The 104,862-nt window shown below is 60.8% G+C and carries 86 protein-coding genes, 2 tRNA genes, 1 rRNA gene and 1 pseudogene; 20 read left to right on the top strand and 70 right to left on the bottom strand.

Annotated features, from left to right (window positions below):
* Nucleotides 1–421: 421 nt before the first annotated feature.
* Both tyrS and Q0D52_RS05480 read right to left on the bottom strand, forming a co-directional pair.
* Complete coding sequence (gene tyrS, locus Q0D52_RS05485; protein ID WP_294380727.1) at nucleotides 422–1,633, bottom strand: tyrosine--tRNA ligase; 1,212 nt, start codon at nucleotides 1,631–1,633, stop codon at nucleotides 422–424.
* Nucleotides 1,634–1,681: 48 nt separating this feature from the next.
* Nucleotides 1,682–4,198 (bottom strand): U32 family peptidase, encoded by a 2,517-nt coding sequence (locus Q0D52_RS05480; RefSeq protein ID WP_294380726.1) that lies wholly within the window; start codon nucleotides 4,196–4,198, stop codon nucleotides 1,682–1,684.
* 142 nt (nucleotides 4,199–4,340) lie between these two features.
* Between Q0D52_RS05480 and Q0D52_RS05475 the strand changes: the two genes are divergently transcribed.
* Nucleotides 4,341–6,542 (top strand): penicillin-binding protein, encoded by a 2,202-nt coding sequence (locus Q0D52_RS05475; RefSeq protein ID WP_294380724.1) that lies wholly within the window; start codon nucleotides 4,341–4,343, stop codon nucleotides 6,540–6,542.
* A 167-nt stretch (nucleotides 6,543–6,709) separates the two neighbouring features.
* On the opposite strand, the gene Q0D52_RS05470 is transcribed toward Q0D52_RS05475, so the two are convergent.
* From Q0D52_RS05470 to Q0D52_RS05425, 10 genes are all read right to left on the bottom strand, one after another.
* Nucleotides 6,710–7,219 carry a hypothetical protein gene (locus Q0D52_RS05470; protein ID WP_294380722.1) on the bottom strand — a complete coding sequence of 170 codons (510 nt, stop codon included), beginning with the start codon at nucleotides 7,217–7,219 and terminating at the stop codon, nucleotides 6,710–6,712.
* A 35-nt stretch (nucleotides 7,220–7,254) separates the two neighbouring features.
* Nucleotides 7,255–9,405 (bottom strand): transglycosylase domain-containing protein, encoded by a 2,151-nt coding sequence (locus Q0D52_RS05465; RefSeq protein ID WP_294380720.1) that lies wholly within the window; start codon nucleotides 9,403–9,405, stop codon nucleotides 7,255–7,257.
* 271 nt (nucleotides 9,406–9,676) lie between these two features.
* Nucleotides 9,677–11,065: an argininosuccinate lyase gene (gene argH, locus Q0D52_RS05460; RefSeq protein ID WP_294361504.1), complete on the bottom strand. Its 1,389-nt coding sequence runs from the start codon at nucleotides 11,063–11,065 to the stop codon at nucleotides 9,677–9,679.
* Nucleotides 11,066–11,068: 3 nt separating this feature from the next.
* Nucleotides 11,069–12,403, bottom strand: a complete 1,335-nt coding sequence (locus tag Q0D52_RS05455; protein WP_294380718.1) for an argininosuccinate synthase — start codon at nucleotides 12,401–12,403, stop codon at nucleotides 11,069–11,071.
* A gap of 259 nt (nucleotides 12,404–12,662) precedes the next feature.
* On the bottom strand, nucleotides 12,663–13,091 hold the full coding sequence (locus Q0D52_RS05450) for an arginine repressor (protein WP_042436819.1): 429 nt from the start codon (nucleotides 13,089–13,091) through the stop codon (nucleotides 12,663–12,665).
* Between the two features lie 263 nt (nucleotides 13,092–13,354).
* Nucleotides 13,355–14,620 (bottom strand): acetylornithine/succinylornithine family transaminase, encoded by a 1,266-nt coding sequence (locus Q0D52_RS05445; protein ID WP_294361502.1) that lies wholly within the window; start codon nucleotides 14,618–14,620, stop codon nucleotides 13,355–13,357.
* A gap of 33 nt (nucleotides 14,621–14,653) precedes the next feature.
* Entirely contained in the window at nucleotides 14,654–15,652 is a 999-nt protein-coding gene (argB, locus tag Q0D52_RS05440; protein ID WP_294361501.1) for an acetylglutamate kinase, read from the bottom strand.
* Nucleotides 15,649–16,974 (bottom strand): bifunctional glutamate N-acetyltransferase/amino-acid acetyltransferase ArgJ, encoded by a 1,326-nt coding sequence (gene argJ, locus Q0D52_RS05435; RefSeq protein ID WP_294380716.1) that lies wholly within the window; start codon nucleotides 16,972–16,974, stop codon nucleotides 15,649–15,651. Before argJ ends, argB begins: the two co-directional genes overlap by 4 nt.
* Before the next feature lie 46 nt (nucleotides 16,975–17,020).
* Entirely contained in the window at nucleotides 17,021–18,085 is a 1,065-nt protein-coding gene (gene argC, locus Q0D52_RS05430; protein WP_294361496.1) for an N-acetyl-gamma-glutamyl-phosphate reductase, read from the bottom strand.
* The gene (locus tag Q0D52_RS05425) at nucleotides 18,082–19,830 is read right to left on the bottom strand and encodes a nucleoside-diphosphate sugar epimerase/dehydratase (RefSeq protein WP_294380714.1); all 1,749 of its coding nucleotides are present in this window, start codon (nucleotides 19,828–19,830) and stop codon (nucleotides 18,082–18,084) included. The genes argC and Q0D52_RS05425 overlap by 4 nt, the downstream gene beginning before the upstream one ends.
* 242 nt (nucleotides 19,831–20,072) lie before the next feature.
* Between Q0D52_RS05425 and Q0D52_RS05420 the strand changes: the two genes are divergently transcribed.
* Both Q0D52_RS05420 and Q0D52_RS05415 read left to right on the top strand, forming a co-directional pair.
* A complete protein-coding gene (locus tag Q0D52_RS05420; RefSeq protein ID WP_294380712.1) occupies nucleotides 20,073–21,383 on the top strand; it encodes a glutamate-cysteine ligase family protein in 1,311 nt (436 codons plus the stop codon).
* A gap of 110 nt (nucleotides 21,384–21,493) precedes the next feature.
* Nucleotides 21,494–21,922, top strand: a complete 429-nt coding sequence (locus Q0D52_RS05415) for a peptidylprolyl isomerase (RefSeq protein WP_294361476.1) — start codon at nucleotides 21,494–21,496, stop codon at nucleotides 21,920–21,922.
* Nucleotides 21,923–21,987: 65 nt separating this feature from the next.
* Here Q0D52_RS05415 and Q0D52_RS05410 read toward each other — a convergent pair whose 3' ends face one another.
* The 5 genes from Q0D52_RS05410 to pheS form a co-directional block, all read right to left on the bottom strand.
* Nucleotides 21,988–22,611 (bottom strand): hypothetical protein, encoded by a 624-nt coding sequence (locus tag Q0D52_RS05410; protein ID WP_294380710.1) that lies wholly within the window; start codon nucleotides 22,609–22,611, stop codon nucleotides 21,988–21,990.
* A gap of 184 nt (nucleotides 22,612–22,795) precedes the next feature.
* A complete protein-coding gene (locus Q0D52_RS05405) occupies nucleotides 22,796–23,182 on the bottom strand; it encodes a hypothetical protein (protein ID WP_294361474.1) in 387 nt (128 codons plus the stop codon).
* A gap of 149 nt (nucleotides 23,183–23,331) precedes the next feature.
* Entirely contained in the window at nucleotides 23,332–24,216 is an 885-nt protein-coding gene (locus tag Q0D52_RS05400; RefSeq protein WP_294380708.1) for a methionyl aminopeptidase, read from the bottom strand.
* Nucleotides 24,217–24,343: 127 nt separating this feature from the next.
* Nucleotides 24,344–26,839 (bottom strand): phenylalanine--tRNA ligase subunit beta, encoded by a 2,496-nt coding sequence (gene pheT / locus Q0D52_RS05395; protein ID WP_294380706.1) that lies wholly within the window; start codon nucleotides 26,837–26,839, stop codon nucleotides 24,344–24,346.
* Nucleotides 26,840–26,983: 144 nt separating this feature from the next.
* Nucleotides 26,984–28,066 carry a phenylalanine--tRNA ligase subunit alpha gene (pheS, locus tag Q0D52_RS05390; RefSeq protein WP_294361468.1) on the bottom strand — a complete coding sequence of 361 codons (1,083 nt, stop codon included), beginning with the start codon at nucleotides 28,064–28,066 and terminating at the stop codon, nucleotides 26,984–26,986.
* A gap of 623 nt (nucleotides 28,067–28,689) precedes the next feature.
* On the opposite strand from pheS, the gene Q0D52_RS05385 reads away from it, so the two are divergent.
* From Q0D52_RS05385 to Q0D52_RS05365, 5 genes are all read left to right on the top strand, one after another.
* Entirely contained in the window at nucleotides 28,690–29,850 is a 1,161-nt protein-coding gene (locus Q0D52_RS05385; RefSeq protein WP_294380686.1) for an iron ABC transporter permease, read from the top strand.
* A complete protein-coding gene (locus tag Q0D52_RS05380) occupies nucleotides 29,850–30,671 on the top strand; it encodes an ABC transporter ATP-binding protein (protein ID WP_294380684.1) in 822 nt (273 codons plus the stop codon). The genes Q0D52_RS05385 and Q0D52_RS05380 overlap by 1 nt, the downstream gene beginning before the upstream one ends.
* A gap of 117 nt (nucleotides 30,672–30,788) precedes the next feature.
* The gene (locus Q0D52_RS05375; RefSeq protein WP_294380682.1) at nucleotides 30,789–31,910 is read left to right on the top strand and encodes an ABC transporter substrate-binding protein; all 1,122 of its coding nucleotides are present in this window, start codon (nucleotides 30,789–30,791) and stop codon (nucleotides 31,908–31,910) included.
* A gap of 90 nt (nucleotides 31,911–32,000) precedes the next feature.
* Nucleotides 32,001–32,603, top strand: coding sequence for a GNAT family N-acetyltransferase (locus tag Q0D52_RS05370; RefSeq protein ID WP_294380681.1), 603 nt, complete (start codon nucleotides 32,001–32,003; stop codon nucleotides 32,601–32,603).
* 215 nt (nucleotides 32,604–32,818) lie between these two features.
* Nucleotides 32,819–33,235 carry a hypothetical protein gene (locus Q0D52_RS05365; RefSeq protein WP_294380679.1) on the top strand — a complete coding sequence of 139 codons (417 nt, stop codon included), beginning with the start codon at nucleotides 32,819–32,821 and terminating at the stop codon, nucleotides 33,233–33,235.
* Nucleotides 33,236–33,412: 177 nt separating this feature from the next.
* On the opposite strand, the gene Q0D52_RS05360 is transcribed toward Q0D52_RS05365, so the two are convergent.
* Together Q0D52_RS05360 and Q0D52_RS05355 are read right to left on the bottom strand one after the other, a co-directional pair.
* Entirely contained in the window at nucleotides 33,413–35,068 is a 1,656-nt protein-coding gene (locus tag Q0D52_RS05360; protein ID WP_294361455.1) for a lipopolysaccharide core heptose(II) kinase RfaY, read from the bottom strand.
* Between the two features lie 15 nt (nucleotides 35,069–35,083).
* The gene (locus tag Q0D52_RS05355; RefSeq protein ID WP_294380676.1) at nucleotides 35,084–35,446 is read right to left on the bottom strand and encodes a hypothetical protein; all 363 of its coding nucleotides are present in this window, start codon (nucleotides 35,444–35,446) and stop codon (nucleotides 35,084–35,086) included.
* 380 nt (nucleotides 35,447–35,826) lie between these two features.
* Between Q0D52_RS05355 and Q0D52_RS05350 the strand changes: the two genes are divergently transcribed.
* Nucleotides 35,827–36,714, top strand: coding sequence for a LysR family transcriptional regulator (locus tag Q0D52_RS05350; protein WP_294361451.1), 888 nt, complete (start codon nucleotides 35,827–35,829; stop codon nucleotides 36,712–36,714).
* Nucleotides 36,715–36,809: 95 nt separating this feature from the next.
* Here Q0D52_RS05350 and Q0D52_RS05345 read toward each other — a convergent pair whose 3' ends face one another.
* The 11 genes from Q0D52_RS05345 to Q0D52_RS05295 form a co-directional block, all read right to left on the bottom strand.
* Nucleotides 36,810–38,579, bottom strand: a complete 1,770-nt coding sequence (locus Q0D52_RS05345; protein WP_294380674.1) for a proline--tRNA ligase — start codon at nucleotides 38,577–38,579, stop codon at nucleotides 36,810–36,812.
* Entirely contained in the window at nucleotides 38,580–39,635 is a 1,056-nt protein-coding gene (gene ispG, locus Q0D52_RS05340; protein ID WP_294380730.1) for a flavodoxin-dependent (E)-4-hydroxy-3-methylbut-2-enyl-diphosphate synthase, read from the bottom strand.
* 207 nt (nucleotides 39,636–39,842) lie between these two features.
* Nucleotides 39,843–40,958, bottom strand: a complete 1,116-nt coding sequence (locus Q0D52_RS05335; protein ID WP_294380671.1) for a site-2 protease family protein — start codon at nucleotides 40,956–40,958, stop codon at nucleotides 39,843–39,845.
* A gap of 175 nt (nucleotides 40,959–41,133) precedes the next feature.
* On the bottom strand, nucleotides 41,134–42,348 hold the full coding sequence (gene dxr / locus Q0D52_RS05330; RefSeq protein WP_294380669.1) for a 1-deoxy-D-xylulose-5-phosphate reductoisomerase: 1,215 nt from the start codon (nucleotides 42,346–42,348) through the stop codon (nucleotides 41,134–41,136).
* A gap of 66 nt (nucleotides 42,349–42,414) precedes the next feature.
* Nucleotides 42,415–43,341: a phosphatidate cytidylyltransferase gene (locus tag Q0D52_RS05325; RefSeq protein WP_294380667.1), complete on the bottom strand. Its 927-nt coding sequence runs from the start codon at nucleotides 43,339–43,341 to the stop codon at nucleotides 42,415–42,417.
* Nucleotides 43,342–44,124 carry an isoprenyl transferase gene (locus Q0D52_RS05320; protein ID WP_294380665.1) on the bottom strand — a complete coding sequence of 261 codons (783 nt, stop codon included), beginning with the start codon at nucleotides 44,122–44,124 and terminating at the stop codon, nucleotides 43,342–43,344. It abuts the gene before it with no gap.
* Between the two features lie 146 nt (nucleotides 44,125–44,270).
* Entirely contained in the window at nucleotides 44,271–44,828 is a 558-nt protein-coding gene (gene frr / locus Q0D52_RS05315; RefSeq protein WP_365368461.1) for a ribosome recycling factor, read from the bottom strand.
* Between the two features lie 52 nt (nucleotides 44,829–44,880).
* A complete protein-coding gene (gene pyrH / locus Q0D52_RS05310) occupies nucleotides 44,881–45,597 on the bottom strand; it encodes a UMP kinase (RefSeq protein WP_294361439.1) in 717 nt (238 codons plus the stop codon).
* Nucleotides 45,598–45,719: 122 nt separating this feature from the next.
* A complete protein-coding gene (locus Q0D52_RS05305; RefSeq protein WP_294380663.1) occupies nucleotides 45,720–47,132 on the bottom strand; it encodes a cation:dicarboxylase symporter family transporter in 1,413 nt (470 codons plus the stop codon).
* Nucleotides 47,133–47,580: 448 nt separating this feature from the next.
* Nucleotides 47,581–49,002, bottom strand: a complete 1,422-nt coding sequence (locus tag Q0D52_RS05300) for a trypsin-like peptidase domain-containing protein (protein ID WP_294380662.1) — start codon at nucleotides 49,000–49,002, stop codon at nucleotides 47,581–47,583.
* Nucleotides 49,003–49,272: 270 nt separating this feature from the next.
* Nucleotides 49,273–49,782 carry a prolyl-tRNA synthetase associated domain-containing protein gene (locus Q0D52_RS05295; RefSeq protein ID WP_294361434.1) on the bottom strand — a complete coding sequence of 170 codons (510 nt, stop codon included), beginning with the start codon at nucleotides 49,780–49,782 and terminating at the stop codon, nucleotides 49,273–49,275.
* A 209-nt stretch (nucleotides 49,783–49,991) separates the two neighbouring features.
* On the opposite strand from Q0D52_RS05295, the gene Q0D52_RS05290 reads away from it, so the two are divergent.
* Nucleotides 49,992–50,834 carry a protein-ADP-ribose hydrolase gene (locus Q0D52_RS05290; RefSeq protein WP_294380660.1) on the top strand — a complete coding sequence of 281 codons (843 nt, stop codon included), beginning with the start codon at nucleotides 49,992–49,994 and terminating at the stop codon, nucleotides 50,832–50,834.
* A 37-nt stretch (nucleotides 50,835–50,871) separates the two neighbouring features.
* On the opposite strand, the gene Q0D52_RS05285 is transcribed toward Q0D52_RS05290, so the two are convergent.
* From Q0D52_RS05285 to Q0D52_RS05270, 4 genes are read right to left on the bottom strand one after another with little or no spacing between them, the layout of a single operon-like run.
* Nucleotides 50,872–51,639: an energy-coupling factor transporter transmembrane protein EcfT gene (locus tag Q0D52_RS05285; protein ID WP_294380658.1), complete on the bottom strand. Its 768-nt coding sequence runs from the start codon at nucleotides 51,637–51,639 to the stop codon at nucleotides 50,872–50,874.
* Nucleotides 51,636–52,484 (bottom strand): ABC transporter ATP-binding protein, encoded by an 849-nt coding sequence (locus Q0D52_RS05280; protein ID WP_294380656.1) that lies wholly within the window; start codon nucleotides 52,482–52,484, stop codon nucleotides 51,636–51,638. The genes Q0D52_RS05285 and Q0D52_RS05280 overlap by 4 nt, the downstream gene beginning before the upstream one ends.
* A complete protein-coding gene (locus Q0D52_RS05275) occupies nucleotides 52,481–53,338 on the bottom strand; it encodes an ATP-binding cassette domain-containing protein (RefSeq protein ID WP_294380654.1) in 858 nt (285 codons plus the stop codon). Before Q0D52_RS05275 ends, Q0D52_RS05280 begins: the two co-directional genes overlap by 4 nt.
* Before the next feature lie 46 nt (nucleotides 53,339–53,384).
* Nucleotides 53,385–53,972 (bottom strand): tryptophan transporter, encoded by a 588-nt coding sequence (locus Q0D52_RS05270; RefSeq protein WP_294361424.1) that lies wholly within the window; start codon nucleotides 53,970–53,972, stop codon nucleotides 53,385–53,387.
* A gap of 868 nt (nucleotides 53,973–54,840) precedes the next feature.
* On the opposite strand from Q0D52_RS05270, the gene Q0D52_RS05265 reads away from it, so the two are divergent.
* Complete coding sequence (locus Q0D52_RS05265) at nucleotides 54,841–56,748, top strand: MDR family MFS transporter (protein WP_294380652.1); 1,908 nt, start codon at nucleotides 54,841–54,843, stop codon at nucleotides 56,746–56,748.
* 124 nt (nucleotides 56,749–56,872) lie between these two features.
* Here the strand turns inward: Q0D52_RS05265 and Q0D52_RS05260 are convergent, their stop codons facing one another.
* The 5 genes from Q0D52_RS05260 to Q0D52_RS05240 form a co-directional block, all read right to left on the bottom strand.
* Nucleotides 56,873–57,790 carry a DmsC/YnfH family molybdoenzyme membrane anchor subunit gene (locus Q0D52_RS05260; protein WP_294380651.1) on the bottom strand — a complete coding sequence of 306 codons (918 nt, stop codon included), beginning with the start codon at nucleotides 57,788–57,790 and terminating at the stop codon, nucleotides 56,873–56,875.
* Between the two features lie 109 nt (nucleotides 57,791–57,899).
* On the bottom strand, nucleotides 57,900–58,571 hold the full coding sequence (gene dmsD, locus Q0D52_RS05255; RefSeq protein ID WP_294380649.1) for a Tat proofreading chaperone DmsD: 672 nt from the start codon (nucleotides 58,569–58,571) through the stop codon (nucleotides 57,900–57,902).
* 94 nt (nucleotides 58,572–58,665) lie between these two features.
* Nucleotides 58,666–59,523 carry a DmsC/YnfH family molybdoenzyme membrane anchor subunit gene (locus Q0D52_RS05250; RefSeq protein ID WP_294380647.1) on the bottom strand — a complete coding sequence of 286 codons (858 nt, stop codon included), beginning with the start codon at nucleotides 59,521–59,523 and terminating at the stop codon, nucleotides 58,666–58,668.
* A gap of 1 nt (nucleotide 59,524) precedes the next feature.
* On the bottom strand, nucleotides 59,525–60,145 hold the full coding sequence (locus Q0D52_RS05245) for a 4Fe-4S dicluster domain-containing protein (RefSeq protein ID WP_294380645.1): 621 nt from the start codon (nucleotides 60,143–60,145) through the stop codon (nucleotides 59,525–59,527).
* A 27-nt stretch (nucleotides 60,146–60,172) separates the two neighbouring features.
* A complete protein-coding gene (locus tag Q0D52_RS05240) occupies nucleotides 60,173–62,593 on the bottom strand; it encodes a DMSO/selenate family reductase complex A subunit (protein ID WP_294380643.1) in 2,421 nt (806 codons plus the stop codon).
* Between the two features lie 407 nt (nucleotides 62,594–63,000).
* On the opposite strand from Q0D52_RS05240, the gene Q0D52_RS05235 reads away from it, so the two are divergent.
* A complete protein-coding gene (locus Q0D52_RS05235) occupies nucleotides 63,001–64,767 on the top strand; it encodes a helix-turn-helix transcriptional regulator (protein WP_294380641.1) in 1,767 nt (588 codons plus the stop codon).
* Nucleotides 64,768–64,812: 45 nt separating this feature from the next.
* On the opposite strand, the gene Q0D52_RS05230 is transcribed toward Q0D52_RS05235, so the two are convergent.
* The 13 genes from Q0D52_RS05230 to Q0D52_RS05170 all read right to left on the bottom strand — a co-directional run bounded on the left by Q0D52_RS05230 (nucleotide 64,813) and on the right by Q0D52_RS05170 (nucleotide 74,861).
* The gene (locus tag Q0D52_RS05230) at nucleotides 64,813–65,448 is read right to left on the bottom strand and encodes an ElyC/SanA/YdcF family protein (RefSeq protein WP_294380728.1); all 636 of its coding nucleotides are present in this window, start codon (nucleotides 65,446–65,448) and stop codon (nucleotides 64,813–64,815) included.
* 189 nt (nucleotides 65,449–65,637) lie between these two features.
* Nucleotides 65,638–68,211, bottom strand: coding sequence for a leucine--tRNA ligase (gene leuS, locus Q0D52_RS05225; RefSeq protein ID WP_294380639.1), 2,574 nt, complete (start codon nucleotides 68,209–68,211; stop codon nucleotides 65,638–65,640).
* 312 nt (nucleotides 68,212–68,523) lie between these two features.
* A complete protein-coding gene (eno, locus tag Q0D52_RS05220; protein ID WP_042436916.1) occupies nucleotides 68,524–69,816 on the bottom strand; it encodes a phosphopyruvate hydratase in 1,293 nt (430 codons plus the stop codon).
* 225 nt (nucleotides 69,817–70,041) lie between these two features.
* Complete coding sequence (locus Q0D52_RS05215; RefSeq protein WP_294380638.1) at nucleotides 70,042–70,809, bottom strand: energy-coupling factor transporter transmembrane protein EcfT; 768 nt, start codon at nucleotides 70,807–70,809, stop codon at nucleotides 70,042–70,044.
* A 154-nt stretch (nucleotides 70,810–70,963) separates the two neighbouring features.
* The gene (gene rplQ / locus Q0D52_RS05210) at nucleotides 70,964–71,452 is read right to left on the bottom strand and encodes a 50S ribosomal protein L17 (protein ID WP_042436918.1); all 489 of its coding nucleotides are present in this window, start codon (nucleotides 71,450–71,452) and stop codon (nucleotides 70,964–70,966) included.
* A 12-nt stretch (nucleotides 71,453–71,464) separates the two neighbouring features.
* The gene (locus Q0D52_RS05205) at nucleotides 71,465–72,415 is read right to left on the bottom strand and encodes a DNA-directed RNA polymerase subunit alpha (RefSeq protein ID WP_042436921.1); all 951 of its coding nucleotides are present in this window, start codon (nucleotides 72,413–72,415) and stop codon (nucleotides 71,465–71,467) included.
* Between the two features lie 27 nt (nucleotides 72,416–72,442).
* On the bottom strand, nucleotides 72,443–73,039 hold the full coding sequence (rpsD, locus tag Q0D52_RS05200) for a 30S ribosomal protein S4 (RefSeq protein ID WP_042436924.1): 597 nt from the start codon (nucleotides 73,037–73,039) through the stop codon (nucleotides 72,443–72,445).
* Nucleotides 73,040–73,058: 19 nt separating this feature from the next.
* Nucleotides 73,059–73,457: a 30S ribosomal protein S11 gene (rpsK, locus tag Q0D52_RS05195; protein WP_042436927.1), complete on the bottom strand. Its 399-nt coding sequence runs from the start codon at nucleotides 73,455–73,457 to the stop codon at nucleotides 73,059–73,061.
* 16 nt (nucleotides 73,458–73,473) lie between these two features.
* On the bottom strand, nucleotides 73,474–73,842 hold the full coding sequence (gene rpsM / locus Q0D52_RS05190; protein ID WP_042436929.1) for a 30S ribosomal protein S13: 369 nt from the start codon (nucleotides 73,840–73,842) through the stop codon (nucleotides 73,474–73,476).
* Nucleotides 73,843–73,863: 21 nt separating this feature from the next.
* Complete coding sequence (gene rpmJ, locus Q0D52_RS05185; RefSeq protein WP_006363204.1) at nucleotides 73,864–73,977, bottom strand: 50S ribosomal protein L36; 114 nt, start codon at nucleotides 73,975–73,977, stop codon at nucleotides 73,864–73,866.
* Nucleotides 73,978–74,077: 100 nt separating this feature from the next.
* Nucleotides 74,078–74,296, bottom strand: coding sequence for a translation initiation factor IF-1 (gene infA / locus Q0D52_RS05180; protein WP_042436934.1), 219 nt, complete (start codon nucleotides 74,294–74,296; stop codon nucleotides 74,078–74,080).
* 378 nt (nucleotides 74,297–74,674) lie between these two features.
* A tRNA-Gln gene (locus Q0D52_RS05175) sits at nucleotides 74,675–74,748 on the bottom strand.
* A 37-nt stretch (nucleotides 74,749–74,785) separates the two neighbouring features.
* Nucleotides 74,786–74,861: transfer RNA gene (locus Q0D52_RS05170), tRNA-Lys, on the bottom strand.
* A 143-nt stretch (nucleotides 74,862–75,004) separates the two neighbouring features.
* On the opposite strand from Q0D52_RS05170, the gene Q0D52_RS05165 reads away from it, so the two are divergent.
* Nucleotides 75,005–75,925 (top strand): LysR family transcriptional regulator, encoded by a 921-nt coding sequence (locus tag Q0D52_RS05165; RefSeq protein WP_294162169.1) that lies wholly within the window; start codon nucleotides 75,005–75,007, stop codon nucleotides 75,923–75,925.
* Nucleotides 75,926–76,247: 322 nt separating this feature from the next.
* Here Q0D52_RS05165 and Q0D52_RS05160 read toward each other — a convergent pair whose 3' ends face one another.
* The 5 genes from Q0D52_RS05160 to Q0D52_RS05140 form a co-directional block, all read right to left on the bottom strand.
* On the bottom strand, nucleotides 76,248–77,765 hold the full coding sequence (locus tag Q0D52_RS05160) for an IMP dehydrogenase (RefSeq protein WP_294162171.1): 1,518 nt from the start codon (nucleotides 77,763–77,765) through the stop codon (nucleotides 76,248–76,250).
* Between the two features lie 198 nt (nucleotides 77,766–77,963).
* The gene (locus Q0D52_RS05155) at nucleotides 77,964–79,370 is read right to left on the bottom strand and encodes a sodium-dependent transporter (protein WP_294361409.1); all 1,407 of its coding nucleotides are present in this window, start codon (nucleotides 79,368–79,370) and stop codon (nucleotides 77,964–77,966) included.
* A 139-nt stretch (nucleotides 79,371–79,509) separates the two neighbouring features.
* Nucleotides 79,510–82,824 (bottom strand): ABC transporter ATP-binding protein/permease, encoded by a 3,315-nt coding sequence (locus Q0D52_RS05150; protein ID WP_294380636.1) that lies wholly within the window; start codon nucleotides 82,822–82,824, stop codon nucleotides 79,510–79,512.
* A 290-nt stretch (nucleotides 82,825–83,114) separates the two neighbouring features.
* The gene (locus Q0D52_RS05145) at nucleotides 83,115–83,960 is read right to left on the bottom strand and encodes a serine hydrolase (RefSeq protein ID WP_294380635.1); all 846 of its coding nucleotides are present in this window, start codon (nucleotides 83,958–83,960) and stop codon (nucleotides 83,115–83,117) included.
* Between the two features lie 107 nt (nucleotides 83,961–84,067).
* Nucleotides 84,068–85,270, bottom strand: a complete 1,203-nt coding sequence (locus Q0D52_RS05140; protein WP_294380634.1) for a DUF6273 domain-containing protein — start codon at nucleotides 85,268–85,270, stop codon at nucleotides 84,068–84,070.
* Nucleotides 85,271–85,526: 256 nt separating this feature from the next.
* Between Q0D52_RS05140 and Q0D52_RS05135 the strand changes: the two genes are divergently transcribed.
* The 4 genes and pseudogenes from Q0D52_RS05135 (at nucleotide 85,527) to Q0D52_RS05125 (ending at nucleotide 88,992) form a co-directional block, all read left to right on the top strand.
* Nucleotides 85,527–86,198: a DUF4282 domain-containing protein gene (locus Q0D52_RS05135; protein WP_294380632.1), complete on the top strand. Its 672-nt coding sequence runs from the start codon at nucleotides 85,527–85,529 to the stop codon at nucleotides 86,196–86,198.
* 121 nt (nucleotides 86,199–86,319) lie between these two features.
* Nucleotides 86,320–86,382: pseudogene (locus Q0D52_RS10100) on the top strand (zinc-ribbon domain-containing protein); the annotation flags it as partial.
* A gap of 111 nt (nucleotides 86,383–86,493) precedes the next feature.
* Nucleotides 86,494–87,363 (top strand): hypothetical protein, encoded by an 870-nt coding sequence (locus Q0D52_RS05130; RefSeq protein WP_294380630.1) that lies wholly within the window; start codon nucleotides 86,494–86,496, stop codon nucleotides 87,361–87,363.
* Nucleotides 87,364–87,585: 222 nt separating this feature from the next.
* On the top strand, nucleotides 87,586–88,992 hold the full coding sequence (locus tag Q0D52_RS05125; RefSeq protein ID WP_294380627.1) for an aminopeptidase: 1,407 nt from the start codon (nucleotides 87,586–87,588) through the stop codon (nucleotides 88,990–88,992).
* A 143-nt stretch (nucleotides 88,993–89,135) separates the two neighbouring features.
* Here the strand turns inward: Q0D52_RS05125 and purB are convergent, their stop codons facing one another.
* Nucleotides 89,136–90,479 carry an adenylosuccinate lyase gene (purB, locus tag Q0D52_RS05120; protein WP_294380626.1) on the bottom strand — a complete coding sequence of 448 codons (1,344 nt, stop codon included), beginning with the start codon at nucleotides 90,477–90,479 and terminating at the stop codon, nucleotides 89,136–89,138.
* Nucleotides 90,480–90,797: 318 nt separating this feature from the next.
* Here purB and Q0D52_RS05115 point away from each other — a divergent pair, with 318 nt between their 5' ends.
* Nucleotides 90,798–91,442 (top strand): MOSC domain-containing protein, encoded by a 645-nt coding sequence (locus Q0D52_RS05115; RefSeq protein WP_294380624.1) that lies wholly within the window; start codon nucleotides 90,798–90,800, stop codon nucleotides 91,440–91,442.
* Nucleotides 91,443–91,627: 185 nt separating this feature from the next.
* Here Q0D52_RS05115 and Q0D52_RS05110 read toward each other — a convergent pair whose 3' ends face one another.
* The 6 genes from Q0D52_RS05110 to Q0D52_RS05085 all read right to left on the bottom strand — a co-directional run bounded on the left by Q0D52_RS05110 (nucleotide 91,628) and on the right by Q0D52_RS05085 (nucleotide 96,873).
* A complete protein-coding gene (locus Q0D52_RS05110) occupies nucleotides 91,628–92,299 on the bottom strand; it encodes a TrkA family potassium uptake protein (protein WP_294380623.1) in 672 nt (223 codons plus the stop codon).
* Nucleotides 92,300–92,344: 45 nt separating this feature from the next.
* Nucleotides 92,345–93,004, bottom strand: a complete 660-nt coding sequence (locus Q0D52_RS05105) for a TrkA family potassium uptake protein (RefSeq protein ID WP_042436957.1) — start codon at nucleotides 93,002–93,004, stop codon at nucleotides 92,345–92,347.
* A gap of 67 nt (nucleotides 93,005–93,071) precedes the next feature.
* Nucleotides 93,072–93,881, bottom strand: a complete 810-nt coding sequence (locus tag Q0D52_RS05100) for a hypothetical protein (RefSeq protein WP_294361388.1) — start codon at nucleotides 93,879–93,881, stop codon at nucleotides 93,072–93,074.
* 332 nt (nucleotides 93,882–94,213) lie between these two features.
* Nucleotides 94,214–95,146, bottom strand: coding sequence for a PspC domain-containing protein (locus Q0D52_RS05095; protein WP_294380621.1), 933 nt, complete (start codon nucleotides 95,144–95,146; stop codon nucleotides 94,214–94,216).
* On the bottom strand, nucleotides 95,143–96,024 hold the full coding sequence (locus Q0D52_RS05090; RefSeq protein ID WP_294361383.1) for a hemolysin family protein: 882 nt from the start codon (nucleotides 96,022–96,024) through the stop codon (nucleotides 95,143–95,145). The genes Q0D52_RS05095 and Q0D52_RS05090 overlap by 4 nt, the downstream gene beginning before the upstream one ends.
* 42 nt (nucleotides 96,025–96,066) lie before the next feature.
* Nucleotides 96,067–96,873: a hemolysin III family protein gene (locus Q0D52_RS05085; protein ID WP_294380618.1), complete on the bottom strand. Its 807-nt coding sequence runs from the start codon at nucleotides 96,871–96,873 to the stop codon at nucleotides 96,067–96,069.
* A 175-nt stretch (nucleotides 96,874–97,048) separates the two neighbouring features.
* Here Q0D52_RS05085 and Q0D52_RS05080 point away from each other — a divergent pair, with 175 nt between their 5' ends.
* Nucleotides 97,049–97,492, top strand: a complete 444-nt coding sequence (locus tag Q0D52_RS05080; protein ID WP_294361379.1) for a GatB/YqeY domain-containing protein — start codon at nucleotides 97,049–97,051, stop codon at nucleotides 97,490–97,492.
* 274 nt (nucleotides 97,493–97,766) lie between these two features.
* On the opposite strand, the gene Q0D52_RS05075 is transcribed toward Q0D52_RS05080, so the two are convergent.
* The 4 genes from Q0D52_RS05075 to mazG all read right to left on the bottom strand — a co-directional run bounded on the left by Q0D52_RS05075 (nucleotide 97,767) and on the right by mazG (nucleotide 102,316).
* On the bottom strand, nucleotides 97,767–98,894 hold the full coding sequence (locus tag Q0D52_RS05075) for an aldo/keto reductase (RefSeq protein WP_294380616.1): 1,128 nt from the start codon (nucleotides 98,892–98,894) through the stop codon (nucleotides 97,767–97,769).
* Between the two features lie 99 nt (nucleotides 98,895–98,993).
* Nucleotides 98,994–100,421: a glycoside hydrolase family 30 beta sandwich domain-containing protein gene (locus tag Q0D52_RS05070; protein WP_294380614.1), complete on the bottom strand. Its 1,428-nt coding sequence runs from the start codon at nucleotides 100,419–100,421 to the stop codon at nucleotides 98,994–98,996.
* Nucleotides 100,422–100,426: 5 nt separating this feature from the next.
* Nucleotides 100,427–101,203: a GTP pyrophosphokinase family protein gene (locus Q0D52_RS05065; protein WP_294361373.1), complete on the bottom strand. Its 777-nt coding sequence runs from the start codon at nucleotides 101,201–101,203 to the stop codon at nucleotides 100,427–100,429.
* A 210-nt stretch (nucleotides 101,204–101,413) separates the two neighbouring features.
* Nucleotides 101,414–102,316 carry a nucleoside triphosphate pyrophosphohydrolase gene (gene mazG / locus Q0D52_RS05060; RefSeq protein ID WP_294380612.1) on the bottom strand — a complete coding sequence of 301 codons (903 nt, stop codon included), beginning with the start codon at nucleotides 102,314–102,316 and terminating at the stop codon, nucleotides 101,414–101,416.
* A gap of 582 nt (nucleotides 102,317–102,898) precedes the next feature.
* On the opposite strand from mazG, the gene Q0D52_RS05055 reads away from it, so the two are divergent.
* Nucleotides 102,899–103,750, top strand: coding sequence for an RNA methyltransferase (locus Q0D52_RS05055; protein WP_294380610.1), 852 nt, complete (start codon nucleotides 102,899–102,901; stop codon nucleotides 103,748–103,750).
* A gap of 168 nt (nucleotides 103,751–103,918) precedes the next feature.
* On the opposite strand, the gene Q0D52_RS05050 is transcribed toward Q0D52_RS05055, so the two are convergent.
* Both Q0D52_RS05050 and rrf read right to left on the bottom strand, forming a co-directional pair.
* Nucleotides 103,919–104,350, bottom strand: coding sequence for a universal stress protein (locus tag Q0D52_RS05050; RefSeq protein ID WP_294380608.1), 432 nt, complete (start codon nucleotides 104,348–104,350; stop codon nucleotides 103,919–103,921).
* Between the two features lie 404 nt (nucleotides 104,351–104,754).
* Nucleotides 104,755–104,862 (bottom strand): 5S ribosomal RNA (gene rrf / locus Q0D52_RS05045); the annotation flags it as partial.

Below are 104,862 nucleotides of genomic sequence, written 5' to 3'. Positions count from 1 at the left end.
AGCGCTTTCGTGCTTGGCGCAAGATTGAATAATACGCTCCTCCCCGGGCCGTGTCCAGAACTATTTCGCATCGGGCGTTATCTTCACATTCTGAACACATATGGGGTTTGGGAAGGGGCTTGGGGGCGCGTTGCGGCCCCTTGGGGCTATAAGGGGATTCGGGCGCTTTGCGCCCTTCCCTGCATATTGACGGGGAGCGCCCCGAGGCGGGGTGCGCCGCTCGGCATAGCGGCAATCTCAACTACCGAGGGCAGAGCGCTGGGCGACGCGGGGCGAATCCAGGCGGGTGCCGTTTATATTCGCCAGAATAATGAGGCCAACACATCGTGGGCGTCTCATCCCTATACGCAAACGGAGAGGGCCGATCTTCGACCCCCTCCGTTCGATTCGCTATATATACTTACAACTTCTAGCGTTGCAGCTAGACCAGGCGCAGGAACTTCTTCTTGCCGACCTGGATCTGCGCGCCTTCGAGGCGAGCGGGCTCCAGGTTATAAGACTTGGGCTCGAGCGCCTCGCCGTTAACCTTGACGCCGCCGCCGTCGATGAGGCGTCGTGCGTCGGATACGCTTTGCGCCGCACCGGCGTTCACCAGCAGCTTGGCAAAGTACACGGTGCCATCCTCGCCCGGGGTGAGATCCGCCTGGAAGGTGGGTGCATCCTCCGGGAAACCGTGGTCCTTGAACTTCAGGTCGAAGTCGGCTTCCGCCTGCTCGGCCGCAGCCTCATCGTGATAGGCGGCGACGATGTTGCGGGCCAGCGCACGCTTAACCTTGTTGGGATGCAGCTTGTCTGCCTTCAGGTCGGCCTCGAGCTGATCGATTTCGGCGACGGGCAGCGTGGATGCCAGGCGATAGTACTTGATCATGAGCTCATCGGGGATGGACATGACCTTGCCGAACATATCGTTAGCGTCATCGGTGAGGCCCACGTAGTTGCCGTAGCTTTTCGACATCTTGCGCACGCCGTCGGTGCCCTCGAGCAGCGGCATGGTAAGCGCGATCTGCGGCTCCATGTCCATCTTCTCCATGAGGTCGCGGCCGGCCAGAAGGTTGAACAGCTGGTCGGTGCCGCCCATTTCGACGTCCGCCTTCACCATGACCGAGTCATATGCCTGCATGATGGGATACAGGAACTCATGCATGGCGATGGGCGTTTGGGACTGGTAGCGCTTCGTGAAGTCATCGCGCTCGAGGATGCGGGCGACGGTGAACTTGCTCATAAGACCGAGGAGGTCCTTGAGATTCAGCGACAGAATCCAATCGGCGTTGTAGACGATCTTCGTTCTCTCGGGGTCCAGGATCTTCATAGCCTGGGCGACGTAGGTTTCGGCGTTGGCCTGCACCTGCTCCTGGGAGAGCTGCGGGCGGGTGGTGTTCTTGCCCGAAGGGTCGCCGATGAGCGCCGTGCCATTGCCGATGATGAGCGTGACGTTGTGGCCCAGGTCCTGGAACTGACGCATCTTGCGTAGCGGAACCGCATGGCCCAGATGCAGATCGGGACTGGTGGGGTCGACGCCGAGCTTGATGTTGAGCGGCTTACCGCGCTTGAGCTTCTCGAGCAGGCCGCTTTCGGGCACGATTTGCGCAGCGCCCGATGCGATGATATGCAGTTGTTCTTCTGCGGACAGCATGATCTCCTCTTTCTAAACGCGTATCTTCGGGATTCTAGCACATGCGGCTTATTGCACGCCGCGGAACAGGTGTCCGCTGGTGCAGCCGGGTTCTTTCGGCAGCGCCGCGCCCTGCGCGTGCGCCACGTTGCGGGCGCGCACGACGCGCTGAACCGCTTGCGTGGTTTCTTGCACGTTCATGAGCGTGCTGTCCACCAGAAGCCAGGTGATGCCAGCCTGAACGATATCGGGGACGGCATGCGCGACATCAAGCTGCACGCTGTTGTAAAGATGGCTGCGACCGAGCTGATCAGATACCACCGGGAAGTCGTAACCCTTGCGATCCTTCAGGAAATGCGGGCTTTTGCGGCGCACACACGTTGCGCACTCCTGAGCGCAGGGGCCCTGGCTCATGAGCATGCAATGCTCCGTGGTCATGAGCTCCTGACGTCCGATGACGGTAAGGCCGAGCTCGACGGGGCTTTCCTTCGCCAAATCGGAGATTTGGGCCAGGTTGAGCTCGGGAGAGAGCCAGACTCGCTTCGCGCCAAGACGCGCCGCGGTTTGCAGGGCGAGCGCATTGGTGATGGGCAGGTGCGGACCCACCTCTACGCAGGCGCCCATATCGTGAGCACGGACGAGCTGCCCAAGGCTTTCGGCCATGACCGGCTGATCAGCGTGAACGCTGCGCCAGGCGTCGAAGCCGCATGCATGCTCGCGCGTGAGCTCGCAATCATCATGGTCGGCGACAGGCAGCACGACGGTGCATGCCTTCGGATAGCTTGCCTGCTCGGCGGTTTCCGAGAGCTGGCCGGCGATGGTGGCCTGGCCATGCGCCAGGTTGACCGCCGGAACGTACACCTCATCGGCGCCGGCGCGCTTTGCCGCACGAGCGCAGGCCGGATTGGTGGCCAACACCGCGATATGGACGCCGCCGGCGTGTGCCGGAAGCATACGGTCCCCCGCCTCCACGCGCGGCAGCGGGCGCTGGGAAGCGCCCTCAAGCAAAGCTTGCTCAAGGGAGTCGAGCGCCTCTGCGCGCACATGATGCAGCTGCGAGAAGCCGATTCCCACGCCCTCGTCCATGTCGATATTGAGGTTCACCAGGGAAAATGGAGTCTGCCCCAACCTGTCGATATGAGCACGGACGTCATCTTCGCTAACCGCCTTGGTGCGTGCGAGCCCGATCTGCTGGCCCTCGGCAGCCCCAACGGGCAGCGCGTCCTCGGCAAAGCGCTTGCGGGCGGCGCGCAGAGCGCGCGGGTCGGCGGGGTTGTCAGCCAGGCAAAACTCGATGCGAAGCGGCTGCCCGATGCGCAGACGCGCGCGACCCTGCACCTGGATGCGCGGCAGGCGGTCGTCATCGACGAACGCCGCCTCGGCACTGCGCACACGGAACACGCGATCGCCCTTCCCCACCGCACGCTCCGGCGCAAGCAGCAGATTGCCGTTGCGATCGGTATCCACCTGGGAAACGGTGTAGGCGAAATGGCCTTTGTTCGTCCAAAACTCGAGCACGTCGCCCGCAACGATGGGGCGCTCGCATGCCACGGCGGCCTTTCCGTTCTTGACAGACGCCACACGTCCGACGAACACGCCGCGGTTGTTCGGACGGCCGTAGCTCATGATCTCGTTTCCGCGTTTGCCCTCCAGGTATGCGGTAGTGAAGCCACGGGAGAACGCCTCGGCAAGCTGGGCGTGCTCCTGCTCCGTTCCTCCCGGAGCGGCCCAATCCTGCGCACCGCTTTCGCGCGCGGCGTCGCGCGCCACGAGAACGCGGTCGAGCGCGGCGCGATAAGCGCTGGTTACAGCATAGACATATTCGGGCGACTTCATGCGGCCTTCGATTTTCAGGGACGCCACACCGGCGCGTACCAAATCAGGAAGCAGGTCGATGCTGCACAGATCCTGCGGAGACAGCAGGTGGTCGCCCGGTGCCGGGAGCGGCTTGCTCTTCGCCACGTTATGCAATGCGTACGGCAGGCGGCACGCTTGCGCGCACAAGCCGCGATTGGCCGAGCGCCCGCCGATGAGCGAGGATATGAAGCACTGGCCCGAATAGCACACACACAACGCACCGTGGGCGAACGTCTCGATTTCCAGGCCCAGCTCATCGCCGACCTTCGCCAAATGCTCGATCTCGGGCAGCGACAGCTCGCGCGCGAGCGTCACGCGCGCTGCCCCGAGCTGGACAGCGGCTTGCATACCCGCCTCGTTGTGCGTGTTCATTTGCGTGGAGATATGCAAGCGCGCCTGCGGCAACGTTCGCGAAAGCTCGGAGGCGATGCCGATATCTTGCACGATGAACGCATCGGCGCCGGCGCGATATGCCTGGCGCGCCGTTTCCATGGCGCTGTCGACCTCGCCGGGCAGAATGGCCGTGTTGAGCGTAACGTAGACGTTCACGCCGCGCAGATGCGCGAAAGCGCAAGCATCGGCGAACGTGTCGATGGTGAAATTGTCGGCGCCACGTCGCGCGTTGAACGATTGAAGGCCCAGGTAAACCGCGTCGGCGCCACCACGCACAGCGGCATGGAAGGCAGCGATGCCGCCAGCCGGCGCCAAAAGCTCCACTTCTTGATCCATATATCCAACCCCCATTGAGTAGAGAAGACAGCTGCAAGTTCCACGCGGCAAAAGCCGCCTTGTTAATTCCAGTTGCAACAGCATAAGAAAAAAGCCACGGTAGTATAATCGAACAATGAAACTCAGACGAAAACAGCGCGAAATGCGCACCCATGCCGCCGCCTGGCTTTTGCTGGTTATCGTTGTATGCCTGTGCTTCACGGGCTACTGGGGCGTCAAGGGCGCCTTGCGGGTAATGGACGGTTGGTGCGACGACCTTCCGCCCATCGAGGACACCGACTTCACCAACCACGCACGGGAATCGGTGATGTATGCCGCCGACGGCTCCACGGTGCTGGCGGAATTCCAGCTGGAAAAGCGCGATCCTGTTGAATCAGACCAGGTCAGCAACCTAGTGAAACAAGCCACAGTGGACACCGAGGACGTGCGTTTCTACCAACATGGAGGAGTTGACCTCCCGGGCATTGCGCGCGCATTCGTCAACAACCTTGCCGGAGGCAGCCTGGAAGGCGCATCCACCATCACGCAGCAGCTTGTGCGCAATACGGTGCTCACCCAAGAGGCAAACGAAATATCGATCGAACGCAAGGTGCGCGAAGCGCAGCTGGCCATGGATCTTGAGAAGCAGTACAGCAAAGACGAGCTGCTTATGATGTACCTGAATACCGTGAACTACGGCGATGGCTGCTACGGCATACAGGCGGCTGCGCAAAACTATTTCCAAACCGATGCTGCCGATTTGAGCCTCACGCAAGCGGCCACCTTGGCCGGCATTCCGCAGTCGCCGACGTTCCTGAACCCGAAAATGTATCCCGACGCAGCCCTGGAGCGCCGCAACCTTGTTCTCGAGCGAATGCTGTCCGCCGGCGACATAACCCAGGAGCAGTGCGAGGCCGCGCAAGCTGAGCCGTTGAACCTTGACCCCGCTCCGGAGGTTCCAGAGGACGGCATTTACGCATACCCGTATTTCACCAGCTACGTGCGCAACCTTCTTATGGAAGAGAACAACCCCTTCGGATGCTCGTATGCCAGCCTGTTCGAAGGCGGGCTGACCATCCGAACCACCTTAAACCCCTCCTTGCAAGACAACGCGGAGGCGGCATGTGCCGCGCAGCGAGCCCGCATGAGCGGAGACCTTGACGCATCTCTTGTTGCCATCGACCCCGCAACGGGCTATGTCGAAGCCATGGTCGGGGGCGGCGACTATGACGTCAGCCAGGTGAACATCGCCACGGGAACGGGCGGCGGAGGCCGTCAAGCGGGGTCGACGTTCAAGGCGTTCACGCTTGCCGCAGCTATAGAGAAGGGAATCTCGCCTCAAACGCGCATCGACTGCTCCTCCCCTATGACCAAGGAGATCGACGGCAGGGAGCAGACGTTCGAGAATTTCGACAACATCGATTACAGGGTGCGCACCATCCAAAGCGCCACCGCTGTTTCGGCGAATACGGGATACCTGCGCCTATCCGAGGAAATCGGGCAAGCGGCGACAACGGAGATGGCCGAACGTCTGGGCGTCGAATCGCCGATGAGCACGGTGTACACCACGACGCTAGGCGTTGCCAGCGTCACGCCGCTCGATATGGCCAGCGCCTACGCAACGCTTGCAAGCGGCGGGACCAAGCGCAACCCGGTTGTGATCACTGAGATCGAGGACAAAGACGGCAACATCATCTACGAGGCCGCCGACACCTCGAAACGCGTGATAAGCGAAGAAGTTGCCGGAGCAACCACCAACGTGCTTCGACAGGTCTTCGAAGCATCTGACGGCACGGCGCAAAACGCGAAACTTGACAATGGCCAGCCTGTCGCAGGTAAAACGGGAACTTCGACCGATTTCGCCGATCATTGGCTGGTTGGATACACTCCGTCGCTTTCCGTGGCCACCTGGATCGGCAATCCCGCCGGTAGCATAGCTACCGACACGCAGCTGAACTGCAACGCCTTGTGGAAGGACTTCATGGATCGCGCGTGCGCAGGCAAGGCAGTCGAGCAATTCCCCGAAACCAAAGCCCCTAGCTACAACAATGCCTTCAACGAAAAGCAGAAGGCGGCTCTTGGCGCCGAAGAAGAGAAATCAACCGACAAGCAAACGCCTACGGCGATAACCTCAGGCTCGCAAACCGCAACCACATCACAAGCTGGCGGCACCGCAAGCGCGAAAACGCCGCCAGATGCTACGGGCAAAACGCTTGCAGAGGCAAAAGAGCTGCTGAAAGACTGGAAGGCCGGCTCGGTGACGGAATACTCGAGCACCATACCGAAAGACAGCGTGATCAGACAATACATTGCCAGCGATGGCATGGTGGTGGTCGTGCTGTCTACCGGGCCGAAAACCAACTAGCAAGTCGATTCGATGTTCTTGGCGCAAGGTTCGGAGCGGACTGCCGATGCCACAACCGCCAAACCAAAACCAGCCCCGCGATACCATCTCGCGGGGCTGGTTTTGGTTTTCACGTAATTCGCCACACGCCTTTGCGACCGGGCAAAGGCTCTTTCCCTGAGAAGACCTTACTGCGGCAAATCGGCAGCGATCTTATCGCCCTCTTGCAGCTTCTCGATGCCGCTGTTGTAAGCGGACTGGATATCGGCAAGACGCTGGTCGTATGTAGACCAATCGAAGGGCTGAGCATCCGTCGCGCTGTCGATTTCCGTATACAGCTGGATGTAGTCGTTCAAGGCGTTTTCCAACTGCTGGCTGCCATCGACGTAGCACTGCTTCACATCTTTGAGGGCATCGGGCGCTTCCTGACCCTCGAATTCATCAAGGGCTTTGAAGGCATTATCCGCCTGCGTGCGCATCGTGACCACATCGCCGCGAGATACGGCATCCGAAAAACCATCCAAACGGGTATGCAGCGTTTCCATGGTTTGATTGACTTGCGTCATATAGGCGCGGTTATCCGACTGCGCCTGCGAAGCCGTCGAGGTTTGCTGCTGAGAGGTGCAGCCCCCCAACACGGCAACGCTCAACGCCGCTGCGCAAACCGTTGCCGTCAGTTTTACCATCGTATGAGCCATTTTCGGTCCTGTTCTACCTGTTGCTAAACCATATATTACTGGGTTGTCGCGCCACCACCGGCAGCCGATCCTCCGGAAACCGCGCCCCCTCCGCTCGCGGAGCCACCACCGGTAGCACCACCAGTTGCCGATCCGGTGCCACCGCCAGTCGTCGTGTCGCCGCCGGTTCCGGCGCCGCCACTTGACTCCGCACCGCTTGAAGCGTTTCCACCTGTGTTGCCAGTGCCGGCACCATAGGAGTTGCCGTTGCTGTTCACGGTGCCGTACTGGCTATTGCTCGAGCCAGTGGAGCTGCCGTTCTGGTTGCTCGTCGAGCTTCCAGAGGAATTCGTGCTGTTCGAAGACGAGCTGGAGGACGTTGTCCCAACATGGTATGTGGCATTCGAAAACGCCTTGTACGTGGGGTTCGCCGCCTGAGGGAACGTTTCCGTTGATTTCCCGTACAGCACCGCCGTCATGAACTTCTTGAACACGTCTGCCGCGCTGACGTCGGTGGGTATGGTTTCCTGATTCGACGGGTCGCCGAACCAGATGGCGACGGACAGCTGCGGCGTGATTCCGCAGAATGTGATGTCATGATACTCGCTGGAGGTGCCCGTCTTCGCCGCCACCTCTTGGCCGTTATCGAGCTTAGCCAGCGTACCGGTACCTTCGGAGGTGTTCACGACGCCCTTCATAACCTCGGTTGCCGCATGGGCGACTTCTGCGGAAATGACCTGCGTTCCCGAAGGATGGCTGTTGTCCACGATAAGGTTGTTGTTCTTGTCGTAAATCTTGAGGATGGGCTGCGCATCATATTTCGTGCCGCCATTGGCGATGCAGGCATACGCATCCGCCATGTCGAGCATGGTGACGTTGGACTGGCCGAGCGTCAGCGACGGGTTCGCGTTGAGCGTGGAGGTGATCCCCATCTTTTTCGCCGCATCAATGACCTTTTGGGTTCCCAAAGCCATTTGCAGACGCACAAAACCGGTGTTGGACGACACGGCGAAGGCACGCGCGATGCTGCGGGTTCCATAGTTGATGTTATTGATGTTCTGCAACGGATTGGAGCTATCGTATCCGGTGTCAGGAATCACCGACGGCGACGAACAATCCACCATGGTTTGCGGATCGATGCCCTCTTCCAACGCCGCGATCAACGTGAACGTCTTGAAGGACGAACCGCAAGGACGACCGCCGTTGGTTCCTTCGCCGGTTGCCAAGTTGGTCTTTTGCGTATCCCAATCCTTACCGCCGACCAATGCGCGGATGAAACCCGTGGAAGGATCGATTGCCACAAGCGAACCGCTGATCGCATCGCTCAGGCCCTCTTCCTTCGCGCGGATGGCTTCTTCTGCAGCCTCTTGGGTATCGACGTCAAGCGTGGTGACGACGGTCAATCCGCCCTTGAACACATCGAGCTGGGAATACTCGTCAGACAGCACGTTTTTGACGTAGCTCGTGAAGTAAGGGTACTTCTCGATGCCATCCATAGAAGGAACGGAAGGATTGAGCACAAGCTCCTGGGCTTTTGCGGAATCATGCTCTTCCTGGGTGATGTAGCCGTTCGTCAGCATGCGATCGAGAACCAGATTTCGACGCGCATAGCAATTATCCGGATAATCGATAGGGTTGTTATACGTAGGCGATTGAGGGATGCCGACGAGCGTTGCCGCTTCCACCAGCGTCAAATCAGCTGCGTCTTTGGAGAAATATCGCTGCGATGCCGCCTGGATCCCGTATGCGCCAGAACCGTAATTGACGGTGTTCAGGTACATGAGCAGGATATCGTTTTTCGAGTACATCTCCTCGATTTTGACGGACAGGTACATCTCGCGGACCTTGCGCTTGAGCGAAATGTCGTTCATCTCGTCAGCAAGCACCGTATTGCGTACGAACTGCTGAGTAATGGTCGAGGCGCCCTCGCGGCCCGATCCGGTAAGCGTGACCAATGCAGCTCGGGCAATGCCGACCAGGTCGAAGCCGCCATGATCGTAGAATCGCTCATCCTCCGTTGCCACCGTGCCCTGCATCACATACTTGCTGATGCCGCTTAGCTCTACCGGCTCGCGGTTCTCAACCTGGAAGCGCGCAAGCTGCGTTGTTTCGTCGGATGCGAGCACCGTAGTCGGCGCAGACGAATTCAGCTCGGATACCTCCGAGACATCATAGGTTTTCAGGTCGCCGATCCAGGAATTACCCAAAACGACGATTCCTATGCAACCGGCCACGCAAATTGCCGCAATAATGCTGAGAAATGCTAGCAGGCCGACAAAGGGATGCTTTTTCTTAATGCTGGGCCTGTTTTTTATCGATCGAGAAGCCACGAACCACCTCCAAGAAACTTCGGTAATTGTACCATCGGCGGAAATGGGGTTTCCAAAGCACACAAGTTCGTAGCAAAAAAGTCAAGGGCGGTCAGGGAATCGACCGCCCATCCCCTGACCGCCCTTTTTACTTTTTGAAACGCAACGCCTATAGCGAAGATTCATCCGCGGTAAGTGCCGCTTTAGCCTTCTCCATCTGCTGCGCAACGACCGCCTGGCCCGTTCCCCCCTCCGTGGTTCTGGCCGCCACAATACTGGAGAGATCGAGCGCCTTGACGATATCCTCTTCAAACAGCGGGCTTGCCGCCTTGAAATCATCGAACGACAGGTCATCGAGATTGCAACCGCGCTGCTCGCACAGCAGCACCAAATGACCTACCACCTCGTGCGCGCGACGGAACGGAAGCCCCTTCTTCGCCAGATAGTCGGCCACATCCGTTGCCGCCAAATGACCGAGTTTCGCCTGCTTGAGCATGTTCTCCGGCTTTATGCGCATGGTTTCTATCATGCCAGCGGCGCATTGCAGGCAATCTTCCAGCGTTTTCGCCGAATCGATTGCCCCATATTTATCTTCCTGAAGGTCCTTGTTGTAAGCAAGGGGCAGCGCCTTCATGGTTACCAGCAGGGAAACCAGATTGCCGATCACTCGACCGGTTTTGCCGCGGATCAGCTCGGCGAAATCGGGGTTTTTCTTTTGAGGCATGATGGATGAACCCGTGGAAAACGAATCGGACAATTCGACAAAGCCGAATTCCGACGAAGACCACAGCACCAGCTCCTCACACAAGCGCGACAAGTGCATACAGGAGACGGCGCAAGCGTAATCCAAGTCAAGAAGGAAATCGCGATCCGACACGGCATCAAGCGAATTCGGGATAACCGAAGCGAACCCCAATTCCCTTGCCGTCATCTGCCGATCAAGCGGATACGTTGTTCCAGCCAACGCAGCTGCACCCAGCGGACAGGCATCCGCTGCATCTCGTGCAGCCTGCAGCCGCCGATAATCGCGCGCAAGCATCCATACATATGCCAACATATGATGCGAGAACAGAACCGGTTGCGCATGCTGCATGTGGGTATAACCAGGCAGAATGACATCGAAGTTCGCCTCGGCCTGACCTATGAGCGCATACCGCAACGCAACGTTGGCGCGCATTAAATCAGTTGCACGCTGCTTGGCGTACAGGCGCGTATCCGTCGCAACCTGATCGTTGCGGCTACGACCCGTATGCAAGCGCGCTCCCGCATCGCCGATGTCGGCGGTTAGCGCCTTTTCCACCGACATATGGATGTCCTCGTCGTTGATGTCGAAGGAGAAATCACCCGACTCGATATCGGCTTTTACGCGATCAAGCCCTGCTACGATCTGCTGAGCATCCTCTTCGGAGATCACGCCGACCTTCGCCAGCATATTCGCATGAGCCTTCGACCCTGCGATATCCTGCGCATACAGGGCCTTATCTACAGGCAGCGAAGCGCCGAAGCGTTGCGTGAACTCGCTAACGTTTTCCGTGAACCTGCCCGACCAGAGAGCCATAGGTTACTCCGTTTCCTTGTGCGTTTCAGCAGCGGGTTCTTGACGGGTCAACGGCGTGACCGCCTCATAACGCCCGAGCTTGAGCGGGCCCTTTTCATTTTGGGCATCGAACAGCTCGGCCGGAGCCCCTTCCTGGCGACGATTAACCGCCCAGGTTTTCGTGGACAACGTCTGAATCTCGATGAAGCCCTTCGCCGCGTCTCGATTGAAGGTGTCTCCCTTGTCATACGTTGCCAGGCCCTGATCGTAGAGCGAGTATGCGGACTTGCGGCCGACGACCGTGCACGAGCCCTTGAAGAATTTCAAGCGGATGGTGCCGTACAGGCAGCGCTGCGTAGAAGCCATGAACGCATCGATGGCCTCTTTAAGCGGAGAGAACCATTGGCCGTTGTAGACGCAATTAGCCCAGGTCTGCTCAAGCGCAAGCTTGTGATGCAGCACCTCACGCTCCAGCACCAGGTCCTCAAGCGCCTTATGCGCTTCGATCAACGCCATTCCCGCAGGCGCTTCATAGCACTCACGGCTTTTAACTCCCACCAAGCGGTTCTCGATCATATCGATACGACCGTAACCATGCTTGCCTGCGATTTCGTTGAGCTCGTAAATGATTCCCAGATAGCTCTTCTGATTGCCGTTGATTGCATATGGCACTCCGCGAGCGAAGGTGAGCTCAACATATTCGGGCTGATCAGGCGCCTGCATGGGGTCGACGGTCATGGTGTAGATGTCCGCAGGCGGTTCGATCCAGGGATCTTCCAGAACGCCGCACTCGATTGCGCGACCCCACAGGTTGTCATCGATGGAGTACGGGGAATCCTTCGTAGCCCCGACCTCTACGCCGTGAGCCTGAGCCCATTCGATCTCATCGGGACGGGTAAGCAGATTCCACTCGCGAACCGGGGCCAATATCTTCAGCGACGGATCGAGCATGGTGATGCTAGACTCGAAGCGCACCTGATCATTGCCTTTGCCCGTGCATCCGTGGGCAATATACTTCGCACCGAACTTATGCGCAGCATCCACAAGGTGCTTCGAGATCAGAGGGCGGGAAAGCGCCGACACCAGCGGATACTTGTTCTCGTACATGGCATTTGCCGCAAGCGCCTTTGTGAGGTAATCCTGCGCGAACATCTGGCGCATATCCACCACGATGCACTCAAGGGCACCGACGCGCAATGCCTTTTCCTTGACCTTCTCAAGGCCATCGTGCTCTTGACCCACATCACCGACTACGGCGATAACGTCGAGATTCATTTCATCCTGCAACCATTTTATGCAGCAAGATGTATCAAGACCACCGGAATATGCGAGTACGACTTTGTCTTTCTGTTCTGCCATGATAATCGGCCCTTTCGTCTGCGATTTGTTTTGCAACAAGGTGAGCTGGGTCCACGAGTGCCACAAGATACAGGTATGCCCCGTACTGCCTGGTTACATGATAGTTTCCCTAGTGAAATTTCTTGAAACTACAGTAATCCCTTAGGAATTATACGTTTGCATTGCACTGACGTTTGAGCGCAAGGCAAGGATGTAACAACTTGTAAATACAGCGTGGAATATGCAAAGATAACCGTCTTTGCAACGGAAAATCAGACGATTATCGTCGTCGCAGACGGTCGATGGCTCGCTCGACCTCCACCGCAGCCTCGGGGCTTTCTGCTGCGATCATAATGGTGTTATCGCCGGCAACAGTGCCGAGCGCTCCACGAAGACTGGCCTTGTCAAGGGCTGCAGAGACGCCGGCTGCACCGCCGGAGAACGTCTTCACGACAACCAGATTACCAGCGACGTGCACCTCTTCAACTAATTCGGAAACCATGCGCTGAAGACGCATTTCCTCGGGGAGGACATAGTAACCCTCGCGAGATTTTACGAGACCCATGTCCATGATATCGCGGGAAATGGTTGCTTGAGTGCATTCGTAACCGGCAGACTGCAGCTGATTTGCAAGATCACGCTGCGTCTTGACATTACGATCGCGAATAATGTCGCGAATCACGTCATGTCTTTGTTGCCGTTTCCTCATGCCCCGTTGCTTCCCGCCCCAGATGGGGCATTGTACCCGGTTTCCTCCAATGATTCTTGATGCATATGCAAAATAGTGTAACTGCCATCAAGAATATGCAATTCATGATACCGCAAGATTTAGCGATCAGCGAGATGAAATTTAAATTTGCGGAGAATATGCCGCATCTCTTACATCAGTGTATCGCTACTTTGAAATCGTACCCGCACAGATGCCAAGGGTCCGCGTTGCAACGTGGACCCTTGGCAGGCGCCATGAAGCCGCTAGGCTTCGATCATCTGATTAAGACGCTCGACCATTACATCGATATCGCCCTTCTCGCACACCAACGGCGGGAGGAAACGCAGGGTATGGGCGCCCGTTGCATTGAGCAGAAGCCCCTTGCTCAGAGCCTTCTGAACCAAGGCAGGCGCATCGACCGATTCGTCAAGGTCGATGGCGTTCATAAGGCCGACGCCGCGAACCTCTTTGACCTTGGACACGCCGGCAAGCTGCTGACGCATATACTCGCCGGTTTCCTGCACATGCTGCTGAAAACCATCTGAGAGCGTGTTGAGCGTAGCCGTTGCTGCTGCAATGGCCAAGCAGCTACCGCCGAACGTGGTACCGTGGTCACCGGGCTGATACGCCATTGCGATATGGGCCGGCGCGGCACAGGCGCCCATAGGCATTCCGCTGGCGATACCCTTCGCCATGGTCACGATGTCGGGAGTAACCCCGAAATGCTGGAAGCCGAACGGAGTGCCGCAACGGAAGATTCCTGTTTGCACCTCGTCGCACACCATAAGGGCATTATGTTCCTTGGTGAGGTTGCGTACAGCCTCCATGAACTCCTTCGTGCATGGATGCACGCCGCTTTCGCCCTGGATGCACTCGAGCATAACGGCGCAGATATCCTGGCCCTGCTGCTCAAACAGGCGGGCAAGAGCCTCGACATCGTTGATGGGCGTGCTCACGAAACCACCGGGCAGCGGCTGGAACGCCTCCTGCTTCGCAGGCTGAGCAGTAGCTGCAAGCGTTGCAAGCGTTCGACCATGGAAGCTGCGGTCAAGAACCACGATGGTTCGCGGGGCGCTATCGAACGCCTGCTTGATTCGGGCATCATCCGCACCCGCGGCACGAGCGGCTTCTTCGGCGTTCTTGCGCGCATACAAGCGGGCAAGTTTGATGGCGCACTCGTTTGCCTCAGCTCCGGAGTTTGCGTAAAACGTCTGCCACGGCTCGGGGCTTGCCGGATCCCCGCCATTGAGCAGCTCGGAGATTTTACGGGAGAGCTCGCCGCGACCCTCGATGTAGTAGTAGTTGCTGACATGGATCAGACGCTCGGACTGATCTTGCAGGGCCTTGGTGATAGCAGGATGGCAATGGCCAAGGCTGCACACGCCGATACCCGCGATGAAATCGAGGTATGTATTGCCCTCGGCATCCTCGACCTCCATACCCTTGCCCGAAACGAGCTCGACAGGCTTGCGGGCAAAAGTATGCATAACGTACTGCGATTCCAGTTCCTGTTGTTGTTCTAGCGACATGCTATCAACTTCCTTCGTAAGGTAACGGTTGCTTTAATGCGCGGAAGAAGCTTGAAGAGAAGCCTTCTGAGCAGCTTCGACCTCTTCACGGTTCACCAGCAGCTTCGAAGCGAATTTACCCAGGGGGTGGCTGTCGAAGCGGTACGCTTCCTCAGTGGAATGCATGGTCGTACCGACGCCGGTGCTGGTAAGCATCTCAAGAAGCAGGGCGTGGGGTGTGGTTCCATTGATGATATGCGCGCGTTGCACACCGTTTTCCAGCGCATGGATGCACGACTTCAGCTTCGGGATCATGCCCGTGGACACTACGTTGTTCTCAACCATGTAGCGCGCCTCGAAAACGGTAAGGTTGGAAATAAGCGTGCCCTTGTCCTCGAAGTTCTCGTACAAACCATCGACATCGGTGAGGAACACCGCTTTGTGAGCGCCGATCGCCGCAGCGATATGGCCAGCGACCATGTCGGCGTTCACGTTATAGAAGCCGCCGTCCTCGCCGATGGCGACCGATGCGATGACCGGGATATAGTCAGATGCCACCAAATCATCGAGCAGAGGACGATTGATGCGCGTGATGTGCCCGACGCGCCCAAGGTCAGGGCTTGCCTGCTCGGCTACGATAACTCCGCCATCGGCACCGGAGACGCCCACGGCGAAATTTCCGTGCTGGTTCAGCGCCTCGACCAGCTCCTGGTTGACCTCGCCCATAAGGACGGTGCGAACCAGGTTCATGGCCTCAGGCGTGGTGACGCGCTGTCCGTCCTTGAACTCGACCGGGATCTCCATGAGGTCCATCGCCCTGGTGATAGCCTTACCGCCACCATGGACGATGACGGGGTTCACGCCGACGATTTTAAGCAGCACGATGTCGCTCATGACATCCGCGCGCAGCTTCTCGTCGACCATAGCCGATCCACCATATTTGATGACGACGGTTTTACCGGTAATGTTCTTAATCCACGGCAGCGCCTCTACGAGGATCTTAGCTGCCTCCGTTGATGCGCCATCGGGGCGCGTGTCCTTTGCGTACTTCATGAGCGGTAATCTCCATTGATAGTGACGTATTCGTGCGAAAAATCGCATGTCCACATAGTTGTCGAGCAGTTCCCTGCGCCAAGATCGACATCTATGACGACTTCGGGCTCCTCAAAGCGGCGAAGCGCCTCGTCCTCATCGAATTCAACGGTGAGGCCCTTTCGGCACACCGGAAGCCCCATGATATCGATGGCCACATCGCCTTGGGAAAAAGCCGCGCCGGACCTGCCGAGCGCTGCGGCGATGCGACCCCAATTCGCATCGTGCCCGTAAACCGCCGTTTTGACCAACGGCGAATTAGCGACGGTGCGGGCCGCTTTGTCTGCATCATCCGCATCTGCAGCCCCTGCCACGTTTACGGTGATGAGACGCGTAGCACCTTCGCCATCAACCGCCATCTCGCGGGCAAGCGCAATGCAGACGGTGCGCAGCGCGTTTTCGAATGCATCGAAAGCAGGCGTGCCGGGCTGCATGCACGCAGCGCCTTGCGGTGCCGCGGCACCGCTTGCCATGAGGAAGCATGAATCGTTCGTAGAGGTATCGGAATCGACAGTGACTTTGTTGAAGCTGATTCCAACCGCCTTCGAAAGAGCCTCGTGCAGATGATTCGAGGCAACGGGCGCATCAGTGGTGATGACGCTGATCATAGTGGCCATATTGGGCATGATCATGCCCGAACCCTTTGCCATGCCGCCCACCGTGAACACGCATCCGTCATAACCCAAGCCGTTACCGCTAAACGTCACAGCGAATTCCTTCGGCTTGGTATCCGTCGTCATGATGGCTCGAGCCGCATCGGCGCCTCCTGCGACGGACAATGCCGAGACGGCCGACGGCGCACCGCTTTCAAACGGCTCCATTTGCAGGTGCTGGCCGATAACGCCCGTCGAAGCCACCAAAACCTCTTGCACCGGACAGCCGAGCACGTCGGCGACGATGCCGGACGACTGGCGCGCCGTCTCAAGGCCCTTATCGCCGGTAGCCGCATTGGCGATGCCCGAATTAATTGCCACCGCACGTGCGGTGCCATACCCCACACCATCAAGATGCTCTTTAGACACCGTGACCGGAGCAGAGCAAAACACGTTTGTGGTGAACACCGCGGCGCACGCCGCCGGTTGATCGGCAGCAACTAACGCGAAGTCCAAACGTTTTGGGTCAGCGCGGAATCCCGCATGGATACCGCAAGCCTTGAAGCCCTTCGCCGAGGCAACGCCACCCGCCGGCAAAAACGGCAGATCCGCGTAGGAGTCGGCGGCGCTTGCGTTATGCAGGGGCTTCACCGCGTCCCCCTTAGACGCGGCGGAAACTGCATGAGTCATTTACGCCCTCCTTCTGAAACGCCCGCCGAAACGGCGGGCGGATTTGCTATACGGGAACCGCCACCTTATCAAGACCAAGGTCCTCCGGCAGCCCGAATACGATGTTAGCGCACTGAACGGCTTGATTAGCAGCGCCTTTGCAAAGATTGTCAATTGCCCCAACGGCGATGAGCATGCCAACCCGCTCGTTAACGGCAAGCCCGATATGGGCGCAATTCGTGCCCACGACAGAAGAGGTCTTAGGCATAACCCCTTGGTCGAGCACCGTTACGAACGCGCTGTTTTGGTAGAACTCCTTATAGCTCTCGATGATTTTCGCCACATCACGCGTTGCCCCGGTAGCCAAAGGCAGATTCACCGTAGACAAAAGACCTCGGTTCAGGGGCGCCAAGTGAGGAGTAAACACCAAGCGGTCGGAAACGCCCAGGATTTGCTCGATTTCAGGCGTATGGCGATGCGTTGCCACACCGTAAGCCTCGAGATTCTCATTAGCAAAGCAGAAATGGGTACGCGCCGTAGCCTTCTTGCCTGCGCCCGTGACGCCCGAAATGGCATCTACGACGATAGGGGCCTTATCATCGACAAGGCCAAGGCGCACGGCGGGCGCTGCGGCAAGCGTAGTTGCCGTAGGATAGCAACCGGCGCAACCGACGACGGCCCCCTTGCCTTCCTTGCGCTGCTGCGCCGCGGCGGCAAGCTCTTCGGGGAACAGCTCAGGCAAGCCGAAGGCAGCACGCTTAAGCAGCTCGGTTTGAGTATGAGGAACTTTGTACCACTGCTCGTAAACCGCAGGGTCTTTCAAGCGGAAGTCGGCGGAGAGATCGACCACCACGCCTCCGCGATCGACGATGCGAGGGGCCATTGCCATTGCCGCGGTATGGGGCACGGCCAGGAACACGACATCGCACTGATCGAGAACGGGATCATCGTGCCTGGAGAAAGCAAGCTCGGTAGCTCCCGTAAAGCAAGGGTATTCCTTAGCCACGGGGGTTCCGGCAAGCTCATTGGAGGTAACAGCGACCAATTCGAACTCGGGATGCCGCAGCGCAACTCGGACCAGCTCTATACCAGCAAAGCCGGCTGCACCGACAATACCGCATTTGATGCTCATACTATGCCCTTCCCATTCGAGGTGTAATGGTACGTTGGGACCGCCTGTTCAAGCATGCGAATAGCTTCCCCATCGGTTGCCGAAAGCGCGTTTTCCAACTCATCGAGCTTCGAGGCAACCTGATCATAGCTGATTTCCTGGCCCGTGGAGATCATGATGGACTGGTTATCGGTGGGAAGCGTGCTCTCCTCGTCCATGAGCAGTTCCTCATACATCTTCTCACCTTCACGCAGACCCGTAAACTCTATTTTGATATCCACGTCCGGCGTAAGGCCTTGCAGTTGGATAAGGCCCTTTGCCAAATCGACGATTTTAACGGGTTCGCCCATATCCAAAATAAAGATCTCGCCGCCATGGGCCATGCCACCCGCTTGGATAACCAACCGCGACGCCTCGGGGATGGTCATGAAGAAACGCTCGATATCCGGATGCGTGACGGTAACGGGTCCGCCAGCGGCGATTTGACGCCGGAAGACGGGGATCACGCTGCCATTCGAGCCGAGCACGTTGCCGAAACGAACCGCAGTGAAAATTGTTTTGGAGGTACGCGCATAATACTGCACGATCATTTCGCCCATGCGCTTGGTGGCGCCCATGACGCTGGTGGGATTAACCGCCTTGTCTGTGGAAATGAAAATGAATCGTGCGGCACCGTAAGCATCGGCGGCGCGAACGGCGTTCAACGTGCCGAACACGTTGTTGTGAACCGCCTCACGCGGGCAATGCTCCATAAGGGGCACGTGCTTATGGGCGGCCGCATGAAACACTGCACCCGGACGATACTTTGCGAATACCTCGTTAACGCGCTCTTTGTCGCACACGTTGCCGATCTCGATAACGATATCGATGTCGTCGTATTCGGACAGAAGTTCGTTGCGAAGCATATACGCATCGTTTTCGTATATGTCGAAGATGACGATGCGAGCAGGCGCCACCGTGCACAACTGACGACACAGCTCGCTTCCAATGGAGCCGCCGCCACCGGTAACCAATACGGTTTCACCCGCGATATAGCCGGAAACTGCGCGAGTGTTCAACACGATCTCCTCGCGACCAAGCAGGTCGGCCACATCAACGTCTCGCAAGCTTACATCCCCGATTTCGTCGAGAGACAGGGCGCGAACATTAGGCAACGTACGCAAACGGCAATCTGTTTTCGTGCATTCACCGTAAATGCGCTTGCGCTCCTCAGGCGTGGACGAGGGGATGGCGACGACGATCTGCTCGATATCGTAACGATCTACCAAATCGACGATATCAGAGGTTCCGCCAGAGACCTTCACGCCATGGATGCGCTGGCCGCGCTTGGCGGGATCGTCGTCGGTGGCAACGATGGGGATACCGGGCATGAGCGGGTCTTTCGATGCCATACGCCCGATTGCCAGCGAGCCCGTCTCACCCGCGCCGACCACCAGCGTACGCGGTCGGTCGCACGTGCGTTGCGACGAAGCGATGGCCCTTCCCTTCTGACGCATGAAGCGGAACACGAAGCGGATGCCGCCCATAAAGAAGATCAGAAGGAAGCAGGAAACGACGAATACCCTGATGGGAAGCCGAGTACCGATGATCCACAGAAACACGGCGCCGCCCAGCGTGCCGAGCACGGTTGCGCCGACGATTTGAATAACCTCATCGATGCTGGCGTATTCCCATAAGTTGTTGTACAGACGAAACGTTGCCAATACCACAACGTTGATAAACGCGAGAATGCCCAAAACGAAGTAAATCTCGTTATTGACGAACACTTCTCCCTTAACGTTGGTGAGGATTGATGCAAGCCAATACGACAGATACGTGGCAATGATGTCGAGCAGCAACAAAAGCGCTGTTCTTTTTGTGATATGCACGTCCAAACCCGGCCCCGTCTTCATCTTCAAATAGAACAGTTCATAGTGTCAGATTACCTACAAAGGCTGCCGACTGAAGGCCTATTGTAGCCAAACTGGCGTATGATTGCAGCGATATTACCGGCCAAGGAGCTTGTTACATGAATATTCCAGCCCCCGAAAACCATACGGACGTCGCCGGCGGCGACGCTTCCCAACCTGCCCGCAAACGCAATATCGAAGCGTTGACCGCCTTTTTCCGAAGCGGCATCAAGCCTGCTGGATCGCACGGGAAACTGGGCATCGAGCTGGAGCAGACCATCGTATGCTCTGACGGATCCCCCGTTTCGTACAGCGAGGAAAACGGCGTTGCGCACCTGCTTGAACAGCTACGCGAGTTCTATCCGCAAGCAACCGTGGACGAGGAAGGCGACCTTCTTGGCGTAGCTCGCCCGGGAGAGGCGATCACCATCGAGCCTGCCGCTCAAATCGAATTGTCGGCAGGTCCGTTCGATGACTTGCAAAAGGCAGCGAAGACATTTGCCGCATACCGGCAGATGCTTGACGACATGCTTGCCCCCAAAGGCATGCACGTGGTGGCGCAAGGCTACCACCCCACCGCTACGGCACGTAGCTTGGATTTGATACCCAAGCGCCGTTACGCGTTCATGAACCGATACCTTAGCGCCAAGGATATCTACGGCCCCTGCATGATGCGAGGCAGCGCGTCGACGCAGATTTCCATCGACTACACAAGCGAGCAGGATTGCCTCCGTAAAATGAGGATCGCCTATGCGCTTACCCCGATTCTAAGTCTGATCTGCGACAATTCGCCGGTATTCGAAGGCAAGCCCCGGCCCCATAAGCTCATGAGAACCGACATTTGGCGTCACACCGACAACGACCGTTGCGGCCTTGTGCCCGGCGCGCTTTCAAGCGGCTTCAAGTTCGAAGATTACGCAAAGTACGTGTTGGACACGCCCGCCATAGTGGCTCCAGACGAAAACGAGGGTTGGCGCTACTGCGAACAGACCTTCGGACAGCTGTACGCCGACAAGCCGATGACCCAAAAGCAGGTCGAGCACGCGGTTTCCATGCAATTCCCTGACGTGCGACTGAAAACATACTTGGAGATTCGCCCGGCAGATTCTATGCCCATCCCCTATGTAATCGCCTACGCCGCCCTTATCAAAGGCTTGTTCTACAACGAAGGCTGTCTACAGCAGCTTGAAGCCCTTTTCGCCGATGTGGACGCCAACGCATTCGAGATGGCAAAAGATGCCTTGATGGAACACGGCTACGACGCTCATGTTTACGGGATGCCGGTGGCCGACCTGTGCGATCGCGTTATCAAGCTGGCTGAAAGCAGCCTGAATCCCGATGACCGTGCACTTCTCGAACCTCTTTCCAGCCTTGTGGAACAACAGACCACGCTTGCGGACCTGGCGGAGAAAGGCGCCGGACGGGCATAAAGCAACGGCACGGGAACTTTTCGCGGTTCCCGTGGCATTGCCGAGCCCGGCTTCAGGTTTGTCGGGTAGACTTAACCGAGCAAAACACCCATACGACAGGAGACGTTTCGATGAGCAACAAAGGCAAAAAGGTCAAGGTTCATTACACCGGCACGCTGGATGACGGCACGAAGTTCGACTCTTCCCTGGATCGCGGCGAGCCCCTGGAGTTCACGTGCATGGCTGGGCAGATGATTCCCGGCTTCGATGCAGCCGTCGAGCTTATGGAGCAAGGCGAGACCAAAACCGTGCACATCCCCGCCGCCGACGCATACGGCGAGCGCAACGAAGAGCTGGTGCAGCGCATCCCCTTGGATCAGATTCCCAACGGCGACGAGCTTCCCGTCGGTCAGACGGTGTACATGCAAAGCGGCGATGGCCAGGTCTTCCCCGTCTTCGTGCAGTCGATCGAGGATGGCGTGGTGACTTTCGACATGAACCATGAGCTGGCTGGCAAGGACCTTAACTTCGAGATCACGCTGGTTGAGATCGAAGGCTAGTCGACAGTTTCGTTTTCAAGGTACCTGGGGCCGCTCATTCGAGCGGCCCTTTTCGTTGCGGGCGCCTATGCCGCCCGCAACCGGCTCATCAGGTTTTCAACCCTGTTGAGAAAATCCCCCTCGCAAGTCTGATTAAGCCTTTCAACCCTGGCGATGAGGCGTTCTTGACATGCTTCCTCCAAGGCATCCGGAACATACAAACCCATGGACGCGGCGCGCACCGCCGCAAGCCTGCTAACGGAATCAGCCGAAGGAAAGGCGTCTTCGCAGCTTGCAAATGAGCAATCGCAGCGGGGCAGAGATTGCGCACACGCCTTAGAAGGAGAGCTTTTCGAGGAGGCATCAAAAGCCCCGAAACCTGATTCTTCTTGCCGAGATACCGGCGCTTGATGCGTCAGATGCCAGAACGCGTTTGCAAGGACCATGTAGCGCTCGCAGCAATCCCAAGGACCCTCAAGCCATACGCGATACGAAAGAGCCTGCGACCAGGGGACGCAGCCGAACGGATGCGCACCTCCCGCGGCCTCTTGCCGCGCCGCGCCCGCAGACAGATCGACCACGCGCGCTTGCACCATACGCTCGATGCTCGCTCGACCCCGCCTTGCGTGCACGACGAAACGCTCTTCGGGGAATATGCACAGGGTTTTCCCGGCTTTTCGTTTCACCGCGCAATCGAGCATGACGTCCAAAGCACGGGCCATGCGCTTACGGGCAACGCGCCGTTGCTGCGGAGCCGCCTGGCCCCACCCCGGCAAACGGCACGCATAACCCTGTTCAACCATGGAAAGCAGCGTTTCCCTGTCGCAGCACAGCAAGGCATCCTGCAACGTTGGCACCTGCTTTCGAGACACCGACTGCGCATCCCAGAGCAGATCAGAACACAACATGGCCAACCTCCTGCACGAGAGATACGGCATCGGCGCAATCCATGACGCATGCGCATCGGAGGGGAAACGCACCCGGCAAAACCTGATCGAGGGCAGACTCGTACTCGCTTCGATCGAATTCCGACCAACCAGCGACGTTATCGACATCGTATCGCCCCCGAAAAACGCCCTGTTCAAACAATTGATATTCCACTGATTCGAGCGCATCCCGCAGCTGACAGAGCGGAAGCGCCGCCAAAACGACCAATGCACCTGGTTGCGCGCAGCAAGACATAGACCCGTTACCGGACATGGCAAACACCTTCTTCGATTGTTCCAAATACGGAGAGGATCTTGCAAGCGTGGAACGGGCAGCGAGGAACACCGCTGCCATCTACGGACGACCTTGGAAGGAGGCGCTTGCACTGGCTCTAATGTGTTGACGGGAGTATAGCACAGTTTCGTACACATGTTCGTTATTTAGTCGAAAAAAATCCCGGCAGGAGGGGCGTGATCGCCCGATTCCCCTACCGGGATGAAGGATTACCAGCTCAGAAGCTCATAACCGGTTTCAGTGACCACCAGCTGCACTTCCCACTGCGCAGAGGGCTTGCGATCGGCGGTGCGCACGGTCCACCCATTGGGATCGGCCATGTCGATTTTGTGGCCTCCCATATTGATCATGGGCTCGATGGTGAAGCAGCAACCCGGCGCCAGCACCATGCCCGTTCCGGGTTCGGACACGTGGCTGACGAAGGGGTCTTCATGGAACTCCAGGCCGATACCGTGACCGCCGAACTCGCGCACCACCGAGAAGCCTTGCGCATGCGCGTATTCATGCACCGCAGCACCCACATCGCCGAGCAGGCCCCACGGCTTCACCGCGGCAAGACCGGCCTCCAACGCTTTCTTGGTCTCTTCCACCAGACGGCGCTTCTCATCGGACACCTCGCCGATGCAGAACATGCGCGAGGAGTCGGAGTAATAGCCGTCAAGGATGGTGGAGCAGTCGACGTTGACGATATCGCCGTCTTTCAGCACGTCATCGGGCGACGGGATGCCGTGGCAGACCACCTCGTTGATGGACGTGCAGACGCTTTTCGGATAACCCTCATAATCAAGGTCGGCCGGGATACCGCCATGCTCGACGGTGTAATCGTAGATCCACTTGTCGATTTCCTCAGTAGTGACGCCTGCGCCGATGCGCTCGGCCACAAGGTCCAGCACGCCGATGTTGATGGCGGCGCTTTTCTTGATGCCCTCGATCTCCTCCGGCGTTTTCAGCAGGCTGCGCTGCGGGACCTCGAAGCCCTGCTCGTAAAGGCTTTGCAAGCGCTCGTCGAAATCGAGGTGGCACTTCTTGTATTTCCGCCCGCTGCCGCACCAGCATTCGTCGTTGCGACCGGGGCTTTTCAGATTATCGTACATACCGCATCCTTTCGTTTGCGCCCTATTGTAGCGCTGTTAGCCTTGGCTAAGTCACAGAATCCGCCCGAAACAAGGAAACCGCCGGGCATGGACTCGGCGGCTTCCTTTGACGCGTAGGCTGATCGTTTTACGCGCGGACCTCGGCGCCGGTGGCGCCGCAAACCTTCTTCACCAGCTTTGCGTGGGCCTTATCAACCTCTTCGCTGGTAAGCGTGCGATCGGCGGCGCGATACGTCAGCGCGTACGCCATGGACTTCTTGCCCTGGCCGATACGCTCGGAATCGCGATACACGTCGAACAGGCGAACCTCGGCCAGCAGCTTACCGCCCGCAGACGACATGCACTGCTCCAGACGCTCGTGCGTCACGTCCTCGTCGACCACGAACGCCTGGTCGATGGAAACAGCCGGGAACGTGGGCACGTCGACGTAGTCGCGCGCGGGGCGGCAGGCCTTGGCGAGCGCCTCGACGTCCAGCTCGAAGGCGACCACGGGCGCCTGCGCATCGTAAGCGGCGCAAGCCAACGGATGCAGCTCGCCCACCCAGCCGAGCACCGTGCCGCCGGAGAGCACCTGGGCGGCGCGGCCGGGCTGCAGATGCGGGGCTTCCTGCGCGGCCAGCGCCTTGCAGCGGACCTTCGGGATGGCCAGCTCGCGCATCAGGTTCTCCACAACGCCCTTGCCATCGAAGAAGTCGAACGCCGCAGGCTGCACGTTCCAGGCCGCATCGCCGAACGCGCCCGCCATGACGCCGGCCAGACGGCGGCGCTCCTTGGGCTGCTTCTTGCCTTCGTGGGCAAAGAACACCATGCCCTGCTCGTAGAGCTGGATGTTCTTCACGCCGCGAGCCTGGTTGTGCGCCACCGAGCGCAAAAGACCCGGGATGATGCTCTGGCGCATGACCGACTGGTCGGAGTTCATGGGGTTGATAAGCTCCACGGGGTCACCCAACCCCTCGACGGGCATGCGCAGACGCTCGAGCTCGGTGGGCTCGGCGAAGGAGTACGTCATGGTCTCGTTCAGGCCCGATGCGGTCATGGTGCAGTTGACGGTATCCAGCACGTGCTCCATATGGGAACGCACGCCAAAGCGGCCGCGGCCGCCGGGAAGCGTCTCGGGGATGAGGTCCATGCCGTACAGGCGCAGCACCTCCTCGTACAGGTCGATCTCGCGCGGCAAGTCGGGGCGGAACGTGGGGGAAACCACGTCCAGCACGTCCTCGTCGGCGGTGTTCTCGACCTTGCAGCCCAAACGCTCAAGGATCTCGACGATGAACTCGCGCGGGATTTGGGCGCCCATCATGGAACGGAAGCGCGGGATGCGGAACTTCAGCTGCGCGGCGGTGCTGGGCTCGGGCCAGACATCGATGATGCCTTGGTCGTTGGCAGCGGCGGCGCTCACGGTGCCGCCGGCGACCTCCACGATGAGCGCGGCAGCGGCAGCGGAACGCGCCTCGATGCCGTAATCATCGACGCCGCGCTCGTAGCGCATGGAGCTTTCGCTGATAAGCCCGAGGTTGCGGCTGGTGCGGCTGGTGCGGCCCGCCTCGAACGTGGCGGCTTCCAGCAGGATGTTCACCGTATCGTCGGTCACCTCGGTGTCAAGGCCGCCCATGACGCCCGCCAGGGCCACCGCGCCCTGCTCGGGGGTGGAGATGACGGTCATGTCGCTGGTAAGGGTGCGCTTCTCGCCGTCGAGCGTGGTCAGCGGCTCGCCGTCCTGCGCGGCACGCACCACGATGTGCGCACGGCCATCGGCGTTCTTCAGCTTGTCCAGGTCGAACGCGTGCAGCGGCTGGCCGAACTGGAACAGGATGTAGTTCGTGACGTCCACGATATTGTTGACGGAGCGCTGGCCGATGGCCGCAAGGCGCTCGACCATCCAGTCGGGGCTGGGGCCCACCTTGCAGCCGCGGATGACGCGCGCCGTGTAGCGCGGGCAGCGCTTGGCATCCTCGACCGTGATCTGGACCTCTTCGTCGACAGGGGTTGCGGAGGCGTCGAGCTGGAGCTTGGCGGCCATTTCCGCCAGCGGGTCGTTCCAGTCGCGACGATACATCGCGCCCACCTCGCGGGCCAGACCGGCGATGGAGAGGCTGTCGGGGCGGTTCGGGGTGATCTCCAGGTCGAGCACGGTGTCGGTCAGGCCGGCGTATTCGGCGAACGGCACGCCCACCGGTGCATCTTCGGGCAAGATCATGATGCCGTCGTGGTCGCCGCTTAAGCCGAGCTCGCGCGCGGAGCAGTTCATGCCGAAGCTGGCGACGCCGCGAAGCTTGGACTTCTTGATCTTCACGTCGCCGGGCAGCTCCGCGCCCACCATAGCGGTGACGATATGGTCGCCCTCGTTGAAGTTCTGAGCGCCGCAGACGATCTGCAGCGGCTCGGGGTTGCCTTCCTTGTCGACGTTGAGCCCGCCCACGTCGACCGAGCACACCCACATATGATCGGAATCGGGATGGTGCTCCTTTTTGAGCACCTTGGCGGTTACAACGTGGTCGAACGCGGCGCCGAGCGTCTCAACGCCCTCCACGCCCGTTCCCGTAAGGTCGAGCTTGTCGCAGAACGCCTTGATGTCCGTAGGGACCTCAACGTATTCGTTCAGCCATTTCAGCGATACTTTCATGACATTCTCTTTCTATGACATCGGCCAAAGCCGATGAAAGTCAGTGGGACGGCCGAGCTTGCCGGGGTCGGCCTGGATGACGAAGCGCGCCGTATCGACCGCCTGCGCCCCCGAGCGGCTTCGGCCGCCGTCGAGCAGACGGGGCTAGAACTGGCGAAGGAAGCGCATATCGCCCTCGAGCAGCATGCGCAGGTCGGGGACGTTGTACTTCAAGCACGCAACGCGCTCGACGCCCACGCCGAACGCGAAACCCGAATACTCCTCCGGATCGATGCCCGACATGCTGAGCACGTTGGGGTCGACCATGCCGCAACCCAAGATCTCCAGCCAGCCCGTGCCCTTGCACATGCGGCAGCGCTCGCCGTCGTGCAGATGACCCGTGCCGCCGCACACGCCGCAGCTGACGTCGGCCTCGGCGGAAGGCTCGGTGAACGGGAAGTAATGGGCGCGGAAGCGCGTCTTGCGATCGGGACCGAACATCTGCTTGCAGAAGTAGTCCAGCGTGCCCTTCAGATCGCCGAACGAGATGCCCTTGTCGATGACCAGGCCCTCGATCTGCGTGAACTGCGGCAGATGACTGGGGTCGGCGACGTCGCGACGATACACCTTACCCGGGGCGATGATGTAGATAGGCGGCTTCTGCTGCTCCATGACGTGTACCTGCACGCCGGAGGTCTGCGTGCGCAGCAGCACCTTGGACTCGCCGCGCACCGCGGACTCCTCGCCGGAGCGGTCGACCACGTAGAAGGTGTCCTGCATGCTGCGGCTAGGATGGTCGGCCGGAGCGTTGAGCGCCTCGAAGTTATAGTAGTCGGTTTCCACCTCGGGACCTTGGGCCACGGTATAGCCCAAGCCCAGGAAGATCTCGGAGATCTGGTCGGTGATGGCGTTGATGAGATGGCGCGTGCCCACCTGCTGGCCGCGGCCCGGCAGCGTGACGTCGACGGCCGCCGCGTCGATGGCAGCCTCGAGCTCCTTGGCGGCAAGCGCACGCTTGCGCTCCTCGAGCGCCGCCTCCACGGCGCCGCGCACCTCGTTCACCGTTTTGCCCACGGCAGCGCGCTCCTCCTTCGCCACCTGGCCCATGCCGCGCAGGTAACCCGTCAGCGTGCCGGCCTTGCCCAGCACCGCCACGCGCACCTCCTCGAGCGCGGAAGTGTCCGCAGCCTGTTCGATGGCGGCCAGCGTGCTCGTGCGCAACGCCGACAGCTCGTCCACGATTGCCATGTGTCCGATCCTTTCCACATTTGCCGATGGCCGCCGGATGCGGCCAATAAAAAAGAGCCCTCTTCGCCTATGGCCTGGGATGACCCAGCCCAAGGACGAGAGAAGGCTCTCGCGGTACCACCTTGGTTGACGAACGCGCACCTGCGCGAACCGCCCGCTTCATTCGCCCCGATAACGGAAGGCCGCCGCCATGGCCTACTAAAACGTCCGCGCTTGCCGCGCCCCGCTTTCAGCCATGATGCTCGGAAGGGAATCAGCGCGCTTGCCGTCCGGGTCCTTTCAGCCGATGAGACCCGTCTCTGCCGACCGCGATAATGCGCGCCGCTGTCTTCGTCCATGCATGTGCTTACGGAGTATACCGCAAAGCGCACGGAAACAGCGCCAACTTCACACCCCGCGCATGCGCAGCTTGTGCAAGGAGCGTCCAGCCGGAGCGCTCGCCCATCGCCTCGTCGCCGCCATCGGCCAGCTCCCGCTCGCCCGCAAATCCAAACCGGTCGTCTATATGTTGACATCTTGTTATTTATCCTTGCATGAGGTTATTTGCATATTGCAATAATTATTCATAGTCCTACACTTCGGTATTCGTTCAAGGCTATCTGGAAGCGAATAGAGGTGAAGCCATGACGATGCAGTTATCCGATGGCTTCTTCGAGGTCGAATCATCATCGGCCTCGAAGAAGCCATCCGAAAGCGTTGCGGAACCGAGCGCCTGCGAGGCAGCGCCGGCAAAAGACCCGCGAAACGGCCTGACGGCATACGCCGCGCGGGGAAGGCGAAACGCCGCGGCTGCAGCCATCTGCTGCGCCGCACTCCTTGCGCTGCTCATCGCAGCGCTTGGCGCCGGGCGCGCCGGCGTGGCTCCCGGCGACGTGGTGGGCATCCTGGCCGACCGGTTCCTTGGCGTGAACGGCCATTTCTCCGACATGGCGACCAACATCGTGCTGAACGTGCGACTGCCGCGCGTCACGGCCGCGCTTCTCATCGGCGCGGCGCTGGCCATATCGGGCGCAAGCTACCAAGGCGTGTTCAAGAACCCCATGGTCTCGCCCGACATCTTGGGCGCATCCGCGGGTGCTTCGTTCGGCGCGGCATTGGCACTGCTATGGAGCTTCGACAACCGCGCCGTGCAGATCATGGCGTTCGCCATGGGCTTCGTGGCCGTGGCGCTGACGTACTTCAGCGCGCGCAGCATCGGCCGCGGAGCGAACCAGATCTTGTTGCTGGTGCTATGCGGCCTGATCGTGGGCACGCTGTTCCAGGCGTTCGTCTCCGCCATCAAATACACCGCCGACCCCGATTCGAAGCTGCCCGAGATCACTTACTGGCTGATGGGCAGCATAGCGAAGATCACCTGGGACGACCTAAAGCTGTTCCTTATCCCCTTCGTGCTAGGCAGCATTCCTTTGCTCGCCTTGCGATGGCAGCTGAACGCGCTATCGTTCGGCGACGAGGAGGCACAGGCCATGGGCGTGAACACCTCGCTTCTGCGCGGCGTCTGCATCGCATGCGCAACGCTGCTCACCTCGGCGGTCGTCGCCGTTGCCGGCGTCGTCGGATGGGTCGGGCTCATCATCCCGCACATTGTGCGATTCCTGGTCGGCCCCGATAACCGCATCGTCTTGCCGCTGTCGCTTGTCGTGGGAGCCGCGTTCATGATCGCCGTCGACACCGCCTGCCGCACGTTCATGGCCTCCGAGATCCCGCTCGGCATCCTCACCTCCATCATCGGCGCGCCGTTCTTCTTCGCCATCCTGCTGAAAACGCGGAAGGGGGTCCGCTGATGGCCCAATCCGGATGCACCTGCACGCCAGGCGAGCGCCACGTTCTTGAAGCTATCAACCTGACCTGCGGATATAAGGGAAAGCCCGTGCTCGAGCATGTTTCGCTCTCCGCGGAAAGCGGGCGGGTGACCTGTCTGCTCGGCCCGAACGGCGTAGGCAAGACCACGTTGTTCAAAACGCTGCTCGGCCTGCTTCCTCCCCTGTCGGGCGAAGTGCGCATCGACGGCATCCCGCGCAACAGCCTTTCGCGCAAGCAGTTCGCGCGCAAGGTCACCTATGTGCCGCAAACCCATGAGCCGCCGTTTTCCTACCCGGTGCTCGACATGGTCCTGACCGGCTGCATTTCGCACCTAGGACCGCTTGAATCCCCGAGCCGTGAAGACCTTGCCCGCGCCGCCGAGGCGCTTCGCACCCTTGGCATCGAGCACCTGGCGAACCGCTCCTACACCGAGATCTCGGGCGGAGAGCAGCAGATGGCGCTCATCGCCCGCGCGCTCATGCAGAATGCGCGCATCCTCATGATGGACGAGCCCACCGCCGCGCTCGATTTCGGCAACCAGGTCGCCGTGCTGCAGTGCATCAAGGGCATGGCGGGACGCGGGCACGGCATCATCATGACCTCGCACAACCCCGATCACGCTTTCTTGTGCTGCTCGGACGCCATATTGATCACCCCCGACGGCACGGTGTCGTCGGGCGCGGTGGACGACGTGGTGACCGAGGCGAACCTGCGGCGCGCCTACGGCATCGACGTGCGCATCGCCGAAGCCCCCGGCGCCGACGGCGGACCGGTGAAAACCTGTGTGCCCACGCTGACGTAGCGTCCGCGAAGCGCTTCCGGATGCGCACGCATCGACCGAGCACGACCAGCCTATTCGGCATCATCCGTTCACGCGGTATGCATATATGTTCAAGAAGGGAAAGAAGGTTTGACGGACATGAACGATTCGTACCAGGAAAACGCAGTGCGCGCCATTTCGCGCAGGAACTTCCTCAAGCTGATGGGTATCGCCGGCGTCACCGCCGCCATGGGCGGAGCATTCACCGGATGCAGCTCGAACGGCGCAGATTCCAAGGAATCGGAAAGCAGTTCCAAGGCCGATGAGCCTAAGACCCAAACCGTCACCGACATGGCGGGCAACCAGGTGGAAGTCCCGGTCAACCCCACGAAATACGCTGACGGCTGGTTTGCGCACAACGAGATCACCATCATGCTTACCGGCGCCGAGGGCCTGGTCGCGACGCACTGCGCGCCAAAGGACTACCAGTGGATGTACAAGGTGTGCCCGAACATGAGCCAGGCAACCGCGACCTTCGGCAAGGACTTCGATTTCGAGGACCTGGCCGCCCTTGAGCCGCAGGTCATCTTCGATTCCGCCGACGATCTGCGCGACAAGGCCGCCGAAGTGGGCATCCCGCTGGTCAACTGCATGTTCAAGACGTTCAACGAGATGAAGAAGTCCATCGAGCTGACCGCCCAGGTGTTCGGCGGCGACGCCCCCGAGATCGCGAAGAAGTACAACGCCGAGCTTGAGCAGGTGCTTGCCGACGCCAAGGCCAAGACCGACAAGTTGGCCGATTCCGAGCGCGTGAGCGTCATGCACGGCAACAGCGTATACACGCTGACCATCGACGGCACCGACACCATCATCGACGACTGGATCAAGGCCGCCGGCGGCAAGAACGCCGTCACCGAGTCCACGAAGGGCAACGCATCCGCGAAGTTCACGCTGGAGCAGGTGGTCGCCTGGAACCCCGACGTGATCATCACCGGCAAGGCCGACGAGGTCGACCAGATCCTCAACGACCAGAACTGGGCCTCCATCAACGCGGTGAAGAACAAGAAGGTCTTCGTCAACCCCAAGGGCGTGTTCGGCTGGGACCGCTACGGCGTCGAGGAGCTGCTGCAGATCCAGTGGGCCGCCGCCACGCTGCACCCCGAGCTGTTCAGCGACCTGGACATCAACGCGAAGGTGAAGGACTTCTACAAGACGTACCTGAACTACGAGTTGACCGATAGCGACGTCGAGCTGATTCTGGCGGCGAAAAACCCGGCGTAGGGACCGAACGCGGGGCTTGACCGTCACGTAACCCCCGCAAAGCAGTAGTACCATGGGCTCCTGATCGAAACACGAGAAGGAGCCCTTTTCATGACCACTCCCGTTATCCGCCTTGCGACCAGCGCCGATTCCGACGCCATTTTGGGAATCTATGCGCCCTATATAGACACATCCATAACGTTCGAGGAGGAGGTTCCCACGCGCGAGGCGTTCCAAGCCCGCACGGACGGGGTGCTTGCCGCCCACCCTTACCTGGTTGCCGAGCTTGACGGCAAGGTGGTGGGCTACGCTTACGCCCACGAGCTGCGCGAACGCGGCGCCTACCGATGGAACTCCGAGCTTTCCGTGTATCTTGCGCCTGCCGCGCAGGGTCATGGGTTGGGTGCCGTGCTGTACCGCGCGCTCATCGCCCTATGCGCCGCACAGGGCATCAAAGCGGTATATGGCATCGTCACCAGCCCGAACGACCCCAGCCAACGCCTGCACGAAAGCCTTGGCTTCGAAGTGATGGGGCATCAGCGGCATGCCGGCTTCAAAAGCGGTCGATGGCATGATGTCACCTGGTACGTGAAGTTCCTGACCGATCGGTTCGAGGACGAACCCGCTTCCCCGATGCCCTTCCCGCTGCTGTGCGACCAGCAGCCGCAGGCAGTGAAGGATATTCTGGATCGAGCGAACTCGTCCCTGCGATAAGCGGCGGCTTGACCGAGACCGGCGACGGACACAGCCACGACGATTCGCCCCCTATTCGCAAAGCCGTGCGGAGAACGAGAAACCGTTAGGTAACGCCCGCCAGCACGCGCCTCACCTGCAAGCAAAGAGCAATACAGTGGATATCGCGCCCCGCAAGGCAGCAAACTCACCTTGCGGGGCGCGATACGCCGCACCATCGAAACGTTAGGCATTTCATGAAAAACTTCTTCCAGCGATTAGTTCAACGCACCGCCGTATGGATGCAGGGCCGCTACGGCAACGACGACCTTGGAAACGCGCTGGTGGCGCTGGGCATCATCACCATGCTGGCTTCCATCCTGCCGCATTGCGGGTGGCTTTCCTATGTCGCACTTGCAGCGATGGCGCTGGCCATTTGGCGCACCTGCTCGAAAAACATCGGGAAACGCCGCCAGGAAAACCAGAAGTACTTGCGCCTGTCCGCCAAACCGCGTCGCAGCTACGAGCTTGCGAAGAAGAAGTGGTCCAACCGCAAGACCACGAAGTATTTCCGCTGCAAACACTGCGGGCAGGAGCTCTCCGTGCCCCGCAGAAAGGGCACGATGCGCGTAGTGTGCCCGAAGTGCAAAACGGAAACGAAGATGAAATCGTAGCCGACGCGTCAACCTGTCGAAAGAAAGCAAAGCTCGCAAAGGAAAAGCGCCCCTGAAGGGCGCTTTTCCATATCATAGCATTTGAGCATCCAGCAAGCTTCCCAACACGCAGGCCGACGAGTCGGCGATGCGCCGCAAGAAGCCGCGCATCGCACGCAGGCCCTTATCGCACGGACATCATCTTCGCCTTCGCAGGATGTCCGTGACGACCAAGACGGACAGCACGAACGCACCCAAGTACCCAAAGAAGGACAGCACGGGAACCCCGAGGACGCGCGGCTCCATGGTAGACAGGGCGACCATGGAAGAACCTATGAACAGACCGGCTATGATGATGCCCAGCGACAACCTGTTGATGATGATCGAAAGGCTTCGCATGGGCGCTTCGGAGCCCAAAACCTCCATGTTCACCTTCACCTGCCCGCGCGTGAGCATATGCAGCGCCTGACCTGCATATTTCGCCGTATCCAGCGTACCCGACCCTGCGGTGCGCAACGCAAGCGCCAGCTCCTGCATGGCGCTTATCAGCTCGGCCTTCGTATCCTTCGTGCGCTGGATATGCGCATTGATGATGGACACCATGTTCTCATTGGGGATGAGCGGCATAACGGTGCCCTCAAGGGTGACGATACCGCGCGATACGCTGGTGATGGACGGCGGCAGCGTGACCTTGCATTGACGCGTGAGGTTCAGGATATCCGAGAGCAGCTGGCCGACGTCGATGGCGCTGACGTCGCATGAACCGTAGTCTTTCAGCAGCAAGTCCAGATCTGCCAGGAAGCGTGTATGGTCGATGGCGTTGTTATCGCGCTGAATGGCGAACGCCAGCAGCGCATCTTTAAGCTCCGAGGCGCTCTGCATCCCCACGGCGTTGATGATGGCGCCGAACCCCGCGCGATCGCGCGGGGACAAGCGCCCCATCATGCCAAGGTCGATATAGACGATCTTCCCATCGCGCACGAGCATGTTGCCCGGATGCGGGTCGGCGTGGAAGAAGCCGAAATCCAGCACCTGCGTGGCATAGTTGTCCAGAATCTTCTCGCCGATCTCCTGCAGATCGTATCCTGCGGCACGCAGCTTCTCGAAGTCGTCGATGGGGATGCCGTCGACATACTCCATGACCAGGATATTCTCACGGCACAGCTCCGGATACACCTTCGGGCATGCGATGAAAGCCACATCCTTGTTCAACTGCGCGAATTCCTGCAGATTCGCCGCTTCGCGTTTGAAATCCGTTTCCTCGAGAAACGTTGCCCACAGCTCCTCGACCACGTCGCGCAAGTCGAGCATCTGCCCATCTTTGATGAACCGCGACGCCTGCCGGGCCACGATGCGCATGATGTCGATATCCTGCGCCATGGTGGCGCGCACTCCTGGCCGCTGAATCTTCACCGCCACCACGCTGCCATCGGCTAGACGCGCCTTGTGCACCTGCGCCAAGGAAGCGCTTCCGAGCGGCTTGGGATCGATCTCGGCGAACAGCTTTTCGCGTTCATCCCCGTAGATGGAGTCCATGGCCGCAAGCATCTCATCAAACGGGAGCGGTTTCGACCTTGCCTGCAGCTTTTTGAGCTCATCGCAATAGGCCTTGGGCAAAATCTCCGAACGGGTGGAAAGCGTCTGCCCGATTTTCACGAAGCTAGGGCCCAGGCCCTCCAGCATGCTGCGGAAGGATTCAGGCGTGAACCCCTTCGTGAAATGATGCTTCTGCATGATGGTGTATATCTCGCGCAGCCGTTGCGTGCGCGATTTGCGCGTAAGGTTGAACTGCCCCTCGGGGTCCACCTCGGAACCCGACGAGAAGAAGTATTTCAACAGCGTGTTGTCGGCCATGAAAGCACGCGACCCCTATTGCTCGGCGGATGCTTCGGCTTGCTCGGAAGAGTCCTGAGAGTCCTCGGCCTGCGGCTGCTCCTGTACAGGCTGCGCCGCCGGACGCGCCGCGATTTCGGCGGCCTTCGCGGCGAAGGCCTCTCGCTCCTCGGGGGTCATGACCGACATGCGTGCCTCAAGCGCGTCGAAGCGCACGGACTCGGCGGCGTTCGCCGCCTTGTGCGCAAGCTCGGTGTTGATCTGCTTTCCCTGCTCAACGGTAAGCTCGCCTTTCGCGATAAGCGTGCTCACCAGATTCGTCGCCTTCTCACCCGTGATGGCCATAGCCCCCACGCCAGCCAGGAAGATGTCCTTGAAACCATCGCCGATCGTTGCCATATCAGATCCCCTTTCGATACGCTCGCACATTCGGCAAGCCCCTTACGGTACCTATAATGCTACACGCCCGACCGCACAGGCCACCTCAAATGCGAAGTTGAAGCCGAAACGATACCTTACGCGGCTCGGCGGTCATAGCGGCGAAGCGGCGCTATGCCGGTCCCCGCGCAAAAAGGAGCTTCGCGGCCTTCCCTCTTGCCTTGCCGGATGCAACATGTGCCCTTACGACTACAATGCTCACTTGCTGGGGGGCCTCCCCCATACGCCCCATAGGCCCGACTGGGCGCACTTGCGCATGCGGATGACCCGTCCGCATCGTCGCGGCGCGAGACCATCGCCGCCGCTCGCAGCAACAACCGCATCCCACAAAGGAGCATCGTATGTCGAACCGGAAATACAAGGCGCTGCTGCGCGTTGCCGAAACCGGCAGCTTCACGCAGGCCGCACTCGACCTCGGGTATTCGCAAGCGGGCATCAGCGGCATGATATCTTCCCTGGAAAAGGAAATGGGCGTGCAGTTGGTCGTGCGCGATTACGGGGAAGCGCGGTTATCGGTCGAAGGTGAGGAGCTGCTGCCGTGGATTTCCAATGTTTGCAACGGCGAACGGCAGCTGGCAAGCCGAGTAGCCGAGCTGAAGCGTCTAGAACGCGGCATAGTGCACGTTGCCGCGCCCACCAGCGTCTCCATCTGCTGGTTTCCCAGCATAGCGAAAGCGCTCCAGCGGAGATGCCCTGGCGTGGAGCTGCAGCTGATGCGCATCGACGATGAAGGAGAGCTCGAACGCGCCCTATGGCACGGCGACGCCGACTGCGGGTTTTTGGTCGCTCCCGCGAAACGCGCGCTTAAAACCATCCCTTTGCATAACGATCCGATCATGGTTCTGCTACCGCCCGACCACGCGCTCGCGGACGCCGACCATGTTCCCGTGCAAGCGCTTTCCAAGGAACCTTTCATCCAACCGAGGAGCAGATCGACGCAAGAGGCGGAAACGCTGCTGCGCAATCTCGGAGTGCGGACGCGCACGCGCTTCGCCCATGACAACGATTACGGCGTCATGAGCATGGTGAGTGCAGGGCTCGGCTTCAGCGTGCTTCCCGGCATGCTGCTCGAAAACGCCCCGTTTCCCCTGACCGTGCTGCCGCCGCGCATCGAGATGCACCGCGAGATATCCATAGGCGTGCGATCTGCGGCAACGGCCTCGGCGGCCACGCGAGCGTTCGTGCAGACCGCGTGCGCCTGGGTGAGACGACGCTACGAATGCAGCTGAACGGGAAAGGACAGCCCACCGACCGCAAGCCGCCTTGAAACCGAAACGGGCCCGGCATCTGCCGGGCCCGTAAGCGATATGCGTAAGCGTGAGCGCTATTCAGCCTTCTCGGTGAACAGGCCGGCGAAGGCGTTCAGGTTGTTGCCCCAACGACGCTGGGCGCCCTTGGCGAAGCTCAAGGCCTCGGCCAGGCCCTCCAGCGAGATATCGCGGCGCTCGCCCGTAGCGCGGCGCTTGATCTCGACCTTGCCCTCGGCAAGGCCGCGCTTGCCCATGACGATCTGCAGCGGCCAGCCCATCAGGTCGGCCTCGGCGAACTTCACGCCCGCGCGCTCCTTGCGGTCGTCGATGACCACTTCCAGGCCCAGACCCGCCAGCTCTTCCGCCAGCTTCTCGGCAGCAGGCTGCACCAGGTCGTCGCCGGTGGCGAGCGGCAGGATGCACACGTGCGCCGGAGCCACGGACATCGGCCAGATCATGCCGTTCTCGTCGTTATGCTGCTCGATGATGGCGGCCAGGGTGCGGGACACGCCCACGCCGTAGCAACCCATGATGAACGGCTGCTCCTTGCCGTCCTTGTTCATGAAGGTGGCGTTCATGGCGCGGGAGTACTTGTCGCCAAGCTGGAACACCTGCGCGACCTCGATGCCGCGCGCGCCCTTGAGCTCCATGCCGCACTTCGGGCAGCAGTCGCCGGGCTTGACGGTGATGATGTCGGCCCACTGGTCGACCTTGAAGTCCTTGCCAAGCTGCGCGCCCACGTAGTGGAAGCCGTCCTCGTTGGCGCCGACGACCCACTTCGGCACCGCCTTCAGGCTGTTCGCCGCGATGACGAAAGCGTCCTCGGGCAGGCCGACCGGACCCATGGAGCCCTTGTGCAGACCGTAGGCCTCCATATCCTCATCGGTGAGGATGGTGAAGCCGCCGGCGGCACGGGCGGCCTTCTCCTCGTTCACCTCATGATCGCCGGGGACGAACAGCACGACGAGCTTGCCCTCGTCGTTCTTGCCGGAAAGCGCCTTCACCGTGGAGGATTCCGGGATGCTCAGGAACTCGGCGAGCTCGGCGATGGTGTGCACGCCGGGCGTGGCCACCTTCTCCATCTCGGGCACATCGTAGACCGTGGGGCGCGCCAGGCCCTCTCCCACCTCGTCGCTTGCGGCATAACCGCAATCGCAGTACACGAGCGCGGACTCGCCGGCCTCGGCAAGCGCATGGAACTCACAGGTAACCGCGCCGCCGATCTGGCCGGCGTCGGCCTGCACGGGGCGGAACTCAAGGCCGCAGCGGGCGCAGATGCGCTCGTAGGCCGCGTACATCCTGTCGTATTCCTCCTGCAGCGACTCCTGCGTATCGTGGAAGCTGTAGCCGTCCTTCATGACGAACTCGCGGCTGCGCAGCAGGCCGAAGCGCGGGCGGATTTCGTCGCGAAACTTCGTCTGGATCTGATACATGTTCAGCGGCAACTGCTTATAGGAGCGCAGCTCAGCGCGCACGAGCGCGGTGATGAGCTCCTCATGGGTGGGGCCGAGGCAGAACTCGTGGTCGTGGCGATCATTGAGGCGCATGCGCTCGGGACCGTACGCGTCGGCACGGCCGGACTCCTGCCACAGCTCCTCGGGCTGCAGCATGGGCATGCGGATCTCCTGGGCGCCGCATGCGTCCATCTCCTCGCGCACGATGTTCTCGATCTTGGTCAGCACGCGCTTGCCCAGGGGCAGGAACGTGTAGATGCCGGCAGCGGTCTTGCGGATGAAGCCGGCACGCAGCAGCAGCTTGTGGCTGGCGATCTCGGCATCGGTGGGGTCTTCCTTCAGCGTGGGAGCGTACAGGGCGCTCATGCGCGTGATGTTGGCGTTGTTCATTTACAGGTCCTTTATCTCTTCCAGTAAAGCGTCGACGATGGCGCCTTCTTCCACTTTTCGAACGGTTTGGCCGTGGCGGAACACCACGCCCACGCCCTTGCCGCAGGCCACGCCGATATCGGCGTCGGCAGCCTCGCCCGGCCCGTTGACGACGCAGCCCATGACGGCCACCTTCAACGGCTTGTCCAGACAGGCGATGCGCCGCTCCACCTCCTGCGCCAGCCCGATCAAGTCGACCTGGCACCTTCCGCATGTGGGGCAGCTGATCAGCTCGGGGTTGCGGCGGCGCAGGTCGAGCGCGCCGAGCAGCGTCCAGCAGGCGCGCATTTCCGTGACCGGGTCGTCGGTGAGCGAGATGCGCATGGTGTCGCCGATGCCCTGCTCGAGCAGGATGCCCAGGCCGGAAGCGCTTTTGATGACGCCTTGGAACGTAGTGCCCGCCTCGGTGATGCCGATGTGCAGCGGGATATGCGGGATATCGCGCGCCAGCTGGCGGTACGTGCGGACCGTGGTCATGACGTCGTGGGCCTTCGCGCTGACCACCAGGTCGTGAAAGCCCCGGCCTTCGCAGTATTCCACGTACTGGCGCGCGGAGGCGGCCAGCTTCTCGGGAAGCGAAAGGTCGTCACGCTCGGCCAGCGCCTGGTCGAGCGAGCCGGCGTTCACTCCGATGCGGATAGGGATGCCCGCCTGCCCCGCGGCATCGAGCACGGCGTCGGTTTTCGCCAAGCCGCCGATGTTGCCGGGGTTGATGCGCAGCTTCGCCGCGCCGCGGCGCGCAGCCTCGATGGCGATGGTTGCATCGAAGTGCACGTCGGCCACGACGGGCAAAGGCGACGCCTCGCACACGGCCTGGAACGTGTCCAGGCAGCTGCGGCGCGGGATGGCCATGCGCACGACCTCGCACCCGGCATCCGCCAGTTGCCGTATTTGCGCAAGGTTCGCCTGCGCATCATCGGCCGGGGCGTTGAGCATGGACTGCACCACCACGGGAGCCCCGCCGCCAAGCGACACGTTGCCCACGTGCACCTGATGCGTTTTCTGATTGGGACGCATAGCGTCCTGCGGCAACGGGCAAGTCGCGGCCCCCGAAGGAGCCGCGGCGCGCGCGTTGCCCATGTTCTCGTTAGTTTCCATAGCGGCTATTCTACCAGCGTAGCGCCCCTCGTAGGGGAAACGTATACAAGCAACAGGCGAAGAAAAAGCCGACAAGGGGCGAACCCCCTGCCGGCTTATGCGATATACGGAACGAGAACGCCGCCCCTATTGCCCGAAGAACGTCCCCGAGATGATGCGCTGAACATCCTGATTGACCATGACCAGGAAAAACATCAGGAACAACGCCATGCCGGCGGCGCTCATGGCGTTCATGGCGCGCATGGAGACCACCTTTTTCGACAGCTTCTGGAACACCTCGATGACGAAACGGCCGCCGTCAAGCGGCGGGATGGGCAGTAGGTTCATAATGCCCAGCGACACCGAGATCATGGCCATGAACTGCATGAACGGCACCAAACCCGCATCGGCGAACTGCTTCGACATCACGGCGATGCCCACGACCGAAGACGAATCGGACACCGTCTGAGCCGCCGTTGCGGGGTTGAACAGGCCCGCAACGGCCTGCACGACCATGCCGATATAGGTGAAGCCCGCCACGATGGCGCGGCCCGGGTCCACCGTCATGTGCGTCACCTCGCCCGATTGCATCCGCACATCGAAGCCGATGACGCTGAACAGCACCACGAACACCAACATGGCGAACAGCAGGTTGACCGCGATGCCCGCCAGCAGGATGACCGAGCGCTTCCAAAACGGCAGGCTGCGGTATTGCTGCCGATATTCGCTCTCGAACAGCGCATGGGAATCCTCTACCGGGCGCGCCTGGCCCTCGGCGTAGCGCTCCGGCGCGGGCTTGCCGGCTTCAAGCGCCGTACGGATCTGCTTCTTGGAGGGAATGACCTCTGCGGCGCGATACGTGTTGTACTCGTCCTTCTTCGTGGGACCCGTGCAGCTTCCCCAATCCACCAGCTCATCGAGCGCCTTGAGCGCATCTTCGTCGGAAATGCCGCAATCGCGCGCGACATCCTCCATGTTCGCCGTGCCCCGACGGTACAGCGCCGCCAGCACCGGCTCCAGATGCGGGCTCATCTCGCCCGGCTCCATGCCGCATACGCGCGCATAACCGCCCAGCAAAATGGGCGTGACACCGAACTTCGTGCCCCATTTCTTGAAGCCGATGTTCGGGCCCGGCATGCCCAGCATGAACTCGGTGACGCGAATGCCGAAAGCGCGCGATGCCAGATAATGGCCGCCTTCGTGAATGACGACCAGAATACCCAGCACGATGGTGCAGTACAAGATCATGAGGATGACGTTCAAAAACCGGCTCCTTGCCTTAGCTGCGGACATGCGACGAAGCGGGGCTTCGTTTGATGGCCCCGCGCGTTGGAATCCGTCTCATTATAAAAAGAGGTTCCGCCCCGTTACCGAAGCGGAACCATAACCACACGATGCACGCGATTGAAAATGGGTATGGAAGCCTGGAGGCAAATCGCTAGCGCACCGACTTGCGGGCGGTTTCGCGGGCCCATGCGTCAAGCGCCTGCAGCTGCTCGAGGCTTTCCACCTTCTGCACGCCTTCGCGCTCGTGCGCGTCCATGACCGCCTCCACGCACTCGGCGATGCCCAGGTAGCTGCCCTGTTCCGCCAAAAACGCTGCCACGGCCACCTCGTTGGCAGCGTTCATGACGCACGGCAGGGTTCCGCCCACGCCGCCCGCATGACGGGCAAGCTCCAAGCAGCGGAACGTGTCGGTGTCGGCCGGAGCGAACTCCAGGCTTCCCAGCTTGGTGAAATCCAAAGGCTCGACGGGCGCCTCCCAACGCTGCGGGTAGCTAAGCGCGAACTGGATGGGGATACGCATATCGGTGGTGCCCAGGTGAGCCTTCACGCTGCCATCAGTGAACTCCACCATGGAGTGGATGGCACTTTGCGGCTGGACCACCACGCTGATCTTGTCGTAGGGCATGTTGAACAGATGATGCGCCTCGATGACCTCCAGGCCCTTGTTCATAAGCGTGGAGGAGTCGATGGAGATCTTCGCCCCCATGTTCCAAGTAGGATGGTTCAGCGCCTGAGCAGGCGTGATGCCCTCAAGATCGGTACGCTTCCTGCCGCGGAACGGGCCGCCGGAAGCCGTCACCCATAAGCGGGAGACCTCTCGCTCGGACTCGCCGAGCAGGCATTGGTAAATGGCGCCGTGCTCGGAGTCGATGGGCATGAGGGCGCCGGCCGGACCCACCGCAGGGGCCGTGCCCGCCGCGCGACGCTGCGCATCGACCTGCGCCGCCAGCGGCATAATAAGATCACCGCCCACCACCAAGCTTTCCTTGTTCGCCAGCGCAAGGACCTTGCCCGCGCGCAGCGTTTCGTAGCTTGCGCGCAAGCCGGCGGCGCCTACAAGCGCGTTGACCACCACGTCCGCCTCGGGCAGACGCACCAGGTCGACCACGGCGTCCATGCCGAAGCCCCACACGCCCTGGGCGCCGGCCTGCTCGCGCACCTCGGACGCGACCGCCTGGTCGGCCAAGCGCTCGTCACCCACGGCAAGGTTGCGCACGTTATGGGCGCGCGCCTGCGCGAGCATGTCACCCACGCGCGTGTTCACCGCCAAGCCGACGATCTTAAGCTCGTCGGAATGCTGCCGCACCACGTCGACCGTTTGCGTTCCGATAGAGCCCGTGGACCCGAGAACAACGATGCGTTTCATGAAAGCCTCCGAATCATCCGCGAAAACAACTCGAGCCAACGCCGTCCAAACGTTGGCTCGTCCGATTTACCAGCTAAAAGGAATACACCCGCCCGCCACCAGCAAAATAGCAGAGGCGACTGCCACCAAAAACAGGCTGTCGCAGCGGTCGAGCAGGCCCCCATGACCCGGCAACAGCTTACCGGAATCCTTGAAGCCCACATTGCGCTTGATGCGGCTTTCGGCCAGATCGCCCAGCACGCCGCACAAGCCGCTGATCACGCCGAACGCCATTGCCATGGGGATACTCAGGTTCAATCCGGGGATAAGCGTGAACAGGCACCAGAACAACGCCGATCCCACCAAACCCGCGAAAAAGCCCTCCCAGCTTTTCTTCGGCGAAACGCGCGGTGCCAGCTTATGCTTGCCGAACTTGCTGCCGATCAGGTATGCGAAGGAGTCGTTGGCCCACACGCTGAAAAAGACGCCGAGTACCAGCACGCCGCCCCACGGATGCGGCAGCGCCTGGCGAACCACCACCAGGCCGGAAAGCAGCATGCCGCAGTATGCCGCGCCAAAGAAGCTGACGCCCACATCGGGGATGCGAGCGCGCATCCAGAACACGTACCACACGATAAGCGCCAGCAGCAGCACAAGGCTGACCATAAGCGCGCCCGACAGCCCGAAGAAGTGCACGCTGAGCGGATACAAAGCCGCAGCCACGATGCCGAGCATCTCGTTGGGCAGCTTCGCGTCGGCGCGCAGCATGTAGTAGAACTCGCCGGCGCAGATAGCGGCGGTAGCGGACAGCAATGCCAGCGTGGTCCATTCGCTCGCAAGGATGCATAGCACGGAAACGGTGACGTAGATGAACCCCGTACGGAAGCGAACTTGCAGGTCGGAAGCGTTCTTGAACTTCTGCGGCGTTTTCCGGTACGCGAAATCCTTAAAGCGCTCGCCACGCGAGCGCTCTTCCGCGCGCCGCTGCTCGCCGCCTTGCGGATTCCCGGACATTTATTTCACCGCCCCGAAACGCCTATCACGGGACTGGAACTCCAACAAGCAGCGCAAGAGCTCGTAGCGATCGAAATCAGGCCAGAGCACGTCGGTTGCCACGAACTCGGAGTAGGCAACCTGCCACAACAGGTAGTTCGACAGGCGCATCTCGCCGGACGTGCGGATAACCACCTCGGGGTCGGGGATATCGGCCGTGTACAGCCCCTGGGCGAACTCTGCCTCCGTCAGCGGCGCCGTGGGGTCGCCGCCCTCGGCCGCCGTTGCCAGAGCACGACGCACGCACGCTTCCGCCGCATGCAGGATTTCCTGCCGCGAGCCGTAGTTCACCGCGACGATCAAGGTCATGCCGGTGTTGCCGCGCGTTTTCAGCCACGCCTTCTCGAAGGCCTCGCGCGTTTCGGCGGGCAGGGCCGAAAGGTCGCCGATGGTGCGCACGCGCACGTTCTCCTCGTGCAGGCCATCGACCTCGGCCAGCATGGTCTTGGCGAACAGGTCCATCAGGCCCACGACCTCTTCCTGGGGCCGCTTCCAGTTCTCCGTGGAGAATGAGTAGATGGTCAGATAGCGAACGCCCAGGTCGGAGGCGCAGCGAATGGTCTCGCGCACCGCCTCGATGCCGGCCTTGTGGCCCTTCAGGCGATTCAGCGCGCGCTTCTTCGCCCAACGGCCGTTGCCGTCCATGATGACGGCGACATGCTCGGGGATCGCCTGCGGGTCCAGGGCAGCAGGGTCCAGGCCCTTGGGCGGATTCGGGAATATGTAATCAAGCGTCTTGTTCATGGGCAGCCTCTTACATAAGGGAAAAGCCAACCGGCGGGAAAACCGCCGGCTGGCACTAGGGAAACGCTCATAAGAGCCGGATATGCAACCCGGTCACAAACCTAAGTTGCGCGGAAATCTAAGGCGAAGAAGCTCGAACGCCGCTTCTAGATCTCCATGACCTCGGCTTCCTTCTTCTTGAACACCGCGTCGACTTCGGCGACGTACTTGTCGGTGAGCTTCTGGATCTCGGCCTCGGCGCGACGCTGCTCGTCCTCGGGAAGGTTGTCTTCCTTGACGGACTTGGCGACGTGGTTATTGCCGTCGCGGCGAGCGTTGCGGATGGCCACGCGGGCTTCCTCGGCGTACTCCTTGCACTGCTTCACCAGCTCGCGGCGGCGATCCTCGGTGAGCGCGGGGAACGGCAGGCGGATGACCGAGCCGTCGTTGTTCGGCGTGACGCCCAGGTCGCTTTCCATGATGGCGTGCTCGATGGCGCCCAGGACGCCCTTGTCCCAAGGCTCGATGACCAGCATGTGCGCGTCGGGCGTCTTCACGCCGGCCATCTGGTTGATGGGCGTGGGAACGCCGTAGTAGTCCACCTTGATGCGGTCGAGCACCATGGCGTTGGCGCGGCCCGTGCGAACGGTGCCGAAGGCGTTGTGCAGGCCGTTCACGGCGCGCTGCATCTTCTCCTCGGTTTCAAGCATGATCTCGTCGATCATTTCGGTTCCTTTCCCTTTTTGCGCCCGCCCTGACCGGGCGACGCGGAAGACGTTACTCTACGGTGGTGCCCACGTCCTCGCCCTTCAGCGCGCGGGCGATGTTGCCCTGCACCGTCAGGTCGAACACGATCATGGGCACATTGTTGTCCATGCACAGGCTGGTGGCCGTGGAGTCCATGACGTTGAGCCCCTGCGAGAGAACCTCCATGTAGCTGATGCGGTCGTAGCGCTTCGCATCGGGGTTCTTCACGGGGTCGGAGTCGTAGACGCCGTCGACCTTCGTGGCCTTCATGAGCACATCGACATCCAGCTCGCAGGCGCGCAGCGCCGCGGTGGTGTCGGTGGTGAAGTAGGGGTTGCCCGTGCCGGCGGCCAGGATGACCACGCGGCCCTTCTCCATGTGGCGGATGGCGCGACGACGGATGTAGGGCTCGGACACTTCCTGCATGTTGATGGCGCTCTGCACACGGCTGAAGATGCCGTGGCGCTCGAAGGCGTCCTGCAGCGCCAGCGCGTTCATGACCGTGGCCAGCATGCCGATGTAGTCCGCCTGCGCGCGGTCCATGCCGTCGGTTGCGCCGGAAACGCCGCGGAAGATGTTGCCGCCGCCCACCACGATGGCAAGCTGCACACCGTCATGCACCACGTCGGCGATCTCGTCGGCCAGGGAATCGACCACCTTCGGATCGATGCCGTAGCCAAGGTCGCCTGCCAGTGCCTCGCCGGACAACTTCAGCAGCACGCGCTTGTATCGGTATTCCTCGGCCATATACAACCTCCCGGTTAAATCGTAAAGCGTTTAAGCTTCCCTATCTTACCCGAAAACGGAAACGGCCGCCCATCGGGGCGGCCGTTTCCAGGCTTTTCACGCAAAGGACAAACGAGCAGGGCCTAAGCCTTCTCGATGCCGTCGGCGTTGATGACCGCGGCGGGATCGTTGTACATATCGCGATCAAGGCCGCCGGTGAAGTTGGAGGAGGTGACGCCGGCCACCATGGAGTCGCTGACGTTGAGGGCGGTACGGCCCATGTCGATGAGCGGCTCGACGGAGGCCATCAGGCCCACGATCTCGATGGGCAAGCCCATGGTGCCGAGCACGATGAGGCTGGCGAAGGTGGCGCCGCCGCCCACGCCGGCAACGCCGAACGAGCTGATGACGATGATGGCGATCAGGCCGATGACCCATGTGGGGTCGAACACGTTGATGCCCACCGTGGGGGCGATGAGTGTGGCCATCATAGCCGGGTAGATGCCCGCGCAGCCGTTCTGGCCGATGGACATGCCGAAGCTTGCCGCGAAGTTTGCCGTCGCCGGGTCGACGCCGAGCGCCTTGGACTGCGTCTCGATGTTCATGGGAAGGGCGCCGGCGCTAGTGCGGGACACGAACGCGAACGACAACACGGGGAAGGCCTTCTTAAGGTACGTCGCGGGGTTGACGCGGTTGCCCGCCAGGATGAGCAGGTGCACCAGGAACATGGCGATGATGGCCACGTAGCTGAAGATGATGAACTTGCCCAGGTCGAGGATGGCGGCGTAGTCGCTGGTGGCCGTGACGTTGGCGATAAGGGCGAGCACGCCGTAGGGGGTAAGACCCACGACCATCTTCACGATGCACATGACGATGCCGTACAGGCTGTCGATAAGGTTGCTGAAGAACTGCGCCTGCTCGGAATCGCGGTCGCGCAGCTTCAGGTAGGCCAAGCCCACGATGGCAGAGAAGATGACCACGGCGATGGTGGACGTGGAGCGCGTGCCGGCAAGGTCGGCGAACACGTTGACGGGGATCATGGACAGGATGGTCTGCGGGATGGTGGTATCGGCAACCTTGTCCTGACGCGTTTGAAGCGCGTCGAGCTTGGTGGCATCGACGCTGCCCTGCGTGAAGTCCGCCCCGGCAAGGCCCGACAGGGCGATGGTAGCCCAACCGAACAGCGCCGCGATGGCCACCGTGATCAAGAGGACGGCGAGCACCGACCCGCCGATCTTACCCAGGTTGTCAACGGCCTTCGTGCGCGTGAACGCGCCGACGATGGCCACGAACACCAGCGGCATGACCAGCATGCGCAGAAGATCGATGTAGCCGGTTCCCACCAGCGACATCCAATCGAGCGCGGTGGTGGCGGCGTCGCTGCCGCGGCCTAACGCCAGCTGGACGCCTGCACCCAGCACGATGCCCAGCCCCAGGGCCGTGAACACACGGAACGTGAAGCTTTTATCCTTCGCCTTCAGATAGCGCAGCACCGCGATGAGCGCCGCGAAGATGACCAGCACGGCGAGCACCGGCCCCAATACGTCGAACGACATGTTTCTCGTCTCCCTTTTTCGTTTCGAAGCGATGCGACGGGCGGGCGAACCGCCGGGAAAACGAAACCCGGGAACATTCACCCGCCCGTCGCAGCTCCTGCTTACAGCGTGTCGCTTATTATGCGCCTACTTTACCTAGTGGTGCAATGGGCTTACTACGCTATTTTCAGACGGCCGGCTATCGGGCAAAGCGCATGCAAGCGAGCTGCTCGCTGCAAACCAAGGATCCGCCAGCGCGCTAACGCATGGTAGCCGGCGGCGACGGGCTTCAACACCCGGAAAAATGGGAACGGCCCCAAAATAGGGGCCGTTCCCACGGGAAAAAGGGAAAAGGAAAGGAAAAGGAGGGGCTTTCGGCCCCACGCGAGACGCGCTGATCGCGTGCCTCGCGTGGGGCCGCTCGGCATTTTGCCAAGCGGCCCGAGAGAATCCGAAGAGGGCGCCGATGCTAGGCCGCATCGCTTTTGCCGGAGGACCCGCTGTTGTTCAACAGGCGGTTGAGCAACTCGCCGGAGCTGCTGGAGTTTTGCTGCGTGGACGCGGTTTGAGACGACTCGTCGGAACCCAAGGTGACCTCGATCTGCTTCGTGTCGCCATCTCGGTTGACCTCAAGGGTGACCTTGTCGCCGGGGTTCTTCGAACGCACGTCGAGCATCAGATCGCTTGCGGAGTCAACGGCGTTGCCGTCGAACTTCGTGACGATATCGCCCTCCTCAAGACCGGCCTCCGCCGCACCGGAACCGCTGCTGACGGCCGAGATGTAGGCGCCGCTATCGACCTTCAGGCCATAGCGCTTCGCATTCTGGGCGTTCACCGTGGAGAGGGACACGCCAAGCTGCGCGTGCGTGGGGGTTTTGCCCTCGATGATCTGCTGCGCGATGTTGACCGCATAGTTCACCGGGATGGCGAAACCGACGCCCGAGTAGTTGCCGGAATACGAGGTGATCAGCGTGTTGATGCCGATGAGCTTGCCGTTGGAATCCACCAGCGCGCCGCCGGAGTTGCCCGGGTTGATGGCCGCATCGGTCTGGATCATGTTGGGGTAGATGGTGTAGCCGCTGGACTGGGACGACGACCCGCCGTAGCCATATCCGTAACCATCGCTGCCGCTGCTTTCGGAGTTGCTCATGATCTGCGAACGGCTGGTTGCCGACACGATGCCGGTTGCCACGGACTGCTCGAGGCCGAACGGGCTGCCGATGGACATGACCCATTCGCCGATGGTCAGGTTGTCGGAATCGCCGATCTCGACGGGGGTCAGACCGCTGGCGTTGCGCAGCTTGATGACGGCGATGTCGCTGGACTCATCGGTGCCCACCACGTCGGCGTCGTATTCCTCGCCGCCCACGGTGACCTTCAAGGCGTCGGCGCCCGCGACCACGTGGTTGTTCGTGACGATGTAGCCGTCCTCGGAGAGCACCACGCCGCTGCCCAGGGAGCTTTCGGTGAGCGTTCCGGAGCTTGACGTGCTGCGACCGAACATGTCGGTGGAGGTTTGCGCCGTGTACACGTCGATGGCGGCCACGGAAGGCAGGCACTTCTGCGCCACGGCCTCGGGCAGCGTGTCGTCGGTGGACTGCGCTTGGATCTCGGTGTTCGTGGACGCGCCCAGCGTGACGCTGCTGCCGGAAGGGGCCCCCGTCACATTCTGATACACGGTGAAGCCGCCGAACGCGATGACGCATGCCAGCGCAGCGCCGGCGAACGCGGTGCCGAACGTGCGGCCGGAAGAGGTTTTGCGGGGGTTCTGGGCGTCTACCACCGGTTGCGTATAGGAATGCTGATAGCCGGGCTGCTGGTAGCCCTGCGCGGGCGGGATCGGCTGCCCGTGCTGGCCGTAGCCGTTTTGATTGTTGAACTGATCGGTCATGGCAGGCTCCTTGCTATCGGAGGCGCAGGGCCCTTACCGCCCTGCGTTTTGTTTGACAGGGCAACCTTACCACGCCGCAGCCCGCCATGGCGGCGCTCGCACCGTTTCGTCACCCGTACGTCACTGAATTACACCCTTTGGTGTACGGTTTGCGACCCGCAAAACGCCTAAGGGCCGCATCGGCGGCTCTTAGCTGAAAACAAGCTGAAAAAAACGCGCCTTGACGAGCATCCCGATCGAGCGCGCAGCGCCATCGCAACCGTGACGGCGCTACGCCTCGGGACGCTCCATGGGGACGAAACGATACGGCGTGCCATGCGCATCGAGCAAGGCCAGCACATCGGGAAGCGGCACATGCAACGTGGCCGTGTTGTCATTGGGGTGGATGCCCAGCCCCGCGTAGCTGCACAGCTCCTCGTCGAGCACCACCTGCACACGACGCTCATCGTCGTTGAGCACGCCCAACGGCGACACGGCGCCGGCACGCAGGCCCAAAATCGCCTCAAGGTCATCGCTTGAGGCGAAGCGCAACGGGCGGCTTTCCAACATAGCCCGCAACGCCTTCAGGTTCGCCGGCTTGTCCTCGGGCATCACCACCAGGTAATAGGCCCGCTTCTTGTCATCGCGAAGAAACAGGTTCTTCACCACCTCCGAAGCGAACGGCAGGTTGAGCTGCTCCATCCCCTCCATGGTGAACACGGGCTCGTGCTCGACCTTCTGATAGAAAACCTCCTGGTCATCGAGGTATTGCAACACCTCGGTCTTTCCCATGGCTGCCATAACGGCCCCCTTTCACGCCATCCCCTTTTAGGAACCGCATCCGCGCCGAAAGCGCCGAAGCGCCGGCACGAGCACGCGACATCCCAAACCTTGCGCTATTCTATCGAGCGTGAATAGATATGCCCAGACGGCGGACGGCGAAGCGCCCAGGCGCGCCGCAAGCGGCCTGCCTGGCAAAACGACGATGCGAACGAGGAGATGCGAGCCCCATGATGCAACTGGTAAAGGATATGGCCTTCCTGGTAAACCACCTGATGGACGAGCGGGGCGCGGGAAGCAAGCATGTGGAGCCGCAAGAGGATCCGCGTTGGTTCATGGAGCAGTGGGAGCAGTTCCGCGCGCTGGTGAACACGCGCGAGCCGAAGCCCGCATCGCCGGAGTTCCTGAAGGTGCAGGACCGCATGCTTCAGCTTATGGTGGCCGAACCGGGCATCACCGAAGCCGACGAGCTTGCGCGCATCGCCTCCGACCCGCGCCTGAGCATCTGGCGCGGGGACATCACCGCCCTGCGCTGCGATGCCATCGTCAACGCCGCGAACAGCGCGCTTCTGGGCTGCTGGATCCCCGGGCACCTATGCATCGACAACGCCATCCACACCTTCGCCGGCGTGCAGCTGCGCCTGAAGTGCGCGCAGATCATGCGGGAGCAAGGCTATGAGGAGCCCGTCGGCCGCGCGAAGATCACGCCCGCATACAACCTCCCCTCTCGGAACATCATCCATACGGTCGGCCCCATGACGAAGGGAAAACCAACGCTCGAGCAGCGCAAACAGCTGACGCAGTGCTATATCAGCTGCCTGGATGCGGCGTGTGCGGCGAAGGCGGAATCGGTGGCGTTCTGCTGCATCTCCACCGGCGTGTTCGGATTCCCGCAACAGGAGGGCGCGCAGATCGCCGTGCAGGCGGTGAAGGCATGGCTTGACTCCCGCGCCGCCGACGAGCCCGGCGCCGACATGCACGTCATCTTCGACGTGTACACCGAGCAGGACGAGAGCCTCTACCGCGCGATCCTCGGCGAAGACGAGAAACCCGCAAGCGAAACGGAGGAGTAGCGTCTCGCCTCGATTAGCCGAGCTTGGCGAATCGAGGCTACAGCAACACGCTCAACGCAACAGCCGCCGCCACGATCGCAACGGCCACGGCAAGCGCCGCGAAGTCGATGCCCGCGAACGGGTACTCCTTGAAGCCGCTTTCCCGGGTGCGCAGGTTGAAGCCTCGCACCTCGGCGGCGATGGCGGCGCTGTTGGTCTTGCGCACCGACGACACCAGCAGCGGAACGCACAGCGGCATCATCAGGCGGACCTTCTTCAGGAAGCCGCCGTCGAACTCCACGCCGCGCGCGGTCTGCGCCTCCATGATGCCAGCCATATCGTTCATGAACACGGGGATGAAATGCACGGTGGACATGAACGTGAACGCATACTTATACGGCACGTGCAACACTTTGACCAGCGCATTTGCCATGTCGGTGAGCTTGGTCACGTAGAACACCAAAAACAGCGGCACCGCGCACGCGACCAGTCGCACCACGATGAGCACGGCCGCGGCCACGCTCTCCGTGCCGATGTAGCCCCACGGCAGCTGCGCCAGCACGTCGCCTTGCGGCGTGAACAGCAGCGCGATCAGCGCCAAAACCAGGGAGAACAGCGCCACAGCCTTCGCCAAGCCCAGCGTTTGCGAAACCATCTTGCATTGCACGGCGAGCACCGCATCAAGCACGATCACAAGCGCCAGCAACGCAAGGTTGCTGGTGGCGAAACAGGCGATCACCAGCAGGAATGCCGCCGCCAGTTTCGCCACCGGGTTCATACGGTGCAGCAGGCTGTCGCCCGGCACGTATTCCAGGAAGCCTTTCATCGCACACCCATCCCTTCGCAAGCACCTGCCGCAGCGGCAAGCGCATCGGTCATCTCATCGAGCGTATCGGCCGACGCCACCGGCGATGCCGCCGCAACGGCGCCGTCCTCGGCCAAACGCAGCGCCACATCCACCACCTGCGGCGGCAGCAGATGCGTGCGCGCCAGCACGTCGCGATCGCGAAGCACGGCGAACGTTTCGCCGTCGGCAACCACCTGACCTGCCGTCATGGCGATCACCCGCCGAGCGTAGTCCGCCACCACCTCCATGTCGTGGCACACCATGATCACCGTGGTGCCGCAAGCGTTCAGCTCGGCGATGATGTCCATCACCTTGGCGCACTCGCGGAAATCAAGGCCGGTGGTCGGCTCATCGAGCACCACCACAGGCGGCTCCATCACGATGATGGACGCAAGCGCCAGCAGCTGACGCGTACCGCGATTGAGCAGGAACGGCTCGGCATCGCCGTCGAACCCGAACCGCTCGATCATCGCGTCCACCTTCGCCTCGGCCTCAACATCGACGCGCCCTTGCGCGCGGAAGCCGAACAGCAGCTCCTCGCGCACGGTTGAGCAGCAAATCTGGCGGTCGGGATTCTGGAACAGGAAGCCAACCTTCGCGGCAAGTTGGCTGGTGCGTAGCTGCACAGTGGGCACGCCATCAATGAGGACCTGGCCCGACGACGGCTTCAACAGGCCGTTGACCAGGCGCATCGTGGTTGACTTGCCCGCACCGTTCGTACCCACGAACGCGACGAAATCGCCATCGGGGATACGGAAGCTCACATCGCGCAGGATGGGCAGTTCGCCATCGTACGATGCGCTCACGTTCTCGAACTCGATCATGACGAAGCCCCTTCCCCGCTTAAAACCTGCTTGCACGCCTTGACCGCCTCGTCGACGTTGCGCGCCGCCGGCGCGTCTACCAGGCCGCGTGCGCGCAACCGGTTCACCAAGCTGGTAGAACGCGGGCAGTTCACGCCGATCTCCAACAGCTCGTCGGAATGCTCGAGCACCTCGGCGGGCGTTCCTTGGAAGCGGATCTTGCCGCCGTCCACGATAAGCAGCATGTCGGCGAAATCGGACAGCAGCGCTATCTTCTGCTCCACCACGATGACCGTGGTGCCGTTTTCCTGGGCATAGCGCGCCAACAGCTCGAACACGGCAAGCGATGACACCGGGTCCAGCTCGGCCGTCGGCTCGTCAAGCACCAGCACGCGCGGCTTCAGCGCGATGACCGATGCCACCGCAACCTTCTGCTTCTGCCCGCCGGAAAGCTCGGCGATGCCGCGATGACGCAGATCGGAGATTCCCATGGCCTCCAGCGCCTCGGCGATACGGCCTTCCACCTGGTCTTTCGGCACGCCGAAGTTCTCAAGGCCGTACAGCACCTCGTCCTCGACCACCGACGACACCATCTGCGAGTCGATGTCCTGGCACACGCTGCCGACCAGGCGGCTGATGTCGGTCAGGGACGCTTCGCACGTGTCCAGCCCGTCGATGGTCACGCTTCCGTAAAAATCACCAGGGTAGCAATGCGGGATGATGCCATTGAACGCATACGTGAGCGTGGATTTTCCGCTGCCCGCGGCGCCGGTGATTCCCACGAACGAGCCGTCGGGAACGGTAAGGTCGATGCCGCGCAGGATGGGCTCGACCCCCTCCCGATAGCGAAACGACAATTGCGAGATCTCGATCATGGGATGCTCCTTCTTGATGATGGGCTCTCGGGCGATGACCAGGCCGTTATCGCTTCAAGACAGCTCGCAGGACCGGGGTGAGGATAGCCGCCAGCACGGCATTCATGGTTGCAGTGCCGAGCACCATCACGGCGTACACGCCGAACACCGCCAGCGGCTCAAGATGCGCGACGGCGACGCCCACGATCATGGCGAACGTGTAACCGGAGACGATGGTGGACAGGAACGTGATGATCACGGGGGCGACGACGTTTTGGAAGCCCTTGTTATCGGCAGCAACCTTCGCAAGCGCGGTAACCAGCAAGCCGCACGCCAAAGCTCCCAACATCTCGGAGGCGATGTTCACCAGCGGCGTGGCGTTCAGCATGGGAAGCTGGCTGACCAGGCCCACCAACAGGCCGATCACCACGGATTGATACACTTTCGGTCGCGTAAGGATGATTGCCAGGCAGTACATGGCGATCATGAAATTGGGCTTCATGCCCGCAAAGCTGAGGAAGCTGGAAACGGTCAGCTTAAGGACGGCTCCGGCTGCGATGAGCACGGCTACCAAAATAAGATCCTGTACGGACAGGCCCTCCTTCTTCGCGGAGGTTGCCACCGTACGCTTCTGGGCTGCAACGTTCTGAGTCATGATCCTCATTCCTTTCTTGGCGGGGTTTCCGCCGGTCATCGCCCGTCCCCGGGCTTTCGGTCTGCCGGCAACGAACGCGAATGAGGAATCATCGGCTTACAGGTTTCAAGCAAAGGCCGGTTTGCAGCTATGGCGACTCGCCGCGCCCCGTGGCCCGAATAACCCGCAAAATAAAAAACGTCTGTCCTTTGAGATAAAGGACAGACGTAACATCTGCGGTGCCACCTTTACTTGACCCCCGAAGGAGCCCTCTCACGAACATGCCAACACATGTTCTGCCCTTAACGCAGGCTCACGGTCCAGATACTCGGTTGCCGACTGCCACGCGGTAACGCGGCATCCGCCAACCTTTCCCCTTTCCCTCGGCGAACCATTTACCACCCAGCATTTCTACGGGATTCCCAGCAACACCCGCTCTCTGTGAGCGCTTATGATGGCTTGACTTTCGCCTCAACGGTTTCAAGGTATTAAGTTGTGGCACGAACTATAGGGGATGCCGCCAAGAAGCGCAACCCCTATTTTTCGCGAATTAACAACCGCGAAGTATCGCCGGCAAACGGTCGGCGAAACGCCGCCGGCGTTTGTGGGCAAGATTTGACACGCGCGCAAGGATTGTGTGGTCTACCGCCCGCAAAGCATGCTGCACGAGCTTGCGCGCGTTACGATTATCGGCAATACAACGGCGTCACCAGCGACGTCCCCGTTGCGCCCTCGCGCTTCGGGGACGTTGTTTTCGTCTGACGCTTTCTCTATTCGTATCCGACAACGCAACGCGTTAAGCGAGCCCGAAAGCCGCCTTAGCCCCGTGCGCTCGTCGGCCGACCCGCGCGCCCTTACGGGAAAAGGACGTGCGCGGAAAGGAGCCGCTATGGCTGGTTGGGGTCTTACCCGCAAACAAATCGTCATGCTGATCGTACTGGTGTTCGGCACCTTCGTCACCGTTCTGAACCAGACGGTCGTGGCGCCGGCACTACCGTCGATCATGAGCGAGATGAGCGTCGACGCCGCCGTCGCGCAATGGCTGACCACCGGATTCACCCTGGTCAACGCCATTATGGTGCCCATTACCGCGTTTCTGACCGACCGCTTCACCACGCGCCGGCTGTTCCTTGCGTCCATGGTCCTGTTCACCGCCGGCACGGCGCTTGCCGCCTGGGGCCCGAACTTCCCCCTGCTGCTTTCCGGCCGTTTGATCCAAGCAGCCGGCGCCGGCATCCTTATGCCGCTCGTGATGACGGTGCTCATGTGGACGTTCCCCATCGACCGCCGCGGCACCGCCATGGGCGTGTTCGGCATCGTCATCGCGTTCGCCCCCGCCATCGGCCCCACCGTTGCAGGCATCATCATCGACCAGGCGAACTGGCACATCATGTTCTGGATCATCGCCGCGCTATGCGCTGCGGTCATCGTGTTCGCCGGCGCAGCGCTCGAACGCGGCGGCGAAACGAACAAGGACGTGAAGCTCGATGTGGTTTCGGTCGTCCTGTCAACGCTCGGGTTCGGCGGCCTGCTGTACGGCCTGTCTGCCATCGGCAGCTACGGCGTGACCGTCGATTCAGCTGCCGGCGTCATCATCGGCGTGGTTGCACTGGTGTTCTTCTTCCGCCGCCAGCTACGGATGGAGCAGCCTATGCTGCAGGTGCGCGTGCTTGCGAACCGCAAGTTCCTCATCGCCACCATCATCGTGATGCTCGTGCAAGGCGCGCTGCTTGCCGGCGGCATCCTCATCCCCATCTTGCTGCAGTCCTACATGGGCTTCTCCGCCACCACGTCGGGCCTTGTGCTGCTGCCCGGCGCCATCGTCATGGGTGCCATGGGCCCGGTCGCCGGCCGCCTGTTCGACAAGCACGGCCCGCGCGTGCTGGCCGTCATCGGCACCGGCGTGTTGGCGCTGACCACCGCCACGTTCATGTTCATGGGACCGGGTATGGGGCTGATCACGCTCACGGTCATCTACACGGTGCGCCTGTTCAGCCTGTCGCTCGTGAACATGCCCATCTCCACTTGGGGCATGAATGCGCTGCCCGACAAGCTGGTGAACCACGGAACCTCAGTGCAGAACACGTTCCGCCAGGTGGCGGGCTCGCTGGGAACCGCCGTCATCGTGTCCGCGTCCACCGTTGCCACCAACATGGTTTCCGGTTCGACCGATGCCGTGACCGCCGGCGTGTTCGGCATCCATGCGGCGTTCGCCGTGGCCACGGCCCTATGCGTGCTGGGCTTCGTGCTGACCGTAGCGCTCGTGCGCAACAAGCCCGGCGATGAGGCGGCCGCCGACGAAGACAATGCGCACCGCTCCATCATCGAGCAGATCATGAAGCGCGACGTGTACACGCTGCCTGAAAACGCCACCGTGCTCGAAGCCATGCAACTGCTGGTGAACAACCATATCAGCGCCGCGCCGCTGGTCGATGCCGTCGGCAAGCCGACCGGATTCATCTCCGACGGCGACATCATGCGCTACCTGTCCAAGCGCGGCCAGATGATCATGGACCCCGTGGTGATGATCGTGCAAACCGTGGACGCGTATTCCGACCACAAGGACTACGCCCACAAGCTGGAGCACCTTATGGGCATGAAAGCCTCCGATATCGGCGCGAAGGGGATCATCGGCGTCAGCGTGCACGCCGACCTGCCCGAGGTTTGCCGCGTGCTTGGCGAGAACCACTTGAAGAAAGTGCCCGTGCTCGACGACGGCGTCATCGTGGGCGTCATCAACCGCAGCGACATCACGCACTTCAGCATGGAAAAATATTTGGAAGAGCGCGGGGCGTAGAGTCCCTGCTTTGAGGCACGAAACGGGAAGCCTCAACGCGAGAGATCTCCCTGAACGCAAAAAATCCCGCAACCGCGCTATTTGCGGTTGCGGGATTTTTTGCAACCTGAACCTATTCCTGGGCCTATACGGCAAGGCCGACCGTCAAATGCATCATGTAGAACGCGAAACGCATGACGAAGATGCCGGCGAACACCAGCAGACACGAGACAAGCAGGCGAACAAGCACGCGCTTGGAGAATGCAAGCTCACCCCCGCCGTGCGCCGCCGCTTCCCTCGACACGACATGCATCGTGAAGGCGGCAAGCACGCAACCGGCAAAGCACATCAACGCGAACGCCAGCAGCATCGTGTGGTAATGCGGCACAAGATCGGCTGCCGCGACCACCGAATTCGTAACGCCGCCCAATAACCGACCCTGCACGATATACACAGCCGCATTCGCCGCAAGCGCAATGAAGGGCACCGTCATCAGCAGCAGGCCGAAACGCCCCGCAAGCGCGCGCCATTGGGCGGCATACAGCGTGATCGCCGCCAGCAAAGGGCCTCCCATCAGGGCATTCAGCCATAACGAAATCGGAACCGTAGGCAGGCTCCAAGTGATGATGGTGTCAACGGAATATGCAAGGGACACCATCGCCACAAACACGATGCCCGTTGCCGCGATCATCGCCAACAGCAGCCGCTGCAGCCATGCAAAAGGCTTGACCGAAAACGAGTACAGCCAATACAGGCCGCTGCACGCCAACAATCCCACCGCGCTGACGACTTCGTTCGAAAGAGGGCTGGAGCCGAAATGCAAAAACACGTACAGCGCATTGGCCGGGTTCCCGAGATGCGTAGCCGACGCGACGAGCCCCACCATGGTGACCACAAGAGGGATGCACATGAACGTGCTGATGCGCGCCCGCATCGTCGATTCGAGTTTCGAAAACAACAACACCGCCGCAACCAGAACAAGGGCGACGGCGCCCGAGGGGGCGAACGTGGTGAACAGCACCAACGTCACCTCGCTAAACGCGGTATCGAACCCGGAAATCATCAGCTTCCCCCTCTTTGCAGCCCTGCACGATGCGAAACGCACATAACGCCCGCATGGTCCGGCGCGTCGCTGCAGGCTGACGCGCCGGACCAAACGATTCCTTGGTATTTTAGCGATAGAAGCGAGGCGTGACGACCTCCAACCCCAACGCCTCCCGAACGCCGTCCAAGCTTGCACGCGTTAAGCGAGCCAGCCCTTCATAGAAAGGATGCTCGACGGCATCGGAAAGCTCGTCCAGGAAATGCCCCGCCCACGTTAGGAAGTGAAGGCTTAGGAACTCGCCCAGGTCAGCGGGCTGGTTCTGCGCAATCCACGCCATAAGGGCGAGCATAAGCCCGATATGGTCCTCCGGGGTTTTCTCATCCGCGGTCCGCGCAACGCCATGTTCGCGCATCCATGCGCGCAGCTCAAGGGTGGTCGCGCCGAACACCACGCACTCGCGGTCGGTGTACACCGACCCCCACGGCGGCGCCGGCTTCGCGCCCGGGCCGATGAACAAACGGCGATATTCCCATGTCAGATCGTCGTCTGCGGCAAAGGCACCGCCCTCGCCCGCAGCGCAGCTCGATGCCAGGCCCTCGACCATCATGCTCAAGCAGCTAACAGCCTGCGCCTCGCCGACGAACGGCCATTCCGCACCGGCGGCCTGCGCGTCAAGCGCGGCAACCGCCGCAAACTCGGCGCCGGCATCGCCCGTGCGCGGGTCCTGCAGGAAAAACGGGGCCAGCGTGTTCCCCAAAAACGCGACGCCCTCAAGCGTCGCAGCATCAAGATCCGTCATGCGATCCTCTCCTTATCGCTTAAGGCAACCATCATACGGCAAGGGGCGCGCCCGCAAACCGGACACGCCCCGAAAAAGCCTTGACTCTCAGCGATTAGCCGATATACAGGCCAACGCTCAGCTGCACCGCGTAGAACGCCAGGCGAGCGGCGAACACGCCCACTACGGCCAACACCGGAGCCGCAGCGGCAAGCGCCGTGGACTTCGAGTTGCGCAAGGACATGAAGGCGGCAACCGCGGCAACGACCATGCACACCACGCCGATCCACATGGGAGCGGAGGCGGCAGCGACCAGATCGGCGCCGTCGACGAACGCGTTGCCCATGCCGGACACGCTCATGACCTGCACCAACAGACCGGCAACGCCAAGAACCAGGCCGACGATCAGCACCGCCAGAGCCGCCATCTTGAAGCCGCCCTTCGCAGCGTCCTCAAGCGCACCGGACAGCGCGAGCACGAGCACGCCCAGGCAGACGCCGCCCAGCAGGCTGAAGCCCAGCACGGCAACGGGAACCATCGGGGTGTTCCAGGAAGCGATGGTCTCCATCATGTAAGCAGCGCCCGTGAAGCACGCGAACACGACCGCCATCACGGCCACCACGACGGCAAAGCCCTTGCGAGCACCCTCGCCAAGCTTGCCGGCAAGCGCCACGATCCAGTACACGATCGCAAGCACGGCGAACACGACGCCGGCGAGCAGCTCGTTGGACAGCGGGCTTGCGCCCACGCCGGCGAAAACGCCGAAAGCATGCATGGGACTTGCCAGGTGGAAGAACGCGCAGACGAAGCCCGCCACCAGCACGACGACCGGGATGGTGGTCATGCGGTCGATCTTCTTCAGCTGCTCATCGGAGAACTTCGTGGTGAGGAAAGCCACGGCCAGCGCGATGAACGCGCCCGCGCCGATAGGCGCCAGCGTGGTGAACAGAGCCAAAGGCAGCTCGGCCATCATGCTACATCACCTCCAGGGGATTCACGACTTTGCCGTCCTCCGCGCCTGCAGGCAGGGCGTCAGCGGAAGCCTTGATGTACAGATTCGGTTTCGTGTAGGTGGGCTCGGGCAGGGGCGCGATGTTCCCGCGCTCGCCCAGCTTGGCCATTTCCTCGATCGTGCCGAAGTCCAGCGCGCGAGCCGGGCACGCCTCCACGCATACCGGCTTCTCACCTGCGGCGACGCGCTCGGCGCAGCCGTCGCACTTCACGCTGTGGCCCTTTTCGCGATCGACCTTCGGCGCATTGTACGGGCACGCCATGTGGCAATAGCCGCAGCCGATGCACTTGTCGGCATCCACGGACACCAGACCGGTTTCGGGGTCTTTGTGCATTGCAGTGGTCGGGCATACCTTGGTGCATGCCGGATCATCGCAGTGATTGCACGACATAGACAACGGATAGCTCACGCAGCTGCTGGTGATGCAGCCGTTCGTATCGCGCTCGGTCGTGCCCAGCGTCACCTCGTACACCTTGCGGAACGCGGTGCCGACGCTCAGGTCCTTGAAATCCTTGCAGGCCATCTCGCAGGTTTTGCAACCCGTGCAGCGAGTGCCGTCGAAATGAAATGCGTATCGAGTCATCTCTTACTCCTCTCGTACCCGCTGCCTTTAAGCCTTCGCGACTTCGCAGATGTTGGTATGCTGCGGATTGCCCTTTGAAAGCGGGCTCGGGCGATGCGTAGTCAGCGTGTTGATGCTACCGCCCTTATCCAGGCGAGCCTTGTGATCGGAAGAGGACATGTCCGCATCGTGCCAAGCGCCCTGGGAAACGGCGACCATGCCCGGGATAACGCGCGGCGTGACCTTCGCCAGCAGCTCGATGGTGCCGAACTCGTTCTTCACATGGATGGTGTCGCCCTGTTTGATGCCGCGAGGCTCCGCATCTGCCGGGTTGATCCAAGCCTCCTGCGGGTTGACCTCCTTCAGCTCTTCGATACCGCCCCAGGAAGAATGCAGACGACCACGATAATGGAAGCCGCCCAACGCCAGCGGATACTCGTCGGTAGTGCTCTCGACGCCATGCCATTCAGGAATATATGCAGGAACAGGAGCCATGGTATCCAGACCGGAAATGGTATCGTCCTTTGCGACTTCCCAACCAGCGGTGTCCTTCAGCAGCTTTTCGGAGAAGATCTCAATCTTGCCGGAAGGCGTATCAAGCGCGCTTGCCACAGGGTCGGCGATGAATTTCTCCATGGAGATCTTCTTCTTGCCCTTAGTCACCACAACGCCCTTTTCCTGAGCTTCCTCGAAGGTGGGCAGCGCCGCATTCTTCGCACGCGCCTGCTCATACAGATCGCGAATCCACTGTTCCTCGGTCTTGCCCTCGTCGAACTTATCCTTCGTGCCCAACTTGTCCGCAATCATCTGCGCCATCTCGAACGCCGTCTTGCGCTCGAACTTCGGCGTAGTGCACGAAGTGCCCGTGATCATATAAGCATTGTCGCCACCCGTTCCAATCTGGGTGTTCTGCTCGAAACGGAACATGTCGGGCAAAATGACGTCGGCGTACTTCATGGAGTCGCACAGCACCGTATCGATGCCCAAGATGAATTCGCACTTGCTCTCATCCGACAGGATATCGTGCACATAATTGATATCGCCGTTTTGGTTCGTCAAGCAGTTGCCGGCATAGTTGATCATGTACTTGATGTTCACCGACAGCTTATCAACTCCCTTGACGCCGGCGTTCTTCGAAGTCATCTCCGTTCCATGGTCGATGGCATCGGCAAACAGGAAGCAAGGAATGGATGCCTTGACGGGGTTGGTGCCCTGAGGCATGCTCGTGAGCGATACGGAGTTCGAGCCTTCACGAGTGCCGTTGTTCGTACCGGCAATGCCGATCTGGCCGACCAAGCACGGCAGCGCCATGATCGCCCATGCCGTCCACTCTCCATTGCTACGACGCTGCGGACCCCAACCTTGCACTACGTACAAAGGCTTCGTTTCGGCAATCTCGCGCGCCAGCTCCTCGATCTTCTTCTCGGGAATACCGGTGATCTTCGCCGCCCATGCCGGGGTCTTCTCCACCTTATCGTAGCCGTTTCCCAGCACGTAAGCGCTATAAGACATGTTCTTACCCTGGTATGCCTCGGGCATAGTCTCTTCATCGAAGCCCACGCAGTACTTATGCAGGAACTCGGTATCGACCTTATCGTTCTTGATCAGCCAATAGGCGATACCGGCAACCAATGCGGCATCAGTGCCGGGGTTGATGGGCAGCCATTGATCGGAATGGCCCATAACGGAATCGTTCATACGAGGGTCGATGACGTAAATCTTACCCTTGGTCTTCTCGCGCATATGCGCATAGTCGTAATGGGAAACGGCACCACCCTGACGCGTCTCTGCAGGGCTCGAGCCGAACACCAAGATCAGCTCAGCATCTTCTGCCGCAGAAAGCGTCGAGCCGCTAGACTGCTTGGAGCCGTACATATACGGGGTGATGCAGGAGATCTGCGCCGTAGAGTAGCTGTTGTAGAACTTCAGGAAGCCGCCCACGGTGTTCATCATGCGCTGGAACGGACGGGCCGTGGTTGCGGAAACGCCGGTCGCATACGGCAGGTACACGGCCTCGTTTCCATACTTCTCGATGACTTCCTTGAGCTTCGTGGCCGCCAGGTCGATAGCCTCATCCCAAGAGATGCGCTCGAACTTGCCCTCGCCGCGCTTGCCGACGCGCTTCATGGGGTAGTTGATGCGATCGGGATGATTCATCCAACGACGATACGTACGGCCGCGCAGGCACGCACGGGGCTGCGGGTCGTCGAACCCGGCGTCCTTGCTCGTGCAGGTGTCCACCCACACAACCTCATCGTCCTTCACATGGAACTTCAGGCTGCAGCGGCCCGGGCAGTTGATGGCGCAATGGCCCCACGTGATCTTCTCCTCGGACTCCGCGAGTGCCGGCTCGGTTGCGCCGAACAGGTTCGCGCCCGTTGCAGCGGCGCCGCCGACGGCGGCCAGAGCACCCAGCGCACCCGTCGACTTGACGAACGTGCGGCGGTTCATGCTTGGCATGTCTTGCATTGCCTCCCCCTTCATTCTTTCCTTTTCGCCTCTGCCGAAACGGCTGCGCTATCGCGCGCCGCGACACGGCTTCTTCCTTTCGCGACCTTTTCGCCGCGTGCCACCCTTGCTTCCTTGGTTGGGGCTCGTCTACCCTCCAAGCGCATTTGGTGATAAGACCTTATCGCCTTACCCGATCCATCGTGTCACATAAAACGTGCGAATTTCGCGTTTGCCCAGTTCACAGGCTATCATCCTTTGCAGTATGTGACAGCCTGGAACCGATTGCGCGCTATACTGTTTTCAGCAATCGATTTCGCATTCTTGCTATGCAGCGGCGAAATCACGCAAGGGGGGAAGAGCACTCGACCATCCGCCGCCGACGCCTTCAGGCGGGCGACCGGCAGTGCCCGACGACGAGGATCTCTGTGGCACATACACGTTTCTCCAACATAGCCCGCACGTTCAAGCCCAACACCGCATCGCTTGGATACGCCCTCTTTTTAGCCATCAACGCCGCCGGCGTATGGGGCGGCGTATTCCCGTTTTTGCCCATGAGCTTCCAAACCCCGGACGTCATGTTCTGGTTCTTCTTTATGCAGTCGCTCGTGTTCTCGCTGTGCTATTTCGCCAGCGCCATCGGAGTGTACTACTTCCCCGGACCTACGCGCCGTTTCATGGTGATGCTTGCCAGCGCCCCCTATCTGCTTGGCTGGTGCTGCCTTATCGGGGCCATTTACCTGCACCCCATCGCCCAGGCACTGGTGATCGCCGGCGGTGCGCTTCTGGGTTTGGGGTCAGCCGGCTTCTATATGCTGTGGCAGCGCCTGTTCGCCAGCTTCAACGCAGACCATGGCAACCATGACCTGATCTTGGGTACCGCCTATGGCGCGCTTCTGTACTTCGCCCTATACGCCATCCCGCAAGCCGTGACCGCGTTTCTCATCCCGTTGGTGTTCATGCCGCTGTTCGCGCTCGCCATCGTGCTGAAAAGCCGGCACATCGATTTACGGCAGCCCATGTTCGAGGACGTTCCGCGCGAGCACCCGAACGTGTATAGGCGCGTGCTGCACGATTACTGGCGCAGCGCCTTGTGCGTCGGCGCCATCGCATTCTGCACCGGCGTCATGCGCTCGCTGGCCATCGGCGACCCACGGGTCGGCAGCCTTGTGAACCTGCTGTCGATGACGGGATGCCTGGTTGCGGGCATCGGCGTTTTGGTGCTCTGGCAGTTCAAGAACGTGCGAATGAACGTCGCCAACGCCTACCGCATCGCCTTCCCGCTGCTCATCAGCTCGTTTCTGGTGCTCCCGTTTTTCAGCGACGGCTATGCGCGATGGCAAGCCGCCATCCTGTACGCGGTATACAGCGTGGCCATCGCGCTCATGATGATCCAATGCGCACAGGCGTCGCGCGACCGAGGCATCAACCCCGTGTTCATCTACGGCTTCTTCGCCGGCATCGTATATGCGTTGCACGATGTCGGGTTCCTTGCCGGCACGTTCGCCGAGCAGATCCGCGTCATCGGCATGCAGCCCGATGCCGTCGTCGCGCTGGTGGCGGTGTACCTGCTTGGCCTTATGTTCTTCATCGGCCAGGGCGGCTTCAAGCGAGCATTGGCCGCAAGCCAAGCGGAGGATATCGAGCTCGTCGCCGGCGTGCCTCTGCAAATCGCCGATATCAACGAGCGCCAAACCGACCTCGATGATGCCGAATCGGAAAGCGAAGCGTCTCCCGCGGCGAACGCCGGATGCGCGGGCCCCTGTCCTTTCAACATGCAAGATACCGGTTTGTTCGAGATGAGGCCCATCATCATCGCACGGGCGGATACCGAGGGCGCCCCGACCGTCAAAGAGCCCGCGATGGCGCCCGACAACGCCCCCTTCCCGACGGACGCCGCCATACTCGAGAAACGCGACCACGCCCGCAACTCCGATGCACCCAATTACCAAGATCGCCTGTCGAAGCAGGCTGCGCTGGTTCGACAGCACTACCGTCTATCCGCGCGCGAAACCGAGGTCATGGAGCTTATCGCCCGAGGCAACACCGTGGCGCGCATCGCCGAGCAGCTGGTGGTTTCGGAAAACACCATCCGAACCCACAGCAAGCGCATCTACGCCAAGCTGGATATCCACAAGAAGCAGGAGCTCGTCGACCTGCTGGAAACGTTCAATCCGAAAGATCTGGAAGATTAGCCTCTGAACGAACGATGGCCGCGCATTCCGCGCGGCCATCTTGCTTCAGTTCGTCACATCCCCGCTTTGATCAAGGCTGATCGCTTCGCCGACATATGTTGACGGCACGCGGAACAGCGCCTTGAAGAAGTCCTTCGTGCGCGCAGGGATCTCCCGGATATCGTACTGCAGCTGCTTCTGATACTCGTGATAGTCGCTGGGAACGCCCTCGGCTTGCATCCCCAAGCTTTTCGCGGACCACAGCGCGCGATACAGGTGATACGTTTGCGTGGCCACCACGATACGCTCGCACCCGAACACGTATTTCGCCCGGTACATGCTCTCGTACGTGGAGAAGCCCGCATGGTCGCAGAAGATGTCCTGGCTGGGCACGCCTTGTGCGATGGCATATTGCTTCATCGCCTTCACCTCGTTGTACGAGGCGGTGCCGTTGTCGCCGCTCATGATGATCTTCGGCGCCACGCCCGCGAAGTACAGCGCGATGCCGTCATCCAGGCGGTCGGCCAGAATACCCGAAGGCGTTCCGTCGGGCAGCACCGATGCGCCAAGCACCACGATGGCATCGACGTTGCCGATGCTGGCTTTCTCGGGGGTGACGATGGACCCCTTCGAGCCCATGATGGTAACCATGTTCGTGATGGCGAACACCGCCACCACGGCCAATACCGCCGCCAGCACCATATCCAGCACCCGCCTCAGGCATCCCTTATGTTTCTTCGCGCTACTCATAGGAAACAGACAATAGCAAACGCCGAAACCTCACGGCAAGCGTTTTGCCGGAACGGCGCAACAACGCCACCGAAACCTACCCTCGAAAACAAAACGACCCGAAGCATCCTCCGGGTCGTTTCGACTGCAATGTCAGCGTTTTTACTTCGCCACGATGTTCACCAGACGACCGGGCACCACAACGACCTTCTTCAGGTCTTTGCCCGCCACGGCGTCCTGCACGGCCTCGAGCGCCACAGCCTTCACAGATTCCTGGTCGGCATCCGCGGCAACCGTGATACGGGCCTTCATCTTGCCGTTGATTTGCACGGCAAGCTCGACCTCGTCATCCTTGGCCTTCTCGGGGTCGAACTCGGGCCATTCCTGCGTATGGATGGAGCCCTCGCAACCCAGCGCATCATGCCACAGCTCGTCGGTCATATGCGGGCAGATGGGAGCCAGCAGCCTTACCAACACATTGGCGACCTCGGTCGCAAGCGCCTGCTCATCGGCGGATGCGGCACGCTGCTCCGGGCCGACCTTGCGCAGGTAATCGCCGATGGCGTTCACCAGCTCCATGATGGCGGCGATGGCGGTGTTGAAGTTGTTGCGATCGAAATCATCCACAACCTTACCGGCAACGCGATGACGCTCGCGCAGCAGCACCTTGCGAGCCGCTGCCGCCTCGGCATCGGATGCGCCCGGCTGATACAGCGTATCCTCATCAGCCTTGCCCATCAGGTCGTACACCATGCGCCACACGCGGTTGAGGAACTTGTGCATGCCGGCCAGGCCGTCCTCGTTCCACTGCAGCTCCTTATCAGGCGGGGCCATGAACAAGATGTAGGCGCGCACGGCGTCGCAGCCGTAGCCCGCGATCATCTCCTCAGGGGAGATGACGTTGCCCTTGGACTTGCTCATGACGTCGCCGTGCTCGTCGAGCACCATGCCCTGGCACAGCAGGTTCTTGAACGGCTCGTCGAAGTCCAGCATGCCCAGATCGCGCAGCACCTTCGTGAAGAAGCGGCTGTACAGCAGGTGCAGGATGGCGTGCTCGATGCCGCCGATGTACTGGTCGACCGGCATCCAGCGGTTGGTTTTCGCGCTGTCGAAGGGCAGCTCGGTGTTGTGCGGGTCGGTGTAGCGCAAGTAGTACCAGCTCGAGCACGTGAACGTGTCCATGGTGTCGGTCTCGCGACGAGCCTCGCCGCCGCACTTCGGGCACGTGCACTTCGCGAAGCCCTCGTGCGTTGCCAAGGTTTCGCCAGCGGAAAGGTCGATGTCCTCGGGCAGGCGCACCGGCAGGTCCTCTTCCGGCACCGGCACCAGGCCGCACTTGTCGCAGTAGATCATCGGGATGGGGTTGCCCCAATAGCGCTGGCGGGAGATCAGCCAGTCGCGCAGACGGAACTCCACCTTGCGCTTGCCGCGGCCCGCAGCCTCCAGGTCGGCGACGATGGCCTCCTCGCCCTCGGAGTGCTTGCCGCCCGTAAGGCCGGTGTACTTGCCGGACTGGACCAGTCGACCCTCGGCCTCCATGGCGCTCTCCCAGTCGACGCTGGTAACCACACGGCCCTGCTCGTCTTTCAGCTGCTCGAACAGCGGGTCGTCGTCACCCAAGATGATGGGAATGATGGGCAGGTCGTATTTCTTGGCGAACTCGAAGTCGCGCTGGTCGCCGCACGGCACGGCCATAACCGCGCCGGTGCCGTAATCTGCCACGATGTAGTCGGCAACCCACACGGGCACCTTCTCGCCGTTGATAGGGTTCACCACATAACGGCCGGTGAACGCGCCGTGCTTCTCCTTGTTGCCCTGCGCGCGCTCGACGGCGGTGATCTTCTTGGCGTCCTCGATCACCTGCATGACCGCGGCCTCGTACTCCGTGCCCTCGACCAGGCCCTTCAGGATGGGGCTTTCAGGGGCCAGCAGGAAGAAGCTGCAGCCGAACAGGGTGTCGGCACGCGTGGTGAACACGGTGATCAGGTCGTCTTCCGTGGGGTTCTCGGGTGCGTTGCCCTGCTTGTCGCACAGCGTGAACTTCACCTCGGCGCCCTCGGAGCGGCCGATCCAGTTCGCCTGCATCTGCTTGACGCGCTCAGGCCAGCCGTCCAGCTGATCCAGGTCGTCCAGAAGCTCCTGCGCGTAATCGGTGATCTTGAGATACCACTGCGTCAGGTCGCGCTTCTCGACGGCGCTGTGGCAACGCCAGCACTCGCCCTCGGTGACCTGCTCGTTGGCGAGCACGGTCTGGCACTTCGGGCACCAGTTCACCGGCGAGTTGCGGCGCTCGACCAAGCCACGCTTCCAGAACTGCAGGAAGATCCACTGACCCCAGCGGTAATACTCGGGGTCGCATGCTACGACGGTGCGGTCCCAATCGTAGGAAAGGCCCATGCGCTTGAAGCTGGCCTTCTGGGTTTCGATGTTGGCGTAGGTCCACTTCGCCGGATGGCTGTGATGCTTGATGGCCGCGTTCTCAGCCGGCAGGCCGAACGCGTCCCAACCCATGGGATGCAGCACGTCGAAGCCGCGCATCTTGGAGTAGCGGGCGATGACGTCGCCGATCGTGTAGTTGCGCACATGGCCCATGTGGATGTCGCCCGACGGGTACGGGAACATCTCGAGCACGTACTTCTTGGGCTTAGCATGATCTTCCGTGACCTTGTACAGGTCGGCATCTTCCCAAGCCTTCTGCCAACGAGGTTCGATCTCGTGAGGGTTGTACTGTTTCATCGTCCATCTTCCTTGGCTGACGCGGTAATACACATAGGGTTCATTGTAGCAGCCCCGCGTTTTCACGAGGGGAAAAAGCGGCAACATCCCAGGCAAGGAAAGCCGAGCGGGCTCCTGGGGAAACCTCATCCGGTTTTTGCGCCGGTATCGCGTGCCCGATGCCGGAAAACGACAAGCCGCCCAGGCGGCCCGACCCGCTTGCGGCGCGCGGCCAAGGTTTACCCCTGACTGCGCGAACCGCAGCGGAACGGCGCGCCTGAGCGGCCTGCATGCTTTACGCTGTTCGCCGAATCCAGCTCGGCGAGGCCCTGATTAACGCTTGATGTTGTAGAAAGCGTTCTTGCCAGCGTACTGAGCCTGGGAGTCAAGCTCCTCCTCGATGCGCAGAAGCTGGTTGTACTTGGCAACGCGGTCGCTACGGCACGGAGCGCCGGTCTTGATCTGGCCGGTGTTCAGCGCCACGGACAGGTCGGCGATGGTGGTGTCCTCGGTCTCGCCGGAACGGTGGCTCATAACGCATGCGTAACCCGCCTGCTTGGCCATCTCGATGGCGTCCAGCGTCTCGGACAGGCTGCCGATCTGGTTGACCTTGATGAGGATGGCGTTGGCGCAACCAAGCTCGATGCCCTTCGCCAGGCGCTTGGAGTTCGTCACGAACAGGTCGTCGCCCACCAGCTGCACCTTGTCGCCGATGCGGTCGGTCAGCTGCTTCCAGCCGTCCCAGTCCTCCTCGGCCATGCCGTCCTCGATGGAGATGATCGGGTACTTCTCGACCAGCGCGGCCCAGTAGTCAACCATCTCGGCGCTGGTCAGTTCGCGACCCTCGCCCTTCAGCTCGTACTTGCCGGTCTCGGCGTTGTAGAACTCGGTGGAAGCCGGGTCCATGGCGAACATGATGTCGTCGCCGGGCTTGTAGCCTGCCGCCTCGCAAGCCTTCACGATGTACTGCAGGGGCTCTTCGTTGGTGGTGAAGTTGGGAGCGAAGCCGCCCTCGTCGCCGACGCCGCCGCCCAGGCCGGCCTCGTGCAGGACCTTCTTCAGGGTGTGGTAGATCTCGGCGCACCAGCGCAGCGCCTCGGCGAACGACTCGGCGCCCACCGGCATGATCATGAACTCCTGGAAGTCAACGTTGTTATCGGCATGCACGCCGCCGTTGAGGATGTTCATCATGGGCGTGGGCAGGATATGGCCGTTCACGCCGCCCACGTACTTGTACAGCGGAAGACCGGCGGACTCGGCAGCGGCCTTGGCGCAGGCCAGAGACACGCCCAGGATAGCGTTAGCGCCCAGAGCGCCCTTGTTGTCCGTGCCGTCCAGCTCCAGCATCACGTCGTCGATAGCACGCTGATCGTCGGCTTCAAAACCGACGAGCGCGTCGGCGATCTCATCGTTCACATGGCCAACGGCATCCAGCGTGCCCTTGCCCAGATAACGCTCCTTGTCGCAGTCGCGCAGCTCAACGGCCTCGAACGCGCCCGTGGACGCACCGGAGGGAACGGCCGCACGACCGAAGGAACCATCCTCCAGCACAACTTCCACCTCGACCGTGGGGTTGCCGCGAGAGTCCAGGATTTCACGCCCGAACACATCGATGATGACGCTCATTGAATGCCTCCTCGTAGGATGTTTCCTTTTGCGCCCGGCGCCTTGCACCAGGCCATACGGGCAAATGATACCATGCCCGCCCCGACATGTGCGAACCAGCAGGCGGACGGCGAAATGCGCCTGTGCGCGGAGGCGATCGCTAGGGAATGGCGATAGCGGCGGCGTTCGCCGTAGCAGAATATGCGCCCGCACACGAAAGCGATTGCCAGAGAAGCGCCGCTGCGGCTAGAACAGAAACGCTATGGCAGCAAGAAGGCCCAGTCCCAACGCCAGCACAACACCCGAAGCTATCGTCATGCGGTAGTCTCGAAGCGAGGTTCGCCGGCCGCCGCGCGCACCATAGCAGCGGGCATCCATGGCAACCGAAAGTTTGTCCGCCCTTCGAAACATTCCCACGAACAGCGGGATGAAGACCGGCGGCCAAGCCGATACGCGCCGCCATAAGCCGCCCCGATGAAACGAGGCGCCTCGTGAGAATTGCGCATCATGAATCGCGCAGACTTCTTGGGCCATCAAAGGAATGAAGCGGATAGCCATGCTGAACACCATCGCTATATCGTCGGCAGGCACATGCAGGGCCCGCAATGGCGACACGAACGACCGCAGCGCATCGGTAAGCGCCGTAGACGTTGTGGTAAGCACGACGATGAAGCTGCCAAGGACGAGCAAGATCATCCTTGCTCCGTAAAAGCAACCCAGTACGAACCCCACCTGAGTATTGATCGATGCGAACAACACGGTGAGAACCGCCATCATATACACGGGGATTCCCATGGCCAGCATACGGCCGAGCGGGACGCGAGCCGATAAGGCCAGCACCAGGCATAAACCGGCAAGCAGGCACTGTCCGACCCACGTTTCAACCCAGAAAACGGTTGCGGTGTATGCACACAGCAACAGCACCTTTACCCGGGCATCGCAGGTGTGGACGAAGGAATCGCCGTCGATATACGTGTTTACTCGTAATTGCATGCGTGAAGTATAGCGCAGCATGGGATTCGGGAAGAAGAGTCGCTAAACCTTTTGAGCCGCGCCGCCATAAGACCTTCGCGAGGATGAAGCCATAAGTAGACCAACAAGCAAATCGAACAAAAAAAGAAAGAAAGGACCCCGAAGGGTCCTTTCTCAATAGCATGTGGGGGTAAGCTTATTCAGCCTTCTCCTCAGCAGCCTCGACAGCCTCAGCAGCTTCCTCGGCCTTAGGCTCCTCGACAGCCTCGACCTTCTTCGGAGCAGCCTTCTTGGCAGCCGGCTTCTCAGCCTTCTTGGCCACCGGCTCGGTGACGAGCTCCATGATGACCATGGGAGCGTTGTCGCCCTTGCGGTTGCCCAGCTTCATGATGCGGGTGTAGCCACCCTGACGATCGGCGAACATGCCCTGCTCGACCTTCTCGAAGATCTCGCGGACCAGTTCCTTGTCGTTGCCCAGCGCAGCGATGGCCAGACGACGGCTATGCAGGTCGCCCTTCTTCGCCCAGGTGATGATCTTGTCGACATCGGGGCGGATTTCCTTAGCGCGGGACTCGATGGTCTTGATGCGGTCGTTGAGGAACAGCGCCTGCACCAGACTACGCTTCATGGCCTTGGTATGGGCAAAGTCGGTGCCCAGCTTGCGGCCCTTGTAGTTATGCCTCATGGTAGGTTTCTCCTATTGCTTCAAATTGAGGTCCATGGAAATGAGCTTGTCCTTCACTTCCTCAATGGACTTCGCACCAAAGTTCCTGATGTTCAGCAGGTCGTTCTCGGAGAACTCGACCAGCTGGCGCACCGAATGGATGCCGGCGCGCTTCAGGCAGTTGTACGAGCGGACGGACAGGTCCAGGTCCTCGATCTGCTTGTCCAGCTCGGCGTTCGACTCCTGACCCTCCGGAGCGAAGATGGACGGCACTTCGCCCTCTTCCTCTTCGGGGGTGCTGGTCAGGCTGAGGAACGCGCCCATGTACTGGTTGATGATGTTGGCAGCACGGGTGACCGCATCGATAGGCTCGATGGAGCCGTCCGTCTCAACCTCCAAAACCAACTTATCGTAGTCGGTACGCTGGCCCACGCGGGTGTCGGTCACGTTCATCGTGCAACGGCGAACCGGGGAGAACAGCGAGTCGACATGGATGACGCCGATAGGATCCTCCGTGCGCTTGTTGCGCTCGGCGGAAACGTAACCGCGGCCCACGCCGATGCGAACCGTCATGTCAAGCTGGCCGCCGTCGGCAACCGTTGCGATGACATGCTCGGGGTTGATCAGCGTGAACTCGGTGGGAACCTGAAGGTCCGCACCGGTCACAACGCAGGGGCCCTCGGCAGAAACATGAGCCGTGGCCTCTTCCACGTCGTCATTGAGAGCCGAGAAGACCAGGCCCTTGACGTTCAGGACGATATCGGTGATATCCTCGATGACGCCTTCAGCCGTGGTGAACTCGTGCTGCACACCGTCGATTTGGATGGCCGTCGCCTTGGCGCCGTCGAGAGACGACAGCAGAACGCGACGCATGCTGTTACCCAGCGTATAGCCGTAGCCACGCTCCAGCGGTTCCACGATGAAACGCGCAACAGTATCGTTGACTTCTTCCGTTGTTACCGTCGGCCTCATGAACTCTGTCATGTTGGGTAAGCCTCCTTACTAGCGCGATTACTTGGAGTAGAGCTCGACGATGAGCTGTTCGCGGATGTCGAGATCGATCTGATCGCGGGTCGGAAGAGCCAGAACACTGCCCTGCAGCTTCTCGATGTCAACCTCGAGCCAAGCCGGAACCTGGAAACGGGCGTTGGAGACCAGAGCGCTCTTGATGACCAGCAGTTCCTTGGACTTGTCGGCAACGGCGATCTTGTCGCCGGCCTTGACGCGGTAGGACGGGATGTCCACGCGGCGACCGTTGACGGTGATGTGGCCGTGGGTCACGATCTGACGAGCTTCCTTGCGGGTGCGGGCGAAGCCCAGACGGAAGATCACGCTGTCCAGACGGGACTCCAGGATAATCATGAGGTTGTCACCCGTGATGCCCGGCATGGACTTGGCCTTGTTGAAGTAGCCATGGAACTGCTTCTCCAGCACGCCGTAGATGAACTTGACCTTCTGCTTCTCGCGAAGCTGCATCGCGTACTCGGATTCCTTACGACGACGCTTGGGCTCGCGCTTGGAAGTCTTGGAGCTGCTGTAACCCAGCACGACGGGATCCAGGCCCAGCTGGCGGCAGCGCTTAAGAACCGGAGTTCTATTGATAGCCATAGTAAATAGATCCTTTCAGTTACACGCGACGACGCTTCTTGGGGCGGCAGCCGTTGTGCGGAATGGGGGTGCAGTCCTGAATGCTGGCGACTTCCAGACCGGTAGCCTGCAGCGAACGGATAGCCGTCTCACGACCCGAGCCGGGGCCCTTCACGTAAACGGCGACCTTCTTCAGGCCGTGCTCCATAGCCGTCTTGGCAGCAGCCTCAGCAGCCATCTGCGCGGCAAACGGCGTGGACTTACGGGAACCCTTGAAGCCGACGGTACCGGCGGACTGCCAAGAGATCACGTTGCCCTGAGGATCGGTGATGCTGACAATGGTGTTGTTGAACGTAGACTTGATATGCGCAGCGCCAACGGCAATGTTCTTGCGCTCGGAGCGCTTGATGCGCGTGCGCACGTTTTTCTTAGTTGCCACTTCTTAGCTCCCTTACTTACTTCTTCTTGCCGCCGATTTGCTTGCGGGGACCCTTGCGGGTACGGGCATTCGTGTGGGTGCGCTGACCGCGAACGGGCAGGCCCTTGCGATGACGCAGGCCACGGTAGCAGCCGATTTCCATAAGGCGCTTGATGTTCTGAGACACCTCGCGGTGCAGGTCGCCCTCCACCTTGATGTTGTTCTGGATGTAGTCACGCAGCTTGACGAGATCCTCTTCGGTGAGGTCGTTCGTGCGCGTGTCCGGATTGATGCCCGTCTCAGCCAAGATCTTCTTGGACGTGGTCAGGCCAATGCCGTAGATGTAGGTCAAGCCGACTTCAATGCGCTTGTCGCGAGGAAGGTCGACACCAACAAGACGTGCCATAGGTTTATCTCCTCTTTCTTCCTAGCCTTGACGCTGCTTATGACGGGGGTTCTCGCAGATAACGAGGACCTTGCCATGGCGTCGAATGATCTTGCACTTGTCGCACATTTTCTTGACCGAAGGACGTACCTTCATTTCAATTTCCTTTCGGTTAATGCGGTCCTATATGTACACACCCAGCCGCAGGTGATTATTCTCGGGGATACTGGCGCGCCGGCTTGCGCGCGGGCTGAGACTACTTGAAACGGTACGTGATGCGCCCGCGGTTCAAGTCGTAGACGGACAGTTCGACCGTCACCTTGTCGCCGGGCAAGATCTTGATGTAATGCATACGCATCTTGCCGGAAATGTGGGCCAGGATTTGGTGGCCGTTTTCCAGCTCCACCTTGAACATGGCGTTCGGCAGGGCTTCCAGAACCTTACCACCCAGTTCGATAACATCTTGCTTGGTCAACGGTGCTCCTTCAAACTAAATTCGTCTTTTCGCAGCAATCCGGAATGATACCAAACTTATTGAGTTGTGTGGGGAAAATACACAAAGCGCACAAGACCAGAGGAGCTCGTGGCTTTTCGATACCTGCATGTCAGGCGTGCGGTCTAGATGCCGCGCAGCCTTCGCCGCTGAGATTGGGCGAGGCCGCCAGGTATTCGCGCAGTGCGCAGCCGCCTTGTCGGCTTAACGCGTGAGAATGAATAAGATGAGATTCGCGTTCAGATTCTTGCAACTATACCCCTTAACCGCGATGCGTCAAGAGCCTGACAAGAGAAATCACGTGTTCCGAATGTTCTCGGGCAATAAAAAACCTCCCGATCGGGAGGCTGAAACGTTAAATGGCTGGGCCACTAGGATTCGAACCTAGGTAGCTGGTACCAAAAACCAGAGTCCTGCCGTTGGACGATGGCCCAGTGCATTCAAACCGCCGTGGCGGCCCTGCGCAAAAAGTGGTGGGCCCTGTGGGGATCGAACCCACGACCTTGGGATTAAAAGTCCCCTGCTCTACCGACTGAGCTAAAGGCCCACTTCGCATATGCGCGGCTATCCATTTTACCGGTGCCCCATGAAACGGTCAACGGGAAAATGGGGAATTCATCTTGCCGCCGCAATTACGACCTCCGAGCTTTACAATGCGTTGCAACGCTATCTTTCGCGAAGGACGCAATTATGACGCTTCAACAGCTTCGTTACCTTATCGCCATTGCCGAATACGGATCGATCAACGCCGCCGCGCAGAACCTCTACGCGTCGCAGTCGAACCTATCCACCGCCATCAAGGAGCTTGAGCAGGAGCTCGGCATCTCCATCTTCACGCGCAGCAACCGCGGCGTGACGTTGACCAACGACGGCACCGAGCTGCTCGGTTACGCACGTCAGGTCATCGAGCAGGCGAACATGCTGGAATCGCGCTACGCCAACAAGGAAAAGCCCCAGGCGCGCCTGGCGGTGTCCACCCAGCACTATGCCTTCAGCGTGGAGGCCTTCGTGAACGTGGTCGAGCAATGCGAGGGGGATTTCTTCGATTTCATCCTTCGGGAAACCACCACCGCCGAGATCATCGACGACGTGCGGTCGTTCCGCAGCGAAGTGGGCATACTGTACCTGGATGCGTTTAACCAGCGCGTCATGCAGAAGGCCTTCGACGACGCCGATGTGTCGTTCTACCCGCTGTTCGACGCGGGCGTGCACGTGTTCGTTGGCGAGAGCCACCCGCTGGCCGGACGCGATATCATCAAGCCCGAGGAGCTGACCGTGTGGCCTCGCTACAGCTTCGAGCAGGGCACCGCGAACTCATTCTACTACTCCGAGGAGCCGCTCAGCTACGTCGAGCACTCCCGCAACATCCGCATCTCCGACCGCGGCACGCTTTCCAACCTGCTGACCAGCTATAACGGCTACACGCTTTCCACGGGCGTGCTTTCGAGCGAGATGCATACGGGCATCGTCAGCATTCCCCTTGACACCGACGAGCGCATGACTGTCGGGTACATCATGCACAACGAGCGCAAGCCTTCTGAGCTTTTGGACCGCTACATCGAGGAATTGCACCGCATCATCGGCGAGAGTGAGGGGGTGACCGCTCGATAGCGGCCCGAATGGGATGCCGCGCACGCAAAACCCCTTGCAAGCGGAACCCCGTTCCGCGTCAAACGGCTCGCGGCAGCATCCCGTCAGATTGATTGGACAAAAGACGAATTCAAGCAAATTAAGAAGCATCGGCCTTCACCGATGCTTCTTAATTTGATGCGCATCACGCCCTAGAAGCCGTCGATGCCCCTGAACGCGACGCGTATTCCGCCCTTGTAGCCGTATTTCCGTCCCGCAAACCAAGAACGCCCCCGCTTCCACACCGGGAATCGGGGGCGATTCGAGAACTTTGCGAGGCTTTGCGTTTAGCTAGACGACAAGCTTAGCGCATGTTGGAGGCGTAAGGAGCCTTGTCCTTGAGCACGACGTCGTGCGCGCCGCCCTCGACGATGGAGGTGGAGCTGATGACGGTGAGCTTGGCCTTGTCCTGGAACTCGGGGATGGTGAGCGCACCGCAGTTGCACATGGTGGACTTGATCTTCAGCAGCGTGACCGCGATGTTGTCCTTAAGCGGGCCGGCGTAGGGCACGTAGGAGTCGACGCCTTCCTCGAACGACAGGCTCTTCTTGCCGCCCAGGTCGTAACGGCCCCAGTTGCGGGCACGGGCCGAACCCTCGCCCCAGTATTCCTTCATGTAGGTGCCGTTGACCATGACCTTTGCCGACGGGGACTCGTCGAAGCGGGCGAAGTAACGGCCCAGCATGACGAAGTCGGCGCCCATGGCCAGCGCCAGGGAGATGTGATGGTCGTAGACGATGCCGCCGTCGGAGCAGATAGGCACGTAGATGCCGGTCTCCTTGAAGTACTCGTCGCGGGCCTTGGCCACTTCGATGGTTGCCGTGGCCTGGCCGCGGCCGATGCCCTTGGTCTCGCGGGTGATGCAGATGGAACCGCCGCCGATGCCGATCTTCACGAAGTCGGCGCCAGCCTCTGCCAGGAAGCGGAAGCCCTCGCCGTCGACGACGTTGCCTGCGCCGATCTTGACGGAATCGCCGTAGTGCTCGCGCACCCACTCGATGGTCATCTTCTGCCAGTCGGAATAACCCTCGGAGCTGTCGATGCACAACACGTCGGCGCCGGCCTCGACCAGCGCGGGAACGCGCTCGGCGTAGTCGCGGGAGTTGATGCCCGCGCCCACGATGTAGCGCTTGTGGCTGTCGAGCATTTCATTGGGGTTGGACTTATGGCTGTCGTAGTCCTTGCGGAACACCATGTAGACCAGCTTGCCCTCGGCATCCACCAGCGGCAGGGAGTTCAGCTTGTGATCCCAGATGATGTCGTTGGCAACCTTGAGGGAGGTGTCCTCGGAGGCGGTGACCAGCTTCTCGAGCGGGGTCATGAACTCGGAGACCTTCTCCTCGCCGGTCATGCGGGACAGGCGGTAGTCGCGCTCGGTGACGACGCCGAGCAGCTTGCCGTGGGCGGAACCGTCGTCGGTGACGGGCATGGTGGAGTGGCCCGTCTGCTCTTTCAGGGCAACAACCTGGTTAAGCGTCATGTCGGGGGAAAGGTTGGCGTCGGACTCGACGAAGCCGGCCTTGTAGTTCTTCACGCGGGCGACCATGGCGGCTTCCTGCTCGATGGTCTGGTTGCCATAGATGAAGCTCAGACCGCCCTCGGTTGCCAGGGCGACGGCCATGTTGTCATCGGACACGGCGGCCATGATGGCGCTGACCATGGGGATGTTGAGCGAAAGCGGGCACTCTTCCTGGCCCTTGCGGTACTTGACCAACGGGGTTTTCAGGCTCACCGACGCCGGAACGCACGTAGCAGGCGTATGACCAGGTACCAGAAGATACTCGTTGAACGTACGTGACGGCTCGTCGTAATAATAAGCCATGGGAGACGGCTCCTTTTCTCGCAACGGGATTTTCGTTGCTAGCCATTATAGTCACGCCGACGGCCCGATTGCGAGGGCGGGCCGGCAAATAGCGGAGAATGTGGAGAAACGTACGGAGGAAAGCGCTCTCAGGCAGCAAAAAGGACCGCCGGTTCCCCAGCGGCCCTACCAGGCGCGATATACGATTTCGAAGCCTTATCAGCCCAGCCCCGCCCATTTCGCGATGATGGGAGCGTAACCCATAGCAAACACGATGAGCATGCCCACGGGGATGACGTACGTCACGTAGCCGCGCGCCCACCGCGGGAACTTCAGGCCGCTGCCCGTGTCGGCCTCCGCCAGGAAGCCTTCCCAGCCCCACCCGCTTTTACGCGTGCAGAACAGCACCAGCAGCAAGCCGCCCCACGGCAGGATGTTGTTCGACACCAGGAAGTCCTCGATGGCCTGGATGTCGCCGATACCCGGAACCGTAAAGCCCGCCAACACGTTGAAGCCCAGGACGCAGGGCAGGCTAAGCACGGCCAGCAACACGCCGTTGACCAGGCATGCCTTCTTGCGCGGCGTCCCCCACTGGTCCATGGTGAAGCTCATGATGTTCTCGAACACGGCGATGACGGTTGACAGCGCGGCGAACGTCATGAACACGAAGAACAGCACCGCCCACAGCTGGCCGAACGGCATCTCGTTGAACACGCTGGGCAGCGTGATGAACACCAGGCCCGGGCCCGAACCCGGCTCCACGCCGAACGCGAAGCAGGACGGGAAGATGACGAGGCCCGCCATCAGCGCCACGAGCGTATCGAGGCCGGCCACGCGCACCGCCTCGCCCGTGAGCGTGTGGTCCTTGCCGATGTAGCTGCCGAAGATGGACATGCCGCCCATGCCGACCGAGACGGTGAAGAACGCCTGGCCCATGGCCGCGTACACGGCATCGCCGAACGTTGCCAGTTGCTCGGCCAGCGTGGCGCCGGCGAACATCTTGCTGAAATCGGGCATCAGGTAGAAACGCAGACCCTCAGCTGCGCCGGGCAGCGTGACCGCGCGCACGCACAGGGCGACGAGCACCACGAACAGGGCCATCATCATGACCTTCGTCACGCGCTCCACGCCCTTCTGCACGCCGGCGCGCGTGACGCCGACGCCCACGCCGACGATAATGAGCATGTACACGGCAAGCTGCACCGGATCGGCAAGCAGGCCGTTGAAAACGTCTGCCACCTGGGAGCTTTCCAGCCCCACGAACTCGCCGGAGGCGCTTTTCACCACGAAGGCGAGCATCCAGCCGCCCACGGTGGTGTAGAACATCATGAGCAGGTAGTTGCCGGCCAGGGCCAGCCACTTGAACGCATGCCACTTCGTACCCGCCGGTTCGAGAACATCGTAGCTGCGCGCGATGGAGCGCTGGCTTGCGCGGCCGGCGGCGAACTCCATGATGAGCGCCGGAAGCGCGAAGATGGCCAGGAACACCAGGTACATGATCACGAACGCCGCGCCGCCGTATTCTCCCGTGATATAAGGGAAACGCCACACGTTGCCCAAGCCGATGGCGCAGCCTGCGCTCACCAGGATGAACCCAAGACGGGTTCCGAACTTCTCGCGTTCCATTCGCCCTCCAAACCGCGCGTCGCAGCGCGCGTAACGCAAAAACGCCCGGCGTAGCGATACGCCGGGCGCTCACAATCAACCCTTGCAGTGTAGCGGAAAGCGGGGCCTGCCGCCAGAAACGTTACCGAACGCTGCCGCCTTATTCCGACCGCAGGGCCTCGACCGGGTCCTTTCTGCTGGCGGCGCTTGAGGGGATAAGGCCCGCCAGGAACGTAAGGAGCACGCTGATGCCCACGAGCACCACCGCCGCCTGCCAGGGCAGGATGGCCACGCTGCGGACATCGAACAGCGAGTACACGATGGCGTTGGCGGGAATGCAGGCAAGCGCGGTCAACCCGATGCCGATGACGCCCGCCGTGAAGCCCACGATAACGGTCTCGGCGTTGAACACGCGGCTGATATCGCCTTTGCTGGCGCCGATGGAGCGCAGGATGCCGATCTCCTTCTTGCGCTCGAGCACGCTGATATAGGTGATCACCCCGATCATGATGGAGCTGACCACCAACGAGATGGCGACGAACGCCACCAGCACGTAGCTGATCATGTTCACGATGGTGGTGACCGAGCTCATCAGCGCGCCCACGATATCGGTGTAGCTGACCACCTTCCCCTCTTCGCCGTTCGCCTCCATGCGATCGTTATAGGCGTCGAGGATGTCGATGACGCTTTGCTTGCTGGGGAAATCCTTCGGGTAGATGTCGATGCTAGCGGGCTTGGCATAATCGGCCCAGCCGAGCTTCTTCATGTTGTTGTCGTAGCTGGACTGCTCCGTGGACATGAGGCTTGCCATAAGCTCGGCAAGCTCGTTCTCGTCCATGTTCATCTGGAAGGCGTCGGCAAACGCGGACTGGTCGATGCCCATGGCGCTGGACATGTTGTCGGCGAGCCTGGTCATATACGAGTTCATCGCGGCGGACACCTGCTGCTGCATCGCGCTTGCGAACTGGGTCATCACCTGCGCCATGGCGCTTTGCATATAGGTTTGCATGGCAGCGCCGAGCTGCGTTTGCAGCTGCGAGGAGATGACCTGGGTCAGCGCCGGAAGCAGCTGTTGCTGGAGCTGCTGGCCGATCTGCTGCGAAAGCTGGTCGCGCAGCTGCTGCTCGATCTGGCTTGACATGCCGCTGAAGTCGATGGAGTCGGCGATGACCTGCTGCATCGCCGCCTGTGTGGCGGGGTCGGCCAGATACGCCGCCACGGCCGTATCGACGCTTCCCGCATATTCCGGATGCGCCGCCAACCACGCAGGGTATCCCTGCACGACGCCCATGACGCCAGCGGTGAGCACATCGGTTTTGATGGTGGGCTGCACGCCGTCGAAGCTGATGTCCAATCCGCTGAAATCAAGGCTCAGCTTGCTGACGTCGATGGCGCTCGGATCGATGCTGATGGAGGACGCGTCGAAGGCGGGCAAGCTGGAAAGGTCCAGGTTTATGCCCGACAAATCCATGCTGGCGCCCAGATCGGCGCCCTGCAACCCCGCGGTCAGCGCGCTTTGATCGAACGTGAAGGCGCTCTGCAGCTTCTGCCCGTCGATGGTGAACAGGCTGGACATATCGAAGCCGTTGCCGCTTTTCTGGTCGCTTTCCTCATCGGCGAACGACTTGCCCGTGATCACGTTCGTTGCCGGGTTCGCCTTCTGGTCCTGCACGATCTGGATCTTGCCCGCCTGGTCGATCAGGTGGTTCACCAAGCTGGAGGGATAGTACAGCCCCGTTTGCAGGGAGGTGATCTTCGCGCCCTCCTTCGGCTTCACGACACCCGCGATCTTCAACGTCTCCCCGTTGTCCACCAGGTTCCTCATATAGGCATCGTCGCCGGACTTGTCCTTCCACACGCCGTATTCGTCGTCGCGCCGGTAGAAGTCCGCGGCGTTCACCAGCTTGAAGCGGACGCCCATCAGGTCATCGTAGGAAAACGACAGGCTGTCGCTCGGCGCGTTGACGGCCTCCTCGTTCGCGAAGGCGCGCACCATGCTCTCGAGCTCGGCGTGATCGCGCAGGCCCATGGAGTAGAGCATGAAATCGCTCACGCTGCCGCCCGGCGTGAGCACCAGCACGACCTCGTCGTAGTTTTCAGGCCAATGACCTGCCATAACGTCGTACTGACCCTCGACCATGCCCATGTTGTCGGGCAGCTTGTAGAAGATGTTGGTGCTCATCATCGACGACATGATGCCGTTTGAGGCCGTGGACGAACCCAAGCCGATACTGCTGAACGACTTGTCCGGGTTCACCTGATGCACGCCGCCCGACGTGTCGGAGCCGAAGATCTGCGGCGTGACGTTGTAGCCATATTCGATGGAGCTCACATACGGCTCCACGCCCGATTCGCCTGAATCGAAGAACTCCTTCAGCGACGCCAGGTCGTTGCTGCCGATGCTATCGAACGTGCTCGCGATCATCTTCGACTCGTGCACGGGCTTATCGGAATCACCATCGGACGCATCGTCCTGGGATTTCTCGACCGACGAACCTTCCGCGCCGCTTCCCAGCCCCATCATGCTGGTCATGTCGAACCCCTGGTCCTGGATTTGCAGCGGGTACTCGGAAAGCGTCTCCTCCTCCACGTTGGCGATGTAGCTGTTCACGCCGTTGGCCAGGGACAAAATGGCGGCGATGCCGATGATGCCGATGCTTCCCGCGAACGCCGTCATAAGCGTACGGCCCTTCTTCGTGAGCAGGTTCTTAAACGACAGGGAAAGCGCCGTGAGAAACGACATGCTGGTGCGGCGGGCCTGCTTGGCGGCGCGGAGCGGGGCGCTCTCAGCCGCCGGGTCGAACGGACGGGTGTCGTCGCGGATGACGCCGTCGGCCAAGGTGACGATGCGCGTAGCGTAGCGCTGCGCCAGCTCGGGGTTATGCGTGACCATAATGACCAGACGGTCGTCGGCGATCTCGGTGAGCAGGTCCATGATCTGCACGCTGGTTTTGGAATCGAGCGCGCCCGTGGGCTCGTCGGCCAGCAAGATCTCGGGGTCGTTGATGAGCGCACGGGCGATGGCGACGCGCTGCATCTGGCCACCGGAAAGCTGGCTGGGCTTTTTGTTCACGTGCTCGGCAAGCCCCACGCGACCGAGCGCCTCGACGGCGCGCTGGCGACGCTCGGCGCGGGACACGCCGGAAAGCGTGAGGGCCAGCTCGACGTTTTCCAGGATGATCTGGTGCGGGATAAGGTTATAGGCCTGGAACACGAAGCCGATGCGGTTGTTGCGATACGCGTCCCAATCGCGATCTTTGTATTCGCTTGTGGACACGCCGTCGATAAGCAGGTTTCCGCCGTCGTAGTGGTCAAGGCCGCCGATGATGTTGAGCATGGTGGTCTTGCCCGAGCCCGAAGGGCCGAGCACCGCCACGAACTCGTTGTCGCGGAAGGCCACCGACACATGGTCGAGCGCGGTTTGCGTGAAATCCGCAGTGGTGTAGGACTTGCACACGTTTATCAGTTGCAGCATGCAGCCGCCTTTCGAATTTGAAGATAATCGCTATGATTATCCCCCGCCGCTCGCCCTGTTCGCCCCGCTTTCGCGAAATGCGCGGAATCCGTTACCTTCGAAGATCGAGACTAATCTGCCGCCCGGTAAAAGCCGCAGCGGCAACCACCGCCGTAAACGGAAGAGCTTCGCCATTGCCGGGATACCGAATCGCAACGGAGGCAACCGAAAAACAGCCGCAATGAGAACAACCCGCAACAGCCGGCCACCGCCGTTGCGGGTTGTTAGGGAAAAGCGAACCAGTATGCCCGTTAGCCGATCGCAGAATCCGCCTTTTGCGCAACATCGGCCATGCAATCCTGCGCCTGCGACCTTTCGGCATCGCCGGAAAGCACCACCAACACATAGGGATTCTGGTCGAGCACGATGCCCCCATCATTGAACACGCCATCGAGCGTACCCGTCTTGTGGGCAAAGACACTGCCCGCCGGCAACCCTTCAAGCAGTCCAGCGTCATCGTGCTGACCTTTCAACAAGTCAAGGGCGAACTCGCTCGCGTCCGAGCTCACCAGCTTCCCCTGGTAGACAAGCTGCAACATATGCGCAACGTCATTCGCCGACGTATAGTTCTCGACATCCGTAGAGAAATCCATCATACGGCGGTTGAGCGCGGTCTGCGTGAGGCCGATACCCCTCGTATACTCGTTCACAGCCGGCATACCGACCGCATCGATAATCAGATTAGTGGCAATATTGTCGCTATCTTGAATCATATAAGCGGCAAGCTGGCGATACGTATACGACCCGCCAGCACCCGATGCCTGGATAACGCCCGTACCTCCCACTACATCCGACGGGCCCACGGTTACCGAATCATCAAGCGATAGCACCCCGGATTGCGCTTGGTCGAGCAAAGTCCCCAATATCGCCAGCTTAATGATGCTGGCAGAAACGAAGGGCTCGTCACCGTTCACGTTGACCGACCAAGATCCATCAGCCGATGCGCATGCAACGGCATAAGTCCCCGTATGAGCCTCCGTAGCCTGCTCCAACGCATCCCGCAAGCCCTCGGGCGCCGAAGCAGGCGCCACGGCTTCGCTAGCCCGAGCATCATCGACGCAGTCGACAAGCGCCTCAACATCGGAGATGCCGGTCACCTCTCCCCGTTTCTCCTGGCCAGAATCGCATCCAGCAAGCAAACACGATGCAAACAGCACCGTCGTTGCCGCCAGCAAAACGCCAGCGGCCCGCACTGCCGCGCCCATCACAAACAGAATCCGAACACGACGCCCTCCGCGGTGGAGGCATAGCCGCCGTTGTCAACTTCCGGCCCCATATCTCCGAACGACGTTGCGACATTGGGAGCCGACGAGCGCATCCACCAAACGCCGGGATTGCTCGATCCGGCGATACTGCGATCAAGCGAAGCGTGGCCCTGCTCGCCGGCAACGCCTTGCTGCTTGAACCAAGCGTATTGCGAGCCCTCTTTATTGTCCACCGTATCGATATAGCTTTGGTCAGATCCTTTGTTCCACGCAATGGGGCCAAGGCATTCCATCCAGGAGAACAGCCATACGCTATCCTGCGTTTCGGTGACGCTTGCAGACGAGGTGGTCTTACCGGCGTTGTTCGACAGCTTGCTCACCGGCATCACGTTAGAGCGCATTTCATCGGGGAACGACTGCAGCACGTCCCCGTTCAGCCAAGCACGCATACCCGAGGACTTCCAACCACCGGAGTTCGAAGCCGTGGGGTTCATAGGATGCTCGGCGAAAATATCCGAGGTCATGAACGTGAACGCCGCGTTTCGCCCGCTCGATCCCTTGTCTTTGAACACGTCGACGATGAACACGTCGACGTTTCCCATAGATGTCTGCAGCGTCTTCTCTTCGCCGGTAAACGAGCCGTCCGGCTTCACAAGGTTGTAGCTTGCCGCCACCTTCACGGCATCGTCGCGATTTTTCGCCGTGCGCTCTATTTCCGCAGCGATATTCGAAAGGTCAGCCCACGAATACTCGGAGATGCCGCTTTTCACCTGCACTTGCTGGGAGACGGTGTTTTCCGTGGCGGATCCCTGCGCCCCGTCGGATTGCTGTTGGGCCTGTTGGTCGGTCTGCTGCCGACTTACCGCCTCGCTAGACGAGCCATCAACCGCTCCGACGATGCGAGGCACAGCGAACACGGCTACCGCGATGACAAGAACCGCACATACCGCCGCAACGGTCGCAACCTGCGGGGAGATGCCCTTGCTCCGGGAGGCGGTCCCTTGCGCCACCGCCGGGCGAAACCCCTGATTGTCCCCAACATCTTGCAACGGCGACGCCTGCGCTGAGACGGTATCCCCCGCTTGCCGACCCAAGGCGTCGCCAGCATACGACGCAGGCTCTTCATCAAGAACCGGGGCCCCGCAAAACTCGCAGAACCTGGCATCGTCTCCAATCGGCTTTCCGCAATTCGCGCAGAACATAGCGCACCCCCCTACCGCTAACCACCAAACAGCATCCGCTACAACAGAAGCATGATGGCTCCATAGTAGCCGAACAACAAGCAAAGAAAACAGGCGAATCAGCGTCCGGCGTCCCTCCGCCCGGTTCCGCGACTCGCCCTCCGGGACGATTCCCGCCAAGGCGATTGCGACGAATGCCAGCGGGCGCCGTTACCGGTATACTATCTTCATTGCGGCAGGAAGGGCCGCTTTAGGGGTTCGAAAAGGAGGGAACGTTATGCATGGTTCAATTGGGTTTCTCGGAATGACTGCAGCCATCGGCATCATCGCACCCGTTTTGGGGATTGCGGCCATTGCGGCGGCGATCGTGCTGTTCATCAAGTTCGCAAGCAAGAAAGCGGACAAGACAAAGCCGCTCACCAAGTTCTTTGGCTTCGACCACTTGTTCATCGAGAGCATCACGAAGTTCCTGTACGCGCTCTCAACAACCTGTATAGCGGCATTTTGTCTGATCTTCCCCTTTATGTCCGCCGCATCTACGTCTATTACATCGGAATCAGGAATCATGGCAGTGGGAGCCTTCTTCGAAGGTCTTGTCGCGGCCGTCTTCGCATTCGTGATTCTCGAGGTTGTCAACCGCCTGCTTTTCGAATGGAGCATGATGTTCATCCGCGGCGCGGTCGATTTGCACGACATCCGCAACAAAATGCTCGGATCGACCGATTCGGCATTCAATGATTCAATCGATCTGAGCGGGATATTCGCTGCAAAGCGCCATTCCAGCGATACCCCGACGAGCAAGGCCGAGCAGACGGTTGCCCAACCCTCCCAGCCCGCACAGCCGACGGTGCCCATCAGCCCCGTCGCGGCGAGCACATGGGACTGCCCGTGCGGAAAGACGGGCAACGCCGGATCGTTTTGCCCCAAATGCGGACACCCCCGGCCGTAGCTAATAAGCCATCACAAATTGACTCGATCCACAAGCAAGGCAACCGCTCTGAACGGATTGCCGTAGTCTTTAGCATCAGGTATCGGTTGCAGGCATAACTGCAGCCGCGAAGGAGGCATCGATGTACTGCGAGCATTGCGGAGCGAAGCTTTCCGAAAATGCACGGTTTTGCCCAACCTGCGGAAGCGCAACCAGCGAACAACCCCCAGCCGACGGCCAAGAATCGGCAAGCGCATCCGGCGCAACGTCCTGTTCCCAAGAGGATACGCCCCGGAAAGCCATCGGAAAGCCCGCCGTGATCGCGGTTTCGGCCGTGGCGTTTGCGCTTATCGCCGGCGGAGTCGCTTTCGGCGCTCTCTCCATCAGCAGCCCGGCAAAACCCGCAGACGAACAGACGTCAGCCGAACAAGAGACCCCGGAGATAAAGCAACAGGAACAGCCATCGGCTGCTGCGGTGCCGGAGCAAGAGCCGGCACCCGATACCGCACCGGAGCCCGAGCCCACGCCCGCGCCCGTCAATCCCGCCGCAGAGGCGCAAACCGCCTTGCAAGCGGTCGTCGACGACTATCGCTCGCTTGCAGACGATTCCGCCAAGCTCAGCAAGGACGACCTGGCCTCTAGACACCCTTACGTGAATTCGATGGCCCTTCCCAATTATCTTATGGATTGGGCGGACAACGGCTTCTCGAACGTTTGCTACGCCTTTTCCGATCTGAATGGCGATAACGTCCCCGAGCTGATCATCGGCTGCAAAAATGCGCAGTCCGACACGCAGGCGTTCGACATCTGGTCCTATGTCAACAACGCCCCTGTTCGCGTCGCTTATTCATGGGAACGTTCGATTATGCGCGTTTGCGCCGGCGACTATCTTTACGAACGCGGAAGCGGCGGCTTCCAAGACTGGATGATCACCGTGAGCACGCTGAGCGCCTACCCAACCGGCGTCGGCGACGCCTGGACGGACTACACGAACGGTTTCAAGGGTCGCACCGACAACCTCAACGTAGTCGAGAAGCTCGGCATGGAGAGCGGAACCTACGTGAAGATTGATGCGCAGGGTAACAAGACAGCTATCACCGCCGAGCAATTCCAGACCGAGAATCAAACCATCGAGCAGCAATACCCGGCTGACAGCTCCATCGACTGGATCTCTCTCATTTCATAGCATCCTCGCAGCGACTCGCAAGAAGAGTGGAACCCTTTGCTTTCGGCATACGGCGGCGACCCAACTCCTGGGGCTCTTTCCCGCCGGCCGCCTCCGCGAACCGCGAACGCGGCCGTCGCAGTTGTCGGCTTTCCCCGTTGCACCCCCTCCCCGCCTAGCGTGCCCGCCCCTGTTGGCGTACTATCGTCTGCGAGCAACGATCCCCGAATGCAAGGAGCGTATATGGAACGCGAATCCGCGTGGAAACGCTACGATGAGGACCAGCTGGCCGAGCTCGAGCAGCTTGCCGCCGGCTACATCGACTTCATCTCCGAGAACAAGACCGAGCGCGAGTTCTCCGCTGCCGCCATCCGCAGCGCCGAGGCCGCCGGCTACGAAAGCCTTGACACCGCCATCTCCGCAGGCCGCAAACTTGTCCCCGGCGACAAGGTGTGGGCGACCATGCGAAACAAGGCGGTCATCCTGGTGCAGCTGGGCGCCCGCCCGCTGACCGATGGCATGAACATCCTGGGCGCGCACATCGACAGCCCGCGCCTGGACGTCAAGCAGAACCCGCTGTACGAATCCAGCGAGCTTGCCTTCATGGACACCCATTACTACGGCGGCATCAAGCACTACCAATGGGTCACCGTCCCGCTGGCGCTGCACGGCGTGATCGCCAAGAAGGACGGCAGCGTGGTGGACGTGAAGATCGGCGAGGACGCCGACGACCCCGTCTTCTGCATCTCCGACCTGCTCATCCACCTGGCGAACCAGCAGATGGGCAAAAAGGCCAACGAAGTGGTGGAAGGCGAGGCGCTTGATATCCTGGTCGGCAACCGCCCCCTGGTGGTACGCGACGAGGACGGCGAGGCCAAGGAGCAGAAGGACCCCGTGAAGGCCTTCGCCCTCAAGCTGCTTGCCGACAAGTACGGCATCGAGGAAGAGGACTTCCTGTCCGCCGAGCTTGAGGTCGTGCCCGCCGGTCGCGCCCGCGACCTGGGCTTCGACCGTAGCATGGTGCTCGGCTACGGCCAGGACGACAGCGTGTGCGCCTACACCTCGCTGGTGGCGCAGCTTGCCGTCGCCGGCGAGGAGCTCGACCGCGCCGCCGTGTGCGTGCTCGTGGACAAGGAGGAGATCGGCAGCGTGGGCGCCACGGGTATGGCCTCGCAGTTCTTCGAGAACACCATCGCCGAGATCATGGAGCTTGCCGGCGAGGGAGACATGCTGCCGCTGCGCCGCGCGCTGGCCGCTTCCGCCATGCTCTCCTCCGACGTCTCCGCAGGCTTCGACCCTGCCTACGCCAGCGTCTTCGAAGCGAAGAACAGCGCATACCTGGGCCACGGCCTAGTGTTCAACAAGTACACGGGCGCACGCGGCAAGTCGGGCAGCAACGACGCCCGCGCCGAGTACATGGCGCGCATCCGCAAAATCATGGACGACGCCGGCGTGCAGTTCCAAACCTGCGAGCTGGGCAAAGTCGACGCCGGCGGCGGCGGGACCATCGCGTACATCCCCGCGAAGTACGGCATGGACGTCATCGACTCCGGCGTGGCGGTGCTCTCCATGCACAGCCCCTGGGAAGCCACCAGCAAAGCCGACATCTACGAGGCCGAGCGCGGCTACGAGGCGTTCCTGCGCGCGTAACGGGCAGCGGGCGCGGGAGCCGTTTCCGCGCCCGACCCGGAAAACCGTCGATAGACAGCAAGAAGCGCCGCGGCTTCAAGTCGCGGCGCTTCTTTATTCGCTAGTTTGTCACAGGCTCAGACGCGCACCCGCACATCCGCTGTTTAGAACTCGAGGCCCTCCAGGCGCTCAAACACCTCATCCTTGCGGGTCAGGAAGTCCCACGGATCGAAGATCTCGTCGAGCGTCTCCTTGGACAGCTTTGCCTCGGGATCGGCCTCCAAGCGCTCGCGATACGTGGGTCCGTCGATAGCGTTGTGGATGTCCTCCCACACGGCCATGGCGTTGCGCTGCACGATGACGTACGCCTCCTCGCGGGTGATGCCCGTGTTCACCAGGGCCAGCAGCACCTTGCTGGAGAAGATGAGGCCCTTGGTGCGCCACACGTTGTGCTCCATCTTCGCCGGATAGGTTTGCAGGCCGTCCAAGATCCACTGCATCTTGGCGAACATATAGTCCAGAGCGATGAAGCTGTCGGCCAGCGCCACGCGCTCGGTGCCGGAGTGGCTGATGTCGCGCTCGAACCACAGCGCCACGTTATCGAGCGCCACCTGGGCGTTCGCCTTCACGCAGCGCGCAAGGCCGCACACGCGCTCGGCCGTGATGGGGTTGCGCTTGTGGGGCATTGCCGACGAGCCCTTCTGGCCCTTCTTGAACGGCTCCTCCGCCTCGATAACGTCGGTCTGCTGCAGCAGGCGCACCTGCATGGCGACGGACTCCAGCGTTGCGGCGGCGCAGGCGAGCGCGCACATGACCTGGGCGTGGCGGTCGCGCGCCAGCACCTGGGTGGACAGCGGGTCGGGCGTCAGGCCCAGCTTCTCGCACACGTACTTCTCAACGTAGGGGTCGATGCTGGAGTACGTGCCCACCGCGCCGGAGATGGCGCCGGTTGCCGCGACCTCGCGAGCCTGCTCCAGGCGGGTCTGCGCGCGCTTGAGCGCCCAAGCCCAGCTGCCGAACTTCATGCCGAACGTCATGGGCTCGGCGTGAATGCCGTGCGTGCGGCCGACGCACAGGGTGTTCTGGAACTCGAATGCGCGGCGCTTGCACGTCTCGCCCAGCTGCTTGACGTCGTCAAGGATGATGTCGATCGCCTGCACGATCTGGTACGACAGCGCGGTGTCGCCCAGGTCGGAGGAGGTCATGCCGTAGTGCACCCAACGGCTGGGCTTTTCCTGGCCTTCGGGGACGTCGGCGTCGATGTACTCGGCCATGCACGTGGTGAAGGCGATGACGTCGTGGTTCGTAACCTTCTCGATCTCGTCGATGCGCTCAACCGTGAAGTCGGCGTGGTCGCGGATCCACTGCGCCTCCTCCTTCGTGATGCCGGCTTGGCCGAGCTCGGCCTGAGCCTCGCACGCCAGCACCTCGATTTCCTTCCAGATGGAGAACTTGTTCTGAAGCTCCCAGATGGCGCCCATGGCCGGGCGCGTGTAGCGGTTGATCACAACGACCCCTTTCGCGGTTGATAGTTGATGACCTCATCATACCGTGCGCGCGTACGGCGCACCGACGCCGCGCGCGTTTCTGCAGATGGTTTACGCATGGAAGCAGGCGAACGGAAAGCCCTGCCGACACGAAACGCGCCGCGAACAGCAACGCACAAGGGGCCCACCGGCCCAACAAGCGCGCAACTCCGCGAAAGGCCGAAACCGCGTGAACGCACGCCAGCCCCGCCTTTCGCGGATTCAACGTGTTCGTTCGCCGAATCATCCTCCGATATGATAAGATGCGCCTAGCTATTCACTAGGTTTATTGGGGGAATCATGACGCTCGAGAAAGACGAGAGCCGACAGGACGACGCTCTCGAAGTATGTAATGCCGAAGCCGTCGCGCACAAGGCGGGCGAGCAGCTCAACGTGTTCGACAAGGGCCGCATGGAAGGACCCGACGCTGAAAGCACCACGCACGGCACCGTGCGCGCCGTCTGCGTGTCCAAGCGCAAGGGCACGCGCAAAACCGTGGTGGACGGCCCGGTGACCATCGAGGCGCATCACGGCGTCGCCGAGGACGCGCACGCCGGAGACTGGCATCGTCAGGTTTCGCTTTTGGCCTGGGAATCCATCGAGAAGGCCCGGGCACGCGGCCTGGACGTGAAGGAAGGCGATTTCGCCGAGAACATCACCACCGAGAGCATCAACCTCATGGCGCTGCCGCTTGGCACGCAGCTTAAAATCGGCGACGACGTGCTGCTGGAGCTGTCTCAGCAGGGCAAGGTATGCCACAAGAAGTGCGCGATCTTCTATCTGGCCGGCGACTGCATCTTCCCGCGCGAGGGTATCTTCTTCGTCGCCCTCGCCGGCGGCAAGATCAAGGCAGGCGACAGCATCGACGTGGTGAAGCTGGGCGACGGCACGTGCGAGTACACGCCGCAGGAGGCCTTGGACGAGCTGGCGAACACGCCGCGCTAAAGCCACGGCAGTGCGCTTTCCTGCATGCACGCAAGCGCCATCCGGCTTTAAGCGATGAAGCCACCTTGCTCGCCGCTAGCTTTCACGCTTCGGCCTATCCCTTTAACGCGAAAGGACCCGAAATGGATTTCCATTTCGGGTCCTTTCATGAGGGGCTCGGTTTACGCAAGCTCCCTATTCCGTTGCTACAGACCTTTGAACGCGGCGCGCACGGCGTCGATGACCTGGTTATCCGTCACCACGATTGCCTTATCACCGGGGAACAGCACCGTATCCTCGTTCACCACCTCCACGTTGTCGCTTGACGCGACCGCCGCGATGATGCTGTCGGGGGGCAGGGGGATGGCGCTTGCCAGCACGCCGGCGTCGTTAGAATGATGCCGCATGCGCGGGACGACCACCTCGGTCAGCATGACGTTGCCATGCGTCAGCGACGACACGACGCTCACGCTGCCCAGCAGCGTCTCCTCCTCGATAAGGTTGGCGATGAGCGTGGTGGACGACACGCACTCGATGCCCACCTCGTGGAAGATGCGCAGGTTCTTCGGGCTGTTCACGCGGGCGATGCAGCGCGGCACGTTGAACACGCGCTGGGCGATCTCGCACGAGACCAGGTTGTCGTCGTCCTGGCCCGTGGTTGCCACGAACACGTCCGCGCGGCGGATTCCCGCATCCTCCTGATACTTCGAATCGCAGCCGTCGCCGTGGATGACCAGGTAACGACCCTGCAAAACCACCGACAAGCGGTCGGCCGTTTCCAGATCCTCCTCGATGATGGTCACGTCGTTGCCGCTCTCAAGCAGCACGTTCGCCAGATATTCGCCGATTTTGCCGCCGCCGGCGATCACTACGTACATCAGCCAAACCTCCCCCGCTTCGCCATCGGGCAAGCGGAAACCGCGCTAATCTTGGATATACTTGCTGAATTGCTCGATGAGCTCATGGCGCACGCACGCCAGCACCGAGTCCCCGTTGTACAGGATGGACTCGCGCGTGGGAATGGAGCTGGCGCTGCCGTCGCCACGCTCGAACGCCACGATGCGGATGTCGTGATCGCGTTCCATCTCCGCAACGCGGATGGTGTTTCGCTCGGACCAGCTCAAGTCAAGGGAGAATCGCAGCACCTCGAACTCGCCGAACGTGTCCAGATGCGCACCGTGCCCGGAAACCACCTTGCTGAACACGTCTTCAGCCACCAGCGACGTGCCGCACACGTAATCGATGCCCAGCTGCATGTACGCACGCTCATGGTCGGGGTTGTACAGGCGCGCGATGACGTGGGGGACGCCGAACAGGCGGCTTGCCACCTCGCAACACATAAGGTTGGTGTTATCCAGCTGCGTCACCGCCGCCACGACGTCGCATTCATCGACGCCCGCCTTCTCCAGCGTTTCCTCGTCAAAACCCACGCCCTGAATGGTTGACCCGTTGAAGTTGCGCCCCAAATTAGCGAACGCGTCCACGTTGCGGTCGATCACGCACACGTTGCTGCCGTTGTCCGACAGCATATTGGCCAGCTGCGATCCCACGCGGCCGCAGCCCACCACGATGACGTTGCTCATGTGCAAATCCTTCCCAAAGTTCACGCAACAGGATAACGCAAAAGGCGGCCCGCAGGCCGCCTTCGCACTAGATCAGCTGCATTTGCGCAAGCGTTTTCGCGTACCAGTCCTCATAGGTTGGCGGACAGTACTTGTTGGCGTTCGCCAGGGAAATGGTGTACCCATAACCTCTTGCCAGGCCCTGCACGTGCGCATTGATGGATTCGCTCCAGCTTCCCCAGGACGTATCGCCCATCCAGCCCCACGCATTATGGCTACGGAAGCAATTGAGGCCCTTCGTGGACTCCGTGTTGGAAATGGCCGGGGAGAAACGCGGATCCACGCCGTTTTCCCAAGCCGCCTCGGCGAACGTGGCACCATAGCCCGAAAGCGGGCTTCCCGCCAGATACGCGTCGATGCGCAGCGTCCATTCGCCCACGAACTCCGCCTTGCTGACGTTCCAGTCGACCTCGGCCAGGCCCGTCAGGCCGGCGCCTTCGTCACGGGAAAGCTGGGCATCCCTGTTGGCAAGCGCAGCCTGCGTATGCGCCAGATCCTCGGCCCGCTGCGCCTCCTCGGCGGCGCGACGGGCGGCCTCCTCCTCGGCCTCGATGGCGGCGACGCCCTTCGAGATGTCGCGCGTTCCGGCGGCTGCCAATCGGGACGTTGCGGTCACGGAGGCGTCCGCAGCCTGATCGGACAGGGACTCCGCCGATGCCGACGCACTGCCCGGCGTGCTGACCTCGCTGATGCCGAACGTCTGCATATCATGGGAAACGCCACCGGCGGCGGTTGCGAATCCTACGCCCAGGCAACCTGCCAGCACGCACGATGCGCAAGCAAGGCCGACGATCTTCAGCGCCAGCCCGCCGGTGCGGTATGCATTGCGTTTCTTCAAACAAAACCTTTCGCTCGCAGCACACGACCAGACCGCCAGGGCGGCGACAGCTTGTTTTCGATTGTCGAAAGGATTTGCTGCCTGAAGGGCGATATGCTGTTCTGACAGGCATTATTGTACCGGAAGGCCCGAAACCGGCAAAATCTTGTGAAGGCGCCCTTCATCGTTTGTTCGATTGACAAGTAAAACATTTATATTTCCCCAGGTGGCTTCCCATAGCTTGGGCAAAACAAAAACACGAACAAGCGTACAGCATCCGACGAGCGGTGCCTTATGGAACGGAAACGGCCATGCGCGCTGCGCATGGCCGTTATGCAGACCTATCGGTTCAGTTAATCGAAGGGCAAGGGAAAACGATACTCGCGTCCCAGCGGCGTGCCGAAAGACAACTCGCGCAGCGGACCGGGCTCGAAAAGCAAGTCGAAACCGAGCACGCAGAACAACAGCACAAGCACTGCGGCTACCACGATAACGACAGGCCGGCGAACATAAACCCCCACAGCCAGCAAAACGGCCGCCAACGCGGGAAGGGGCCATAAATACTCGAACATCTTCGACAACGTGGTCCACGAGACGAACCCCATGCTCATAGGCAGCAGCGTCAACCCCGCCACGAACACGGAGACGCCCGCGAAAAACGCCAAAGCGCGCTCGCCTTCGCTGCCCGGCACGGCTATGCGCACAATGCCGAAGACCACCAAGGCCAACGGCCAGCATTGCCACCAGGCAACCCCGTGCAAAAAACCCGACACCGCAAACGATGCGCCCAACGAGGCCAAAAGGCAGCCGGCCGTAAGGGCGAGCACGATCCGAGCAGTCGAAGGGCCATCCCCTTCGCCGGCTTTCGCATCGCGAGGCCCAACGGAAGCGGTGTCCAGGCCCATCGCAGGCGCTTGGTCGCATCGGGCCTTCTCGGCCATAACAGGCGGCACAGGCGGCAGATGCGCCGCGCCCACATAGGGCACGGCATTCGCGCAGCGCCCCATTGCGGCACCTCGAGCGCGACGGCAGTCCACCGCGCCGAACGTATCGGAATGAACTGAATCAGGCTCCACCTTCACGGGCTTCACCTGCATGGGTCTTTTAGGAAGCACTGCCCAGAGCACCAGATACGCAAGGCCCGCAAGGCCGAGCGTCAACACGGCGAACGTCAGGAAAAGGATGCGCACGACCAGCGGGTCGACATCGAAACGCTCGGCGATTCCGGCGCACACGCCCCCTACCAGCGCATTGCGCGACCGGTACAGCTGGCGTGTTCGGCTCACTGCTCCTCCTGACCTGCCTTACCATCAGATGCTTGCAGGGCATCGTCGGAAACGCGCTCCACGCGCACCGCGAGAATGCGGCGACGCCGCATGGCGTGGATGGTGAAGCGGTAGCCGTCCTTCTCGAAGGAGTAGCCCATCTGCGGAACGGTATCCAGCATGCTGAGCACCCAGCCGGCTATGGTCTCGTAGTCCTCGGACTCGGCAAGCGGCCAACCCATCTCGACGGCGTCCTCAACGGGGAAACGACCGTCGGCAAGCCACACGCCGGGACCTTCCTGCTTCAGAATGGGGCGTTCGCGATCGGTTTCGTCCACGATCTCGCCCACGATCTCCTCGACGATGTCCTCGACGGTAATTAAACCATCGGTTCCACCATACTCGTCCACCACGATGGCCATCTGTTGCCGTTTCGTTTGCATTTCGGCCAGAAGCGGGAACACATCCTTCGACTCGGGCACGAACAGAGGCTCGAATGCGTAGTCGACGGCCAGGTTGTCGCCATGCCCATCAAGCACGGGAGGCACCAGATCCTTATAGTGGACCACGCCGACGATGCGGTCGATATCCCCCTGGAACACCGGGAGGCGCGAATAGCCCGTTCCCATCATGCGGTCAACCGCCTGACGCACGGTTTCGGTGTCCTCCACCAAGATCATGTCCACACGCGGCGTCATGATCTCGCCGGCGTCCATGTCGCCCAGGTCCAAGATCTCATGGATCATGCGCTTCTCGTCATCGAGCAGATCGTCGCTGTCCGCCACGAAATCCTTGATCTCATCCTCGGCAGACAGGGCCTGGCGCTTCGGTGCGCCTAAAAAGCCGAGAATGCCCTTCAGCCCCTTTTTGCCGTCGCCGTCTTCGTTTTTCCCGTTCATGCGCTAAAACCGCTCCTAGTGATAATTTCCTTTTGAGCTAGCCTACATGACATACAGCGCAATCGCCAGGAATTGCAGCACGCTTCCCGCCACAACCCATAAATGGAATATGGAATGCATGTACGGAATCTTCTTCAACACATAGAAGATGCATCCGACCGAGTAGCAAAGACCGCCTGCGACCAGCAGCCACAGACCCGCAGCAGGGATGGCTTGGACAAGCGCCGGCAAAAATCCCACGATGGACCAGCCCAGCGCAAGATAGAGCACAGCGGAAATCCAACGCGGGCGGAAAACCCAGAACGCCTCGCAGGCAACGCCTATCACGGCAAGGACCCACACGAACGCGCACAGCACGATACCGTTCGAATCGGCAAGCGAGATCAAGCAAAACGGCGTATACGAACCGGCGATGAACAGGTAGATGCAGCTGTGATCCAGCACTTTGAACACGCGTTTGGCCTTGTCGACCGCCAATGCGTGATACAGCGTGGACATGGTGTATTCCAGCAGCATGGTGAGCGTGTACACCAATGCAGCGAATAGCAAGATGCCGCCGCCGTGGCTTACCGCCTTCACCACAAGGATGGGAATGGCGGCGATGGCCAGAAGCGCGCCGATGCCGTGCGAAATGGAGTTGGCTATCTCCTCGCCCAGCGTGTACTCGCGCACGTTGCGCTTCCTGTTCGCCTCGTTCGCCGAGGTCTCCGCAGGCTCGTGGCGATGCGCCCGGGCCTTGCGCAGGTCGCGCGGCTTGAACTGCGACGGGGTCCAGGCATGGGAGGAGGCAGGTGTTGCAGGGTTTTTGCCGACGCCGGAAGGCATATCCGGCGATGCGGGGTATGTCATTTCAGTATCCATAGGCACCAGTTATACCATACGGACGGCATAACGGCTCCCGTATGCTGCGCACCTGTAGCGATGCGGCTGCGCAGCGGAAGCCAGCGTCTTGCAAGCGGCGTTATACTAGCAAATGGAACACCTGGCGCCAGGCGCCGCAGGACCTCGAAATCAAGGAGCGCACATGCAATACGACGAGCTGAAAGAACACATCAAGCAAGCCATGAAGGCACACGACAAGGTACGCCTGTCCATCCTTCGCCAAGTGCACGGCGAAATCAAGAACATCGAGGTGAACGAGCGCCGCGAGATCACGGAGCAAGACGTCGACGACATGACCAAACGCGTCATCAAGCAAACCAAGGAAACGCTGGAAGGCTCCATCAAGGCCGGCAACGACCAGGAGCGCACCGACACGCTTTCCGCTCAGGTGAAGATGCTCGAAGAGCTGCTGCCCCAGCAGCTGGCTGGCGAGCAGCTTTCCGCACTTATCGACACCGTGCTGTCCGAAACGGGCGCAACCACGAAGAAGGAGATGGGGCGCGTCATGGGCGAGCTCACCAAGCGCACCGGCGGCAACTTCGACAAAGCCGCGGCCGCGAAGGAACTGCAGGGCAAACTGGCCTAGCAAAGCGCCGATAAGCGGACAGGAGAACGCCGCCCGCAATGCAGACGGCGAAAACGAACGGGGTCGAAAGCGCACATCGCCTTCGACCCCGTTCACGTATGGTTGCTTCGACCCCGTTCCGCATTGCAGCTTCGCAGCGCTCGGCCGCCTCCGGCAGCCACGCCAGCTCCGCATCGCGGCTTAAGGACGGCCACCTTCTCGACAACGGTCACTCCGCAGCAGCCTTTGATCGAAACGCTTGGCGGCCTTCTCGGCTGCAACCGGCCCCAAACCTCTATTCGAAATGCTCGGCGGCCTTCTCGAGCTGCTCGATGATGTTGATGCTCTGCGGGCACATGGCCTCGCAGGCGCCGCACTGGATGCAGTCGCTCGCACGGCCCGGCACCGCCTGCCAGCTATATTGCTGCTTGGCGAACTCGGTGTTCTCCGTTTGAACCTCCAGGTTCAGCAGGTTCATGATCTCGGGAATGGCAACCTGTTGCGGACAGTCCTTCACGCAGTAACGGCAATTGGTACACGGCACCGTGGGCATAGCGGCCAACACTTCGCGCGCTGCATCGAGCGCTTTCTGCTCCTCCGGGGAGAACCCGCCGCCGTGCTCATGCCATTCGGCGATGTTCTGCCTCATCTGATCGGGCGTGGACATGCCGGAAAGCACGGTGAGCACGCCGGGCTGGTTGTAGCAGAAGCGATACGCCCACGACGCCTGACTCAGATCAGGGCGCGCCTCCAGCAGCGGCGCCGCAACGGCTGCCGGCAAATCGACCAAACGTCCGCCACGTGCGGGCTCCATGATCACCACCGGCTTGCCGTGCTTGCGGGCAACCTCCATGTTGCGACGCGATTGCACCACGGGGCTTTCCCAGTCCAGATAGTTCACCTGCAGCTGGATGAAGTCCACCTCGGGATGATCGTTGAGCAGCTGGTCGAGCGTTTCCGCACCGTCGTGCATGCTGAAGCCCACGTTGCGGATCTTACCGGCGGCCTTCATCTCCTGCGCCCATTCCCACATACCGAAGTCGTCGAACTTCTTCGTACGCTCGCCGCCAACGTTGTGCAACAGGTAATAATCCACGTAGTCGGTGCCCAACCGCTCAAGAGACGTGTCCAGGCACGCCTTGGCGGTTTCGGCATCAGGCAACGCCCAGGCGAGGCACTTCGTAGCAATAGTAAAGCTATCACGCGGATAACGCTCCACCAGAGCCTCGCGCAACGCCACCTCGGAATACCCGTCATGGTAGACGAACGCGGTATCGAAATACGTGCCCCCGGCGTCCATGAACAGGTCGACCATCTCCTTGACCTGATCGATATCGATGGCGGTGACATCCTTGGGGTCGGTAAGCGGAAAGCGCATGCAGCCGAAGCCCAGCTTCGGCACGGTGTTGTTCTCTACAGTCATCGAATGCTCCTCTCGTCTCATTCGATGGTAAAGGCTAGAGCGCACTTCAGGTCAAGGGCGGTTTCAAACAACGGCGAAAACCATCGCCCGCGCAAAAGCCTACCTGTCGCGCACCTCATCCGCGTCCCACACCAACGTGGTTATGCTGTGCCCCGCCGCCTTGCACTCCGCCGTGAACACCCCCTCCGATACCAGGAGCTTTCGCGGCCTGGCGTGGCGATTCAGCACGACCAGCGCACGCGACCCATCGGGGCGCAGGAAGCCCACCGTCTCCAGATCGTCGGTATAACGCGAGGTCAGGAAGCGACGGGAGCCTACCGGCGCAAAACGCGAGAAGTGCGCCATATAGAAGAACGATCGATTTGCCACCAACTCGCGCTTATCGCGATCGTACATCAACGGCGCTTCGCAGAAGTTTCGGGCACGGTTCGGCCCACCCTTCTCATTGAGCAGCAGATTCCAATCAATGAATCCGGCAGCGCCCGCGTTCAGGCTGCCTATGATGGCATGTGCATACTGCTCCGCCTTGCGCTCCTGCGTGGCCTTGCGCTCTTCGCCCCGCGTGTACTCCACGCAACCTTCGGTGAACAGCAGCTCCTTGTCCGGCCAGCGCCGCGCCACCTCGCCCACCTGCTCGAAATGATCGCCCGCATACCAATGGAACGCAACACCTGCAAAGGCATCGGAGGCCACCGTGCCCTCGGCTCGCCAGCCGGCGGCGGCAAGCGGCAGCTTCCCCGCCCGATCCACCGGAGCCCCGAAGGTTGACTGGACGCGCGACAATATCTTGTCGGTGTTGTGATCCCAGGCGAACAGCTTGACGTCGCCGTGACCCGACGCATCCAGGGCCGGACGCAGGTACGCCGCCGCAAACTGAGCTTCCTCTTCCGCACTGAACAGGCACGAATCCCACGCCTGGCTTGCCATGGGCTCGTTTTGCACGCTCATACGGCTTATGCGCACGCCCTCGCGCGCATACGCATCCACATATTTCGCCAACACCTCGGCCCACGCCTCATACTGCGAGCGACGTAGCTTTCCGCCCCCATTCATGCGGCGGTTGGTCTTCATGAACGCCGGCGGGCTCCAAGGGCTTGCAAACAACTGCAACCGCGGATTCACCGCAAGCCCGCACTTGATGAACGGAAGCAGCAGCTGCCTATCGCGGCTAATAGTGAACGACCGCAAGCTGGAATCGAAGGGCCTGACATACGAGTAGTTGCTCAACGCGAAATCACAGCTTTGGATATGCGTGCGGCATAAGCTGTATGCATTCCCACCAGCAGCCGGATCGCCGTCTTTCGCCCCTCCGAAGCACAGCAGCAGAAAACGATCTTGCAGCTCGGGAGGCATCAAAGCGAACACGTTAGCCGCCGCCTCCGTGAATGCGCCACCGAACCCCGAGATACGCTGATATGCCACATCAGGGCGGCAAGTGATCAAATTGAATTCGGCATTGGGATTACGCGTGAACTTCAGCTCGTCCTGAGACAGCGTATTGTTCGCATCTGTGACATAGCGCTTCATGATGGCTACTCTTCGGGTTCCAAGGCGCCCGCCAGCACCTGCATACGGGACTCGACTTCTTCGATGATCCGACTGCAATCCTTCAGTTCGCTGCTTGCATCGATACCCTGTACTTCGCTGACGGCTTTGTATTTCAAATCGTGCTCCAGGCTTGCCCAGAAATCCATCGCCAGCGTTCTCAGCTGAATCTCCACGGGAATGGATTCCTTCTTATCCATGAAGAACACGGGGATGCGCGCAATAACGTGAAGGCTGCGATACCCGTTCGGCTTCGGCGAGGCGATATAGTCCTTCACCTTCACGATCTCAAGATCGTCTTGACGGTTAAGCAGCTCGAACAAGCTGTATACGTCCTGGATATAGGGGCAGATAACGCGGATGCCGGCAATATCGAGGATATAGCGCTCCATGTTCTCGAGCGTTGCCTCATACCCGTAACGTCCAATCTTCTCGTAGATGCTCGCGGGCGTTTTCAAGCGGCTTTCAATATGATGGATGGGGTTGCGATGCTTCTTCAGGTTCAAATCCTGGTCCAGAATCTCCAGGCGAACCTGCATCTCCCTCATCGCAGCCCGGTACTTCTGCATGATCGACTGGGTCTCCACGCTAGCCCGATGCAGCTTTTCCATGCTCTCCGAGGTCATATACAGATTCCCATTCATATCGAATGCCGAAAGATCGGGCACGTTCGGGATGGGCAATTGCTTTGCGGCATCTTCCTTCACGGTACGGCCCTGCAGCCTTTCCGCGGTTTTAAAATCGGGTTCACCGGTCGCGCTCATGGGCTTGCTCCTTCTCCGCACCCCATCGATGCGGTATATCTACGATTCACGCAGTTCGCGCTTTTAAAATATGCGCCGCAGGCCAAAGGGCTTGCGGCGCATGCTATCAATCGAAACCATGGTAGCGCACGGAAGGCAAGGTTTACAGAGCGGCAAGGGCTTTCTTACCGTTCCGTTACCACAGCCAGTTCCCCATCCCGTCGATCGCGCTTAATCGCGCAAATCGGCCTTCACCTGCTCCCACAAGCGGTTTTGCTCCTCGCAGGTCATATCCTCAAGGCGCACGCCCTGCTCAAACGCCGACCGCTCCATGGCAGACCAGCGCGTCCGGAACTTGCGGCAGCTAGCACGCAACGCGTTCTCGGCGTTCACGCCCATGCGACGGGCAACGTTCACCATGCTGAACAGCACATCGCCCAGTTCCTCCTCTACATGAGCGATGGCCTCGGGGTCGCCTTCGACCTTGCCGTTAGATGCCTTCGGAGCTTGGTCGTATGCCTCATCGAGCTCGTCGATTTCGCTTCGAACCTGGTCCCACACATCTTCGAGCGTATCCCACTCGAATCCGGCCGCAGCCGCCTTGCGCGAAATCTTCTGCGCCTGCATAAGGGCGGGGAAGCTTACCGGCACGCCATCCAGCAACCCCGCGGGCAGCTCGTCTCCGCTTTCTTCACCAGCCTGATCCGCCGCCTGCTTTTCCTGGAGCTTCACCTTGTCCCACAGGCTCAACACCTCAGAGGCGCCGGCCGCCGCCTCGTCCCCGAACACGTGAGGGTGACGTCTGACCATCTTTGCGTCCACGTCCGCTGCAACGTCCTCGATATCGAACTCGCCCGCATCGGCCGCTATCTGACTTTGCAGCACCACCTGCAACAGGACATCGCCCAGCTCCTCGCGCATATGGGAAACGTCACCCATCTCGATGGCATCGACCGCTTCATACGCCTCTTCGATCATGTTGTGAGCGATAGACGAATGCGTCTGCTCACGGTCCCATGGGCAGCCGTCTGGCGCACGCAACGCCGAAATCGTTGCCACGAACCGGTCGAACGCGGGATGCTGTTCAGGATGCGCCGCCCGCTCAAGCGCATTCTCATGTTGCGATGCCGACATACCATGCTCCTTCGTCGAGTTATCTATTTGCAAGAGTATACCCTTCAACACAACGAGACCGCCAAACCTCGGAGACCGCGCCCGCATCTAAGGGATACAGTTTTCACGACTTGCCAAGGAACCCAGACCGGCTTTTCTGCTACGGCGCGAAAACCGCACCTTTCCTCGACACAAAGTAACGGAAGCTTCGTTTTAACGTGTAGCAGGCCGCAATGCACCCTTAAAGAGCCAATCGAGCATTCCCGATATTCCCGCATAAGCTCACCTCATGGATTGAGACAACAGAGCTCAGGCCATGAGCCTTTTATTGATTCGATCCTCGTTGCCACAGGTCTCGTTTTGCACCTAACAAAACGACCGCAACCCTATCCCTCCCCCGCTTGCCAGTCCGTCCGTCTTTTCACCCGTCGCCTCGTCTTAGCGCTTAGCTTCTCCAGGGTTTCCGCCAAACTGCCGTCCTTACGCACGCTGCCGAGCCGCCGCCCCATCGCGCCCTACTGCAGGTTCCGCGCACTTGCTGCGCATCTTTGCGGCCATCGGGTATGATTGACCCCAAGCAACATCGAACAGGAAGAACGACTCATGATCATCAACGTCAGCACCATAGACGACCCCCGCCTTGACGCATACGCGCGCCTGACGGAGGTGCAATTGCGAAACAAGCTCGAACCCGAGAAGGGCATGTTCATCGCCGAGTCATCGAAGGTCATCGAACGCGCCGTCGCAGGTGGCATGCAGCCGCTGTCGCTGCTGATGGAGGAGAAGTTCCTTCCCGGCATGAAGCCCATCATCGAGCAAATCAAGCAACGATACCCGGATTTCGATCTTCCGGTGTTCATACTCCCGCATGGCGAACTCAAGCAGCTGACCGGCTTTGAACTCACCCGCGGTGCGCTCGGGGCCTTCCAGCGCCCCATCGCCGCAAGCGTTGAAGAAGTATGCCGCGACGCCCGAAGAGTAGCCGTGCTCGAAGACATCACGAATCACACTAATGTCGGAGCCATCTTCCGCAGTGCAGCCGCGCTCGGAATAGATGCAGTGCTCGTCACGCAAGCCTGTTACGACCCGCTCTATCGTCGAGCGGTACGCGTTTCCATGGGAACCGTATTCCAAATTCCCTGGGCCCGTATCGGCGCTGATTCGGGGGCTACGGGAGCAGGCTCATGGGCACATGACGGGATTCCTCTTCTGCACAGCCTTGGGTTCAAGACCGCTGCGTTAGCGCTGTCAGATAATTCAATCGCTATCGACGACCCACAACTTGTCAGCGAAGAACGCCTTGCCCTGGTGCTAGGAACCGAAGGCGACGGCTTGGCGGCAAGCACTATTGCGCATTGCGACTACACCGTGCGTATCCCCATGGCACACGGAGTCGACAGCCTCAACGTAGCGGCAGCAAGCGCTGTTGCCTTCTGGGAGCTGCGCGCAAGGTAGAAAACCGCGCACTCGCCAATACGCAAATACCCGCAAGCGTGATCTGAAGCCTGTGCTCAATGCAATGCGCCCTTAACAGCCTTTCGGCGAATGCGCCCCATACAGGAAAATTGGCCGTATGCGAATATTCGCATACGGCCAATCATAATTCGAATGAGAATCTTGAGGCTATTTTACAACCAGCACAGGAACCTTAGCTCCAGCAAGCACCTTATGACTAACGCTGCCCGTATACTCTTTCAAACCGGAAAGCCCCCTGTTTCCGATCACAATCAGGTCATAACCGCGCTGATCCGCAAGTCGAAGAATCTCGCTAGCAGGATTGGTACCGGTAAGCAAGAGTGAGTCCGTGCGAACTGAAACATCATCGCCCATATCATCTGCGGCAGCCGCCAACAAATCTTCGCCGTCGGAGATCATCAAGTCCAAAATACTTTGGAAGCTGGCCATCTGATCAGAATTCAGCATCGGAATAGGCACCACATAGACAAGGTCAATATGGGCATTCGGATTTGCCGCAGCCAATTCGGATGCGGTCTTGAGCGCCTTCTTAGAGCCCTCAGATTCATCGAACGCAACAAGCATCTTATCAACAGCCATAATGGATCTCCTCCCTTGCAGCCCATAGAAACAGTCTGCAAAATTGCGAGCATTCACTCCAATCCCTAATCAGAAGTATAGTCCACCCACCATCCACGTTTCATACACAATTAGGTAACAGCCGAAACCGCGAACCTGCATTGTTCCAAAACAGCCGCACGGAGAAAGGCCAAGCATCCAACAAACGCTTCTCGACTTCAAAACGCAGAAAGTCCCGCAGAGGGGATCCTTCTCTGCGGGACTTCGGCGCATGCGATGCGCGCCGCCCCGCGAACCGCGGGACGGCCCCTGAACACGGAAAGGCCCGCAAAGGATATCGCCCTGCGGGCCTTCACGGCGCGTGCGGCGCATTCCGCGCATCTCCTCGCGCGCGGGACCGCGCGCAAAAAGAAAAGCGCCCTCCGCGAGCGCGACGCCCTGCCCTCCCGCAGCCTTGCGCTGCAGTACTCTCGGCGAAGGCGGGCTTAACTGCCGGGTTCGGGATGGGACCGGGTGATCCCCGCCTCTGTGGT

The organism is uncultured Senegalimassilia sp. (genome assembly GCF_934630535.1).
GTDB lineage: Bacteria > Actinomycetota > Coriobacteriia > Coriobacteriales > Eggerthellaceae > Senegalimassilia.
Note: the sequence above shows the minus strand (reverse complement) of the source record. Positions and strands in the feature narration are given on the sequence as shown.

Bases quoted from the DNA above. Each gene is read 5' to 3' on its own strand.
- tyrS (WP_294380727.1), bottom strand. From the start codon at position 1,633: ATGCTGTCCGCAGAAGAACAACTGCATATCATCGCATCGGGCGCTGCG.
- Q0D52_RS05480 (WP_294380726.1), bottom strand. From the start codon at position 4,198: ATGGATCAAGAAGTGGAGCTTTTGGCGCCGGCTGGCGGCATCGCTGCC.
- Q0D52_RS05475 (WP_294380724.1), top strand. From the start codon at position 4,341: ATGCGCACCCATGCCGCCGCCTGGCTTTTGCTGGTTATCGTTGTATGC.
- Q0D52_RS05470 (WP_294380722.1), bottom strand. From the start codon at position 7,219: ATGGCTCATACGATGGTAAAACTGACGGCAACGGTTTGCGCAGCGGCG.
- argH (WP_294361504.1), bottom strand. From the start codon at position 11,065: ATGGCTCTCTGGTCGGGCAGGTTCACGGAAAACGTTAGCGAGTTCACG.
- Q0D52_RS05455 (WP_294380718.1), bottom strand. From the start codon at position 12,403: ATGGCAGAACAGAAAGACAAAGTCGTACTCGCATATTCCGGTGGTCTT.
- Q0D52_RS05450 (WP_042436819.1), bottom strand. From the start codon at position 13,091: ATGAGGAAACGGCAACAAAGACATGACGTGATTCGCGACATTATTCGC.
- Q0D52_RS05445 (WP_294361502.1), bottom strand. From the start codon at position 14,620: ATGTCGCTAGAACAACAACAGGAACTGGAATCGCAGTACGTTATGCAT.
- argB (WP_294361501.1), bottom strand. From the start codon at position 15,652: ATGAAGTACGCAAAGGACACGCGCCCCGATGGCGCATCAACGGAGGCA.
- argJ (WP_294380716.1), bottom strand. From the start codon at position 16,974: ATGACTCATGCAGTTTCCGCCGCGTCTAAGGGGGACGCGGTGAAGCCC.
- argC (WP_294361496.1), bottom strand. From the start codon at position 18,085: ATGAGCATCAAATGCGGTATTGTCGGTGCAGCCGGCTTTGCTGGTATA.
- Q0D52_RS05420 (WP_294380712.1), top strand. From the start codon at position 20,073: ATGAATATTCCAGCCCCCGAAAACCATACGGACGTCGCCGGCGGCGAC.
- Q0D52_RS05415 (WP_294361476.1), top strand. From the start codon at position 21,494: ATGAGCAACAAAGGCAAAAAGGTCAAGGTTCATTACACCGGCACGCTG.
- Q0D52_RS05405 (WP_294361474.1), bottom strand. From the start codon at position 23,182: ATGGCAGCGGTGTTCCTCGCTGCCCGTTCCACGCTTGCAAGATCCTCT.
- Q0D52_RS05400 (WP_294380708.1), bottom strand. From the start codon at position 24,216: ATGTACGATAATCTGAAAAGCCCCGGTCGCAACGACGAATGCTGGTGC.
- pheT (WP_294380706.1), bottom strand. From the start codon at position 26,839: ATGAAAGTATCGCTGAAATGGCTGAACGAATACGTTGAGGTCCCTACG.
- pheS (WP_294361468.1), bottom strand. From the start codon at position 28,066: ATGGCAATCGTGGACGAGCTGTCGGCGTTGCGCACGAGCACGCTGGCC.
- Q0D52_RS05385 (WP_294380686.1), top strand. From the start codon at position 28,690: ATGACGATGCAGTTATCCGATGGCTTCTTCGAGGTCGAATCATCATCG.
- Q0D52_RS05380 (WP_294380684.1), top strand. From the start codon at position 29,850: ATGGCCCAATCCGGATGCACCTGCACGCCAGGCGAGCGCCACGTTCTT.
- Q0D52_RS05375 (WP_294380682.1), top strand. From the start codon at position 30,789: ATGAACGATTCGTACCAGGAAAACGCAGTGCGCGCCATTTCGCGCAGG.
- Q0D52_RS05370 (WP_294380681.1), top strand. From the start codon at position 32,001: ATGACCACTCCCGTTATCCGCCTTGCGACCAGCGCCGATTCCGACGCC.
- Q0D52_RS05365 (WP_294380679.1), top strand. From the start codon at position 32,819: ATGAAAAACTTCTTCCAGCGATTAGTTCAACGCACCGCCGTATGGATG.
- Q0D52_RS05360 (WP_294361455.1), bottom strand. From the start codon at position 35,068: ATGGCCGACAACACGCTGTTGAAATACTTCTTCTCGTCGGGTTCCGAG.
- Q0D52_RS05355 (WP_294380676.1), bottom strand. From the start codon at position 35,446: ATGGCAACGATCGGCGATGGTTTCAAGGACATCTTCCTGGCTGGCGTG.
- Q0D52_RS05350 (WP_294361451.1), top strand. From the start codon at position 35,827: ATGTCGAACCGGAAATACAAGGCGCTGCTGCGCGTTGCCGAAACCGGC.
- Q0D52_RS05345 (WP_294380674.1), bottom strand. From the start codon at position 38,579: ATGAACAACGCCAACATCACGCGCATGAGCGCCCTGTACGCTCCCACG.
- ispG (WP_294380730.1), bottom strand. From the start codon at position 39,635: ATGCGTCCCAATCAGAAAACGCATCAGGTGCACGTGGGCAACGTGTCG.
- dxr (WP_294380669.1), bottom strand. From the start codon at position 42,348: ATGAAACGCATCGTTGTTCTCGGGTCCACGGGCTCTATCGGAACGCAA.
- Q0D52_RS05325 (WP_294380667.1), bottom strand. From the start codon at position 43,341: ATGTCCGGGAATCCGCAAGGCGGCGAGCAGCGGCGCGCGGAAGAGCGC.
- Q0D52_RS05320 (WP_294380665.1), bottom strand. From the start codon at position 44,124: ATGAACAAGACGCTTGATTACATATTCCCGAATCCGCCCAAGGGCCTG.
- frr (WP_365368461.1), bottom strand. From the start codon at position 44,828: ATGATCGACGAGATCATGCTTGAAACCGAGGAGAAGATGCAGCGCGCC.
- pyrH (WP_294361439.1), bottom strand. From the start codon at position 45,597: ATGGCCGAGGAATACCGATACAAGCGCGTGCTGCTGAAGTTGTCCGGC.
- Q0D52_RS05305 (WP_294380663.1), bottom strand. From the start codon at position 47,132: ATGTCGTTCGACGTATTGGGGCCGGTGCTCGCCGTGCTGGTCATCTTC.
- Q0D52_RS05300 (WP_294380662.1), bottom strand. From the start codon at position 49,002: ATGACCGATCAGTTCAACAATCAAAACGGCTACGGCCAGCACGGGCAG.
- Q0D52_RS05295 (WP_294361434.1), bottom strand. From the start codon at position 49,782: ATGGCAGCCATGGGAAAGACCGAGGTGTTGCAATACCTCGATGACCAG.
- Q0D52_RS05290 (WP_294380660.1), top strand. From the start codon at position 49,992: ATGATGCAACTGGTAAAGGATATGGCCTTCCTGGTAAACCACCTGATG.
- Q0D52_RS05285 (WP_294380658.1), bottom strand. From the start codon at position 51,639: ATGAAAGGCTTCCTGGAATACGTGCCGGGCGACAGCCTGCTGCACCGT.
- Q0D52_RS05280 (WP_294380656.1), bottom strand. From the start codon at position 52,484: ATGATCGAGTTCGAGAACGTGAGCGCATCGTACGATGGCGAACTGCCC.
- Q0D52_RS05275 (WP_294380654.1), bottom strand. From the start codon at position 53,338: ATGATCGAGATCTCGCAATTGTCGTTTCGCTATCGGGAGGGGGTCGAG.
- Q0D52_RS05270 (WP_294361424.1), bottom strand. From the start codon at position 53,972: ATGACTCAGAACGTTGCAGCCCAGAAGCGTACGGTGGCAACCTCCGCG.
- Q0D52_RS05265 (WP_294380652.1), top strand. From the start codon at position 54,841: ATGGCTGGTTGGGGTCTTACCCGCAAACAAATCGTCATGCTGATCGTA.
- Q0D52_RS05260 (WP_294380651.1), bottom strand. From the start codon at position 57,790: ATGATTTCCGGGTTCGATACCGCGTTTAGCGAGGTGACGTTGGTGCTG.
- dmsD (WP_294380649.1), bottom strand. From the start codon at position 58,571: ATGACGGATCTTGATGCTGCGACGCTTGAGGGCGTCGCGTTTTTGGGG.
- Q0D52_RS05250 (WP_294380647.1), bottom strand. From the start codon at position 59,523: ATGATGGCCGAGCTGCCTTTGGCTCTGTTCACCACGCTGGCGCCTATC.
- Q0D52_RS05245 (WP_294380645.1), bottom strand. From the start codon at position 60,145: ATGACTCGATACGCATTTCATTTCGACGGCACTCGCTGCACGGGTTGC.
- Q0D52_RS05240 (WP_294380643.1), bottom strand. From the start codon at position 62,593: ATGCAAGACATGCCAAGCATGAACCGCCGCACGTTCGTCAAGTCGACG.
- Q0D52_RS05230 (WP_294380728.1), bottom strand. From the start codon at position 65,448: ATGGTGCTGGCGGCGGTATTGGCCGTGGTGGCGGTGTTCGCCATCACG.
- leuS (WP_294380639.1), bottom strand. From the start codon at position 68,211: ATGAAACAGTACAACCCTCACGAGATCGAACCTCGTTGGCAGAAGGCT.
- eno (WP_042436916.1), bottom strand. From the start codon at position 69,816: ATGAGCGTCATCATCGATGTGTTCGGGCGTGAAATCCTGGACTCTCGC.
- Q0D52_RS05215 (WP_294380638.1), bottom strand. From the start codon at position 70,809: ATGCTGCGCTATACTTCACGCATGCAATTACGAGTAAACACGTATATC.
- rplQ (WP_042436918.1), bottom strand. From the start codon at position 71,452: ATGAGGCATAACTACAAGGGCCGCAAGCTGGGCACCGACTTTGCCCAT.
- Q0D52_RS05205 (WP_042436921.1), bottom strand. From the start codon at position 72,415: ATGACAGAGTTCATGAGGCCGACGGTAACAACGGAAGAAGTCAACGAT.
- rpsD (WP_042436924.1), bottom strand. From the start codon at position 73,039: ATGGCTATCAATAGAACTCCGGTTCTTAAGCGCTGCCGCCAGCTGGGC.
- rpsM (WP_042436929.1), bottom strand. From the start codon at position 73,842: ATGGCACGTCTTGTTGGTGTCGACCTTCCTCGCGACAAGCGCATTGAA.
- rpmJ (WP_006363204.1), bottom strand. From the start codon at position 73,977: ATGAAGGTACGTCCTTCGGTCAAGAAAATGTGCGACAAGTGCAAGATC.
- Q0D52_RS05165 (WP_294162169.1), top strand. From the start codon at position 75,005: ATGACGCTTCAACAGCTTCGTTACCTTATCGCCATTGCCGAATACGGA.
- Q0D52_RS05160 (WP_294162171.1), bottom strand. From the start codon at position 77,765: ATGGCTTATTATTACGACGAGCCGTCACGTACGTTCAACGAGTATCTT.
- Q0D52_RS05155 (WP_294361409.1), bottom strand. From the start codon at position 79,370: ATGGAACGCGAGAAGTTCGGAACCCGTCTTGGGTTCATCCTGGTGAGC.
- Q0D52_RS05150 (WP_294380636.1), bottom strand. From the start codon at position 82,824: ATGCTGCAACTGATAAACGTGTGCAAGTCCTACACCACTGCGGATTTC.
- Q0D52_RS05140 (WP_294380634.1), bottom strand. From the start codon at position 85,270: ATGTTCTGCGCGAATTGCGGAAAGCCGATTGGAGACGATGCCAGGTTC.
- Q0D52_RS05135 (WP_294380632.1), top strand. From the start codon at position 85,527: ATGCATGGTTCAATTGGGTTTCTCGGAATGACTGCAGCCATCGGCATC.
- Q0D52_RS05125 (WP_294380627.1), top strand. From the start codon at position 87,586: ATGGAACGCGAATCCGCGTGGAAACGCTACGATGAGGACCAGCTGGCC.
- Q0D52_RS05115 (WP_294380624.1), top strand. From the start codon at position 90,798: ATGACGCTCGAGAAAGACGAGAGCCGACAGGACGACGCTCTCGAAGTA.
- Q0D52_RS05110 (WP_294380623.1), bottom strand. From the start codon at position 92,299: ATGTACGTAGTGATCGCCGGCGGCGGCAAAATCGGCGAATATCTGGCG.
- Q0D52_RS05105 (WP_042436957.1), bottom strand. From the start codon at position 93,004: ATGAGCAACGTCATCGTGGTGGGCTGCGGCCGCGTGGGATCGCAGCTG.
- Q0D52_RS05090 (WP_294361383.1), bottom strand. From the start codon at position 96,024: ATGAACGGGAAAAACGAAGACGGCGACGGCAAAAAGGGGCTGAAGGGC.
- Q0D52_RS05085 (WP_294380618.1), bottom strand. From the start codon at position 96,873: ATGACATACCCCGCATCGCCGGATATGCCTTCCGGCGTCGGCAAAAAC.
- Q0D52_RS05080 (WP_294361379.1), top strand. From the start codon at position 97,049: ATGCAATACGACGAGCTGAAAGAACACATCAAGCAAGCCATGAAGGCA.
- Q0D52_RS05075 (WP_294380616.1), bottom strand. From the start codon at position 98,894: ATGACTGTAGAGAACAACACCGTGCCGAAGCTGGGCTTCGGCTGCATG.
- Q0D52_RS05070 (WP_294380614.1), bottom strand. From the start codon at position 100,421: ATGAAGCGCTATGTCACAGATGCGAACAATACGCTGTCTCAGGACGAG.
- Q0D52_RS05065 (WP_294361373.1), bottom strand. From the start codon at position 101,203: ATGAGCGCGACCGGTGAACCCGATTTTAAAACCGCGGAAAGGCTGCAG.
- mazG (WP_294380612.1), bottom strand. From the start codon at position 102,316: ATGTCGGCATCGCAACATGAGAATGCGCTTGAGCGGGCGGCGCATCCT.
- Q0D52_RS05055 (WP_294380610.1), top strand. From the start codon at position 102,899: ATGATCATCAACGTCAGCACCATAGACGACCCCCGCCTTGACGCATAC.
- Q0D52_RS05050 (WP_294380608.1), bottom strand. From the start codon at position 104,350: ATGGCTGTTGATAAGATGCTTGTTGCGTTCGATGAATCTGAGGGCTCT.